Origin of the sequence: Zongyangia hominis (genome assembly GCF_014385095.1) — a bacterium.
GTDB lineage: Bacteria > Bacillota > Clostridia > Oscillospirales > Ruminococcaceae > Zongyangia > Zongyangia hominis.
Map to the genome: position 1 here is coordinate 1 of NZ_JACRTC010000001.1, position 115,343 is coordinate 115,343.

The 115,343-nt window shown below is 59.1% G+C and carries 95 protein-coding genes, 5 tRNA genes and 2 riboswitches (1 of these 102 running past the window's edge); of the genes, 89 read left to right on the forward strand and 11 right to left on the reverse strand.

Annotated elements, in window-relative coordinates:
* A partial coding sequence (locus tag H8709_RS11845; protein WP_392391646.1) for an LPXTG cell wall anchor domain-containing protein occupies positions 1–148 on the forward strand: 148 nt, incomplete at its 5' end.
* A gap of 325 nt (positions 149–473) precedes the next feature.
* Here the strand turns inward: H8709_RS11845 and H8709_RS00005 are convergent.
* Positions 474–549, reverse strand: a tRNA-Val gene (locus H8709_RS00005).
* Positions 550–854: 305 nt separating this feature from the next.
* On the opposite strand from H8709_RS00005, the gene ruvC reads away from it, so the two are divergent.
* The 9 genes from ruvC to truA all read left to right on the forward strand — a co-directional run bounded on the left by ruvC (position 855) and on the right by truA (position 9,014).
* Complete coding sequence (gene ruvC / locus H8709_RS00010; protein WP_262396328.1) at positions 855–1,361, forward strand: crossover junction endodeoxyribonuclease RuvC; 507 nt, start codon at positions 855–857, stop codon at positions 1,359–1,361.
* Between the two features lie 43 nt (positions 1,362–1,404).
* Positions 1,405–2,004, forward strand: coding sequence for a Holliday junction branch migration protein RuvA (ruvA, locus tag H8709_RS00015; RefSeq protein ID WP_262396329.1), 600 nt, complete (start codon positions 1,405–1,407; stop codon positions 2,002–2,004).
* Positions 2,005–2,059: 55 nt separating this feature from the next.
* Positions 2,060–3,112: a Holliday junction branch migration DNA helicase RuvB gene (gene ruvB, locus H8709_RS00020; protein WP_262396969.1), complete on the forward strand. Its 1,053-nt coding sequence runs from the start codon at positions 2,060–2,062 to the stop codon at positions 3,110–3,112.
* A gap of 175 nt (positions 3,113–3,287) precedes the next feature.
* Positions 3,288–4,637: a phosphoglucosamine mutase gene (gene glmM, locus H8709_RS00025; RefSeq protein WP_262396330.1), complete on the forward strand. Its 1,350-nt coding sequence runs from the start codon at positions 3,288–3,290 to the stop codon at positions 4,635–4,637.
* A complete protein-coding gene (locus H8709_RS00030; protein WP_262396331.1) occupies positions 4,638–5,522 on the forward strand; it encodes a class I SAM-dependent methyltransferase in 885 nt (294 codons plus the stop codon).
* Positions 5,523–5,686: 164 nt separating this feature from the next.
* Positions 5,687–6,547, forward strand: a complete 861-nt coding sequence (locus H8709_RS00035; protein ID WP_262396332.1) for an energy-coupling factor transporter ATPase — start codon at positions 5,687–5,689, stop codon at positions 6,545–6,547.
* Positions 6,548–6,551: 4 nt separating this feature from the next.
* Positions 6,552–7,436: an energy-coupling factor transporter ATPase gene (locus H8709_RS00040; protein ID WP_262396333.1), complete on the forward strand. Its 885-nt coding sequence runs from the start codon at positions 6,552–6,554 to the stop codon at positions 7,434–7,436.
* Positions 7,429–8,241, forward strand: a complete 813-nt coding sequence (locus tag H8709_RS00045) for an energy-coupling factor transporter transmembrane component T family protein (protein WP_262396334.1) — start codon at positions 7,429–7,431, stop codon at positions 8,239–8,241. The genes H8709_RS00040 and H8709_RS00045 overlap by 8 nt, the downstream gene beginning before the upstream one ends.
* A gap of 11 nt (positions 8,242–8,252) precedes the next feature.
* Positions 8,253–9,014, forward strand: coding sequence for a tRNA pseudouridine(38-40) synthase TruA (truA, locus tag H8709_RS00050; protein ID WP_262396335.1), 762 nt, complete (start codon positions 8,253–8,255; stop codon positions 9,012–9,014).
* Here truA and H8709_RS00055 read toward each other — a convergent pair.
* Positions 8,981–9,466, reverse strand: a complete 486-nt coding sequence (locus tag H8709_RS00055; protein WP_262396336.1) for a hypothetical protein — start codon at positions 9,464–9,466, stop codon at positions 8,981–8,983. The genes truA and H8709_RS00055 overlap by 34 nt on opposite strands.
* Here H8709_RS00055 and H8709_RS00060 point away from each other — a divergent pair.
* From H8709_RS00060 to H8709_RS00090, 7 genes are all read left to right on the forward strand, one after another.
* Positions 9,459–10,613 carry a DUF5711 family protein gene (locus tag H8709_RS00060; protein ID WP_262396337.1) on the forward strand — a complete coding sequence of 385 codons (1,155 nt, stop codon included), beginning with the start codon at positions 9,459–9,461 and terminating at the stop codon, positions 10,611–10,613. The genes H8709_RS00055 and H8709_RS00060 overlap by 8 nt on opposite strands.
* 151 nt (positions 10,614–10,764) lie before the next feature.
* A complete protein-coding gene (locus H8709_RS00065; protein WP_262396338.1) occupies positions 10,765–11,457 on the forward strand; it encodes a CvpA family protein in 693 nt (230 codons plus the stop codon).
* Positions 11,458–11,559: 102 nt separating this feature from the next.
* Positions 11,560–13,827 (forward strand): ATP-dependent Clp protease ATP-binding subunit, encoded by a 2,268-nt coding sequence (locus tag H8709_RS00070; protein WP_262396339.1) that lies wholly within the window; start codon positions 11,560–11,562, stop codon positions 13,825–13,827.
* A gap of 124 nt (positions 13,828–13,951) precedes the next feature.
* Positions 13,952–14,025, forward strand: a tRNA-Gly gene (locus H8709_RS00075).
* A 60-nt stretch (positions 14,026–14,085) separates the two neighbouring features.
* Positions 14,086–14,162 (forward strand) — tRNA-Arg (locus tag H8709_RS00080).
* Positions 14,163–14,167: 5 nt separating this feature from the next.
* Positions 14,168–14,244: transfer RNA gene (locus tag H8709_RS00085), tRNA-His, on the forward strand.
* A gap of 71 nt (positions 14,245–14,315) precedes the next feature.
* Positions 14,316–14,391, forward strand: a tRNA-Gln gene (locus H8709_RS00090).
* Between the two features lie 151 nt (positions 14,392–14,542).
* Here the strand turns inward: H8709_RS00090 and H8709_RS00095 are convergent.
* The gene (locus tag H8709_RS00095) at positions 14,543–15,427 is read right to left on the reverse strand and encodes a hypothetical protein (RefSeq protein WP_262396340.1); all 885 of its coding nucleotides are present in this window, start codon (positions 15,425–15,427) and stop codon (positions 14,543–14,545) included.
* A 532-nt stretch (positions 15,428–15,959) separates the two neighbouring features.
* Between H8709_RS00095 and H8709_RS00100 the strand changes: the two genes are divergently transcribed.
* The 3 genes from H8709_RS00100 (at position 15,960) to H8709_RS00110 (ending at position 20,302) form a co-directional block, all read left to right on the forward strand.
* Complete coding sequence (locus tag H8709_RS00100) at positions 15,960–16,727, forward strand: transporter substrate-binding domain-containing protein (protein WP_262396341.1); 768 nt, start codon at positions 15,960–15,962, stop codon at positions 16,725–16,727.
* Positions 16,687–18,489, forward strand: a complete 1,803-nt coding sequence (locus H8709_RS00105) for a transporter substrate-binding domain-containing diguanylate cyclase (RefSeq protein ID WP_262396342.1) — start codon at positions 16,687–16,689, stop codon at positions 18,487–18,489. The genes H8709_RS00100 and H8709_RS00105 overlap by 41 nt, the downstream gene beginning before the upstream one ends.
* A gap of 406 nt (positions 18,490–18,895) precedes the next feature.
* On the forward strand, positions 18,896–20,302 hold the full coding sequence (locus H8709_RS00110) for an MATE family efflux transporter (protein ID WP_262396343.1): 1,407 nt from the start codon (positions 18,896–18,898) through the stop codon (positions 20,300–20,302).
* A 122-nt stretch (positions 20,303–20,424) separates the two neighbouring features.
* Here H8709_RS00110 and H8709_RS00115 read toward each other — a convergent pair whose 3' ends face one another.
* A complete protein-coding gene (locus H8709_RS00115) occupies positions 20,425–24,606 on the reverse strand; it encodes a cadherin-like beta sandwich domain-containing protein (RefSeq protein WP_262396344.1) in 4,182 nt (1,393 codons plus the stop codon).
* A 289-nt stretch (positions 24,607–24,895) separates the two neighbouring features.
* Between H8709_RS00115 and H8709_RS00120 the strand changes: the two genes are divergently transcribed.
* The 3 genes from H8709_RS00120 to feoB all read left to right on the forward strand — a co-directional run bounded on the left by H8709_RS00120 (position 24,896) and on the right by feoB (position 27,845).
* Positions 24,896–25,201, forward strand: coding sequence for an MGMT family protein (locus H8709_RS00120; RefSeq protein WP_262396345.1), 306 nt, complete (start codon positions 24,896–24,898; stop codon positions 25,199–25,201).
* 377 nt (positions 25,202–25,578) lie between these two features.
* Positions 25,579–25,809 carry a FeoA family protein gene (locus H8709_RS00125; protein ID WP_262396346.1) on the forward strand — a complete coding sequence of 77 codons (231 nt, stop codon included), beginning with the start codon at positions 25,579–25,581 and terminating at the stop codon, positions 25,807–25,809.
* A gap of 11 nt (positions 25,810–25,820) precedes the next feature.
* Positions 25,821–27,845 carry a ferrous iron transport protein B gene (gene feoB, locus H8709_RS00130; RefSeq protein WP_262396347.1) on the forward strand — a complete coding sequence of 675 codons (2,025 nt, stop codon included), beginning with the start codon at positions 25,821–25,823 and terminating at the stop codon, positions 27,843–27,845.
* A 687-nt stretch (positions 27,846–28,532) separates the two neighbouring features.
* On the opposite strand, the gene H8709_RS00135 is transcribed toward feoB, so the two are convergent.
* Positions 28,533–28,871 (reverse strand): DUF2493 domain-containing protein, encoded by a 339-nt coding sequence (locus tag H8709_RS00135; protein WP_262396348.1) that lies wholly within the window; start codon positions 28,869–28,871, stop codon positions 28,533–28,535.
* Positions 28,872–29,058: 187 nt separating this feature from the next.
* On the opposite strand from H8709_RS00135, the gene spoIVB reads away from it, so the two are divergent.
* The 29 genes from spoIVB to rpsU all read left to right on the forward strand — a co-directional run bounded on the left by spoIVB (position 29,059) and on the right by rpsU (position 63,221).
* Entirely contained in the window at positions 29,059–30,312 is a 1,254-nt protein-coding gene (gene spoIVB, locus H8709_RS00140) for a SpoIVB peptidase (RefSeq protein WP_262396349.1), read from the forward strand.
* Between the two features lie 162 nt (positions 30,313–30,474).
* Positions 30,475–31,248 (forward strand): sporulation transcription factor Spo0A, encoded by a 774-nt coding sequence (spo0A, locus tag H8709_RS00145; protein ID WP_316248729.1) that lies wholly within the window; start codon positions 30,475–30,477, stop codon positions 31,246–31,248.
* A gap of 207 nt (positions 31,249–31,455) precedes the next feature.
* Complete coding sequence (locus H8709_RS00150) at positions 31,456–32,136, forward strand: P-loop NTPase (protein WP_262396351.1); 681 nt, start codon at positions 31,456–31,458, stop codon at positions 32,134–32,136.
* 84 nt (positions 32,137–32,220) lie between these two features.
* Positions 32,221–32,427 carry an indolepyruvate ferredoxin oxidoreductase subunit alpha gene (locus H8709_RS00155; RefSeq protein WP_262396352.1) on the forward strand — a complete coding sequence of 69 codons (207 nt, stop codon included), beginning with the start codon at positions 32,221–32,223 and terminating at the stop codon, positions 32,425–32,427.
* 9 nt (positions 32,428–32,436) lie between these two features.
* Positions 32,437–33,498, forward strand: a complete 1,062-nt coding sequence (locus tag H8709_RS00160) for a 3-methyl-2-oxobutanoate dehydrogenase subunit VorB (RefSeq protein WP_316248730.1) — start codon at positions 32,437–32,439, stop codon at positions 33,496–33,498.
* A complete protein-coding gene (locus H8709_RS00165) occupies positions 33,498–34,250 on the forward strand; it encodes a thiamine pyrophosphate-dependent enzyme (RefSeq protein WP_262396353.1) in 753 nt (250 codons plus the stop codon). Before H8709_RS00160 ends, H8709_RS00165 begins: the two co-directional genes overlap by 1 nt.
* Complete coding sequence (locus tag H8709_RS00170; protein WP_262396354.1) at positions 34,250–34,783, forward strand: 2-oxoacid:acceptor oxidoreductase family protein; 534 nt, start codon at positions 34,250–34,252, stop codon at positions 34,781–34,783. The genes H8709_RS00165 and H8709_RS00170 overlap by 1 nt, the downstream gene beginning before the upstream one ends.
* Positions 34,784–34,919: 136 nt before the next feature.
* Entirely contained in the window at positions 34,920–38,255 is a 3,336-nt protein-coding gene (locus tag H8709_RS00175) for a PD-(D/E)XK nuclease family protein (RefSeq protein WP_262396355.1), read from the forward strand.
* A 3-nt stretch (positions 38,256–38,258) separates the two neighbouring features.
* Positions 38,259–41,789 carry a helicase-exonuclease AddAB subunit AddA gene (addA, locus tag H8709_RS00180; RefSeq protein ID WP_262396356.1) on the forward strand — a complete coding sequence of 1,177 codons (3,531 nt, stop codon included), beginning with the start codon at positions 38,259–38,261 and terminating at the stop codon, positions 41,787–41,789.
* Between the two features lie 131 nt (positions 41,790–41,920).
* A complete protein-coding gene (gene infC / locus H8709_RS00185; RefSeq protein WP_262396357.1) occupies positions 41,921–42,574 on the forward strand; it encodes a translation initiation factor IF-3 in 654 nt (217 codons plus the stop codon).
* A 21-nt stretch (positions 42,575–42,595) separates the two neighbouring features.
* A complete protein-coding gene (rpmI, locus tag H8709_RS00190) occupies positions 42,596–42,793 on the forward strand; it encodes a 50S ribosomal protein L35 (protein ID WP_191481655.1) in 198 nt (65 codons plus the stop codon).
* Positions 42,794–42,883: 90 nt separating this feature from the next.
* Positions 42,884–43,237 carry a 50S ribosomal protein L20 gene (gene rplT, locus H8709_RS00195; protein WP_262396358.1) on the forward strand — a complete coding sequence of 118 codons (354 nt, stop codon included), beginning with the start codon at positions 42,884–42,886 and terminating at the stop codon, positions 43,235–43,237.
* Positions 43,238–43,312: 75 nt separating this feature from the next.
* Positions 43,313–44,101, forward strand: a complete 789-nt coding sequence (locus H8709_RS00200) for a TrmH family RNA methyltransferase (protein WP_262396359.1) — start codon at positions 43,313–43,315, stop codon at positions 44,099–44,101.
* A gap of 36 nt (positions 44,102–44,137) precedes the next feature.
* Positions 44,138–45,433, forward strand: a complete 1,296-nt coding sequence (gene dprA, locus H8709_RS00205) for a DNA-processing protein DprA (RefSeq protein ID WP_262396360.1) — start codon at positions 44,138–44,140, stop codon at positions 45,431–45,433.
* A gap of 69 nt (positions 45,434–45,502) precedes the next feature.
* Positions 45,503–47,590 (forward strand): type I DNA topoisomerase, encoded by a 2,088-nt coding sequence (gene topA, locus H8709_RS00210; RefSeq protein WP_262396361.1) that lies wholly within the window; start codon positions 45,503–45,505, stop codon positions 47,588–47,590.
* A complete protein-coding gene (trmFO, locus tag H8709_RS00215; RefSeq protein WP_262396362.1) occupies positions 47,590–48,912 on the forward strand; it encodes a methylenetetrahydrofolate--tRNA-(uracil(54)-C(5))-methyltransferase (FADH(2)-oxidizing) TrmFO in 1,323 nt (440 codons plus the stop codon). The genes topA and trmFO overlap by 1 nt, the downstream gene beginning before the upstream one ends.
* Before the next feature lie 187 nt (positions 48,913–49,099).
* Complete coding sequence (gene plsX, locus H8709_RS00220; protein WP_262396363.1) at positions 49,100–50,104, forward strand: phosphate acyltransferase PlsX; 1,005 nt, start codon at positions 49,100–49,102, stop codon at positions 50,102–50,104.
* A 72-nt stretch (positions 50,105–50,176) separates the two neighbouring features.
* The gene (rnc, locus tag H8709_RS00225) at positions 50,177–50,857 is read left to right on the forward strand and encodes a ribonuclease III (protein WP_262396364.1); all 681 of its coding nucleotides are present in this window, start codon (positions 50,177–50,179) and stop codon (positions 50,855–50,857) included.
* Positions 50,854–51,885 (forward strand): elongator complex protein 3, encoded by a 1,032-nt coding sequence (locus H8709_RS00230; protein ID WP_262396365.1) that lies wholly within the window; start codon positions 50,854–50,856, stop codon positions 51,883–51,885. The genes rnc and H8709_RS00230 overlap by 4 nt, the downstream gene beginning before the upstream one ends.
* A complete protein-coding gene (gene smc / locus H8709_RS00235; protein WP_262396366.1) occupies positions 51,876–55,451 on the forward strand; it encodes a chromosome segregation protein SMC in 3,576 nt (1,191 codons plus the stop codon). Before H8709_RS00230 ends, smc begins: the two co-directional genes overlap by 10 nt.
* Positions 55,452–55,485: 34 nt before the next feature.
* Positions 55,486–56,406 (forward strand): signal recognition particle-docking protein FtsY, encoded by a 921-nt coding sequence (gene ftsY / locus H8709_RS00240; RefSeq protein ID WP_262396367.1) that lies wholly within the window; start codon positions 55,486–55,488, stop codon positions 56,404–56,406.
* Complete coding sequence (locus H8709_RS00245; protein ID WP_262396368.1) at positions 56,403–56,990, forward strand: XTP/dITP diphosphatase; 588 nt, start codon at positions 56,403–56,405, stop codon at positions 56,988–56,990. Before ftsY ends, H8709_RS00245 begins: the two co-directional genes overlap by 4 nt.
* A 46-nt stretch (positions 56,991–57,036) precedes the next feature.
* Positions 57,037–57,327 carry a YhbY family RNA-binding protein gene (locus tag H8709_RS00250; protein WP_262396369.1) on the forward strand — a complete coding sequence of 97 codons (291 nt, stop codon included), beginning with the start codon at positions 57,037–57,039 and terminating at the stop codon, positions 57,325–57,327.
* Positions 57,328–57,736: 409 nt separating this feature from the next.
* Positions 57,737–58,357, forward strand: coding sequence for a nicotinate-nucleotide adenylyltransferase (gene nadD, locus H8709_RS00255; protein WP_262396370.1), 621 nt, complete (start codon positions 57,737–57,739; stop codon positions 58,355–58,357).
* 25 nt (positions 58,358–58,382) lie between these two features.
* Positions 58,383–58,925 carry a bis(5'-nucleosyl)-tetraphosphatase (symmetrical) YqeK gene (yqeK, locus tag H8709_RS00260; protein WP_262396371.1) on the forward strand — a complete coding sequence of 181 codons (543 nt, stop codon included), beginning with the start codon at positions 58,383–58,385 and terminating at the stop codon, positions 58,923–58,925.
* Positions 58,922–60,043, forward strand: coding sequence for an LCP family protein (locus tag H8709_RS00265; RefSeq protein ID WP_262396372.1), 1,122 nt, complete (start codon positions 58,922–58,924; stop codon positions 60,041–60,043). Before yqeK ends, H8709_RS00265 begins: the two co-directional genes overlap by 4 nt.
* A 26-nt stretch (positions 60,044–60,069) precedes the next feature.
* A complete protein-coding gene (gene rsfS / locus H8709_RS00270; protein WP_262396373.1) occupies positions 60,070–60,426 on the forward strand; it encodes a ribosome silencing factor in 357 nt (118 codons plus the stop codon).
* Positions 60,427–60,507: 81 nt separating this feature from the next.
* A complete protein-coding gene (gene leuS, locus H8709_RS00275) occupies positions 60,508–62,913 on the forward strand; it encodes a leucine--tRNA ligase (protein WP_262396374.1) in 2,406 nt (801 codons plus the stop codon).
* Between the two features lie 131 nt (positions 62,914–63,044).
* A complete protein-coding gene (gene rpsU / locus H8709_RS00280; protein WP_054331035.1) occupies positions 63,045–63,221 on the forward strand; it encodes a 30S ribosomal protein S21 in 177 nt (58 codons plus the stop codon).
* Between the two features lie 123 nt (positions 63,222–63,344).
* Here the strand turns inward: rpsU and H8709_RS00285 are convergent, their stop codons facing one another.
* From H8709_RS00285 to H8709_RS00300, 4 genes are all read right to left on the reverse strand, one after another.
* Positions 63,345–63,560, reverse strand: coding sequence for a hypothetical protein (locus H8709_RS00285; protein ID WP_262396375.1), 216 nt, complete (start codon positions 63,558–63,560; stop codon positions 63,345–63,347).
* 62 nt (positions 63,561–63,622) lie between these two features.
* On the reverse strand, positions 63,623–64,609 hold the full coding sequence (locus tag H8709_RS00290) for a biotin--[acetyl-CoA-carboxylase] ligase (RefSeq protein WP_262396376.1): 987 nt from the start codon (positions 64,607–64,609) through the stop codon (positions 63,623–63,625).
* A gap of 147 nt (positions 64,610–64,756) precedes the next feature.
* Positions 64,757–65,584: a phosphatase PAP2 family protein gene (locus H8709_RS00295; RefSeq protein WP_262396377.1), complete on the reverse strand. Its 828-nt coding sequence runs from the start codon at positions 65,582–65,584 to the stop codon at positions 64,757–64,759.
* A gap of 316 nt (positions 65,585–65,900) precedes the next feature.
* A complete protein-coding gene (locus tag H8709_RS00300; RefSeq protein ID WP_262396378.1) occupies positions 65,901–66,764 on the reverse strand; it encodes an endonuclease/exonuclease/phosphatase family protein in 864 nt (287 codons plus the stop codon).
* Positions 66,765–67,071: 307 nt separating this feature from the next.
* Between H8709_RS00300 and H8709_RS00305 the strand changes: the two genes are divergently transcribed.
* The 7 genes from H8709_RS00305 to H8709_RS00335 all read left to right on the forward strand — a co-directional run bounded on the left by H8709_RS00305 (position 67,072) and on the right by H8709_RS00335 (position 75,607).
* Positions 67,072–68,043: an aldo/keto reductase gene (locus H8709_RS00305; protein WP_262396379.1), complete on the forward strand. Its 972-nt coding sequence runs from the start codon at positions 67,072–67,074 to the stop codon at positions 68,041–68,043.
* Between the two features lie 53 nt (positions 68,044–68,096).
* Entirely contained in the window at positions 68,097–68,669 is a 573-nt protein-coding gene (locus tag H8709_RS00310; protein WP_262396380.1) for a GNAT family N-acetyltransferase, read from the forward strand.
* 703 nt (positions 68,670–69,372) lie between these two features.
* Complete coding sequence (locus tag H8709_RS00315; protein WP_262396381.1) at positions 69,373–70,041, forward strand: response regulator transcription factor; 669 nt, start codon at positions 69,373–69,375, stop codon at positions 70,039–70,041.
* On the forward strand, positions 70,028–71,515 hold the full coding sequence (locus tag H8709_RS00320) for a sensor histidine kinase (RefSeq protein WP_262396382.1): 1,488 nt from the start codon (positions 70,028–70,030) through the stop codon (positions 71,513–71,515). Before H8709_RS00315 ends, H8709_RS00320 begins: the two co-directional genes overlap by 14 nt.
* 184 nt (positions 71,516–71,699) lie before the next feature.
* Positions 71,700–72,386: a polyphosphate polymerase domain-containing protein gene (locus H8709_RS00325; protein WP_262396383.1), complete on the forward strand. Its 687-nt coding sequence runs from the start codon at positions 71,700–71,702 to the stop codon at positions 72,384–72,386.
* 29 nt (positions 72,387–72,415) lie between these two features.
* Entirely contained in the window at positions 72,416–73,090 is a 675-nt protein-coding gene (locus H8709_RS00330; RefSeq protein ID WP_262396384.1) for a DUF4956 domain-containing protein, read from the forward strand.
* A 12-nt stretch (positions 73,091–73,102) separates the two neighbouring features.
* A complete protein-coding gene (locus H8709_RS00335) occupies positions 73,103–75,607 on the forward strand; it encodes a CotH kinase family protein (protein WP_262396385.1) in 2,505 nt (834 codons plus the stop codon).
* Between the two features lie 494 nt (positions 75,608–76,101).
* On the opposite strand, the gene H8709_RS00340 is transcribed toward H8709_RS00335, so the two are convergent.
* Entirely contained in the window at positions 76,102–76,875 is a 774-nt protein-coding gene (locus tag H8709_RS00340) for a YdcF family protein (RefSeq protein ID WP_262396386.1), read from the reverse strand.
* 16 nt (positions 76,876–76,891) lie between these two features.
* A complete protein-coding gene (locus H8709_RS00345; protein WP_262396387.1) occupies positions 76,892–77,230 on the reverse strand; it encodes a hypothetical protein in 339 nt (112 codons plus the stop codon).
* 315 nt (positions 77,231–77,545) lie between these two features.
* On the opposite strand from H8709_RS00345, the gene H8709_RS00350 reads away from it, so the two are divergent.
* The 30 genes from H8709_RS00350 to H8709_RS00495 all read left to right on the forward strand — a co-directional run.
* Entirely contained in the window at positions 77,546–78,022 is a 477-nt protein-coding gene (locus tag H8709_RS00350; protein ID WP_262396388.1) for a TspO/MBR family protein, read from the forward strand.
* A 276-nt stretch (positions 78,023–78,298) separates the two neighbouring features.
* A complete protein-coding gene (locus H8709_RS00355; RefSeq protein WP_262396389.1) occupies positions 78,299–79,945 on the forward strand; it encodes a hypothetical protein in 1,647 nt (548 codons plus the stop codon).
* A 323-nt stretch (positions 79,946–80,268) separates the two neighbouring features.
* Complete coding sequence (locus H8709_RS00360; RefSeq protein WP_262396390.1) at positions 80,269–88,026, forward strand: non-ribosomal peptide synthetase; 7,758 nt, start codon at positions 80,269–80,271, stop codon at positions 88,024–88,026.
* Between the two features lie 27 nt (positions 88,027–88,053).
* A complete protein-coding gene (locus H8709_RS00365) occupies positions 88,054–89,940 on the forward strand; it encodes a histidine kinase N-terminal 7TM domain-containing protein (RefSeq protein ID WP_262396391.1) in 1,887 nt (628 codons plus the stop codon).
* A complete protein-coding gene (locus H8709_RS00370; protein WP_262396392.1) occupies positions 89,937–91,409 on the forward strand; it encodes an HD domain-containing response regulator in 1,473 nt (490 codons plus the stop codon). The genes H8709_RS00365 and H8709_RS00370 overlap by 4 nt, the downstream gene beginning before the upstream one ends.
* A 48-nt stretch (positions 91,410–91,457) precedes the next feature.
* Positions 91,458–93,122, forward strand: a complete 1,665-nt coding sequence (locus H8709_RS00375) for an AMP-dependent synthetase/ligase (RefSeq protein WP_262396393.1) — start codon at positions 91,458–91,460, stop codon at positions 93,120–93,122.
* A gap of 28 nt (positions 93,123–93,150) precedes the next feature.
* A complete protein-coding gene (locus H8709_RS00380; RefSeq protein WP_262396394.1) occupies positions 93,151–93,381 on the forward strand; it encodes an acyl carrier protein in 231 nt (76 codons plus the stop codon).
* Between the two features lies 1 nt (position 93,382).
* Positions 93,383–93,934, forward strand: a complete 552-nt coding sequence (locus tag H8709_RS00385; protein ID WP_262396395.1) for a 4'-phosphopantetheinyl transferase family protein — start codon at positions 93,383–93,385, stop codon at positions 93,932–93,934.
* Between the two features lie 48 nt (positions 93,935–93,982).
* Positions 93,983–94,161, forward strand: a riboswitch (cobalamin riboswitch).
* A gap of 187 nt (positions 94,162–94,348) precedes the next feature.
* The gene (gene cbiD, locus H8709_RS00390) at positions 94,349–95,491 is read left to right on the forward strand and encodes a cobalt-precorrin-5B (C(1))-methyltransferase CbiD (RefSeq protein WP_262396396.1); all 1,143 of its coding nucleotides are present in this window, start codon (positions 94,349–94,351) and stop codon (positions 95,489–95,491) included.
* The gene (gene cobI, locus H8709_RS00395) at positions 95,488–96,183 is read left to right on the forward strand and encodes a precorrin-2 C(20)-methyltransferase (protein WP_262396397.1); all 696 of its coding nucleotides are present in this window, start codon (positions 95,488–95,490) and stop codon (positions 96,181–96,183) included. The genes cbiD and cobI overlap by 4 nt, the downstream gene beginning before the upstream one ends.
* Positions 96,184–96,185: 2 nt before the next feature.
* Positions 96,186–96,941 carry a precorrin-4 C(11)-methyltransferase gene (gene cobM, locus H8709_RS00400; protein WP_262396398.1) on the forward strand — a complete coding sequence of 252 codons (756 nt, stop codon included), beginning with the start codon at positions 96,186–96,188 and terminating at the stop codon, positions 96,939–96,941.
* A complete protein-coding gene (locus H8709_RS00405; RefSeq protein WP_262396399.1) occupies positions 96,938–97,978 on the forward strand; it encodes a cobalt-precorrin 5A hydrolase in 1,041 nt (346 codons plus the stop codon). The genes cobM and H8709_RS00405 overlap by 4 nt, the downstream gene beginning before the upstream one ends.
* 4 nt (positions 97,979–97,982) lie before the next feature.
* Entirely contained in the window at positions 97,983–98,723 is a 741-nt protein-coding gene (gene cobJ, locus H8709_RS00410) for a precorrin-3B C(17)-methyltransferase (protein ID WP_262396400.1), read from the forward strand.
* The gene (gene cobK, locus H8709_RS00415) at positions 98,720–99,481 is read left to right on the forward strand and encodes a precorrin-6A reductase (protein ID WP_262396401.1); all 762 of its coding nucleotides are present in this window, start codon (positions 98,720–98,722) and stop codon (positions 99,479–99,481) included. Before cobJ ends, cobK begins: the two co-directional genes overlap by 4 nt.
* Positions 99,478–100,710: a precorrin-6y C5,15-methyltransferase (decarboxylating) subunit CbiE gene (cbiE, locus tag H8709_RS00420; RefSeq protein WP_262396402.1), complete on the forward strand. Its 1,233-nt coding sequence runs from the start codon at positions 99,478–99,480 to the stop codon at positions 100,708–100,710. The genes cobK and cbiE overlap by 4 nt, the downstream gene beginning before the upstream one ends.
* Complete coding sequence (locus tag H8709_RS00425) at positions 100,703–102,076, forward strand: cobyrinate a,c-diamide synthase (protein WP_262396403.1); 1,374 nt, start codon at positions 100,703–100,705, stop codon at positions 102,074–102,076. Before cbiE ends, H8709_RS00425 begins: the two co-directional genes overlap by 8 nt.
* Positions 102,073–103,134 carry a nicotinate-nucleotide--dimethylbenzimidazole phosphoribosyltransferase gene (cobT, locus tag H8709_RS00430; RefSeq protein WP_262396404.1) on the forward strand — a complete coding sequence of 354 codons (1,062 nt, stop codon included), beginning with the start codon at positions 102,073–102,075 and terminating at the stop codon, positions 103,132–103,134. Before H8709_RS00425 ends, cobT begins: the two co-directional genes overlap by 4 nt.
* A gap of 27 nt (positions 103,135–103,161) precedes the next feature.
* Positions 103,162–103,683: a bifunctional adenosylcobinamide kinase/adenosylcobinamide-phosphate guanylyltransferase gene (locus tag H8709_RS00435; RefSeq protein WP_262396405.1), complete on the forward strand. Its 522-nt coding sequence runs from the start codon at positions 103,162–103,164 to the stop codon at positions 103,681–103,683.
* A complete protein-coding gene (locus tag H8709_RS00440; protein WP_262396406.1) occupies positions 103,683–104,450 on the forward strand; it encodes an adenosylcobinamide-GDP ribazoletransferase in 768 nt (255 codons plus the stop codon). Before H8709_RS00435 ends, H8709_RS00440 begins: the two co-directional genes overlap by 1 nt.
* Positions 104,451–104,463: 13 nt before the next feature.
* Positions 104,464–104,850: a bifunctional adenosylcobinamide kinase/adenosylcobinamide-phosphate guanylyltransferase gene (locus tag H8709_RS00445; RefSeq protein ID WP_262396407.1), complete on the forward strand. Its 387-nt coding sequence runs from the start codon at positions 104,464–104,466 to the stop codon at positions 104,848–104,850.
* Complete coding sequence (locus tag H8709_RS00450) at positions 104,847–105,452, forward strand: histidine phosphatase family protein (protein ID WP_262396408.1); 606 nt, start codon at positions 104,847–104,849, stop codon at positions 105,450–105,452. The genes H8709_RS00445 and H8709_RS00450 overlap by 4 nt, the downstream gene beginning before the upstream one ends.
* Positions 105,449–106,429, forward strand: coding sequence for an adenosylcobinamide-phosphate synthase CbiB (cbiB, locus tag H8709_RS00455; RefSeq protein WP_262396409.1), 981 nt, complete (start codon positions 105,449–105,451; stop codon positions 106,427–106,429). The genes H8709_RS00450 and cbiB overlap by 4 nt, the downstream gene beginning before the upstream one ends.
* 24 nt (positions 106,430–106,453) lie before the next feature.
* Positions 106,454–107,515: a threonine-phosphate decarboxylase CobD gene (cobD, locus tag H8709_RS00460; RefSeq protein WP_262396410.1), complete on the forward strand. Its 1,062-nt coding sequence runs from the start codon at positions 106,454–106,456 to the stop codon at positions 107,513–107,515.
* A 19-nt stretch (positions 107,516–107,534) separates the two neighbouring features.
* Positions 107,535–108,611, forward strand: a complete 1,077-nt coding sequence (locus tag H8709_RS00465) for a hypothetical protein (protein ID WP_262396411.1) — start codon at positions 107,535–107,537, stop codon at positions 108,609–108,611.
* On the forward strand, positions 108,611–110,125 hold the full coding sequence (locus H8709_RS00470) for a cobyric acid synthase (protein ID WP_262396412.1): 1,515 nt from the start codon (positions 108,611–108,613) through the stop codon (positions 110,123–110,125). The genes H8709_RS00465 and H8709_RS00470 overlap by 1 nt, the downstream gene beginning before the upstream one ends.
* Positions 110,122–110,757 (forward strand): precorrin-8X methylmutase, encoded by a 636-nt coding sequence (locus tag H8709_RS00475; protein WP_262396413.1) that lies wholly within the window; start codon positions 110,122–110,124, stop codon positions 110,755–110,757. The genes H8709_RS00470 and H8709_RS00475 overlap by 4 nt, the downstream gene beginning before the upstream one ends.
* 54 nt (positions 110,758–110,811) lie before the next feature.
* Positions 110,812–110,982: riboswitch (cobalamin riboswitch) on the forward strand.
* A 450-nt stretch (positions 110,983–111,432) separates the two neighbouring features.
* Positions 111,433–112,527 (forward strand): FecCD family ABC transporter permease, encoded by a 1,095-nt coding sequence (locus H8709_RS00480; RefSeq protein WP_262396414.1) that lies wholly within the window; start codon positions 111,433–111,435, stop codon positions 112,525–112,527.
* Positions 112,527–113,333, forward strand: a complete 807-nt coding sequence (locus H8709_RS00485) for an ABC transporter ATP-binding protein (RefSeq protein WP_262396415.1) — start codon at positions 112,527–112,529, stop codon at positions 113,331–113,333. The genes H8709_RS00480 and H8709_RS00485 overlap by 1 nt, the downstream gene beginning before the upstream one ends.
* A 23-nt stretch (positions 113,334–113,356) precedes the next feature.
* Entirely contained in the window at positions 113,357–114,307 is a 951-nt protein-coding gene (locus H8709_RS00490) for a sirohydrochlorin cobaltochelatase (RefSeq protein ID WP_262396416.1), read from the forward strand.
* Between the two features lie 31 nt (positions 114,308–114,338).
* Positions 114,339–115,343: the 5' portion of an ABC transporter substrate-binding protein gene (locus H8709_RS00495; RefSeq protein ID WP_262396417.1), read on the forward strand. It continues 462 nt past the right edge of the window; the window shows 1,005 of its 1,467 coding nt (coding positions 1–1,005); the start codon lies at positions 114,339–114,341; its stop codon lies beyond the right edge, outside the window.

The window sequence follows — 115,343 nt, forward strand, 5'->3', positions numbered from 1 at the left end:
CGACTGGAAGTGGCCGGAAGGCAGCGGTTCTGGTTCCGACTCCGGCAAGAAAAACCCGAACTCCGGTGACAGCAGCATGCTGCCCATCGCTCTGGCCGTTCTGGCTGCGAGCGCTGGCGCTGTGGTTCTGACCCGTAAAAAGAAATAAGGCTTTATCATCCTAGAAACTGGATGGAAACAAAAACAGCCGCCGCAAGGCGGCTGTTTTTTTGCGCAACAGTGGTGGAGCGCTGAAAGCGCGGATGCCCGGCGCATCAAATCCAAGCGCACCTGCCAGTGCGGGTTGCCGCGACGGAGTGCGTGTGGAGCTGAAAGCACATGCAGAAAAAGCACAAAAGGAGGGGCCTTCTAGGGAAGGTCCCTCCTTTTGTAAGGCGTCGATAATAATAACTGGTTTACTGTACGTAAACAATGGTGAGATCCTAAATTTGGACAAAAAAATGCCGCCCCCGCTATTGCAGGAACAGCACCCCTGGTGGACGATGAGGAACTCGAATCCCCGACCTTCCGCACGTCAAGCGGAAGCTCTACCAGCTGAGCTAATCGTCCATGTTTTCTGAAGATGTTACATATTATAGCGGATAAAAACAAAAAAATCAAGCTCTCTTTTCAGATTTGACGTTATTCATAAAAATTAATCAGAAATTCATTCGAATCAGACAAAATCTATCAAAAATGCCCCGACCCTTTGGAGGGAAAAGCAAATCCGTGAAAAAGAGGGGTTCCTTTGTAACGAAGAAGTGAACATTTTCCCGTCTGCTTGCGATGATTTTGGTCCTATGGTATAATTATTTGAATATAATGTGAGGGGTATGCCCGAAAATAAGGATGTCCTACGGAAACGGAGAAAAAGAATGATTGTCATGGGAATCGACCCCGGCTATGCTATTGTGGGCTATGGGGTTTTGGATTATCAGCGGGGGAATTTCCGCACCCTGGGTTATGGCGCCATCACGACCCCGGCGGATATGCCGTTTGAATCCCGGCTGGAGGTCATTTATGATGAACTCAGCTTTCTCTTAAACAAATACCGTCCCGAATCCATGGCGGTGGAGCAGCTGTTTTTTACCAGTAACCAAAAGACCGTCATCGCTGTGGGCCAGGCGCGGGGCGTCATTGTGCTGGCGGGGAAGAAGGCCCATGTCCCCATCTATGAATACACCCCTTTGCAAGTCAAACAATCGGTGGTAGGCTATGGCCGGGCGGTCAAAAAGCAGGTCATGGAGATGACCCGGGTCATGCTAGGGCTGGAAAAGGTCCCCAAACCCGACGACACGGCCGACGCGCTGGCCATCGCCATCTGCCACGCCCACAGTGCCGGCTCCTTACTCAATAAGGACCTGCTCCGTCGGCAGGGCTAGAAATGTCCCGGCAGGAAGGAAATAAAGGAAGGAAAATCGCCTCATGATATACAGCATCCGCGGCACCGTGGTGCATACCGAACCCAATCTCATCGTGGTGGAATGCGGCGGCGTGGGCTACCAGTGCCTGACCACCAACCAGACCATCGCAAAGCTGCCCAAGGAGCAAAAAAGCGTTCTGATCTACACCTATTTGCAGGTCAGGGAGGACGCGCTGACCCTATTCGGGTTTTATGACCGCAACGAGCTTCGCTTTTTCAAAATGCTCATCTCCGTGTCGGGGGTGGGTCCCAAAGCGGCGCTCTCCATTTTGTCGGACAACAGCCCCGAGCGCTTCGCTTTATGCGTGGCGTCGGGTGACTATAAGACCCTGACCCGCAGCCCGGGCATCGGCCCCAAAATCGCCCAGCGGATTGTACTGGAACTCAAAGATAAAATATCCAACGAACAGCTCTCCCAGGTCGTCAGCGAGAGCGCGGCCCCGGTGGACTTCGGTTCCTCCAATGTGGCGGAGGCCATCGGCGCGCTGGTGGTCCTCGGGTACAGCCAGTCGGAAGCGGCGTCGGCGGTGGCAAAGCTGGACGGCAGTCTCCCAGTGGAGGAGCTCATCAAGGGCGCGCTCAAAAAACTGGCCATGGGCTGAGTGCGGGAATGAAGAAAGATAGAGGGGTAGTAACGCGGTGATCAACGATTTTGAAATGGATTTTGAAAACCGGATTGTAGCGCCGGAGAGCGTAAAAGAGGACAGCGACATTGAAGCCTCTCTGCGCCCCAAAACGCTGGAAGAATACATTGGACAGGAGAAAGTCAAGGAAAACCTGACCGTCTTCATCGAGGCGGCCAAACGCCGGGGCGAGGCGCTGGACCACTGCCTGCTTTACGGCCCGCCGGGACTGGGCAAGACGACCCTCTCCGGCATCATCGCCAACGAGATGAACGTCAATATCCGCATCACTTCGGGCCCGGCGGTGGAAAAGCCGGGGGATTTAGCGGCGCTACTGACAAACCTGAGCGAAAACGACATCCTCTTCATCGACGAAATTCACCGCCTACCCCGCACGGTGGAAGAGGTTCTGTATCCGGCCATGGAAGACTACGCGCTGGACATCATCATCGGCAAGGGCCCGTCGGCCCGGTCCATCCGCATCGACCTGCCCAAGTTTACCCTCATCGGCGCCACCACTCGGGCGGGCCAGCTCACGTCCCCACTGCGGGACCGGTTCGGCGTTATGATGCGTTTGGAACTCTACACCCCCGAGGAGCTTTCCCAGATCATCCTGCGCTCGGCGGCCATTTTGGAAATCCCCTGCGATAGGGAAGGGGCCGTAGAACTTGCCCGGCGCTCGCGAGGAACGCCCCGCATCGCCAACCGCTTCTTAAAGCGGGTACGGGATTTTGCCCAGGTCATCGGCGACGGCACCATCACCAAGGAGCTGGCGGCGCTGGCGCTGGATAAACTGGAAGTGGATCCGCTGGGTCTCGACAGCATTGACCGGCGGATGTTAAGGACCATCATCCGTAACTATAACGGCGGTCCGGTGGGGCTCGATACCCTGGCGGCGGCCATCGGGGAGGAATCCATCACCTTGGAGGACGTCTATGAGCCGTATCTAATGCAGATCGGCTTTCTCAGCCGGACGCCCCGGGGCCGGTGCGCTACCCAGCGCGCCTACGACCATCTGGGCATTCCCAGAGCCGGGACAGAGAAGAACGCGGAACAGATGCATCTGATGGATTTGGACGTGGAATAGCCCTGGCAACACCGAAAGTCGGTCAAAAGAGGCGCGGCGGCATCAGCCGGGACGGCCGCGAAAAGCCTGCCGGCAGGGAGCTCTTTTATCAAAGACAAAAGCGTGACCATGAAATTTTGGAGGGCCGGGCCCCGTGACGGGCACACCGGTTCCATCACAATAGAGGAGGACCACTATGGGGAGAATATTCGGTACAGACGGCGCCAGAGGCGTCGCCAATCAGGAGCTCAGCTGTGAGCTTGCCATGAACATCGGCCGGTGCGCGGCCACGGTGCTGACCAGCCACACCCATCACAAGCCCAAGGTGCTCATTGGCAAGGACACTCGCATTTCCTCCGATATGCTGGAGGCGGCGCTGGTGGCGGGGCTGTGCTCTGTGGGCGCGGACGTAATGATCATCGGCGTGGTTCCCACCCCGGCGGTGGCGTTCCTTGTGCAGGAGTACGAAGCGGATGCAGGCATCATGATTTCCGCTTCCCACAACCCTGTGGAATTTAACGGCATCAAGATCTTTAACGAAAACGGTTATAAGCTCTCGGACAGCATTGAAAACGAGATCGAAGCCCTCCTGCAAAACGGCGTTCCCCCGGAGGCTCTCAAGCAGGGCGGGGAGATCGGCTCGGTCATCCGGGTCAAGACCGCGACCAAGGACTACATCAGCCACATCCGCTCCACCGTCCAGGGGGACTTAAGCGGTCTGACGGTGGCCATTGACTGCGCCAACGGCAGCGCCAGCACCACGGCCCAGACCTTGTTTGAGTCCTTGGGGGCCAAGTGCCTGCTCATCAACGACGTGCCCGACGGCATCAACATTAACGACAACTGCGGCTCCACCCACATCGAGGTGCTCTCCAAATATGTGGTGGAAAACGGTTGTGATGTGGGCGTCGCTTTCGACGGGGATGCCGACCGGTGTCTGGCGGTGGATGAACACGGCGTCATTTTGGACGGCGACCGGCTCATGGCCATGTTTGCCTATGACATGAAGAAAAACGGCACCCTCAAAAACGACACGGTGGTGGCCACCATCATGTCGAATCTGGGTTTCTATAAATTTTGTGAAAGATACGGTATCCAGGCCGCTTCCACCAAGGTGGGGGACCGGTATGTGCTGGAAAATATGCTGGAAAACGGCCACAATTTGGGCGGCGAGCAGTCGGGCCACATCATCTTCCTCGACTACATGACCACCGGCGACGGCCAGCTTTCGGCGGTGCAGTTACTCAGCCTCCTTCACAAAAGCGGCGGCAAGATGAGCGATCTGGCCGAGATTATGGAGCGCTACCCCCAGACGCTGGTCAACGTCCGGGTGGCCAACGACGCCAAGGATCGCCTCGAGGGCGACGAGGAAATCTGGAACGCCATCCGCCGTCATGAGGACACATTGGCGGGGGACGGCAGGATTTTGGTGCGCTGTTCGGGCACCGAGCCCCTCATCCGTGTGATGGTCGAGGGCAAGGAAAGCGAGCAAATCGGCGCTATGGCGGCGGACATCGCCGGAAAAATCAAAGAAAGACTGGGATAGATGAGAGCAGCGAAGGATTGGAAAGACTATCAGATTCTGGACGCGTCAAACGGGGAAAAGCTGGAGCAGTGGGACGGCATCGTCCTCATCCGCCCCGATCCCCAGATCATCTGGAACACGCCCCGGGACGCGAAACTTTGGAATAAAGCCAACGCCCGCTATTTACGCTCGAGCTCCGGGGGCGGGCGCTGGGAAAACCGGGACATGCCCCGGGACCAGTGGCAGATTTCGTATAAAGGGCTTCGTTTTCACATTCGGCCCACCGGCTTTAAGCACACGGGGCTTTTTCCCGAACAGGCGGTCAACTGGGACTGGATGGCGGAAAAGATTCAGGGCGCCGGGCGTCCCGTCAAGGTGCTCAATCTCTTTGCCTATACCGGCGGGGCGACCCTCGCCTGCGCCAAGGCGGGAGCGAGCGTTTGCCACGTGGATGCGTCCAAGGGCATGGTGAGCTGGGCCAGGGAGAACGCCGGTTTAAGCGGCCTGGCGGACAAGCCTATCCGCTGGATTGTGGACGACTGCAAGAAGTTTGTGGAGCGGGAAATCCGCCGGGGCAACCGGTACGACGCCATCATCATGGACCCGCCCTCCTATGGACGGGGGCCGGGCGGCGAGGTCTGGAAGCTGGAAAGCGAAATTCATAGCCTGGTGGAGCTGTGCGCCGGGGTCTTAAGCGACCGGCCCCTCTTCTTCCTGCTCAATTCCTACACCACCGGACTTTCCCCTTCCGTGATGCAGTACCTGTTGGGGGTGACGGTGGGCGCCCGGTTCGGCGGTAAGGTCTCCTCCGACGAAATTGGACTGCCGGTGAAGGCGTCGGGATTCACGCTCCCCTGCGGTTCTACGGCCATCTGGGAAAGCGGTGAACCGAACCTGTCACGATAAACAAAGCGGCCCTAGGGAACGGCATGAGATAGAAAAAACGCCCACAGTGCGGCGGACGCCATGAAGGGCGGCGGGGACCCTGCCCGGGGCGGCCGGTAGAGCGCTTCGGAAATGACAGCGCCGCAATTGGAAGAGAAACGCGATCTCCCGGCGGCAGCCGGCAAATGGAGGTTTTTGCTAAATTGGAAAACATCATCAAAGTACAGGATGTATCCTATGCCTATACGGCGGAGGGCAACGCGGCCAACGTGCTCGAACACGTGAGCCTGGCAGTGCCCCGAGGCCAGTTTGTGGCGGTTTTGGGCCACAACGGGTCGGGCAAATCGACGCTCGCCAAGCTATGTAACGCCATCCTCACCCCCTCCGAAGGCGTTGTCTATGTGGATGGGGTTGACACCCGGGACGAGGAAATGATTTATGAAATCAGGCAGAATGTGGGCATGGTCTTCCAGAACCCGGACAACCAGATCGTGGCCACCATCGTCGAGGAGGACGTGGCCTTCGCTCTGGAAAACCTGGGCGTGGAGCCCAAAGAGATGAGAAAACGGGTGGACGACGCCCTCAAAGAGGTGGGGATGTACGACTACCGGGAGCATGCGCCCCATCAGCTCTCGGGCGGGCAGAAGCAGCGGGTGGCCATCGCGGGCATCATCGCCATGCGCCCGGCGTGCATCGTCCTTGACGAACCCACCGCCATGCTGGATCCCAAAGGACGGCGGGAGGTCCTCAAAACCATCCGGGGACTCAATCGTGACTACGGCATTACGGTGGTCCTCATCACCCACTACATGGACGAGGCCGCCAAGGCCGACCGGGTGGTGGTGGTGGACAACGGCCGCGTCATCCTGGACGATACCCCCAAAAACGTGTTCTCCCATGTGGAAAAGCTCAAGGGCGTGGGACTGGATGTGCCCCAGTCCACCGAGCTCATCTACGAACTGAGGAAAGCGGGCTATCCCGTGGACAGCCATATCATCGACGAAGAGGCGTGTGTCAACGAGATTCTGCGCCTTTTGGAGGAATGAACATTTGTCAGTGATCAAAACCGAACATCTCACCTATACCTATAACGGCGGCTCCCCGTTTGAAAAGGTGGCCGTCGACGACGTCAATCTGGAAATCGAGCAGGGGGAGCTTGTGGGCATCATCGGCCACACGGGCTCAGGCAAGTCCACCCTGATTCAGCACTTTAACGGTCTGGTTAAACCCACCGCGGGAAAGGTCTACATCGACGGCAGGGACATCTGGGAAAACCCCAAGGACATTCGCCGCATCCGCTTTCAGGTGGGACTGGTGTTCCAGTACCCCGAGTATCAGCTCTTTGAGGAGACCGTCTACAAGGACATCGCCTACGGCCCGACCAACATCGGGCTTTCCAAAGAGGAGATCGACGAGCGGGTGAGAGAGGCCGCCATGTTTGTGGGGCTCAGGGAATCCACCCTGGAAAAGTCCCCCTTCGAGCTTTCGGGCGGACAGAAGCGCCGGGTGGCCATTGCCGGCGTTATCGCCATGCGCCCCGAGGTCCTCATCCTGGACGAGCCCACGGCGGGGCTCGACCCCAAGGGCCGGGACAAGATTCTGGGCCAGATCAAGCAGTATCACGAGGCCCAAAAGAACACCGTCCTCATCGTCTCCCACAGTATGGAAGACGTGGCCAAGTACTGTCAGAAGGCGCTGGTCATGAACCAGTCGAAGGTGTTTCTCTATGACACCATCGAAAACGTCTTCTCCCACACTGAGGAGCTCTCTGCTATGGGGCTGGCGGTGCCCCAGGTCACGCGGATTTTCCATGCGCTGGGAGCGCGGGGCGTGGAAGTAAACCCCGATATTTTTACCGTGGAGGCGGGCAGGGAGGAGCTCTTAAAGCTCCTGGCCGCCCACCACGTGCGGAAGGGGGGCGCGGCCCGTGCTTAAAGACATCACCATCGGCCAGTATTACCCGGGCAAATCCCCCATCCATCACATGGACCCGCGGATGAAGATCGTCATCACCTTTGCCTATATCGTCATGCTCTTTGTGGCCAAGAACGCCTGGGGCTTCGGGGTGGGCATCGCCTTTTTGATCGCGGCCTATCTCATTTCCGGCGTGCCGGGCAAAATGGCCCTCAAAAGCCTTAAGCCCATCATCCCCATCGTCGTCTTCACCACCGTCCTCAATATGTTCTTTATCGACGGCAATCCCCTGTGGCAGTGGGGCTTTCTCAAAATCACCGACAAGGGCATCTCCATGGCTATCATGATGGCCATCCGCATCGTCTGTCTGATCGCGGGGACGTCGCTACTGACCTACACCACCTCCCCCATCGTATTGACCGACGGGTTGGAGCGGCTCATGAGCCCGCTCAAAAGGATCAAGGTGCCGGTGCATGAGCTTGCCATGATGATGACCATCGCCCTGCGCTTTATCCCCACCCTCATCGAGGAAACCGACAAGATCATGAACGCCCAGAAGGCAAGGGGCGCGGACTTGGAATCCGGGAAGCTCCTGCAGCGGGTCAAGGCCCTCATTCCGGTGCTCATCCCCCTCTTTGTCTCAGCCTTTCGTCGGGCGGACGAGCTGGCCCTCGCCATGGAATGCCGCTGCTATCGGGGCGGCGAGGGCAGGACCCGGATGAAGCAGCTCAAGATGCACGGACGGGACGTTGTTTCCGCGCTGGTGACCACCGTCTGTATCGCTGGGGTCATCGTCCTCAACATCTTCATTCGCCCCATCTTCTAGCGGGGGACGCCATGAGAAATTTGCGGATCACCTTGGCCTTCCGAGGCTGCGCCTACCACGGCACCCAGGTGCAGAAAAATGCCCTGACGGTGACGGAGGTCTTCCAGGACGCCTTAGAAAAGGTACTGGGCGTGCGGGAGGACATCAAAAACTGTTCCCGGCTGGATGCCGGCGTCCACGCAAACCAGTTCGATTTGAATATCAAGACCCAGAGCGCCATCCCTTGCGACGGCCTTTTGCGGGGGCTCAACGCCTGCTTGACCGGGGACATGGCGGTCCTTGCAGTGCGGGAAGTGCCGGAGGATTTCCACGCCCGATACAGCTGTCTGGGCAAGGAGTACCTCTACAAGGTCCACAACGCTCCTATACGGGACCCCTTTGGGGCTGGACTCGTCTGCGAGTATCCTTTCCCCTTAGACGAAGGAACGCTTCACAGGGCCGCCCAGGCCTTTGTGGGGCGCCATGACTTTGCCGCCTTTTGCAGTGCGGGCAGCTCCGTGGAGGATACGGTGCGCACCATCCATTCCTTTTCTGTCTGCAGAGAGGGAGAAATGGTCCTCTTCACTGTGGCGGGGGACGGCTTTTTGTACAACATGGTGCGGATTCTGGTGGGCACCCTTCTGGACGTGGCCGCCGGGAAAATACCGGTGGAAGCATTGCCCGAGATCATCGCGTCCCGGGACCGGGTCCGCGCGGGAAAGACTGCGCCCGCCTGTGGGCTCTATCTCAACCGCGTCTTCTACCAGCTCCCGCTGGAGGATGACGCGCCATAGGTTTTATTTGTGACATCGTCGCGGCACACGCGGCAAAGGTTCCAACAGCGCCACAGCGCGGTGTCCTCCGCCGGCAAGCGGCGGTCCCTGCCGGGACGGGACGACGCGCCATAGGTTTCGTTTGCGACATCGTCGCGTTGCACGCGGCTAAGATTCCAATAGTGCCGCAGCGCGGTTTCCTCCGCCGGCAGACGGTCCTTGTCGGGACGGGACGACGCGCCATAAGATTTGTTTGCGACATCGTCGCGTTGCACGCGGCTAAGGTTCCAATAGTGCCACAGCGCGGCATCCTCCGCCGGCAGGCGGTCCTTGTCGGGACGGGACGACGCGCCATAGGTTTTATTTGTGACATCGTCGCGGCACACGCGGCTAAGGTTCCAATAGTGCCACAGCGCGGTATCCTCCGCCGGCAGGCGGAATGTAAAAGAAGGAAGGTGAAAGCCGATGTCCAAGGTACAGGATATTTCCGAGGTGCGGAAAAAATACAAGAAAAAGAGCATTGTCAAGCGCATCATCCTTTTGCTGCTCATCTTTCTCCTGGTGCTGGTGGCGCTGTCTTTCACTAACGAGACGGTGCGCAACCGCGTCAACGACTGGATTTCCACCGTGGCGGCGGAGTTTGGCGGCGGCAGCGGCTTCCCGGTTAGCCTGGCGGGCGCCAATCCGGTGGAGCTCGCTTCCATGAGCAATGACCTGGGTGTGCTCACCGACACCAATTTCTATGTCTATAACCAAAACGGAAAGGAAATCGGCAACATCAAGCACGGCTTTACGAACCCCAAAGTGGTCGTCAACAGCTCCATGAGCGCCATCTACGACCGGGGAGGAAAGAAGCTGGTCCTTTCCTCCAAGACCAAAGAGATCCTCACCCAGACCTATGAGTTTTCTATATTGACGGCGGACCTTGCCAAAAACGGCTACCTGGCGGTGGCCACCGGGTCCCAGCGGTACACCTCCCAGCTGACGGTGTACGACAACAGCCAGAAGGAGTTTATGCACTGGTATTCCGCCCAAAACCACATTGTCTCCCTGTCCATCCTCAGCGACGGCTCCGGCATCGCGGTGGGCACCTTGGGAGCGGAAAACGGCAGCCTTAAATCTACCCTGCACCTGCTCTCCTTTAGCTCGGAGGAACCCATCGCCACCCTGGACTTTCCGGGGGAGGCCATCTACGCGGTGGACTGCAAGGAGGGGGGCAACATCTTCGTCCTCACCGACAAGGCGGCCCGGGTCGTCAGCGCCAAGGGCAAGGTGGAGGGCGAATACATCTACGGCGCCACCAACCTGGTCAGCTTTTCCACCGAGGGAAGCAAGCAGGTGGTGCTTGTCTTCGGCGACTACAACCAGTACCAGCAGGCCACCGTGGTCATGCTCAACCAAAAGGGCGAGAAGACCGGGGAAGTCAGCTTACAGGAGTCGGTTAAGGGCCTGTCCGTTTCCGGGGACAAGGTAGCCCTTCTACTCCAGCGGCAGGCGGTCGTTTACAGCATGTCCGGGGAACAGATCCGCACGGTCCCGGTGGAGCGGGGGAGCATCGGCGTTCAAATGGCGGGCTCCGGGGTCTATGTGTCCATGACCGGAGAGATTCGGAAAGGATAAGGACAAAAACTGTAAAAAACTGAGGTTAAAATACACCTAAATTGTAAACTTTTTTTGGCGTCCCTTGACGGAATCGCTTTGACGAGTAATAATTCTATTGTATATTTCTATCCATCGCCAAGCGAATGAAATGTGAGAAAGGGAGGAATGCATGATCGACTGGATTCCACTGATCTATGACCTATGTGTCGTGGGATTGGTTGTCTATTTTGTTTCAATTTCGGCGCACCGCGGTTTTGTCCGCACCGTGATTGAATTTATCGGATATTTTCTGTCCCTGATGGCGGCAAATTATGGCGCCAAGTTTTTTTCCTCGGCCATTTTTGAAAAGCTACTGCGCCCCACGGTCTTGGACACCGTGGCCAAAAAGCTCACCGAGGCCGGAATCACGGATATCGCTTCCGATGTGCAGACCATTCTGGCCAAAGTGCCGGACATGCTGGAGGATTTTCTCGCAAAATATGGGGTAAAGGAGGATGTGCTGGGCAACTTTAAGGCCCTGGCTAATCCCTCCCAGCCTCTCCCTGAGGCCATCACCGACCATGTGGTGGGACCCATCGTTGTCAGCGTGGTGGAGCTCATCCTGTTCCTCATCTTGATTTCGCTGTGCTTTTTCCTGGTCCGCAAGTTTTCCTGGACCCTGGGAGGATTGCGGAAGATTCCCATCATCGGTCCTGCCAACACCATTTTGGGCGGGGTTGTGGGGGCGCTGGAAGGCCTCCTCACCGTGGCACTCATCGCCAATCTTTTAAACCTGATTATCACGGCCACAGCGGGCGGTTTTCAGTATCTCAACAGTGGCATTATTGATCAGACAGTTTTATTTCGAAGATTTCTGCTATAAATACAGTGTGATAGATAGATTTCCCAACGCCGCGACCGGGTAGGCGGTTGGGAATTTCCCGGTTTTTTCCGGAGCATGCCCGGCAGGAGGAAAGTGATACGTATGTTATGTTCCCGATGCAAAAGAAGACCGGCCGTCGTCTATATGACCCGGCTGGAGAACGGTGAAACGATCAATGAAGGTCTGTGCCTGGTGTGCGCCAAGGAGCTGGGGCTCAAGCCTGTGGACGATATGATGAAGCAGATGGGCATCAGCGACGAGGATTTGGAAGACATGAGCAGCCAGCTGATGGACATCATGGGCGGGGAAGAGGAAAACGGCTTTGAGCCGGGCGGTTCCCAGACCTTCCCCTTTTTGCAGAACCTCTTTGGAGACCAAGCGGCCAAAGGTCAGGAGAGCGCTCCCGGCCGGCCCGGCCCCGCTCAGCGGGAGAAAGCGCCCAAAAAGGAAAAGAAGCGCAAATATTTGGACAACTACTGTGAAAACCTGACCCAGAAGGCCAAGGAAGGACGCCTTGACCGGATTGTGGGCCGGGACAACGAAATTTATAGGGTCGTGCAGATACTCAACCGACGCACCAAGAATAACCCCTGCCTGATCGGTGAGCCCGGCGTGGGCAAGACTGCCATCGCCGAGGGTATCGCTCTGCGCATCGCCCAGGGCAACGTCCCCGCCAAGCTCATGGACAAGGAAATCCATCTGCTGGACCTGACCGCCCTGGTGGCCGGGACCCAGTTCCGGGGCCAGTTTGAAAGCCGGGTCAAGGGGCTGGTGGAGGAAGTAAAGTCCTGCGGTAACATCATCCTCTTTATTGACGAGGTCCACAACCTGGTGGGCGCGGGCGATTCCGAGGGCTCTATGAACGCGGCCAACATTCTCAAACCTGCCCTCTCCCGGGGAGAAATTCAGGTCATCGGCGCCACCACTTTCAACGAATACCGCAAGTACATTGAAAAGGACAGCGCTTTGGAGCGCCGGTTCCAGCCGGTAACGGTGAATGAACCCTCCATCGCCGACACCATCGAGGTCCTACAGGGCGTCAAGGAATACTACGAAAGTTATCACCACGTCAAGGTGCCCGACGCTATTGTTCGCTCGGCTGCCATGCTTTCCGAGCGTTACATCAACGACCGCTTCCTCCCCGACAAGGCCATCGACCTGCTCGACGAGGCCTGTTCCTGCGCGTCTTTGGCGAGCAAGGAGCTGGCGGAGTACGAGAGCTTATCCAAGAGCCTCACCGATCTGCTCATCAAACAGGAGGAGATTAACGCAGCCACCGACAGCGTGGATTACGAGGCGCTGGCCGAGACCAAGGCGGACATTCTGCGGGTGGAAGCGAAGCGGGGCGAGCTGCAGGACAAGGTGGATGGACTCACCGTGACCCAGGACGACCTGGCCAAGGTCATTGAGCTTTGGACCGGGATTCCCGCAAGCAAAATCAGAGAAAACGAGCTGCGCCGGGTGGCGGGCTTGGAGGAAGCGCTGAAAAAGAAGATTATCGGCCAGGACGAAGCGGTGGAGCTGGTAGCGGCCGCCGTGCGCCGCTCCCGGGTGCAGCTAAGCCCCCGCCGCCGGCCGGCCTCCTTTATCTTTGTCGGTCCCACCGGCGTGGGAAAGACGGAGCTTGTCAAGGTGCTGGCCCGGGAGCTCTTCGACACCGCCGACCCCCTCATCCGGCTGGATATGAGCGAATTTATGGAGAAGCACTCGGTCTCTCGGATTGTGGGCTCCCCTCCGGGCTATGTGGGTTACGACGAGGCGGGACAGCTCACCGAGAAGGTGCGCCGCCGCCCCTATTCGGTGGTGCTCTTTGACGAAATTGAGAAGGCCCATCCCGATGTGCTCAATGTCCTGTTGCAGATTTTGGACGAGGGCCGGATCACCGACGCCCACGGCCGGACGGTATCCTTTGAAAACACGGTGCTGGTGATGACCTCCAACGCGGGTAGCAACCTCAAGGAGAACGCGCTGGGCTTTAACCGCGACGAAGGGGAAGTGGCCAAGGATCGGGTGATGAAGGCACTGGGCGACTTTTTGCGGCCCGAGTTTTTGGGGCGTGTGGACGAAGTGGTCGTCTTCCGGCAGCTGAGCCAGGAGGACTTCGAGAAGATCGCCGCCCTGCTCCTCGATGAGTTTAAGGACCCGATGAAAGAAAAGGGCATCGAGTTTGGCTATGACGACGCGGCACTGCGTCTAATTGCGCAGAAGGCCTACGGCCACAAGAGCGGGGCCCGAGACATCCGGCGGATCATCCGCAAGGAAGTGGAGGACAAAATCGCCCTGCTGCTCATACAAAAGGGGGAGGAAAACGTCTCCCAGATCATGAAGCTCACGGCCAAGGACGGCGAATTTGTATTGTTAGAGGCGTAAATAAGGGGGCCGGGAGGAGATTACCGGCCCTTTTATACGAGGAAAAGAGAGCGACGGACTTTTTATTCTCCATCTATTGACAAAAGTTCATGCAGATGGTAAAATATAATCCGTCGCTAGATAAGCGGGTGTAGTTCAATGGTAGAATCCCAGCCTTCCAAGCTGGTCGCGTGGGTTCGATTCCCATCACCCGCTCCAATTTATTCCGTCACACAGCATATTGCGCTAGGAAGAGTTGGGCGGCGGGCATGTTACAATGCGCCAGTAGCTCAGCTGGATAGAGCAACTGCCTTCTAAGCAGTAGGTCAGGGGTTCGAGTCCCTTCTGGCGCGCCATTGTGGTGGGTATAGCTCAGTTGGTTAGAGCGCCAGATTGTGGCTCTGGAGGTCGTGAGTTCGACTCTCATTACCCACCCCACTTTACTAATAAAAGGCGAAAGCCTTTTTTTTATACCATCAGCTGGACAGAAGAGGTTTTTCTGTACCTGATGGGCTGTAGCCAAGCGGTAAGGCACCAGACTTTGACTCTGGCATCCCGTGGGTTCGAATCCCGCCAGCCCAGCCAGCGGCAAGTTGCCGCTCCCAAATGACACACCCCACTTTGTGGGGTGTGTTTTCTTTTGTACTTGCGTCTAGATGGGCGCCATTATGTAGCGCTTTCCACAGATAGGGCCTGGAGCATTTGCGCTCCAGGCCCTATCGAATGCGGCATATCTTTATTCTGCCATAGCATCATAGGTGATGCTTCCGTTATAAATTTTGAGCAGTATGTCTTCAAAATTGATATCGTCAAGGATGGTGATGTCCAAGTTGAGGTCATTGCCTCCCTTGCGGTTCATCGCGTCTCTGGTGGTGGAAGATAGATACAAAAACTTGTCGCATGTTGTGTGCCACGCCTGCAACAGCTCCGGTTGACGGATGGCCTTGGTCACTTTGATAGCATCCGAAATACCTTCATATGCCACTTCGATCACAATGGTGTCGTTAGATGCGTCAAAGTATAGATTGCTGTAATACTGAAAGCTTTGCTCCACGATGGGCCGCATTTGGCTGAGGATGCTCTCGGCTATGGCGTTTTTCTCGGACATACGGCCGGCGGTGGTGGTAGTGACAGGAGGCTTGGTTGTGGTGGGAGGAGTCGTCGTGACGGGAGTTGTTGTTGCCGGTTTGTCTTTTTGGGGCGGCTGATTTCCACCGCCCGTTCCGTTGGAGACGGCGCCGGTGGTGACGATGACGTCCAGAGGTACGGATTTGACCAGGCCGTCTGAAGAAGAGGCGATCACGCGGGTTGATCCCTGGCCGGCAGCCACAATTTTGACTTCCAATTCATCCGAGGTATGGGAAGCGATTTCCACCGTTGCCACGGTGGTATCCCCACTTTCCAGAAGGATGTTACCCGGCTCAAAGAATTCGGGTCCCACCTGGAGAACCGTTGTCACGCTCTGTCCAGGAGTGGTTATTTGAACGGGGGAGGCATCCTCCCAGCGCAGAAGGGAAATGCCGCTGGGGGAGAGGATGGGGGTGGCTTTGGGCGTAGAGAACGCCAAAACGGCAAGCCCCACAATGCCGATGATAAGGAGGGGCAGCAGGCACAGCAGCACTTTCTTGGGAAACTTACGCTTGGTCGAAGACGTTTCTTTTTCGGAGGAAGGGGGAGCCGCTGTTTCCTCTTGGGGGGAGGGCTCCTCTGTGGTAGGGGGTGCTGGAATGGGTTTCGGCGAAACTGGGGGCTGCCAGTTCGCGGGTTTTCCACAACGGGGACAGAAATTCCCCTCAAATTCTGTCGAACAGTTTGCACATTTCATACAAAAGACCTCTTCTTCCCGGCACCGCAATCTTGCTGTACCGCCATATTCCGTCGCCTTTTGTCGGATGACGTCTTATCTATTTTATACCATAATTTGGCGTCCCTTGGAACAGGATCCTATGGAATTTGTAGAGATGATGGAATGAGCAGCTGCAAATTTGTATATTATTTTGGAGAAATGAGGAAATCAGAGAAAATTCCCAAAGTGATGATTAAATTTCCTTTACAAAATCCCAGAAGTCTTGTGAATTTGTGACTGATTTGCTATGATAAACAAAGAACATCTATTGCGTGAAGGACAAAAAGACGAAAGGGGAGATTAGCGTATGAAACAGAATAAATGGATCTCCTTTTTTTCATTGCTTTTGGCCATGGTGATGCTCGCCAGCCTTTGTGTCACGGCGGATGCAAAACAGGAAAAGGGCCGCGTAGTCCGAGTGGGCTACCCTATCCAGTGGGGCCTCACGGAGATAGATGAAGACGGCAACTATAGGGGATACACCTACGAATATTTACAGGAAATCGCCCAATACACCGGATGGACCTATGAATTTGTCCAGGTGCCCGGCGATACCGATCAGAGCCTGGGGACGCTGATGGATATGCTGGATAAAGGCGAAATTGACCTGATGGGGGGCACCCTATACAGTCAGGCACTGGCGGAGACCTATAACTATTCCGCATTTAGCTACGGTACGGTGGATACAGTGCTCCAGGTGCTCCATGACGATCCGCGGGATATTGTCATTGATTCCCAGTCCAACCAGAAGATCCGCATCGCGATCATCGAGACGAGCAAAATGCGGCGCCAGGAGCTGGAGGAATACTGCAAATTAAATTTGATTGAGCCGGAATATATCCTATGTAAAAGTGGTGAAGAACAGCTCCACGCGCTCAAAAGTGGGCGGGCCGACGCCCTACTCAACACCAGTCTCAACCTGTTTCCGGGGGTGCGGACCATCGCCAAATTTTCGCCCAAGCCCTTCTATTTTATCATGTCCAAAAATAACGGCCAGGGACTGATGCAAGAGCTCAACTCCGCCATCTCCAGCATTGAGCAGGCGGACCCCTATTTTTTCCACCACCTTGTATGAGAAATACTTTGTCCCCGAGTATAACGAGATCCTGCTCTCGGATGCGGAGAGCGCCTATGTCGGGGAAGGCCGCACCTTACGAGTGGGAGTGGTGACGAATCGGCCGCCCTATCAGTTTATGGACAAAAAAGGATTTGCGGGTATTTCGGTGGATTTTCTCCAGTATATCGCCGAGAACACAGGGCTCCAGTTTGAGCTGGTACCCGTTACGGGGACGCAACAGCAGGAGCAGTTAATTGAGAGCGGCGCATTGGATATGATGGCGGGGATTACCTACGACTATCAGCTCGCTCAGACCTTGGGAGTCGCCATGACCCGGCCCTATCTTTCCACCCAATACGTGCTGATCCTCAACGATGCTGTCAACGAGCAGGAAATGTCGGGCAGACGTCTGGCAGTGGTCAAAAATCTCGGTGTGCAACCGGGGGATGCAGAAAATTTGGTCTACTTTGACACCATCGACGAATGTATCCGCGCAGTCAACCGGGGGGAAGCGGATGCGACTTATGTGGACGCTTCCACCGCTCAATACTATATCAATCACCCGGAATACAATCAGCTCAAGGTGATCTCCCAGATTCATGACCAATGGCAGCTCTGCTTTGGCGTAGCAAAGTCGCAGACCCGCCATCTGTTGAGTATCCTCAACAAAGCCATTGCCTCCGTTCCGGCGGATCAAATGCAGGCCTTCGTTTACGATAACACCATGTATCAGCAGCAAATCACCCTGTGGTCGTTTATTCAGTCCCACCCGGCGGAAGTCGTCGCGGTGGTATTGGCGTTTTTACTGTGCATTGTGGCGCTGTTGCTCATTTGGATGCGTCAGAGGGTGAAGGCCAATCGGAAGATGGCGCTGGATCTGAAAAAGCATTTGCAGATTTACAGCCTGGTCAATGACTATTTTATCGAATATGATTTTCAGGCCGATACCCTGATGGTAACCAGTCCCGCCACAGATCAGGAGGACAGTGTCAAGATCCATACCTACAGTTGTGGCGACGCGGGCGAGGACATCGTGGGGGGCGGCATTTTGGATTATATCCGCGCCCACGATCAAGGCGTGGTGGAGATGGAGCAGCGATGGCTGGATGGACAGAACCACTGGCTGCGGCTGGCGGTGAAGACGGTCCACGACGACGAGGGCAACCCGGCCTATACCATCGGCAAGGTTACCATGATCGACGAGGAAAAGCGGGAGCAGGAACTGCTCATAGAGCAGGCCCAACAGGATGGCCTGACCGGTGTTCTCAATGCTAGAGCGGTCCGGCTGCAGGTGGAACAGAATTTGGCGGAGCTTTCGGGGCAGGAGTCCGGCGCGCTGCTCCTGATCGATATAGACAATTTTAAATCCATCAACGATACTTTCGGCCATATGCGGGGAGACGAGATTCTTAAGAAAGTGGCCGGCCTGCTTGCCCGGAGTTTCCGTTCCAACGATGTGGTGGGGCGTCCCGGCGGCGATGAATTTATCGTCTATATGCGCAATGTCAGGGATCTGCGGGACCTTCAGGATAAGTGCGGGGACCTGTGCGGCAAGGTCCGCAAAATTAAAATCGCCTCCGGGCGGTATGCCACCATTAGCCTGGGCGCGGCGCTGGCCTGCTCCGGCTCCGATTATGTGGAAGTATATGAACGGGCGGACAAAGCGCTGTACCAGGCCAAGGAGAAGGGCAGGGACCGGTATGAGATCGCGCTGCCGGAAAGCGTCTCCGAAGCGGCGGGACCAAAGGAAGATGCCGGCGGTCGGGGGTTAGAGAGCTGACCTTGACAGCCAAGCCCAATGTTGATATCATAAAACCATCGAAAGGATGAGATTCATGGGATATTCTGATACGCAGCAAATGCAGAGGAAACTTTGCTCCGCACAAGGGAATGCGATGAGACATTGTACGGAGCTTTAAACACCTTCTCATCGGCAAGAGTGACAAGGAAGCGTGGAACCCACGCTTGGTTTGTTGCACCCATTTGCCGGTGAAACAAGGATAAAGAAAGCCGCGGACATGTCTTGTCCGCGGCTTTTTGTTTTCCCCGGCCTCCTTTGGTAAGGCGTGGGGCTGGCGCACGTTTGTGCCCGGAAGATAGCAGAAGGCCGCCTGGCGGCCTTCTGTTTTTTTGTCCATCGCGTTTTGTAAAGCTCCGTCAAACTGCCTTTAAAGGAGATCGTTATCATGATAGAAAAAGAAAATCGGTTGGGCACTGGAAGCATCGGGGGACTCATCGCCCGGTATGCCATCCCCAGCGTGATCGCCATGCTGGTGGGCGCCCTTTACAATATTGTCGACCAAGTCTTCATCGGCCACAGCGTAGGTTACCTGGGTAACGGAGCTGCCAATGTGGTGGGACTCCTCACCCTGTCGGGGCTGGCGGTGGCCGTCCTGCTGGGGGACGGCACGGCGGCCGATTACAGCCTGAACCTCGGCAAAGGGGATAAGGGGGCCGCCGCCGAGGCGGTGGGCAGCATGGCGGTAGCGCTATTTGTCCTTAGCGCCGCGGTGCTGGTGGTGGGAAGCGTGTTTCTTACCCCCATCTTGCGGCTCTTTGGCGGTACCGACGCCATCCTGCCCCTCGCTCTACGCTACGGCCGCATCATTGTACTGGGCCTGCCCCTCGCCATCATCAGCACGGCCCTCAATGCCGTCATACGGGCCGACGGCAGTCCCCGGTATGCCATGACCTCCATGATTGCCGGCGCGGTGGCCAACACCTGCATGGACCCCCTCTTTATTTTTGGTTTTGGGTGGGGTATCGAGGGCGCGGCTCTCTCCACAGTGCTGGCCCAGCTTTTGTCCTTCTTCATCTCACTGTCCTATTTCCGCCACTTCCAAGAGATTAAGGTGACCCGGGATATTTTTCACGTGAGCCGACGGACGCTGGGGAGAATCGCGGCCTTAGGCATCCCTACATTCCTCGATCAGGTCACCTTTACCCTCGTCATGGCGGTCAGCAACAACTTAATCGTCCACTACGGCGCCCTATCCCCCTACGGCAGGGAGATCCCGCTGACCGCCTTTGGGCTGGCGATGAAGGTCCAGGAAATCCTCTTCACCGTCATTCTGGGCATCGCTATCGGCATGCAGCCGGTGGTAGGCTATAACTACGGCGCCAAAAAATTCCCTCGTGTCCGGCAGGCTTACCGCGTGGCGGTAACCGCCGCCATTGTGTTGTCCATTGCCGCTACGGTGGTGTTCGTCTTCTTTCCAGAGCCGTTGGTGCGCATCTTCGGCTCCCAGGAAGAGACCCTCTATCTGGAATTTTCCAAGAAATTCTTCCAGACCTATTTTTGCATGTACATCTTTTTTGGCTTTGAAATGGTGACGGGCATCCTGTTCCAGGCCATGGGAAAACCCCGGCAGGCTGCCGCCATCTCCTTACTCTACCAGGTGGTGTTTAAAATCGGCTCCGCGCTCCTTTTAACCGCCGCGGTGGGGCTCGACGGCGTCCTGCTTTCCGGCCCGGTGTCGGACATCCTCATCTTTTTGGTTTGCCTTGTGATGCTCGATATCCAGCTCAAAGCGCTGCGGAAAGAAGAGGGGCGGATAGAAATGGTATCCGTCCAAGAAGAAAAAAGGACCTAGCCGCTGTGCTGTGGCAAGAGGCTTTTACAGGGATAAGGGAAACGGGTCCATGCAAAAGCGGGGTCCGAACAAAAGAAAGAGGACCGAGCCGTCGCTCGGTCCTCTTTTATTGACATCAGGGGTTATTTTTTCTTGCGGGAGAGGAAGGTCACGGTGCCCATGGCCCCTGCCAGAAGCAGCATGGCAATGGGAAGGGAAGAGGCGTCGCCCGATTTCGGATTCTCTTTGCCGGAGGTGCCGGAAGAGCTGCCGTCGCCGGAAGGCCACTTCCAGTCAGAGCCGCCGCCCGGGATGACGGGTTTCGCCGTCGAGCCGGATTTCTGACGGGTGACCACAATCTGGTAGGCGTTCTCTTCGCCGTCCAGGGTGAGGGTGACGTCGATGACGTTCTCGCCCACTTTGAGCGGAATATCGCCGGAATAGATGCCGCTTTGGACCACTTCGCCGTTGACCTTAACTTCGATACCGTCGGCAAAGAAGGTCTTGACCTGGACTTTGTCCACGCTGCCTGCGACCGTGGCGGTGTATTTGTTGACGGTGGAGGAGAAGTCGGGCTTGAGTGTGCCCTTGGAGAGTTCCAGACCGTCCAGCACCGGCTTATCGCCAGGCTGCGGTTTTTCCTCGTCTTCGCGGGTGACCACGATCTGATAGGTCTTATCGCCCGCCACCACGGTGATGGTGTTTTCGCCCACTTTGAGCGCGATGTCGCCGGAGGCTTCGCCGGAAGCGACTGCCGTGCCATTGACGGTGACGGCGGTGTCACCGGTGTAAGTGGGTGTAACTTTGACAGAAGTGACGGTGTTTGCAACCTTCGCGGCATACTGGAGGGTGTCGGCTGCAAACGCCGGGTCCAGCGTGCCGGTGGAGAGACTCAGACCGGACAGCACAGTGGGCGTGGGCTGCGGGGTCTGCCCTTTCCAGGCGGAGTTCATGGCATAGATGTTCATTTCATCGATGGTGACATCGCCGCCGACAGTATAGAATGTGAGGCCTGTGCTGTCGAGATCCGGGAAGAAGGCGGTGGTGATGGGCGCCACGCCGTCGTTGCCGAAGGCCTCGATGATGGAGGAGTCGGCCAGGATTCTAAACTTGACCTGATTGCCGGCAAGGGGCTGCATCTCCATGGAGGGAGTGCCGGTGTAAGCTTTTCCGGATTTGCTCTTATCGAGGATGAATTTGCCGTTCACCTCGTCATATTTGACCACGGTTTCTTGGCCCGCACCGTTCTGCCGGAGCTTGAGGCCAAACTCAGTGACGCCGTTGCCCAGGGTGAAGGTGCCCTCGATGTCCATCAGGACGCCCTGTTTGCCGGCGAGAATGTTTTCACTGTCGGGGGTGACTTTCACATCGGTGCCCGAATAGATCAGGTCGCCCCGGAGAGATTTGACTTCCTCGATGGGATAGTTGACCAGCTTGAGCTTCCCATCCACCGTCCGGAGGGATGCCTCGTGGGGGAGGGACTGGGAGCCGTTCCAGGTCTTGGTGGGATCGATGGAGGCATTGGTGCTCTCGCGAATCCAGCTGACGTTCAGCCGGCGACCGGAGGCGTCGTTAAAATAGGACTGGGTCGCGTAGGAAAGACTGTCTCCCTGCTGGGGGAAGTAATCAGTGCGGTACTGGTTGGCGTCGCCGTCGTAGACCTGGGGGTCCGTTTCCGCTTTAAAGGTCAGTTTTCCATCGGCGTCCTTGGTGATGTCGCCGATGAGATAGAAGGACCCGGCCGCACTGTAAACCCATTTGAGATTGTTTTTGTCGCCGTCCACCGGCAGCTGATAGAGGTCCGGGCACTCCCAACCGTAGAGGGCGGTGCCGTCCTTAAACTGGACGTTGCTGTGATAGGTCCAGTCTTTGAGATTCGGAGAAGTGTAAAGGCCTACGCCGGTGGTGATCATGAGCCAGCAACCGCCGTGGGGCTGCATCTCCTCGTCCTCATACCAGATGACTTTCGGGTCACCCACATTGTTGATGACCGCCTTGCCGCCCTGATATTTGGTCCAGGTGTAGCCGTTATCGGTGGAGTAGGCCAGCATGACGCCGGAGCCCACCTTCTCATTGTTCATGGGAACCGCCACCATCCGGGCCTCGGGGGGGACGCTCTCGTCAAAGAAGCCGGTGGTGTTGTGATAGTCAATGACGCCGGAGCCCGACCACTTGGTACCGAACTCGTCGGGGAAGAGAGCCACCGGCAGCTCGGTCCAGTGAATGAGGTCTTTGGAGACCGCATGGCCCCAGCTCATGTTGCCCCAGCCGATGCCGTAGGGGTTGTGCTGATAGAACATGTGGTACTCGCCGGTGACGGCGTTATACATCAGACCATTGGGGTCGTTCATCCAGTTGAGCTGGGGAGAGAAGTGGAACTGAGGACGATAGCCGCCGTCATAGATGGTCTCCATGTCAGGAGAACGTTTGACGTTGACGGTGATGGTCTTGGAAATGCCGCTTGCGGTGTCCTTGACCACGATGGCGATGGGGTTGGAGCCCACGTTCAAAGCTATGTTGACTTCGCTACCGCTCTGTACCACCTTGGAATTGATGAACAGCTGGAAGTCGTCGGCCGCGGATGCCTTAACTTTGACAGATTCGACATCGGTGGCCACTTCTGCGGTGTAGGCGTCCCGAGTCTCTTCAAAGGGCTCGACAAGGGTAGCGCCGATGAGCTCTAAGCCGGTGAGCTTGGGACTCTTGACCTCGTAGTAATTGACGTTATTGAAGGTCACGTCGCCCAGGCAGGTCATGACGCCGAAATAGCCGCCGGAGAAGTCGGGTTCCCGGTGGGTTCCGGCCAAGACGTTGTCCATGTAGAAATTCATGGTACCGTCATCGAGTAGCTCCACCCGCACATGGTAGTTTTTCTTGGCTTTTTCCGCTTCGGTGAGGACGCGCTGTTCGCCCCACTTCTGCTCACTGTTCATATTTTTAAAGAGCTTGGTGATATTGCCCCACTTTTTGTCCACATTGATGCAATACCATTTTTCGTTGGGATTGTCGGGGTTTTCCACGCCGAAGACCAAGCCGCCGATGCCGTCGGCGTTTTCGATGTGCATGTCCCCTTCGAAGACAAAGGAGGAGCCGGCGGGGAGGGAGACGTCGGACATGGAGAAAAGGTCGCCGCCCGACGCGTTGTCGCCGTGGTAGCCGCTATCGGTCATGCTCCAATTGTCAAATTCCTTCCAGCCGGTCAGGTTGGTGATAAAGCCTTTAGGATCGTTGCTGGTGAACTTAATGTTGGAGAATTTGGCCTCGGTACGATAAGAGCACAGCCCCACATAGCCGCCCTCGTAGGTGTCCTGTTTGACGGAAATCTTGAGAACGTCGTTGATATAGGCTTTAAAGTTACCCTCAGCGTCCACTTCCAGTTTGAGCTTGATGGTACCGCTCACACCGGATAGTGGAACGATTTCGTTGAGGCCGTCGGTTTGATTCCAGGTGGACTCGCAGAACAGACGCGCGTCGCTACCGCCGCCACGGATATGCAGGGCGTTCCATTTGAGGCCCAGGTCGGTGGGGGAGGAGGTGGCCGCCGCGAACAGCAGTCCCGCGGTCCCGCCGGCGGGCAGGGTCATGTCCGCTTCGTAGACAAACGCCTTGGAGCGGATGTCGGCAACCACGTAGTTGTTGCCCTGATTGTTGTTGACGATGATGGAGCCGTCGGTATCTGCCTTATAATCACCGGTCCAGCCGCTGAGCTGGCTCTCTTCGGGCGGCTCATAGGGAGCAACCTCGGTGGAGAAGGTGATGTTTTCAAAGGTAGTGTTGGTGTACCAGTCAATAAAGCCGATGTTCATCTCTTCCATGGCGTCGAATTTGTAGTCGATGAGCGCCTTTTTGCCGCCATTGACAAAGACACGGACATTTTTATCCGCGTCCACGGTCAGCTTGAGATGAATGCTTTTGTCCCGGACGCCGTCGGGGAGAGCGGCCGTCTGCTCGGCCAGGCCCATATCATGGTCGCTGAAAAGCCGCAGTCCGCCGCCATTGACATGCAGCGCGGCCCATTTTCCATCGGCCCGCTTGAGGGCGATGCCGCCGGTTTTCTCTCCGTCTTTGAGTGTCATGTCTGTTTCCAGCGTAAAGACGCTGGCCTTGGTGTCCGAATAGACGGTGTTGTTGGCGCCAGAGTTAAGCGTTAATACACCGGTATCCTCATTGTAACTGTACTGCCCTTCCGTGCCGGTCCAGCCGCCCAGATCACTGGCAGCGGCGAAGACGGTCAGTCCTGCCGGCAGCGCCATGGTCATTACAATGGCCAGGGCAAGGATCAGGGAAAGCAGTTTGGTCTTTCCTTTGCGTCGATTGGTTTGCATAGCTTCTTACACTCCTTTTCTTCTTCATTCTCGCGGTGGTATAACCTCGATTTCACCCAAAATCATACCAATTTTCATTTTCTATCATATCAGCTTTCAATAATGGTTGCAAGTGCGCAATGGGTTGTTTATAAATTCTGTGAAGGTAGACAAAATCATGTGAGACAGATTGGACAAGGTGTGAAGAAAAGCTCCATCCGCAAAAGGAATTTCAAATTCATACGTACAACTAACTAAAGTGGCCAAAAGAGGGGAAATATGGTATCCTGAAAAAAAGGGGGCGGTATTGGTGAAGGAAACCATCGCGTTCATCGAGCGGGTTTATAATTTGGTGGAGGAGATTCCCCAGGGAACGGTGGCCACCTATGGACAGTTGGCCTTTTTGCTGGGCGCGCCCAACCGCTCCAGGCTGGTGGGCCGGGCCCTCTCCCATGCGCCGGAAGAACGAAACCTCCCCTGCCATCGGGTGGTCAACTGCCAGGGCAGGACCGCGCCCCACTGGATAGAGCAGCGGCGGCTGCTTGAAGAGGAAGGCGTGGGCTTTCGTGATAACGGCTGTGTCAATCTGAAAAAATATTGTTGGAAGCCCCTTTGAGATGTACGATGGCGCGATACCCGGTCTCCCGCTTTTAAAAGCGGGAGACCGGGTATTTGTTTTGCTGGGGACTGGCTGGGTGAAGACGTGAAAAGAGCCATTCGCCGTTGCCTTGGCCCTCCACTGCGAGGATAGCCTTTTCAGTAGCGAGGGGGCGGTACAGGATTCGAGTAACGCCGCTGGCCTCCACCGCTGGGAAAGCCCTCTCGGTGAGTGCCGGCGGACAGTTGGTGGCCCGACAAGTTTTGTAACGCCGCGGCATGGCCGTTTGATCACGCCGCCGCGGCTGTCCGTTGCGCGGGTTTTTCTCCCTCAATGGACTAAGCGGCTTCTTTTTCTCATATTTATTGATGAATGAAGGAAAGGAGGGACGTGCCATGTGGAGGACCAAGACGCTGGGAGATCTCAGACCGGGCCAGAGCGGCGTGGTGCTGCGGGTGTCCGGCCAGGGCGCGCTCAAAAGGCGGCTGGTGGATATGGGCATCACGCCGGGGGTTGCCATCTTCGTACGAAAAAAGGCGCCGCTGGGGGATCCGATTGAAGTCAATCTCCGGGGCTTTGCGCTGTCGCTGCGCCGGGACGACGCGGTCAAAATTGAGATGGAATAGGAGGGAACGTAATGGGAGCGCCGGACGGCAAGGTCATCGCCCTGGTGGGCAACCCCAACTGTGGTAAGACCACCCTGTTTAACGCCCTGACCGGGAGCCAGCAGTATGTGGGAAACTGGCCCGGGGTGACGGTAGAAAAAAAGGAGGGGCGGATGAAGGAGGGCGGCCTTCGGGTGATGGATCTGCCGGGCATTTACTCCCTGTCCCCCTACACCATGGAGGAGATCATCGCCCGGGACTATATCCTGGACGGCGGCCCCGATCTCCTGCTCAACATCGTCGACGGCACCAATTTGGAGCGCAACCTGTACCTGAGCCTCCAGCTGTTGGAGCTGGGCCTCCCCACCGTCATCGCGGTCAACATGATGGACGATGTCCGCGCCAAAGGGGACCAGATCGACTGCGGGATGCTCTCCCAGGGGCTGGGGGTGCCGGTGATACCAATCACGGCCAGGCGGGGGGAGAATCTCCCCGCGCTACTCTCGGCGGTGGAGGACTGCCTCCAAAGGGGACGAGGCCCCGCCCGGCGTATCAGGTACGACGACGCCACCGAAAGGGCCATGGGGCGCATGGAACGGATGCTAAACCAACAGGGGGTGGACTTTGGCGGAAGGAATCGCTTTTATCTGCCGAAGCTTCTGGAAGACGACGGGGAAATCAAGGACAGGCTCGCCCTTTCGGAGGAAGCGCGCCGGCAGATGGAACAGATTGTCCAGGACTACGAGGCCACCAGCCGGTACGGGGACCGGGAAACCATGGTGGCCGACGCCCGGTACCGGGCCATCACGGAGCTATGCGGAGAGGCGGTGATCAAAAACCAGCGCCCCGGGGCCATGACCCTCTCCGACAAGATCGACCGGATTGCCACCAGCCGGATTTTTGCCCTGCCGGTTTTTTTGTTTCTCATGTTCCTCATGTTCTCCCTCACCTTCGGGCCGGTGGGCCGGGTGCTGGGGGAGGGGGTGGAAGCGCTGATGGCGGCCGTGGGGAACGGCGTGCGGACCTTGCTCGACGCGGCCTGCGCCTCCCCCTGGACTTACAGCCTGCTGCTGGACGCGGTGGTCGCCGGAGTGGGGGCGGTGCTCTCCTTCCTGCCTCAGATCATGCTGCTGTTTTTCTTCCTTTCTCTATTGGAGGACAGCGGCTATATGGCCCGGGCCGCCTTTATCATGGACCGGCTGCTGCGCAAGCTGGGCCTCTCGGGCAAGAGCTTTATCCCCATGCTCATGGGTTTTGGCTGTACCACCCCCGCCGTCATGGCGGCGCGGACCATGGAAAACGAGAAGGAGCGCAGGATGACCATCATGCTCACCCCGTTTATGTCCTGTAGCGCCCGCCTTCCCATCTATGCCCTCTTCGCTTCCATCTTTTTTCCCCGCTACACGGGGCTTGTCATCTTCGCCATGTACCTGACCGGCATGCTGGTGGCCATCCTCTGCGGCCTCCTGCTCAAAAAAACGGTGCTCAAGGAAGACAACTCCACCTTTGTCATGGAACTGCCTCCCTACCGGCTACCCACCCTCAAGAGCATGGGGCTGCACATGTGGGACAAATGCAAGGGCTTCCTCATCCGAGCGGGCACCCTGATCTTTCTCATGACGGTGCTCATCTGGCTCTTGCAGCACTTCGACTTTCATCTGCGGATGGTGGACGACATGTCCCAGAGCATCTTCGCCGTGGCCGGCAGCACTCTGGCGCCCGTCTTCGCGCCGCTGGGTTTCGGATTCTGGCAGGCGTCGGTGGCCCTCCTTACCGGCCTGGTGGCAAAGGAGACGGTGGTTTCCTCCTTCATGCTCCTCTACGGCTGCGCGGACAAAGCGGCTCTGGGTGGCATCCTCGCCACCGCCTTTACGCCCCTGTCCGCCCTCTCCTTCTTAGTGTTTGTCCTCCTTTATATGCCTTGCGTCTCCGCCTTCGCCTCCATCTGCCGGGAGATGAACTCTTTCAAATGGGCCGGGGCCACAGTGGCCCTGCAAATGGGCGCCGCCTACCTGGGGAGTCTCCTGGTATTTCAGGTGGGATCGCTGCTTCTGTAAACAAGAAAAGAGACGGGATTTTCCCGTCTCTTTTCTTGTTTGCCGCTCGTGCTTTACGGCGGCGTCATCGCGGCTTCTGCCAAGGCTTGACAATGGTGCCAACGGTGCTTGGGCTTTGCGCTCATGCCGCGCAGGCACATCCTTTCCCTTGCCGGAAAGGATGCAAAGGGCACCGAAAGAGGGGGTACCCCCCTTTCGATAATCCCCCCAAGGATCGCGCACTAGGCCCTAGTTAAGTGACGGCCTCTCTCCACGCGAAATGTTTGCGGAGTATCGGTACCAGTGGCTCGCTCGCCGCTCGAAAGGGGCTCACGCCCCGCGGCGTACGAGACTACCAGCACAATTGCCCGCCGGGGATCGTGGGCGGCTGCCGCCCATGCTGATGGGTTGCCATGCGGCCGCACAAGCGGGGTTTTCGAAGGGGTGTCCCCTTCGATCACTTTTGCATCCTTTTCTTGAGAGAAAAGGATGTGCCCGCGCGGCATGAGCGCAGGGCCGCCGTCCCCGACGGCGCTTGTGCCCGCGCGGCATGAGCGCACGCCTACCGGCGAGGATGCAGGACAGTCGCGGCGGTCACGCCGCCTCAAAGCACGCACGAGGGGTAGGGCCGCCGGTCTCACCGGTGTAAGGTCACAATTGTAAAAAAATAAAAAAGCGGAAGGATTTTCCTCCTTCCGCTTTTTCCTATTATATAGGTACAACCCGGAACAGCCGGTGCTTTTTGATGCAACATAAAATGGTGCTGCGTGTCCCTGGGGACTTGGCGTCCCAAAAGGCCAGCACATAGTCGGCATAGTCCACAATCTGCTCATTGCGCACAATGGGCGCCCGTTTGCCGTAGCGCTCGTAGTCAGGGGCAAAGCAGGTGAACTTGAGACCCAACTCCTGCGCCAGCTTTTGACCGAGGGTGTCCACGCCCTTGGCGCCGCCGCTGATAATCTCCGACGCGCCTTGGGGCACATAGGGCAAAATCTCCTCAATGCCGAGCGTATTGAGGCTGCGGGACCCGACTATGGCTACCTTCATCTGTCCTTCCCTCCCGGTTCCATGCTGTCATGCTGGGCGATATTTTAGCAAATTTACGACGATTTGCTATGATTTTAATCATATCACCTTTTAAAACTAAAACAAGGGGAATTTGCCTGCTATATAAAAATGACATCTGGACAAAGTAATATCGTCGGTCTTCCATCGACGAATACTTTTACGGGAGGTGTCAAAGTTGATAAAAAAACTATCAAAATTTATTTTTGTTTTATCAGCGGTCATGGCCACGGCCCTTGTGGCGATGACGTTTTATAGTAAGTATGCATTGCCAGATCAATTTTATGTATCCAAAGGACAATCCTTACACATAGATTCCAAATACTGCGTGGAGCCGGTCTCCACCGGCGCCGCCAGAGGGAATACATCCCAGGCCAGTGCCAGTGAAAACGCCAGCTACCGCATGGAGCTGCGCCTTTTTGGTCTGATCCCTGTCAAACAGGTGCAGGTCAATGTGGTGGATCAGTCCGAAGTGGTGGTATGCGGAACGCCCTTCGGTATTAAGATGTTTACCGACGGGGTGCTGGTCATCGGTGCCAGCGACGTCATGTGCGACGGAAGTGCAGTGAACCCCGCCAAAAACGCGGGTATCAAGGTCGGGGACGTCATCGTCAAGATGAACGGCGCCCGGGTCTATACCAACGAGGATGTGGGCAAGATCGTCTCCGGCAGCGCCGGGGAGAGCGTCTCGGTCACTTACAAGCGCAACGGCCAGACCCTCTATACCGACTTGAGCCCCGCCCTCTCCGACGAGGACAAGGGATACAAGGCGGGCATCTGGGTCCGTGATTCCACCGCGGGCATCGGCACCATGACCTTCTACGACCCGGCGGCCGGCGTCTTCGGCGGCCTTGGCCACGCCATCTGCGACGTAGACACCGGCAAGCTCATGCCCCTTTCCTCCGGCGATATTGTGGGCGTGACCATCACCGGGGTCAAAAAGGGAGAAGCAGGAACGCCGGGCGAACTGAAGGGCGGTTTTGTGGAAAGCCAGCACATGGGCACCCTTTGCGCCAACGGGGAGACGGGCGTCTATGGCACCATTGAAAACGCGGGGCCCATCCAAGGCAAGGCGATGCCGGTGGCGTTTAAGCAGGAGATCAAGGAGGGCAAGGCCAAGGTGATCACCACCCTGGACGGCCAGACGGCCCAGGAATACGAAGTCATGATTGAAAAGGTCAACTATAACGATGGGACTCCCACCAAAAATATGATCGTTAAAATTACCGATCCTCAGCTTTTGTCAAAAGCCGGCGGTATCGTCCAGGGTATGAGCGGCAGCCCACTGGTCCAGGACGGCAAGCTCATCGGCGCTGTCACCCACGTCTTTGTCAACGATCCGACAAAAGGATATGCAATATTTGCTGAAAACATGCTGTCCAGCGCTAAAAATGTTGAAAATTCTGTATCAAATGCTGCGTAAGAATTGACTTTATCCCACTTTAAATTTATAATAAAGATAAAATTAGAAATATTTGGTAGTCATTTTGTGAAAAACCCTTGCAAAATCTGGAATTATATGGTAATCTAGGCTCATGGAAAAAACTGGTAAATAAAAAGGGGAGATATGACAATGCAGAGTAAATTGAAAATTTTAATCGCGGACGACAGCAAGGAATTCATCGACCTTTGTAGTGAAGAATTTGCCAAGTATGGATTTGAGCTGCATACCTCAGCCAAGGATGGACAAAAGCTGTTGGATAAGATTACCTTAGTGGAGCCCGACGTAGTCTTGATGGATCTTTTCATGCCAAGGCTCGACGCTCTTGGCGTCATGGGAGCGGCGGCGGAGCTTCCCTTGGGAAAACGCCCCGTTTTCATGATCATGAGCAGCTTTGATAACGCCGACTTTGAGCGCCGGATCATGCAGGCGGGCGCGGCCTACTATTTCCTCAAGCCCTTCGATGTGGCGATGATGGCCGAGCGGATCAACCAAATCATCGGGTTTGCCGGTGGATTGGAGGCCCCGGCGATTGCTACCCGCGCGCCGCTGCGCAAGGAGCCGGACCTGGAAGTTATGGTCACCGAAATCATCCATCAGATCGGCGTGCCCGCTCACATCAAAGGCTACCATTATTTGCGTGAGTCCATCATGCTGGCGGTTCAGAATCCGGATATCATCAACTCCGTGACCAAACAGCTGTATCCCACGGTAGCTAAGAAATTCGACACCACCTCTTCCCGGGTGGAGCGCGCCATCCGTCACGCCATTGAAGTGGCTTGGGACCGGGGCGATGTGGATACCCTCAACGCTTATTTCGGCTATACCATCCACAACGGCAGAGGCAAGCCCACCAACTCCGAATTTATCGCTATGATTTCGGATAAACTGCGCCTGAAGCTCAAAAATGCCAACTAAATTCCTTGATTTTGCGGGCGGCTCCTTGTTGGGGAGCCGCCCTTTTATAGTTTATTTTATTAAAGTGCCACAAAAAAATGTGAAAAATTACTCGATTTTTCTGTTGTATACTGGTAAAGCGTCCGTTGTGAGAGCGGGCCAAAAGTGATATAATATGCATTATACCCGGCACAGAACGCCGGGTCAATGAAGAACTGAGGTGAGAGTTTGTCAAATAACGAAAAACAACTCCACATCATTGTCGGACATTACGGCAGCGGCAAGACCAATTTTGCCGTGAACCTGGCCCTCGAACTGCAAAAGCAGGGCAATCAGGTGGCGCTGGCGGATATGGACATTGTCAATCCCTACTTCCGGTCGGCGGATTTTACCGATATGCTGACGCAAAAAGGCATCCGAGTGGTGACGCCTCCCTTTGCCAATACCAATTTGGATATTCCCTCGGTAACGGCGGAGATCGACGCGCTGCTGGAACTAAAGGACACCCATATTATCCTGGATATCGGCGGGGACGACGCGGGCGCCGCGGTGCTCGGACGATACTCCCAGAAGATCAAGGACCGCGGGGACTACGAAATCCTCTATGTCATCAACCGCAGTCGGTATCTGACCCAGGAAGCGGACGACACGGTGCAGGTGCTTCGTGAAATCGAAATGGCTTCCCGGCTAAAGGGTACGGGTCTTGTCAACAACACCCATCTTTCCGAGGAGACGACGCCGGAGATTGTGGAAAATTCCTTCGCTTACGCCGACGCCATCGCCCAAAAGACAGGGCTTCCCATTTTGTACACTGCGGTGCGGCGGGATTTACTTCCAAAAATTGACGCCAAAGGGCGGGAGCTTTTCCCGGTGGACATCTATGTCAAAACGCCATGGCAAAATTTTTAGCGCAATTTTAACGAGAATATAAGGGCGGTCTGGGGCCGCTTACATATATTATCAGATCTTTCATAGAGAGGAATGTGAGCGAATATGGCGAAGATTACCGTCAATGAAAACAAGTGTAAGGGCTGTGGTCTATGCACCACCGCCTGCCCCAAAAAAATTATTATCCTATCCAAGGATAAGCTCAACGCCAAGGGTTACCACCCGGCGGTTTGCATTGATTTGGAAAAATGTATTGGATGCGCGATGTGTGCGACCATGTGTCCGGACGTTGCCATCGTAGTGGAAAGGTAGGGAACGACATTGGCAGAGAGAGTACTCATGAAGGGAAACGAAGCGCTGGGCGAAGCCGCGTTGCGTGCGGGCTGCCGTCATTTCTTCGGTTACCCGATCACCCCGCAGACCGAGTTGTCTGCATATCTTTCGAAGGTCATGCCCAAGGTGGGCGGCACCTTCCTCCAGGCGGAGAGCGAAATCGCCGCCATCAACATGGTGCTGGGAGCGGCCAGCGCCGGCGTGCGCGCCATGACCAGCTCCTCCTCCCCGGGCATTTCCCTCAAATGTGAAGGCATTTCCTACATAGCGGGCTCCGACCTGCCCTGCGTCATCGTCAACGTACAGCGCGGCGGCCCGGGCCTCGGCGGCATCCAGCCCTCCCAGGCCGACTATTGGCAGGCCACCAGAGCGCCGGGCCACGGCGACCTTCACGCCATCGTCTTCGCCCCCTCCACCGTCCAGGAGATGGTGGACATCGTCTTCCGCGCCTTCGACAAGGCCGACGAATACCGGATGCCGTCCATGATTCTGGCCGACGGCATGCTGGGCCAGATGATGGAGCCGGTGGAATTTCCCGAGCGGGAAGTCCACAAGGTGGAAAAGCCCTGGGCCACCAACGGCCACAAGGGCGAGCGTAAACACAATATCGTCAACTCCCTCTTCCTGCAGCCGCAGCAGCTGGAGGATAAGGTCAAAGAGCGCTTTGCCAGATATGATCTTGTCAAACAAAACGAGGTCCTGGCAGAGGAATACCTGACGGAAGATGCGGATATCGTGTTGGTGGCCTATGGCGCTTCCTCCCGTATCTCCAGAAGTGCGGTCAACTCCGCCCGCGAAAAGGGCATCAAGGCCGGCCTCATCCGTCCCATCACCCTGTGGCCCTTCCCGGAGAAGAACATCCAGGCCGCCTGCAAGACCGCTAAGGCGTTCCTCACCGTGGAGATGAGCATGGGCCAGATGGTGGACGACGTCCGCTTGGCAGTGAATGGCGCCCGTCCGGTCTACTTCTATGGCCGTACCGGCGGCATCATCCCGTCCCCGGCCGAGGTTCTGGGACAAATCGAAGAAATTTCAGGGGGTGTAAAATAATGGCAGTCGTTTTTGAAAAGCCCCATGCACTTGCAGATATCACCTTCCATTATTGCCCGGGTTGTACCCACGGCATCATCCACCGGCTGGTGGCTGAGGTCATGGATGAACTGGGAATCGAAGGCAAGACCGTCGGCGTCTGCCCGGTGGGCTGCTCGGTCATGGCATACGATTATTTTAACTGTGATATGATTGAGGCGGCCCACGGCCGTGCGCCCGCGGTGGCCACCGGCGTCAAGCGTGCGCTGCCCGACAACGTGGTCTTCACCTACCAGGGCGACGGCGACCTGGCCGCCATCGGCACCGCCGAGACGGTCCACTCCGCCACCAGAGGCGAGAACATCACCGTCATCTTCGTCAATAACGCCATTTACGGCATGACCGGCGGCCAGATGGCGCCCACCACCCTGCCCGGCCAGGTCACCCAGACGACCCCCTATGGCCGCGACACCAACACCGCCGGTTATCCGGTGAGAGTGTGCGAGATGCTCTCCACCCTCTCCGGCGTGGCGCTGGCGCAGCGGGTGGCGGTGGACACCGTCCCCCACATCAACGAGGCGAAGAAAGCCATCAAAAAAGCGTTCCAGAATCAGCTGGACGGCAAGGGCTTTTCCATTGTCGAGGTGCTTTCCACCTGCCCGACCAACTGGGGTCTGACCCCGGTGGAGGCCCTGCAGTGGCTGCGTGATAACATGATGCCCTACTATCCGCTGGGCGTCTACAAAGACGTGGAAGAGGGGGTAAAAAAATAATGGCAGGAATCAACATGGTTTTTGCAGGCTTCGGCGGACAGGGCATTCTGTTCACGGGCAAGGTCTGCGCTTACAGCGGTCTGATGGAAGAAAAGGAAGTTTCCTGGCTGCCCTCTTACGGCCCGGAAATGCGCGGCGGTACGGCCAACTGCAGCGTGTGCATCTCGGATGAGCCCATCGGCTCCCCGCTGGTGCTCACCCCCGACGCGCTCATCGCCATGAACATCCAGTCCTACGACAAGTTCATCGGCGCGGTGGTCCCCGGCGGCGTTGCTGTCGTCGACAGCACCCTGGTGGACAAAAAGACTGACCGGGACGACATCAAAGCCTTTTATGTCCCGGCCACCCAGATGGCAAACGACCTGCAGCTGCAGGGCCTTGCCAACATCATCCTTTTAGGCAAGCTCCTCAAAGAGACCGGCTTTGCCTCGATGGAAGCGGTGGAAAAGGCTCTGGCCAAATGCGTGCCCCCGAGAAAACAGCACCTGCTCGAGCCCAACATGCGGGCCATCAAAGCGGGTATGGAAGCATAAGGAGCGCATCATCTCTCTGATAAAATCCCCTCTGCTCGAAAGGGCAGAGGGAATTTTTGGTTGGGGCGTCCGCTTTCCTTTGGGGGACGGATATGATAAAATGAAAAAAGATTACGATAGAAAGGAGGCGCCACTTGTGCTGTATCTCATTATGGGCCCGTCGGGTACGGGCAAGACCAGCTTCCTGCTCCACAAGGCCGAAGAATTTTCCCGCGGGGGAAAACGGGTCTTTCTGATCGTCCCCGAGCAGTATTCCTTCGAGACGGAAAAGGCGGTGAGCGCCTTTTTGTCCGGCGGCGGGGAAAAGGTGGAGGCCGTCAGCTTCTCCCGGCTATCTAACCTCATCTTCCGGGAGTTTGGCGGGCTTTCGGGGGATACCCTCAGCGACAGCGGACGGACCATGCTCATGAGCATGGTCCTCGACGAGGTGGGGGAGACTCTTTCGGTCTATGACCGGCACGCCAAAAGCGTCCCGTTTGCCTCCAAGGCCCTCGCCATGCTCGACGAATTTAAAAACTCCGCCCTTTCCCCCGAGACGGTGGCATCCCTTTCGGAGGAACTTTCCGACGGTCCCATCGGGGAAAAGCTGGGGGACCTTTCCCTCATTTACAGCACTTATGAGGCCATGCTTCAAAAGGGGCGCCACGACGCCCGGGACGATCTGATGCGGGCCCTGGCGCTGGTGCGGGACACCGGCTTTTTTGCCGGTGCCGTCGTCATGCTCGACGGCTTTTTCTCCTTCCCCAAGGCGGAGCTCCTCCTCATTGCCTGCGCGCTGCAAGAGGCGGAGGAGGTCTACGTCTCCCTGTGCTGCGACGGGCTGGGGGCGTCCCAGGCCCGGGCCTTTGACGTGGGCCGGGATACCGCGCGGAAGCTTCTGCGCATCGCCCGGGAAAACGGAGCGGCCGCCGCCCCGCCCGTCCTTCTCACCGAGCCATACCGCTTCCAGGCGGCGACCCTCTCCCATGTGGCCGGACAGATTCCCTACGCCGCATGTGGGAAGACAAAAATCAACGACGGCTCGGTTTTGGTGGCCCAGGCCGGGAGCCGGTACGAGGAGGTGCGCTTTGTGGCAGCCTCCATCCGCCGGATGGTCCGGGAGGAGGGGCTGCGCTACCGGGACATGGTGGTCATCGCCCGGAGCGTGGAGGACTACCAAACCGCCTTGGAGGACGTCTTCGCGCGGTACGGCATCCCCTGCTTTATGGACGAGAGGATTGAGGTCCAGCACATGCCCCTCATGACCCTGGTCACCTCCTTAGTGGACGTCGCACGGAGCAATTTTTCTACCGAGGACATCCTGCGCCACTTAAAGACGGGCCTTTTGGACCTCGATCCCGACGCCATCTATCTGCTAGAGGGCTACTGCGGGCTGTGGGGCGTCGACCGGGCGGGTTGGACCCGGCCCTTCCAGCAAAACCCCGCCGGGATGAAAACCCGGATGGAGGAGGAAGACAAGGCGCGCCTGGAAGAGCTGGAAGCATGGCGGCAGGCGGTGATGGAACCCCTCGCCGCCTTCAAAGACCAGGTGCGGGGAAGCCTCGACGGCGAGCGCTTTGCCCGGGCCATCTTCGATTATCTGGAGCAGACGGGCGTGCCCGGCAGAATCGAGAATCTTTCCGCCCAATATGAGCGGGCGGGGGAAAAGGCCCGGGCCGACGAGCTCTACGCCTGTTGGGACCTGCTCATGGGGCTGCTCGAGCAGTTTTCAGCGGTGCTGGGCCGGCGGACGCTGGGGCTCAAACGCCTCGGGGAGTTGCTCAGCCTGGCGGTAGCCGACAGCGACCTGGGGCATATCCCCCAGACCCTCGACCAGGTGACGGTGGGGGCCGCCGACCGCATACGGCCAAGCGGGCCCAAGGTGACGGTGATTCTCGGCGCCAACGAGGGGAGCTTTCCGCTGTCCGTCCCGCCCCAGAGCCTTATTTCCCAGTCCGAGCGCCTTAAAATCAACCGTCTGGGCGAGCAGGTCTTCGAGACCTTGGAGGACCGGTTTTATAAAGAGTTTACTTATATTTATACGGCGGTGACGTCTCCCTCCCACAAGCTGATGGTCACCTATCCCACCCAGGACACCGACGGCAAGCCCCTTTTCCCGGCGCCCTTTGTCAGCCAGCTCTGCGCCATGGTGGAGGGGCTGCGCCCGGTGGAGGTGGGCACCCTTTCCCCCGAGATGCTGGTGGAAAACGAGGCGTCGGCCATGGACACCCTGGCCGAACACCTGAGAGAGGACACGGCCCTGACCGCCTCTTTGGCCCAGGTGGTGGAGCGAAGGGAGCCGCTCCAGGTCCAGAACCTCTTTGCCATCGCCGAAAACCGGCCCTATCTGTTGGAGGATGAGGAGACCGCCCGAAAGCTGCTGGGACATCGCCTGCGGCTGAGCCCGTCGCGGCTCGAGCGGTTTTACCGCTGTCCCTTCCAGTACTTTTGTAGGGACATGCTCCGCCTGGAGCCCAAAAAGCGGGCGGAATTTTCCCCGGTCCAGTCGGGGACGCTCATCCACTACGTCCTCGAACAGATGGTGTCGGCCCACGGGGCCAGGGGACTCAAAAACTTAAGCCGCGCGCAGCTCAGGGAGGAGTCGGAGGGGCTTTTGCGAGAATATCTGCACACCGTGTTCGGGGAGGAAATCCCCAAGCGGATGCAGTACCTCTTCCTGCGCCTCTCCGACACCCTGGTGCGCCTGCTCAGGCAGCTTTCCCGGGAGTTTGCCCAGAGCGCGTTTGAACCGGCGGATTTTGAGCTGCCCATCAGCGAGCACAGCGAGAACAAGCCCGTCGAGCTCGTCTCCAAGACCGGCGAGCGGGTGCTGGTGGAAGGGGTGGTGGACCGGGTGGACATCGCGGACATCCGGGGGAGAAAGTATGTGCGGGTGGTGGACTATAAGTCGGGGGTCAAGCAGTTTTCCCTGTCCGACGTGGCCCATGGCCTCAACATGCAGATGCTCATCTACCTCTTCTCCCTCTGGGAAAACGGGGCGGGGAAATATAAAGACTGCTATCCCGCCGGGGTCCTCTACCTGCCCGCCAAAAGCGAGATCATCGCCGCCGACCGCCACGTCTCGGACGAGGAGATGGAGGCCGAGCACCAGAAGACCATGAAGATGAACGGGCTCATTTTAGAGGATGAAGCGGTGGTCGAGGCCATGGAGGAGGACGTCCGCGGGGTGTTCATCCCGGCCAAGAAAAAGAAGGACGGCTCCTTTGACAAGGCGTCCTCTCTGGCGAGCTTGGCTCGCTTTGGCAAGCTCAGCCGGTATGTGGACGACCAGATCACCGCCATGGCCGACGCCCTGCGGGGCGGCAAGATTCAGGCGAGCCCCACCGAGGACAACGGGCTAAACGCCTGCGCATTCTGCGACTATCAGGCGGTTTGCAAGCACGAGCGAGAGGACGGCAGACGCAGCCTCGCCGCCGTGGACAAAGATCAGTTTTACAGCGCTCTCGACGAGCGCTATGGGGAGGGGGAGTAACTCGTGGCAGTCAATTGGACGCCCATGCAGCACCTGGCCATCACAGCCGGGGGCGGACCCCTCCTCGTTTCCGCCGCCGCAGGCAGCGGGAAGACGGCGGTCTTAGTCCAGCGCATTATCGAAAAAATCACCGATTCGGAACACCCGGTAGATGTGGACCGGCTACTGGTGGTCACTTTTTCGAACGCCGCGGCGGCCGAGATGCGCGCCCGCATCGGCGCGAGAATCAGCGAGCTGCTGGCTCTCGACGGGACCAATCCCCTCCTTTTGCGCCAGCAGACGCTCCTGTCTGGGGCCCACATCAGCACGGTCCACGCCTTCTGTCTGGAGCTCATCCGCCAGAACTTCATGCGCCTCGACCTGCCCGCCGATTTTCGCATCGCCGACGAGTACGAGCTGACGGCCCTGCGGGCCGACGCCCTCTCCGATGTGATGGAACGGTACTACGAGGAAGAGGGCCAGCCGTTTTACGACTTGGTGGAACTCTTTTCCTCCACCAAAAACGACAGCCGCCTCCAGGAGATTGTGGGCCGGCTTTACAACTTCGTCATTTCCCATCCCTTTTATGAGGACTGGCTGGATGAAAAGCTCCGCTACTACGAGGACGCCCCGGCGGCGTCGGACAGCGTGTGGGGTAAAATTATCCTCTCCCACGCCAAGGAGACGGTGGAGCGGTGCGGACGGCTCACCCGCCGGGCCATCGAGAGGATGGCGGGGATCGAAGCCATGGAAAAGGCCTATCTCCCGGCCTTTTTAAGCGACGCGGCACAGCTGGAAGAACTGGAAAAGACGATGGAAACGGCCGCCTGGGACGAGATCATCGCCGCCCTTTCCAATGTGAAGTTCCAGAAGCTGGGACAACTCCGCGGCTTTGAGGACGCCGCCTGCAAGGACTGGGTCCAAGGGGTGCGCAAGTCGGTCAAGGAGGACATTTCCACCCTGCTGCAAAAGCAGTTTTGCGCCAGCGAAAAGGAGTTTCAGGAGGACTTAAGGGAGCTTGCGCCCCATGTGCGGCTTTTGTTTGCCCTCGTCAAAGACTTTGGCAGGCGTTTTTCTGAGCGCAAGCTCCAAAGAAACCTCATCGACTTTTCCGACATCGAGCAGATGACCCTGCGCCTGCTGACGGAGCGGACTCCCGACGGCTTTCAAAGGACCGATACGGCCAAAGAGCTTTCGGAAGCCTTCGACGAAATCCTGGTGGACGAATACCAGGACACCAGCGGCATCCAGGACATGATCTTCCGCTACCTCTCCCGGGAGGAGACAAACCTCTTTATGGTGGGGGACGTCAAGCAGAGCATCTACCGCTTCCGCCAGGCCATGCCGGAGCTCTTTTTGCGGCGCAAGAACCAATACGCCGACATCTCCCAGGGGGAGCGCCCGGCCAAAATCATCTTGCAGCACAACTTCCGCAGCCGCAAGGGCGTCACCGACGGGGTCAACTTCCTCTTTACCCAGCTCATGAGCGAGCGGGTGGGGGAGCTTGACTACGGCGGGGAGGACGCCCTGACCCCCGGGGCCTCCTTCGTCCTGCCCGACGAAGCCCAGGTGGAACTGCATGTCTTCGACCTCTCCGCCTGTATAAATGGGGAGGAGCGGCTGCTCACCGAGGCCGAGCAAGTGGCCGGGCGCATCGCCGCCATGATTCGGGACGGGGTGCTCGTCGAAGAAAAGGGCGTCCCCCGGCCCTGCAAGCCCTCCGATTTCTGCATCCTGCTGCGCTCCCCCAAGGAGCGGGCGGAAATCTACCGGGACGCCCTCCTCCGGGCCGGGGTGGGGGCCGGGTGCGACACGGGCGGCGGCTTTTTTGCCTCCAAGGAGATCGCCTGCATCCTGTCGGTGCTGCGGGTCATCGACAACCCCCACAACGACGTGGCGCTGGCGGGGGCGCTATTGTCCCCGGCCTTCATGATGACCGCCGGGGACCTGGCCCGTATCCGCTGCTATGAGAAAAACGCCTCCTATTATATGGCCCTGCGGGCCGGGGTGGAGGCGGGGGACAATAGCTGCCGGGAGGCGGTGGCGCTCATTGAGGAGCTGCGCTCCTTCGGCGTGTCGACTCCCCTTTACCGCCTGGTCCAAAAGATCTATGACCGGACGGGGCTCATCTCCAAGGTAATGGCCTATCCCAGCCCACGCAAGCGCCGGGACAACCTCCATCTTTTTATCAGTTACTGTCGCCAGTACGAGGCAGGGGGTTACCAGGGACTGGGTGCCTTTTTGCGGCTGATGGACCGGCTCATCGAAGAGGGGAGCGATCTGCCCGGGGCCCAGAGCTCGGGGGACGGCGGGGAGACGGTGCGGATAATGAGCATCCACAAGTCCAAGGGGCTGGAATTTCCGGTGGTCTTTTTGTGCGACACCGCCCGGCAGTTCAATAAATCCGACCTGCGAAGCTCCGCCCTCACCCATTCCCAACTGGGCTTTTCCTGTGTGCGGCGGGACCTTTCCACCCTCAAGCAGTTTACCACCGTCCCCCACGAGGCGCTTAAGCTGGAGACTTCCCGCGCCCAGCTCTCGGAGGAGATGCGGGTGCTCTATGTGGCGCTGACCAGAGCCAAAGAGCGCCTCGTCCTGACGGCGGGGCTTTCCGAACCCGAGCGGACCCTGCGCCGTCTGGGGGCGGCTATCGAGGAGGGCGCGGCCCTGCCCGCCCACGCCGTCATGGGGGCGGCCTCCTATGCCGAGTGGGTCTTGCTGGCGGCCCTGCGTCACCCCGACGCCGGAAAGCTGCGGCTGCTGGCGGGGCTGCCCTCGGGAATGAGCGCCGTCATCGACGGCAGCGAGAGCCGGTGGCGGGTGGAGATCGAGGCCGCCGCACCGGGGGAGGAAAAGCCTCCCGCGCCGGTGGAGCGAAAGGCGTGCGCCGACCCGGCCCTCACCGCGGCCCTCATCAGCCGGGTGGACTTTGTCTACCCCTACGAGCGGGCTTCCGTCATCCCCTCCAAGCTCTCGGTGTCCCAGGTGGTGCGGGAGGGCCCGGGCCACCGGTTTTTGCGCCGGCCCTCCTTCCTGCGCCACGACGAGCTCTCCCCGGCCCAGCGGGGCAACGCCATCCACAAGTTCATGCAGTTTGCCGACTTTTTGAGGGCTTCCCAGGCTCCGGAAGAGGAGATCGAGCGGCTGACTCGGCTGCAGTTTATTTCCGAGCAGGAGGCAAAATGGGTGGACCCGGAGAAGGTCCGGCGCTTTTTTGCAAGCGGCATCGGGAAGCGAATGCTCGCGTCTCCGCGGCTCATGCGGGAATACCGCTTTCTCGGGGAGGTGTCCGCCCAGGTGGCTGGGGGTGAAGAGGACGAGGAGCCCATCGCCATCCAGGGCGTCATGGACTGCCTGTTTTACGAGGGGGACGAGGTCGTCATCGTCGACTACAAGACCGACCGGGTGCAGGCCCCGGAGGAGCTCTGCGAGCGCTATGAAGGCCAGCTCTCCCTCTACGAGCAGATCGCCCGGCAGCGGCTGGGATGTAAGGTGAAGGAAAAGGTGATCTATTCCTTCCACCTGAACCGGGAAATACCGTTATCGAGCCGGTAAACCCGGCAAAAAAGCGTGATTTCACGCAAAAAACAGGGGGAAACGTGTTGACATGGGCCCTGTGATTTGATAAGATAGATAAGACAACAAAGAAGAACTAGTAAACCGTTCTCACCTTTTCGCCTTCTTCCATGCGGGAGGAAGTGTGCATCAGGTCAATACGACAGCAGGCGGGCAATTTAGGCCGTCTGGAAAGATGTGTATTGAGCGTGGATGGTTTGCCGTCCACGCTTTGTATTTATTTTGGGCTTTGGAGGTGCTTTACAATTAGCAACAAGGAACTGCAGATCAATGAGGAGATCAGAGACAAAGAGGTAAGAGTGGTCGACGCTGACGGCAGCCAGCTGGGAATCCTTCCCGGCAGAGAGGCGCAGCGCATCGCTATGGAAAAAAACCTGGACCTTGTCAAAATTGCTCCCCAGGCGAAACCGCCTGTTTGCCGCATCATGGACTATGGGAAATTCCGTTTTGAACAGTCCAAGCGTGATAAGGAAGCGAAGAAAAATCAAAAGGTCATCGACATCAAAGAGGTGCGCCTTTCCTTGAACATCGATACCAACGATTTTAACACAAAAGTGAATCATGCGATTAAATTCCTGCAAGCCGGCAACAAGGTCAAAGTTTCGATCCGGTTCCGCGGACGCGAGATGGCCCACGCCCATCTGGGCACAGGGATCATGCAGCGCTTTGCAGATGCTTGTAGCGAGTACGGAAACGTTGAAAAAATGCCGAAAATAGAGGGACGCAGCATGACAATGTTTGTTTCGTCCAAGCCCACAAAGTGATTTTTTAGGAGGAACTATAAAATGCCTAAGATTAAAACACATACCGGTGCGAAAAAACGCTTCAAACTGACCAAAAACGGTAAAGTGAAACGCGCCCATGCTTTTAAATCCCACATTCTCAACAAGAAATCCACCAAACGCAAAAGAGGTCTGCGGAAAGCTACCTATGCCGACAAGACCAATATGAAGCAGATCAAGCTGCTGGTTCCTTATAAATAAGGACCGAACACCAAAAATACTGGGAATTAAAAACAAAAGCGGATTGTCGAAACCGGCATCCTGCGCTTTACTATTGGAGGTAACGAAACTATGGCACGTATTAAAGGTGCAATGATGACCCGCAAGAGAAGAAAAAAAGTACTCAAACTTGCCAAGGGCTACTATGGAGCCAAGAGCAAACTCTTTAAAACCGCCAAACAAGCGGTCATGAAATCCGGCAACTATGCCTACATCGGCCGCAAACAGAAAAAACGCAACTTCAGAAGCCTGTGGATCACCCGCATTTCCGCGGCCTGCCGCCTCAACGGCGTCAACTACTCCACCTTCATGAACGGACTGAAAAAGGCGGAGATTAACCTCAACCGCAAAATGCTCTCCGAAATCGCCATCAGCGATCCGGCCGCGTTTACCGCGCTGGTTGAAAAAGCAAAAGCGGCTCTCTAAGAGTTTAGAAATATGCCCGCGTCGGATGACCCGGGCATATTTTTTCATATCCGGCCGCAAAGGGAGGTTGGGCTCATGCAAGTGCTCGAAAGCAGGGACAACCCTGTAATCAAGCGCCTGTGCCGGCTGATGCAGAAGAAAAGCGCTCGCCGGGAACAGGGGCTTTTTGTGGCGGAGGGCGTCCGGCTGTGCCGGGAAGCGGCCCTTTCGGGCGTCGTGATCGAACAGGCCTTTTTTACACGGGAGGCCGCGGAAAAGTACCCGGAAGACATCAATTTCCTCATAAGCCAAAGCAAGGGTGCGGCGGAAATTTCCCCGGCGGCGGCCAGAAAAATCTCCGACACCCCCTCGCCCCAGGGCGTATTTTGTTTGTGCGCCCTGCTTGACAATGAAAAAACCCTTGCTACAATAAACAGTGACGGGAAGTACCTGGCGCTGTGCTCCCTCCAGGACCCGGGCAATATCGGCACCATTGTGCGCACCGCCGAGGCCTTCGGCGTCGACGGGCTCATCCTCACAGGAGACTGCCCCGATATTTACAGCCCCAAGGTGCTGCGCTCCACCATGGGCAGCGCCTTTCGCCTGCCCATCGCGGTGACCGGCGATCTTTTTAGCGTGATTGCGCGGATGAGGGAAGCGGGGGTGGCGGTTTACGGCGCGGCGCTTACCGACCGAAGCGTCCCCATCACCGGCCTTGATTTTTCCCGCGGGGCCATGACCCTCATCGGCAACGAGGGCAGCGGCCTGCCGCCCGATCTGCTGGCGGCGTGCGACCAAACCGTGCGCATCCCCATGAAGGGGCGCGCCGAGTCCCTCAACGCCGCGGTGGCCGCCGCGGTGGCGCTGTGGGAGATGACCCGATAAAATTGCGCTTGTGTGACGGCGCGGGGAGGGAAGAACATGGTTCCTGTTTCCTATTGGATATGGCTGCAAAGCTGCCTTTCCCAGGGCAGCGGTCTTATTTCCGATATTTTGGAGGCCTACGGCGACCCGAAAGCCTTTTACGAGGCGGTGCACGCGTGTGACCCGGAGGTGGGACTCGCTGGTCTGCCTACGCTCACCCATGCCCAGCTCTCAAAATGCGCCAAAACGCCTCTTTCCGTTTCCGACCCCATCCTTGAGCGCTGTCAAAAGGCGGGGTGCACGGCTATTGGCTGTGACCATCCCGATTATCCGGATCGGCTGCGGTATATTTACGCGCCTCCCGCCGTACTCTATTACCGTGGAGCCCTGGCGGGGCTGGACGAAATTCCCATCATCACGGTGGTGGGTACGAGAAAGATGACAGAGTACGGCAGAAAAGCCGCCGTCGAGTTCGGCACGGCCCTGGCCCAAGCGGGCATCGGCGTGGTCAGCGGTATGGCGGTGGGCGTGGATATCACGGCCATGAAGGCGGCGCTCAAACAGGGCGGCTATGTCATCGGCGTCACTGGTTGCGGCATCGATGTCAACTACCCGGTAGAAAACGAGAAGATGCGCCATCTGGTGGCCAAATACGGCTGTCTCATCAGTGAATACCCGCCGGGCACCGGGGTGAGGAAGGGACATTTCCCCGTCCGCAACCGGATTTTGGCGGGCCTCGGCCTGGGTGCGCTGGTGATTCAGGCCCCGGGCCACAGCGGTTCGCTCATCACGGCCGACTATGCCCTCGAGCAGGGCAAGGATTTATTCGTGGTGCCGGGGAATCTCTACGACCCCACCGTGGCGGGTAATCTCAGGATGCTCCGGGATGGCTGTACCCCAGCCACCGAGCCGTCCGACGTGGTGGACACCTACCGCTTCCCCTATGAGGATGTGCTGCGCCGGGAGCGGCTCAAAAACAAAGAGCGAAGGGCCGGACGGCCTCTCCCACCCGCGGAGGAAGCGGAGACACCGGCAAATCTGCCCAACGGGGAATCCGGGACGGCGCCGCCCCGGCCTACGGAGGACTTGACGGGGAAAGCCGGGCTACCCCAGGACAAGCAGGCGCCGCCTGCGCCGGTAGCTTTGACGGCGCCACCGGAACCCAAGGTGTCGCAGCCGGCGCTGGAGGTCTTTCGTCTGCTGGGGGAAGCGCCCATGCACATGGATGAGATCGCCGGGGCGCTGGAAATGAGAATATCCGAAGTGCTCTGCGCGCTGACCGAGCTCGAAATTGTCGGCGCTATCCGCACCTATTCGGGAAGACGCTATGGAAAGAAAGGGGAAACCCCATAAGGGGGCCCATTGACCATAGAGGCGCGATCTAGCGCCCCTCTTTTAAAGTTTAGCAATCTGGAGGTATTCATGTCGAATTTAGTGATTGTGGAGTCGCCGGCCAAGGCGAAGACCATACAAAAGTATTTGGGCAAGGATTTCGATGTCATCGCGTCCATGGGACATATTCGGGACTTGCCCAAAAGCCGCCTCGGCGTGGATGTGGACAACAATTTTGAACCCCATTACATCGCCATCAAGGGCAAAGAGGAAATCATCCGCAACTTAAAAGCCAAAGCCAAAAAGAGCGACCAGATCTATCTGGCCACCGACCCCGACCGCGAGGGAGAGGCCATCTCCTGGCATCTGGCTCATCTGTTAAAAATCCCCACCGACGACCAGAACCGGGTGACCTTCAACGAGATCACCAAATCCGGCGTCCAGTCGGGGATGGACCATCCGCGCAAGATCGACCAGGACTTGGTGGACGCCCAGCAGGCCCGCCGGATTCTCGACCGGATTGTGGGCTACAAGATCTCCCCCTTCCTCTGGAAGAAGATCAAGAGCGGCCTGTCCGGCGGGCGCGTCCAGTCGGTGGCGGTGCGGATGATCGTGGACCGGGAGGAGGAAATCCGCGCGTTTAAGGCGGAGGAGTATTGGAGCATCGACGCCAAGCTCACCGCCAAGGGCTCCCGGAAGGTCTTCGCGTCCAAGCTTCACTCCAAAGACGGGGAAAAGGTGGAGATCAAAAACGAGGAGCAGGCAAACGCCATCCTGGCTGATCTCAAAGACGCCCCGTTTATCGTGGCCAACGTCAAAAAGGGCGTGCGGAAAAAGACCCCGGCGCCTCCCTTTATCACCTCCACCCTCCAGCAGGAGGCTTCCCGGAGGCTGGGCTTCCAGGCCAGACGGACCATGAAGGCGGCCCAGGAGCTCTACGAAGGCGTGGATGTGGAGGGGATGGGCCCGACGGGTCTCATCACCTACATGAGAACCGACTCCCTGCGCATCTCCGACGAGGCCAGAGCCGAGTCCGAGGCCTTTATCGTGGAAAAATACGGCAAGCAGTACCTGCCCCAGACCCGCCGGGTCTTCAAGACCAAAAGTAGCGCCCAGGACGCCCATGAGGCCATTCGGCCCTCTATGCCCGCCCTGACGCCGGACCGGGTCAAGGGGAGCCTGACTTCCGACCAATTTAAACTCTATAAGCTCATCTGGGAGCGCTTCATCGCCAGCCAGATGGCAAACGCCCTCTTGGACACCGTTTCGGCGGACATCAGCGCCAATAACTACACCTTTAAGTCATCCGGTTATTCGGTGAAGTTCGACGGCTTCACGGTGCTCTATGAGGAGAGCAAGGACGGTAGCGAGGACAGCGAGGAGAGCGGTGTCCTGCCGCCGCTGACCGTGGGCGACCCGCTCAAGGTCAAATCCCTCGACGGCTCCCAGCACTTCACCCAGCCGCCGCCACGCTACACCGAGGCGTCCATCATCAAGGCGCTGGAGGAAAACGAGATCGGGCGGCCGAGCACCTACGCGCCCACCATCTCTACCATCCTCACCCGCGGGTATATCGAGCGGGAAGCAAAGCAGCTGAAACCCACCGCCCTGGGGGAGATCACCACCAAGGTCCTCAGCGAAAACTTTGCCAACATTGTGGACGTGGCCTTCACCGCCAAGATGGAGAAGGACTTGGACCGGGTGGAATTGGGCAAGGCCAACTGGGTCAAGACCCTGGACCACTTCTATAAGGACTTCGCCAAGACCTTAGAGGCTGCGGAAAAGACCCTGGACGGCACCAAGATTAAGGTCCCCGACGAGGAGACCGACGTGGTCTGCGAGCTGTGCGGACGCAAGATGGTGATCAAAAACGGCCGGTACGGCAAGTTCCTGGCCTGCCCCGGCTTCCCCGAATGCCGCAACACCAAGAAAATCGTCCAGGAAACCCCGGGCGTCTGCCCGATTTGTAAGGGCAAGGTGCTGGCCAAGAAATCGAAAAACGGCAAGTCTTACTTCGGCTGTGAAAATAACCCCAAGTGTTCCTTTATGACTTGGGACGAACCGCTGGCGGAGAAGTGCCCCAAATGCGACGCATCCTTGTTTAAAAAGCGGGGCAAAAACGGAAAAATCTACTGCGGCAACGAAAACTGCGACTATGAGCGGGGGCTCAAGGACTGATGCGGGTGACAGTCATCGGCGCGGGGCTCGCCGGGTGTGAAGCCGCCTGGCAGCTCGCCCGCTTTGGAATCGAAGTCACCCTCTATGAGATGAAGCCCAAAAAGTACACCCCCGCCCACCACTATCCCGGCATGGCGGAGCTCATCTGCTCCAATTCACTCAAAGCCATGCGGCTGGAATCGGCCGCGGGGCTCCTCAAAGAGGAAATGAGCCGTCTCGGTTCCCTGCTCGTGCCCTGCGCCAAGGCGTGCGCGGTGGCGGCGGGCGGGGCGCTGGCGGTGGACCGGGAGGCATTTTCGGACCTGGTGACGGATAAAATCCGGCGGGAGGGCCATATTGAAGTTGTGGAGGAAGAACTGACCGCTATCCCCGAAGGACCGGTCATCGTGGCCACCGGGCCCTTGACCTCCGACGCCCTCTCCGACGCCATCCGGAAAAAACTGGGGGAGGAGTACCTGAGCTTTTTCGACGCGGCGGCCCCCATCGTCACAGCCGAAAGCCTCGACAAAGAGCGCTGTTTCTTTGCCGCCCGGTATGGACGGGGGGACGACGATTATATCAACTGTCCCTTTTCCAAGGAGGAATACGTGGCCTTTTACGAGGCTCTCGTCCACGCCCAGTCGGTGCAGCTCAAAGCCTTCGAAAAGGAAGGGCTCAAGGTCTACGAGGGGTGCATGCCGGTGGAGGTGTTAGCAAAGCGGGGGCCCGACACCCTGCGCTTCGGCCCTCTCAAACCGGTGGGGCTGCGGGACCCGAGGACGGGACACCGCCCCTGGGCGGTGGTGCAGCTCAGACGGGAGAACGCGGCGGGGAGCCTCTATAACCTGGTGGGCTTTCAGACCAACCTCTTGTTCGGGGAGCAAAAGCGAGTCTTTTCCATGATCCCAGGGCTCGAAAACGCCGAGTTTGTCCGCTATGGGGTCATGCACCGCAACACCTTCCTCGATTCTCCCCGGCTCCTCGACCAGTATTTCCGTCTGAAAAAAGAGCCGCGCATCTTCTTTGCCGGACAGATGACCGGCGTGGAGGGGTATATGGAGTCGGCCGCGTCGGGCCTGCTCGCCGGGGTCAACATGGCTCTGACGCTTACGGGGAAGGAGCCGCTTACCCTGCCCTTTGACACCATGACCGGCGCGCTCTCCCGCTACATCAGCGACGGGAGCGTCAAGGACTTCCAGCCCATGGGCGCCAATATGGGGCTTTTGCCTCCGCCGCTCAAACGGGAGCGGGACAAGGTCAAGCGCTACGCCCAGGTGTCCGAGCGGGCGCTGGGGAGCCTCGACGCCGCCCTAAAAGAGCGCCGGGGCGACCTGCCGGGGTAAGGCGGCGCGCCCGCGGATTTGGACCGTCCGCTCCGCCGGACTTGTGCTTTTTCGCGGGGCGCGGCCATCGGTTTCGGGTGTCCTGCGGCGGCCTCTATGCCTTTTAGAAAACCCACAGCCTGTTTTCGTCCCCGTGTGCGGCGAAAACAGGCGTCAAGATCCAACCGCACGGAGAAATGGAGCGAACATGAAAATTATTGTGGACGCTTTCGGCGGGGACAACGCGCCGCTGGAAGTGCTCAAAGGCTGCGCCATGGCGGTGCAGGAGTATCATCTGACGGTTGTGCTGACCGGCGATGAGGAGATCATCAAAAAAACAGCGGAGGAAAACGGCGTAACGCTCACGGGGATGGAGATCGTCCACGCCCCGGATGTGGTGATGGTGGAGGACGACCCCGCCGCCGTCATCAAAAACCACGGGGATTCCTCCCTTGTCAAGGGCCTCAGCCTGCTCGCCCAGGGCGAGGGCGACGCCTTTGTCAGCGCCGGGTCCACCGGCGCGCTGGTGGTGGGTTCCTCCTTGCTTGTCAAGCGCATCAAAGGCATCAAACGGGCGGCGCTGGCCCCCATCATCCCCTCCAACACCGGCTGCTATATGCTCATGGACGCCGGCGCCAACTTAGAATGCCGCCCCGAGATGCTCTTGCAGTTCGGCATCATGGGCAGCGCCTATATGAATAAGATCGTCAAGGTCAATTCCCCCCGGGTGGGGCTGCTCAACGTGGGCGCCGAGGAAACCAAGGGCACCGTCCTGCAAAAGGAAGCTTTTGCCCTGTTAAAAAGCGCGCCGGTCAACTTTACCGGCAACATCGAGCCCCGGGACGTGCCCATGGGGGACTGCGAGGTGGTGGTTTGCGACGGATTTTCCGGCAACATCGTCTTAAAGCTCACCGAGGGGCTGGCCTCGGCCATGATGGGCAATATCAAGAACATCCTCTATAAGAACACCCTGACCAAGCTGGCCGCGGCCAGCATCAAGGGGGGACTGATGGAGTTAAAAAAGAAGATGGACTACACCGAACACGGCGGCGCGCCGCTCATGGGCATCGCCAAACCCGTCATCAAGGCCCACGGCAGCTCCAACGCCAACGCCTTCAAAAACGCCATTCGCCAGGCCCGGGATTTCGTGGAACACGACGTCATCGGGGAGATCGAGCGGTCCTTGGAGGAGCTCAAGCGGACGGCGCAGTAGCGCTTCCTTCCTTTGGGGCCGGAAAGACGGCCAGATTCGGCAGCGATGCCAAGCGAAAGGTTATCAGACGATATGAAAGAAAAAGAACTGGAAAAAGTCATTGGATATTCTTTTGAAAATGCCAAATACCTACAAATTGCCCTCTCCCACACCTCCTATGTCAACGAGGTGAAGAAGGGGGCGGTCAGCAACGAGCGGCAGGAGTTTTTGGGGGACGCGGTGCTCTCCATCGTGGTCTCCGACTACCTGTTTAAGCACTACTCCCACCTGCCCGAGGGGGAGCTGACCAAGCTGCGGGCGTCCCTGGTGTGTGAAAAAAGCCTGTGTGAATTCGCCCATATGATCGGTCTTGGCCAGTATCTCTATCTGGGCCGGGGGGAGGAGCTCATGGGCGGCCGGGAACGGCCCTCCATCCTGGCCGACGCCTTCGAGGCCCTCATCGCCGCCATCTATCTGGACGGCGGGATGGAGCACGCCAAGCGCTTCATCCTCGGCTTTGTGAAAAAGCAGGTGGAAAAGGAAAAGAAAGTCTTCTTTAAGGACTATAAGACCACCTTGCAGGAGATCATCCAGCAGAACAAGGAGGAACAGCTCTCCTATGTGTTGGTGCAGGAGAGCGGGCCCGACCACGACAAGCACTTCGTGGTGGAGGTACATCTCAACTCCAACGTCATCGGCAAGGGCGAGGGGCGCAGCAAAAAGGACGCCGAGCAGATGGCGGCCAAAGAAGCATTGGAGCTGATGGGGGAATGAGGCACGCCAATGTGTCCATCTTCGTCCCCCACGCGGGCTGCCCCCACCGGTGCAGCTTTTGCGACCAGCGGGCCATCTCGGGGGAGGAACACGCGCCCACCCCACAGGAGGTCCGCCGCATCTGCCAGGGGGCGCTTTCCGATTTGGGGGAAAACGCGAAAACGAGCGAGATCGCCTTTTTTGGCGGCAGCTTTACCGCCATCGAGCGGGACTATATGGTTTCTCTTTTGGAAGCGGCCCAACCCTTTGTGGGGAAGGGCGGATTTGGCGGCATCCGCATTTCCACCCGCCCCGACGCGGTGGGGGAGGAAATGCTCTCCCTGCTTTCGTCCTACGGGGTCACCGCCATCGAGCTGGGGGCCCAGTCCATGGAAGACCGGGTGCTCCTGTTAAACGAGCGGGGCCACACGGCCGCCGACGTGGCCGACGCGTCCCGGCGCATCAAGGCCCGGGGCTTCTCCCTGGGGTTGCAAATGATGGTGGGGCTCTATGGCGACACGCCCCAGGGCGCCTTCGAGACGGCCAAGAAGCTGGCGGCGCTCTCCCCGGACGCGGTGCGGATTTATCCGGTGGTGGTCCTCGAGGGGACAAAACTGGGAGAACTCTACGCTCGGGGCATCTACCGTCTGCCTGGATTTGAGCGGGTGGTGGAATACTGCGCCCAGATGCTCTTACTCTTTGAGGGACGGGGCATTCCGGTCATCCGGCTGGGGCTCCACGCCTCCCCGGAGCTGGAAGAAAAGATATTGGCCGGGTTTTACCATCCGGCGTTCCGGGAACTGTGCGAGGGACGGATATACTACAACAATGCGGCCGAGGCGCTGGGACGCCAGAAGATCTTCGGCGGCGATGTTGTGTTCTATGTGTCCCCGGGAAGCGCCTCGAAGATGGCGGGGCAAAAGCGGGAGAATCTGCGCAAGCTGGAGGAACAGGGCTACCGCGTCAAGATCTGCGAGCGGGCGGGCCTTCCCCTTTACGGGGTGGAAGTGGAACAGATGGTGAGAGGGGAAGTGATCGGTTGCATTTAAAATCATTGGAGCTGCATGGATTTAAATCCTTTCCCGACAAAATTAAACTCACCTTCAACAAGGGCCTGACCGCAGTGGTGGGCCCCAACGGCAGCGGCAAGAGCAACATCAGCGACGCCATCCGCTGGGTCATGGGCGAGCAGTCCACCAAGAATTTGCGGGGGGCCAAGATGGAGGACGTCATCTTCGGCGGCACCCAGATGCGCAAGCCCCAGGGCTTCGCCCAGGTCTCCATCACCATCGACAACAGCGAGCGGCGCATCGACATGGACTGCGACGAGGTCACCGTGACCCGCAAGCTCTACCGCAGCGGCGAGAGCGAGTACCGCATCAACGGCAACCATGTCCGGCTCAAGGACATCCACGAGATGTTCATGGACACGGGGCTCGGCCGGGACGGCTACTCCATCATCGGGCAGGGTAAGATCGCCGAGATCATCTCTTCCAAGAGCACCCAGCGCCGGGAGATCTTCGAGGAAGCGGCCGGTATCTCCAAATACCGCTACCGCAAGGCGGAGGCCCAGAAACAGCTGGATTTGGCCTATGAAAACCTGCTGCGGCTCAGAGACATCCTCTCGGAACTGGAGGGGAGAATCGGGCCGCTGGAAATCCAGTCCCAAAAGGCCCAGGAGTTTCTGCGTCTCTCGGAGGAAAAGCGGGAAATTGAAATCAGCCTGTGGGACTTACAGCTCAGAAGCCTCTCGTCCAACATGAGGGCCCAGGACGAAAAAATCCTCATCGCCCAGGGCCACTACGACGACGTCCAGCGCCAGATCGACGCGCTGGAAGCCCAGGTGGAATCCCTCTTCACCGCGGCCCAGCAGCTCCTCGTCCAGATCGACGGGGAGAAGGCCCAGATGCAGCGGCTGCAAACGCAGATTGGGGAGGAGCGCTCCCAGATCGCGGTCAAGGAAAACGACATCGCCCACCACGTTTCCGACATCGCCTCCCTCAAGGAGAGCATCGCCCTTTCCGAGCGGGACAGCGAAAGCGCCCTTTCCGAGCGGGCGGCCATGGCCGGGCGCATCGAGGAAAAGAAGGCCGCGCTGGAGGAAAGCGAGCGGGAATTTGCCGCGAAGACCCAGGAGCTCACCGCCCTCGACGGGGAGCAGGAGAACTTGGAACAGACCATGGCGGCCCTTTCCGGCGACGTGGGACAGGCCTATCGGGACCTCTCCCGCCTGGAATTGGAGGAGGCGTCGGGCAAGTCCACCCTGGAGGAGCACAAGGCCCGGCTGCAAAACGCGGCGCTGGTCCGGCAAGCCAAGGAGCGGGAGCTTTCCGCTACAAAGGCCCAGCGGGAGGACTGCGAAGGCGTCCTCGCCGGCATCACCGAGGAGATTGCTTCGCTTAAAAACGCGGTGGCGGGCTATGAATATAAGCTCCAATCCAGGACCGGCAAGCTCGAAAGCGAAACGGCCAAATTGGAGCAGAAAAAGAACCGGCACCGGGATTTGACCGCCAGGATTCGGCTGCTGGAAGATTTGGAAAAGAACATGGAGGGCTTCGCTTACAGCGTCAAGTTCGTCATGAACCGGGCGCGCGGCGGCCAGCTCTCCGGCGTGGTGGGACCGGTGTCCAGCGTCATCAGCGTGGACAGCGATTACGCCGTGGCGGTGGAGACGGTGCTGGGCGGAAGCCTACAAAATATCATCGTGGAAAATGAGAATGTGGCCAAGCGGGCCATCGCCCTGCTCAAGGAGCAGAAGGCGGGCCGGACCACCTTCTATCCGTTGAGCGCCATCAAGGGCAGCCGTCTCAAAGAGCAGGGGCTCGAAAGCTGCGGCGGCTTTGTGGCGCTGGCGGCCGACCTTGTGGAGTGCGACAGCCGCTATCAGGGGATTGTGGACAACCTGCTCGGGCGCATTGTGGTGGTGGAGGACCTGGACGACGCGGTGCGCATGGCCCGCAGCTACGGACACCGCTTCCGCATCGTCACCCTGGACGGCCAGATGGTCAACACCGGCGGCTCCATGACCGGCGGTTCGGTGGGGAAAAATATCGGCATCCTCAGCCGCAAAAACGAGATACATACCCTCACACGGCAGGCCGAAGCCCTGGAAAAGGAATTTGGACCGGTGGAGGAGCAGCTCGACCGCTACCGGCAGGCGGTGGAGGAGCTGCGGGCCATGCTGACGGGGGTCAACAGCGAAATCATCACCCGGGGCGAAGACAAAATCCGGATGGAATCCCAGCTCATTGCCTTAGAAAGCCGCCGGGATCAGCTCACAGCAGAGCTCGCCGCCCTCGACGGGGACGGCAGCGACTTAGGCGCGTCCATCGAGGCGCTGGAACAAAGGCTCGGGGAGCTCGCTGTCAAACGAACTGAGCAAAAAGAGCAGATCGACGGCCTGGAAAAGCGACAGGAGGCCACCTCCTCCCAAATGAAAGCACTGGAAGAGCGCCGGGCGGCTCTGTCGGGAAAGCTCGGGGAAATGCGCCTGCACATCTTAGGGGAGGAAAAGGACATCCAGATGCTCGAGCAGACCCTTTCCCAAATGCAGCAGCGCTTCGACGACCAGGAGGAGCGCCGGAACGCAAGCCGGGAGCAGATCGCCGCAAAACAAGCGGCCATCGAAGCGATCCGCGGGGAAATCGCCGCCATCGAAACCGGATGCGCCGGGATGCAGGAGCAGATCGCCGCGCTGGAAGCCCAGGTTTTGGAGCACACCAAGCAGCGCCAGGCGTCCGAGATGGAATCGACCCGGATGCGCACCCAGGTCAGAGAGCTTTCGGTGGAACGGGAAAACCACGCCGGAGAGCTCATCCGGCTCAAAGAGCGGGGGACGTCGCTGCAAAGCGAATACGACGCCATCATTGCGAAACTCTGGGACGAATACGAGCTCACCCGCTCGGAGGCCCAGGCACAAGCGAAGGAAATTGACAAGGCCGCCGGGCAAAAGCGGCTGCATGAAATCAAATCGAGAATCAAGGCCCTGGGCTCGGTCAACGTGGGGGCTATTGAAGAATACAAGGAAGTCAGCGAGCGCTATCAGTTCATGAAGGCGCAGATCACCGACGTGGAGCGCTCGAGAGAGGAGCTCATCCGGCTCATCGACGGGCTCACCGAGGACATGAAGCGCCAGTTTCTCCAGAGCTTCCAGGAAATTAACCGCAACTTTTCCCGAATTTTTGTGGAGCTTTTCGGCGGGGGCAAGGCAAGCCTCTCCCTCACCGACGAAAGCGACGTACTCGAGTGCGGCATCGACATATTTGTCCAGCCGCCGGGCAAAATCATTAAGAATCTAGCCGCCCTCTCCGGCGGCGAACAGGCCTTTGTGGCCATCGCCATCTATTTTGCCATCCTAAAGGTCCGGCCGTCGCCCTTTTGCGTCCTCGATGAGATCGAGGCGGCGCTCGACGACGTCAACGTGGCCAAATACGCGGGATATCTGCGGGGCATCTGCGACAAGACCCAGTTTATCCTCATCACCCATCGCCGGGGCACCATGGAGGAAGCCGACGTGCTCTACGGGGTGACCATGCAGGAGGAGGGCGTCTCGAAGCTGCTCTCCATCGACGTCAGCGAGATCGAGAACAAGCTGGGGATGAAGGCGAACACCTAAATTTTTATCCTGTTGAGGAAAGGAAAGAACTGCCATGGGCTTTTTTGAAAAGATCAGCAAGGGGCTGAAAAAAACAAAGGATTCGGTCATCCGCCAGATGGACCAGATGTTCAGCTCCTTTACCAAGGTGGACGAGGAGCTCTTTGAGGAACTCGAGGAGCTGCTGGTCATGGGCGACGTAGGGGTCCACACCTCTGAGAAGATCTGTTCCCGGCTGCGGGAGAAGGTCAAACGCGAGAAAATCACCGATGCGGCAAAGGTCAAGGAGGCTCTCAAGGAGATCATCACCGAGCTTATGGAGGGCGGGGAGGAACTCAACCTCTCCTCCAAGCCGTCGGTGATCTTGGTCATCGGGGTCAACGGCGTGGGCAAGACCACCACCATCGGCAAGATGGCGGCGGATCTGAAGGCGTCGGGCAAGCGGGTGCTGATGGTGGCGGCGGACACCTTCCGCGCGGCGGCCATCGACCAGCTGCAGATCTGGGCCGACCGGGCCGGTGTGGACATTATCAAGCACGGCGAGGGGGCTGACCCCGCCGCTGTGGTCTTCGACGGGATGCAGGCGGCCAAGGCACGGGGCGTGGACGTGGTCATCTGCGACACCGCCGGACGGCTGCACAACAAAAAGAACCTGATGGACGAGCTGTCCAAAATCTCCCGGGTCATCCAGCGGGAAATCGGGGACAACGACATGGAAGTGCTCCTTGTCCTCGACGCCACCACCGGGCAAAACGCCGTCAACCAGGCCCGCCAGTTCAAAGAGGCCGCGGGGCTCACCGGCATCGTGCTCACCAAGCTCGACGGCACGGCCCGGGGCGGCGTGGTCATCTCCATCAAGGACGATCTGGGCATCCCCATCAAATATATCGGCGTGGGCGAGCAGATCGACGATCTCCAGCCCTTTGACGCCAAAGGCTTTGTGGACGCGCTGTTCGATGGGGAGGAAGTACGATGAAAGTGGTCATCGCCACCGGCAATCCGGGAAAGCTCAAGGAATTCAAACGGATTCTTTCCCCCTACGGGGTGGAGGTCCTCTCCCAGTCCCAGGCGGGCGTTCAACTGGACGTGGAAGAAACCGGAACCACCTTTGAGGAAAACGCACTTCTCAAGGCCCAGGCGGTGTTTGCCGCCACCGGGCTTCCCGCCATCGCCGACGATTCGGGCCTCGTGGTGGACGCCCTGGACGGCGCGCCGGGGGTCTATACCGCCCGCTACGCCGGGGAGCACGCCACCGACGATGAAAACATCCAAAAGCTCCTGGCGAACATGCAGGGAGTAGGGGAACGCTCGGCCCGGTTTGTTTCGGCCATCTGCTACGTGTGGGGGGAGGAAAAGAGCCTCACCACCCGGGGCGAGTGCGAGGGGAGCATCGGCTTTACAAAGCGGGGGGACGGCGGCTTTGGCTACGACCCCATCTTTATGGTGGGAGAAAAGAGCTTCGCCCAGCTTTCCGCAGAAGAAAAGGATGCCATTAGCCACCGGGGAAAGGCGCTGCGGCTGTTTCTCGAGGCATTTGGCCGGCTGATGGAAGAAAAATAGCCCGCCTATTTTTGGCGGGACAACAAATACGAAAAGGAGCCATCCATTGATTACAAGCAAACAAAGAGCAAAGCTCAAAGGAATCGCCAACTCCATCGACACTATTTTGCAGGTGGGCAAGGGCGGCATCGAGGAAAATCTGGTGACCCAGGTGTCCGACGCCCTCAAAGCCCGGGAGATCATCAAAATGCGGGTGCTGGAAACCGCCCCTATGGACGCCAGAGAGGCGGCCCAGACTCTGGCGGAGCTCACCAAATCGGAAGTGGTGCAGGTCATCGGCACCCGGTTCATCCTTTATAAGCGCAACGAGAAAAAACCGGTCATCGAGCTCAAATAGCCGAGATCCATTTGTCCCGCTGATGGCCCGGCTTTCCGTCAAAGGGCAAGGCCCTATGGGAGGCCTTTGAGGCCAATAGCGGCGGTTATTTCCTGAGACGGCCGCCGCAAATATCACAGACCGGAGCTGGAGCGGCCTTGGGCGGGCCTTCGACATTTGGGCAAGGGGTGCGAAGAGGGAAAGCAGCGGCTCCAGCGGCCAAAAGGGCGGCTGCTTCCTGAGATCACCGCCCTGAGACCGGAACCAGGACGCCTTTGCGCCTATCGGGCAAGGGGCCGCGGCGGAGCACCGGGACACCAAAGAGCGCGGGAGCGCGAAGCGTTCCGGCGCATGGGACGTTTCACGCGCGCAGCAAAACGGCATATCGCAAAAATTCAGTTGGGCCACAGGCAATGAGGAGGAAAAACGTTTGCGAAAGATCGGCATTTTTGGCGGGACGTTTAATCCCATCCATCGGGGGCATATTCATATTGCTAGGGCCTTTTTTGAGCACCTGCACCTGGACAGCGTCCTCATCATCCCCACCCAGGTCCCGGTCCACAAGGCGCCGCAAGGCCTCATTTCCGGGGAGGAGCGGCTGGAAATGTGCCGGATCGCGGCCCGGAACGACCCACATTTTTTCGTCAGCGCCATTGAGGTGGAGCGAAAGGAAAAAAGCTACACTTATCTCACCATCCAAAGGCTGCGGGAGCGCTATCCCGACGCCGCGCTTTATCTCATCATGGGCAGCGACATGTTCCTCTCCTTTACCACTTGGTACCGTTATCGCGATATTTTGCAGGAGGCAACGCTGTGCGCTGCGGCCCGCAAAAACCGCCAGCAGGAAGAGCTTGCGGCGTGCGCCCGCCGTCTGCGGGAAGAGGGGGGCCGCTGCGTGGTGCTGGATCTTAATGTGGTGGACATTTCTTCCACCGAGCTCAGAGCCCGCATCCAGGCGGGAGACGATGTCAGCGGTTATCTTGACGGCGCCGTGGAAGACTATATCCGGGAGAGGGGGCTGTATGGGCATGGGGCTCAAAGCGGAAAATGAACAATATGTAAAACTTGCGAAAACAATGCTTGACGACTACCGTTACCACCACAGCCTATGTGTGGCAAAAGAGGCGGTTCGTTTGGTGAAAAAGTACGGAGGAGACGAGCAAAAGGCCTATATTGCGGGCATATTGCACGATATTTTAAAAAACACCCCCCTTTCCGACCAGTTGCATTGGATAAAAAAGTCTGGTATAATTTTTGACAGCATTCAACTGGCTTCACCTCCCATCTGGCATGGGTTCGCGGCCAGCGCCTTCATCAAAGAAGAGCTTCAGATCGCGGATGAGGACATCCTTCTGGCGGTGCGCTATCACACCACCGGCCGGGCGGGGATGACCCATCTGGAAAAAATCATCTATATGGCGGATATGACGTCCGCCGACCGGAGCTACAAAGATGTCGATGCAATGAGAAAAAAGGTCAACAAGAACCTGGATGAAGCGCTTTTGGACTCGCTGAAATTTTCCGTATCCAGTCTTGCAAAGAAGGGACTGCCCATTCCCTATGACACCATCATGGCATACAACGAGCTTTGTGTCGCAAAACGGGAGGAATCAAATTGAACGATCTCAGGAAAAAGAAATCATCCGGCAAGAAAAAGACCATTGTGGTCATCTCCATTCTTGCCGTGCTTTGTATTTTGGCCGTCGGCGCGGTAGCCCTGCTCAAAAACTACCGCCCTTTAGAGCAGAAACCGGCCACCACGGCGGACCCGTCGGAGAGCACCTCTAAGCCGCTGGAAAACAGCGCCGAAATTAAGGAAAAGAGCGTCAACATCCTGGTGTGCGGCCTGGATGAGAGCGAGATTCTCACCGACGTCATCATGCTGGTGAGCTTTGACATCGAGAACAAGCAGGCCCAGGTGCTTCAAATTCCCCGGGACTCCTACATCGGTGACGAATATATCTCGGGCAAGATTAACACCCGGTACGGCCACCCCAAGGACGGCCAGACCAAGATCGGCGCCCTCATTGAAATTATTAATCAGCAGTATAAGCTTCCCATCGACCACTATGTCACCGTCACCATCCCGGGTTTTCGGGATATCGTGGACTCCATGGGCGGAGTCAAGGTGGACATCCCCCAGCAGATCAACTACCTGCCGGGCAAGGTCCTCTATCCGGGCGAACAGGTCCTGGACGGGGAGAAGGCGGAGTGGTTTGTCCGCTACCGGGCCGGTTACGCCAACGCCGATATCGGCCGTGTGGGAGCGCAGAAGCTCTTCTTAAAGGGGCTGATGGACGCGGTCAAGGAAAAGGGTAGGATGGCCATGACTGGCATCCTGACCCAGAACATGAACAATATCACCACTGATATGTCCGTATCCGAAATTCTCGCCTACGCCGGCGTGGGCTTTGACCTCAACTCCGATGACATCGACTTTTATGTGGTGCCCGGCGAGGGACTCATGCACAACGGCTATGCGGTTTACGCGGTGGACGTGGAGGGAGTCGCCGACATCCTCAACGAGCATTTTCGCGACTACACCGACAAGGTCCCGGCAAGCGAATTAGAGATTCCGAAAGTGGAAAAGCAGCAAAGCTACAATAACGGTGGAGGCGGCAATGGGACGGACAATCAGTCCGACGACCCATCGGAGAGCACCGGAGGTTATACGGAGGAAGAGGAGCCCAGCGGCCAGGATGATAACAGCGGCGGCACGCCCTGGTGGAAGGCCTAGCGATGGGCAGCACAAGGAGGTAGCGCATGGAGCCTTTAGCACTGACTAAAAAAGTAGCAAAGATTCTCGACGATAAAAAGGCGGTGGACATCAAGGCCATCAAAATTAAAGACCTGTCCATCATCGCCGACTATTTCATCATCGCCACCGGCACCAGCACCACCCAGGTCAAGGCGCTGGCCGACGAGGTGGAGTATCAGCTTTCTCAAATGGGTCTCGAGCCCAATAAAACCGACGGCTATCAAAGTTCCACCTGGGTGGTGCTCGATTACTACGACGTGATGGTCCATGTCTTCTGCGGCGACCAGCGGGAGTTTTACTCCTTGGAGCGGCTGTGGGCCGACGGCGAGCCGGTGGATCTGTCCGACGTGGTGACGGGATAGCTTTGTTTTATGGAAAAGACAGGTGTTCCGGCGTGAGCTGGAACACCTGACCTGCGTAAATTTATAAAGGGGTTGACAAGGTTGAAATATGATTTTGCCGGTATAGAGAAAAAATGGCAGGACATCTGGGACAAAAATAATACGTTTGCGGCGAAAAACGACTACACGAAGCCGAAGTTTTATGCGCTGGTGGAGTTTCCCTATCCTTCGGGCCAGGGACTGCACGTGGGGCATCCCCGCTCCTATACGGCGCTGGACATCGTGGCCAGAAAGCGCCGCTTACAGGGCTATAACGTGCTCTATCCCATGGGATGGGACGCCTTTGGCCTGCCCACCGAGAATTTTGCCATCAAAAACCACATCCATCCGGAGATTGTAACCAAAAACAATGTGGCCCGTTTTAAGCAGCAGCTCAAGAGCCTGGGCCTCTCCTTTGACTGGAACCGGGAAATCAACACCACCGACCCTGACTATTACAAATGGACCCAGTGGATTTTCATCCAGCTGTTTAAAAAGGGACTGGCCTACAAAAAAGAGATGGCCGTCAACTGGTGCACCTCCTGTAAGGTGGTGCTGGCCAACGAAGAGGTGGTCGGCGGCGTCTGCGAGCGGTGCGGCGGGGAAGTCATCCGCAAGGTCAAGAGCCAGTGGATGCTCAAAATCACCGAGTACGCCCAGCGCCTCATCGACGACCTGGATTTGGTCGACTACATGGACAAGATCAAGATCAGCCAGAAAAACTGGATTGGACGCTCCACCGGCGCGGAGGTGGACTTCGGTACCACCGCCGGCGACGTTTTAAAAGTTTACACCACCCGCCCGGATACCCTGTTCGGCGCCACCTACATGGTCATTTCCCCGGAGCATCCGTACTTAGCGCAGTGGGCCGACCGGATTCATAACATGGACGACATCCGCGCCTATCAGGCGGAGGCGGCCAAAAAGTCCGACTTTGAGCGCACCGAGGTGGTCAAGGAGAAGACCGGCGTCAAAATCGACGGGGTCTGCGGCGTCAATCCCGTCAATGGGAAGGAAATCCCCATCTTCGTTTCCGACTATGTCCTGATGACCTACGGCACCGGCGCCATCATGGCGGTTCCGGCCCACGACACCCGGGACTGGGAGTTCGCCAAGAAGTTTAACCTGCCCATCATCGAGGTGGTGAGGGGCGGCGACGTGGAGAAGGAAGCCTTCACCGACTGCGAGACCGGCGTCATGGTCAACTCCGACTTTTTAGACGGTCTGAGCGTGGAGGAAGCCAAAGAAAAGATTAAAGACTGGCTCTCGGAGACCGGCAAGGGCCATCCGAAGGTCAATTACAAGCTGCGCGACTGGGTCTTCTCCCGTCAGCGCTACTGGGGCGAGCCGATTCCGCTGGTCTACTGCGAGAAGTGCGGCTGGGTGCCCCTGCCCGAGTCCGAACTGCCTTTGCGCCTGCCCGAGGTGGAGTCCTACGAACCCACCGGCGACGGCGAATCGCCGCTGGCGGCCATGGACGAGTGGGTGAACACCACCTGCCCCCATTGCGGCGGACCGGCCAAGCGGGAGACGGACACCATGCCCCAGTGGGCGGGTTCCTCCTGGTACTTCCTGCGCTACTGCGACCCCCACAACGACGAGGCGCTGGCCTCCAAGGAGGCGCTGGATTACTGGATGCCGGTGGACTGGTATAACGGCGGCATGGAGCACACCACCCTCCACCTGCTCTACTCCCGGTTCTGGAGCAAGTTCCTCTACGACCTGGGCATCCTCAGTAAACCCGAGCCCTATCAGAAGCGGACCAGCCACGGCATGATTCTGGGCGAAAACGGCGAGAAGATGAGTAAATCCAGAGGCAACGTGGTCAATCCCGACGAAATTGTCGGGGAGTACGGCGCGGACACCATGCGCCTCTACGAAATGTTCATCGGCGACTTCGAGAAGGCCGCGCCCTGGAGCTCCAGCTCCATCAAGGGCTGCAAGCGCTTCTTAGACCGCATCTGGGCGCTGCAGGAGAACGTCATCCCCGGCGAAGGCTACCGCAAGGAGCTGGAGACCGCGTTCCATCAGACCATCAAGAAGGTGAGCGAGGACATCGAGGCCCTCAAGTTTAACACCGCCATCGCGGCCATGATGAGCCTGCTCAACGATATTTCCGCCACCGGCTCCATCACCCGCGGCGAATATAAGACTCTGCTTATCCTCTTAAACCCCTTCGCGCCCCACATCAGCGAGGAAATTTGGGAGGCCCAGCAGATGGGCGGCATGGTGAATGAGGCCCAGTGGGTTTCCTACGACGAGGACAAGTGCAAGGAGAGCACCATTGAAATCGCGGTGCAGATCTGCGGAAAAATCCGCGCGAGAATCACCGTACCCGCCGACATCGACAAGGACAGCGTCCTGGTCCAGGCCAAAGCGGACCCGGCCGTCGCCCCGCTCCTTTCCGGCAAGCAGATCGTCAAGGAAATTTATGTGCCCGGAAAACTTGTCAACATCGTGGCCAAATAAAATTGTGGAATCTGACCAAATCAGAACCGAGAGATATTACTTGACATAGGCAACTATGTTATTGTATAATAAATGTTGTTACACTTTGTGTAAAAAACTCCTGTCGCGTGGCGGAGGGAGGGAATGAGTAAATGGCTGAAATTCGCATTAAAGATAATGAATCTCTTGACAGCGCTCTGAGACGTTTTAAAAGACAGTGCGCCAGAGCTGGCGTATTAGCGGAGGTCCGCAAAAGAGAGCATTACGAGAAGCCTTCTGTCAAACGGAAAAAGAAGTCAGAGGCAGCACGCAAACGCAAATTCAAATAAGTCTTTGCGGTGTGCTACTCCAAAAGACGATGAAAGCGGACAGTTTTGTCCGCTTTTTTCATTTGGCATGAAAAATAGGCCCGCTGGGGAATTTCCCCAGCGGGCCTATTTTTGTGCGCGTTCTTATCTTCTGCGCCCTTTTGGACCGAGCACAGGATCCTCCGCCTTTTTCTTATTGGACTTATAAAAGAAGTGGAACAAAACCGCCCACAAAAAGGCCACGATGCCCCAGACGGCGGTGCTGGTCTGCCGGTCGTAAACAAAAGCGAGCATCAGCGCCACACAGGCGGCGCAGAAGATGAGGGAGAGCCATTTGAAGATATTGGTTTTATTTTGCATGGAGTTTTTCCTCCTTTCAGGGAAAATCAAAATGTGAGAAAGCGAGCCGGGCATGTGGCACGCTAGGTCCCGGCGGGGGTGCGGATGGAGATTTCCCCCGAGCGCAGGGCGGCGACGGACCCGTCGTCCCGTTTGACCAAAAGAGCCCCGTTAGCATCCACATCCAACGCCACCCCTTCATAGGTCTCACGGGCAGAGAGGACCTCCACCCGCTCCCCCAGCATGCACAGCCGCTGACGGTAGTCGGAGAGAAGTGCGGCGGTGTCCATCTGGGCGAGGAAAGCGTCGTAGCGGGGCCAGAAGGCGTCTAAGAGGGCCGCGCAGAGGGCGCAGCGGGAAATGGGCTTGTCCGTCACTTCGCGCAGGGAAGCGGCCCTGGAAGCGATTTCGGGAGGGAAGACGGATTCCCCGCAGTTGAGGCCGATGCCCACCACGGCAAATTCCAGCGAACCGCTCTCCCCGTCCAGGGACGCTTCGGTCAGGATGCCGCTGAGCTTGCGCCGGTCATAGAGGATGTCGTTGACCCACTTGATGGAAAGCTCCACCCCATAAAGCCCGCGGATGGCGTCGGTGACGCTCAGCGCGGCGATCATGGTGAGAAAGAGTAGATGCTCCGCGTCCATGGGCGGGCGCAAAAGGATACTCAGATAGACCCCACCCCGGGGGGAAAGGAAGGCGCGGCCCATCCGTCCGCGGCCCTCGCTCTGCTCCTGAGCCACCAGGACCGTGCCCTCGGGCGCGCCTTCCATGGCCAGCTGGCGCAGGAGGGTGTTGGTGGAAGTGACGCACTCCTCCACGACGATGCGCTGGGCGGGGGCGCCGTGCGCACATTGGGCGGCGATCTTTTGCGGAGTGATGAGGTCCAGGTCCCGGCCTAAGGCGTAGCCGCTGTTTGTCTTGCTGCGGATGTCGTAGCCCTCCTCCCGCAGCTGCTTGATGCCCTTCCAGACGGCGGCCCGGGTGACCCCCATGCGGGAAGCAAGCTCCTCGCCGGAGACATAGCCGCCGCCCGCTTCGTCCAAGATTTCCAGCAGTCTCTGTCTGCGCATGGCGTCCCTCCTCTCCGTAAAGTCTCTGCTCCTATTATAAACGCCGGGGCGGACGATTGGCAATAGGGAGTTATAAAAGGCGCAAAGAGGCGGATATGTAAAAAGCGCCGCCCGACGGGGCGGCGCTTCGATGACGATAAAAGAGTGTCATATCTTTAGTTTTGTGAAGAGAAGGGGCCAAACGCCCAGAGCGAAGAAGGAGACGCATCCATACTCGACGATGTGGACGACGGCGCTGTCCCCGAGCATTCCCAGGCCCAGCTTGATGACGCCCAACAGGACAAGGCCCACCAGGAACCGGACGGCTTTTGTGAGAAGGCTGCCCTGGACCTCGAAGTTGACGAAGCGCTCCTCAAAGAGCACTCCCAGTACAAAACCGACGTAGAGCCCCAACACTTTGCAGTAATGTGCGGAGTCGGGGAGAAAGAGACCGGAGAGCAAAGGCAGGAGGGTGATGCAATAGAGAAGCCAACGGTTTTGTACCTGCCGGTAGAGGAAGAGGGCCAGCATGGGAAGCAGGATACCCAACACAAGTCCCGCCCCCACATCCCGGGGCCAGTGGACGCCCAGATAGAGCCGGGAGACCGCCACCAGGAGGGAAACGATCCCGGCAGTCACGTAGAGCCACCGCGTTTTGGCCCAGGAGGCCAGAGAGAACCAGAAGGTGGCGGCGGATTGGGTGTGGCCGCTGGGGAAGGAGTAGCCGCCCGCCGTCTCCACCCGCAGGCTGCGGATGCCCTCCACCCCGATGGGACGGGGGGACTGGACGGCGGATTTGATGACGCCGTTGACACACAGGCTCAAGCAGAGGGAATAACACAGATATTTCCCCATCTCCTTGTTGAGCGTCCAGTAAATGAGCGCCACCACGGCCACGATGAAGAGCTCTTCGCCCAGCATGGTGATGAGCTCGAACAGTTGGTCGAAAAAGGGATTGGCAAATGATTGTATCCACTGGATGATAGCTGTTTCCATATTCCTCCGATCTGCGCCGGACGCGCGGTGATGATTTTGTCAACGATGCAAGAAAGCGTACTGAATTGCCCCGTTTTCATTGTCCCTCAGCGTCCCCCAGCGGAATCCCAGGAGAGCAGGGACAACCCATCGACCGCTCCAGGGAAACGGTAGGGAGGGGAAGCTTGCAGACTTGTAATTTTTATGCGTCCATGCCCCCCGTTTATGCCGGGAAAGGGAACGGCTGCCGCCGGGGTCCGTGGGACCCGGCGCATAAAAAAAGGGATATCCGGCCCCAAAAACCGAATATCCCGCGCTGCACATTCATTATGCCAGCTTACGCTGTTTTGACATGCTGCTTGCCGCTGTTTTTTAAGGACAGGGTGGCGATGACCGGGTAATGGTCGGAAGGATACCGGCCGTCAATCATACTGGTGTCGATCTTGACATCCTCAATCTCGATGTCGTCGGTGACAAAGATGTAGTCGATGGGGTTTTTCCCCAGTTTACCCTTGAACCCGTGGTAGGTGTTCATGGGGGACTGATCCTGTTTATCAAAGTGGGAATAGACGTCGACGAATTTAAGATCCGGGTAGCCGTGGGTATTTTCTCTGAGCATCCGCACACATTTGCTGTGGGGCCTGGCGTTAAAGTCGCCCATGATGATGGCGGGCAGGGGGTCGGTCTGGTTATATTCGTGGATATAGCGCAGAATAATTTCTACGCCCAGGGTGCGGGCCAGTCCGCAGACATGGTCGAAGTGGGTGTTAAATACCCGGACCCGCTGGTTTTCCGCGCCCTTCAAATAGATTTCCGCCACCGTACAGATGCGGGGAAACACCGCGAAATAGGCGCGGCTTCCGGGAATTTCCGGATGCTTGGAGAGCCAGATAGTTTTATGAAAGACAACGTCCGCATCCTTGTTGCGGATGATAATGTCGGAGTGCTCGCTCTGCCGTGTTTTGCTGCGGCCCCAGCCGAACATGCTGTAACCCTGCAGCATCTCCTGTAAGTCTTGGCGCATCTGAGGCAAGGCTTCCTGGACACCGATGACGCAAGCGCCGGACCGACGAATGACCTCCATGGCCAGCTGTTTGCGGTATTCCCAACGGTTGTAGTGATCGGCACGGCTGTCAATGCGCAGATTAAAGGAAGCCACCGTAAAGCTGTCGTTGGGATGGATGGATTTTGCTTGTATCAAGGATTTTCACCTCTGTACTAATTTTTACAAATAAAAAATGACGAATATCATTGGTACTTGTACCGTGTTCTTATAGTACCACACTTTGCCCCAAGATAAAAGTACGGATTGCTTAAACTTTTCTTAAAAAAGAAGCTGTTTTATGAACATTGATGACAGAAATAGCAAATTGTTCTGTGAAACCCATCCAAATTCCAGAAATTATTATGAAAAAACGGATGGAATTTCTTGTGTGGGATGCTGTCATCGTGTAGAATAGGGGATGACAGCGGACTTACAATAACTACGATGGACGGAGGGCCTTGTTATGCAATACGCATCACTCACCAGTGGAAAAGATAGCCTCAATATGAGCAAAATCGTTCTGGGCACCATGATTTTCGGTACCAGGCTCACCGAAAAGGCGTCCTTTGAGATGCTGGACTACTTCTTGGCACAGGGTGGCAACTGTATCGATACCGCCAGAGCCTATGTCAACGACTATCCCGGCGGCGAAGGGCTCAGCGAGACCATCATCGGCCGCTGGTTGCGGGACCGGGGCAACCGGGACAAGGTCATCCTCTCCACCAAGGGCGGCCACCCATCCGCCAAGGACAAAAAGACCATCCGCCTGGGCCGGGAGGAAGTGGCCTCCGATTTGGAGGAGAGCCTGCGGAATTTGGGCGTGGAGTGTGTGGATATCTATTGGCTCCACCGGGATGACCCCAATCGCAGCGTATCTTATATCGTAGATTATTTGGATGAATTTGTGAAAGCGGGCAAGATTAGATTCCCGGCGGTTTCCAACTGGAGCGCACGCCGCATCGCTGAGGCCAACGCCTACGCGGCCCAGGCGGGGAAGACCCCCATCGCCATGAGCCAGATCCAGTGGAGCCTGGCCGCCACCACCAAAGAGCAGTACGGCGATCCCACCATGGAGACCATGACCCCGGAAGAATACGCCTGGTATCGGGAAAGCGGCATGCCGGTGATGGCTTACTGCCCCCAGGCCAAGGGCTTTTTCTCCAAGTATTTAACCGGCGGGGAAGAAGCGCTGAACGAAAAGGCACGCAAGCGCTTTTTAAGCCCCCAGAATATTGCACGGGCTGGTCGTGTCCAGGCCCTTTCTGAAAAAACCGGCCTCTCCCCGGCGGCGGTGGCCCTCTCCTACATCACCTCCAACCCCGTGCCGGGCTTTGCCATCGTGGGCTGCTCCAATATGGAGCAACTGGCCGACTCCCTGTCGGGCGCTGACCTGGTGCTCGATGAGGCCCAGGTGGCCGCCCTTTGCGGCGAATAAATGGAATAAACAAATCCGCCCTGAGAAAGGGCGGATTTTCTGTGGAGGAACCAGTGGAACAGATTACCTACCGGCTGGCCCGGGAGGCGGACGCCGGGCGTTTAGCGGAAATTTACGCGCCCTATGTCCGCCAGACGGCCATCACATTTGAATACGAAGCGCCCGATGTCGATGAATTTGCCAGGCGCATCAAAACGATTGGGGTGAAGTATCCTTATCTAGTCTGCGAGACTGAGGGGGAGATAGCCGGCTATGCCTATGCGTCGGCGTACCGGGACCGGACGGCCTTTCAGTGGAGCGCGGAACTTTCGGTCTATCTCGACCCCCGCTTTCACCGGAAGGGCATTGCCACCGGGCTCTATAGACGCTTGCTCGCTCTGATGGAGATGCTGGGTTATTACACGGTCTATGGGGTCATCACCCTGCCCAATGAAGGAAGCCTCAAACTTCATGAGAACTTTGGATTTTCCAATGCGGGCGTCTGGCATAACTGCGGCTATAAGCTGGGCCATTGGCGGGACGTCATCTGCTTGGAACGGCATTTGCGCCCCTTTGGAACCGATCCGAGAACGCCGCTTCGCATGGAGGAGCTCTCCCCCGATAAGGTGAGTGCCCTGCTGCAATAGAGAAGAAGGGGCGGAAAGAAAAAACGCCGTGCCGTGCGGGCACAGGGGAGAAATTTGGGCAGCGAAAATTTGGACAGAAAAAGGCACCGTCCCAAGAAGCGGCGGGATTAAAAAAGAGGTTTTCCTAGAATTCTTATAGGGTTCAGCCTTTCTTCATACGGCTGTCACAATTGTTCCCTATACTAAAACTAGCATCAAGAAACGATGCGGTTGTTCTTCTTTTTCATTTATTTCTTCCTTACTCTTCTCTTCTTCTCACTGGATGCCATCCTCCTCCTTACGGTGGTATTCAGGCACCTACCAAGCCCTGTGGCTGCAAAGCCACAGGGCTTTTCCGCGCTTGTTTTGCCCTATGTGAAGAACAGGCGATCATCTTTTCAGCCTTTCTTCATACGGCCATCACACAAGCGGGATAAAATCATGTATAATAAGTTTAATTGTGAAGGACGCCTGCACCGGGTGGACACGGCCCATCGGGAATGACGGCGAGGGCCCCAATGGCCATAGGTCATTTGAATGCAAGGGGGCGGCGCGCGGATGCCCCCGCATGGTGGGTTTCGTGGCAGGTCCCTAAACCGCGGGTATTTTAGGACGCAAAGGGGCGGCGGTGTCCCGGGTGGGAATCCCCGTGTACGGATTTTGCAGCAAAAGCATGAAAAAAGGTGAGAAAACCAATCATCTATACAGGCTAATGGAGGGGACTATGTACAGAATACTGGTAGTGGACGACGAGGAACGGATTCGGCAGATGATCAAAAAATACGCCAACTTCGAGGGCCATGAGGTGGTGGAGGCCGCCGACGGTATGGAGGCGGTGCAGATCTGCCGGGAGCAGGACTTTGACATCATCGTCATGGACGTGATGATGCCTGAGCTCGACGGGTTTTCCGCCTGCCGGGAAATTCGGAGACTGAAAAATATCCCCGTGCTCATGCTCTCCGCCCGGGGGGAGGAATATGACAAAATCCACGGATTTGAACTGGGCATCGACGACTATGTGGTCAAGCCCTTTTCCCCCAAGGAGCTGATGATGCGTGTGGCCGCCATCGTCAAGCGCAGCGCCGGGGAGGCGCACAAGGAGACGGTGCGCTTTGAGGGGTTGACGGTGGACTTTACGGGCAGGCTTGTCTATGTGGACGGGGAAAAGGTGGATATGTCCCCCAAGGAATATGATTTATTTTTCTACATGGTCAAAAATAGGGGCATCGCCCTGACGAGGGAAAAGCTCATCAGCGACGTGTGGGGCTACGACTTTTTCGGCGACGACCGGACGCTGGACACCCATATCAAGCTCCTGCGCAAGAGCCTGGGGCCGTACAGCAAATTTATCGCGACGCTGCGAGGGGTGGGGTACCGCTTTGAAACTGAATAAACGGGGGGATAAAATCAGCATCAAATGGAAGCTCTTTTTTTATCTGGTGGTCTTTGTGGGCGTGATGCTGGTGCTGTTATGGCTGTTCCAGACCGTATTTTTGGAAAGTTTCTACAAGGCCATCAAGACCCAGAATATCAAATCCACCGCCGAAAACATCACCACCAACATCAATAACGAGAATTTGGACACCCTGCTCTCCACCTTGGCCCAGCGCAACGATACCTGCATTCGGATTGTGGACGAGAACTTCGCCAATCTTTACAGCTACGAGACCACCTTTGAGTGTACCATCCACAAGATGGGCGTCGGGGAGATGGAGGCCTTCCGGCAGAAGGCCCGGCAGGAGGGCGGCACCGCCTTTGAACTCATTTCTCGGGACGTGATGCAGGAGTTTCGTGGCAAGGTGGAGAAAAAAGGTTGGAATATGCCGCCGCCCGGAGGCAACATGCGGGTGGAAAACATGGTGTACGTCCGGCTGGTGGAGCGGGCCGACGGGTCCCAGGTGATGGTGATGCTCAACTCCACCATTACGCCGGTGGGCGCTACGGTGGAGACGCTGCGGATTCAGCTCATCTACGTCACCGTGATTCTGCTGGTGCTGTGCGTGGGGCTGGCGCTATTATTGTCCCGGCAGATTTCCAAGCCCATCATCCGCATCAACCGCTCGGCCAAAGAGCTGGCCAAGGGCCAGTATGACACCACCTTCTCCGGCGGCGGCTACCGGGAGATATCGGAATTGACCGATACCCTCAACTACGCCGCCAAGGAGCTCTCCAAGGTGGAGGGGCTGCGCCGGGAGCTCATCGCCAACATCTCCCACGACCTGCGCACGCCGTTGACCATGATCACCGGCTATGCCGAGGTCATGCGGGACATCCCCGGCGAGAACACGCCGGAGAATGTACAGATCATCATCGACGAGGCCAAGCGCCTGACGGACCTGGTCAACGACCTGATGGACATCTCCAAGCTCCAATCGGGGGCCATGACCCTGAGCCTGTCCGAATGCAATCTGACCGAGACGGTGCGGGACATCATGGCGCGGTATATGAAGCTGACCGAGCAGGACGGATATCACATCAAGTTTATCTGCGACGGGGAGGCCATGGTCAGCGCCGACGAGATCAAGATTTCCCAGGTGATCTATAACCTGATCAACAACGCGATTAACTACACCGGCCCCGACAAGAACGTCACCGTCTGCCAGAGCGTGCGGGACGGCTTTGTCAAGCTGGAGATCATCGACACCGGTGACGGCATTGCGCCGGAGGAGATTCCCTACATCTGGGACCGGTACTACAAGGTGGACAAAGCGCACAAGCGGGCCATGATCGGCACGGGGCTGGGGCTCTCCATTGTGAAGAATATCTTGGACCTCCACGGCGGCGCCTACGGCGTCATCAGCACGGTGGGGCAGGGGAGCATCTTCTGGTTTGAGCTCAACACCTTGGAACCCAAAAAACTCAAATAGCGAAGGACAAGGGGCGGCCGTTTCTGACGGCCGCCCCTTTTTACCGGACAAAAACCGAATGGTTCGGCGTGCAAACCGTTCGTTTTCGTTCTTATTTTCGGTTACTATTCATGCGGCCTTCAAACAGCCATCACATTGCCCCTTTAAACTTGGGGATAGAACGAAAAGGGAAAGGATGGTTGACATGGAAGAGCCAAAATTTCGCCACGAGCTCAAGCACATGGTGAGCCAGAGCGACGCCATCGCATTGCGACAGCGTCTGCGCGCGGTGGCAAGTCCCGACACATACGCGGGAGGCGACGGCAGATATCTGGTGCGCAGCCTCTACTTTGACAATATCCAGGACAAGGCGCTGCGGGAAAAGATCGACGGGGTCAACCGCCGAGAAAAATTCCGCATCCGCTGCTACAATTATCAGCCCGGCCCTATCAAGGTGGAAAAAAAGAGCAAGGTGGCGGGGCTGTGCGCCAAGGAATCCGCCCTCATCACCAGAGGCCAGTGCGAGGCGCTGCTTTCGGGGGATACCGAATGGATGCTCGAGTGCGGCAGCCCGCTGCTGGTGGAGCTTTACGCCAAAATGAAATACCAGCAACTGCGGCCCAAAACGGTGGTGGATTACACCCGGGAGGCCTTTGTTTATGCCCCGGGCAATGTGCGCGTCACGTTGGACAGCGGGATTATGACGGGAATACACAGCACGGATTTCTTTAACCCGCGACTTCCCACCCTGCCCGCCGGCACCCAGGGCGCGCCCATCCTGGAAGTGAAATTCGACGAGTTTTTGCCCAGCGTCATCGCCGGCATGGTGCAGATGAAGCACCGGGAACCCTGCGCCTTTTCCAAATACGCCGTGTGCAGAATCTACGGTTGATAAAACCGATATAAGGAGTCAATGAATTTATGCTTACTTTTCAAGATATCTTCAAGTCCAGCTTTTTAGAGAACACCGCCTCTTTTTCCGCCCTGGACATGGTCATCGCTATGGGGCTCGCCTTTGTGCTGGGACTCTTCATCTTCTTTGTCTATAAAAAGACCTTCAAGGGCGTCATGTATTCCGCCAGCTTCGGCGTCTCCCTGATGGCCATGACCCTCATTACCACCCTCATCATCCTGGCCGTGACCTCCAATGTGGTGCTCTCGCTGGGCATGGTGGGCGCGCTCTCCATCGTGCGCTTTCGCACCGCCATCAAGGAGCCCATGGACATCGCCTTCCTCTTTTGGGCCATTTCGGCGGGCATCGTCACCGGCGCTGGGCTCATCCCCCTGTCGGTGCTCGGCTCTTTGTTCATCGGCATCATCTTGCTCCTCTTCGTCAACAAAAAGAGCGGGGACAGTCCCTATATCCTGGTCATCAACTGCGACGGGGACGACGCGGAAAAGGGCACCTTGGACACCATCGGGCACAGCGTCAAACGCCACTGCATCAAGTCCAAAAGCATCTCCCCCAGCGGCATCGAGCTGACGGTGGAGGTGCGGCTCAAAGGGGCCACCACCGAGTTTGTCAACAGCGTCGCCGCCCTGCCCGGGGTGAGCAACGCGGTGCTGGTCAGCTATAACGGCGACTATATGGGATAGGGTGGTGATCAATTGATAACCAGCAGATTGATCGGTAAAATCACCGCCGCGTTCATGGCGGCCGCCGTGGTGTTCACCCTATTTTTCACCTACGCGCCCCAGATGATGCCCATCACCGCGGCGGCAGCGGCCCCCGCCTATGCCACCAAGCTCTTTGATAAAGACGCCTTAATGACCATCGACATTCAGGTAGAGGAGGACCAGTGGCAGGAGATGCTCGATAACGCCACGGCCGAGGAATATGTCCCCTGCGACCTTGTCATCAACGGCACCACTTTTTCCACCGTCGGGGTGCGGCCCAAGGGCAACACCAGCCTTTCCCAGGTGGCCAGCTCCGACTCGGACCGGTACAGCTTCAAATTTGAATTCGACCACTATATCGACGGGCAGACCTGCTACGGTCTGGATAAGCTCGTCGTCAACAATCTGATTTCCGACGCCACTTATATGAAGGAGTACCTCTCCTATGACCTGATGAGTTTTATCGGCGTGGACACGCCGCTGTATGCCTTTGCGAAGATCAGCGTCAACGGCGAATACTGGGGAATTTATCTGGCCCTGGAAGCCGTCGAGGAATCCTTTGTGGAGCGGGTCTACGGCAGTCTCAATGGCAACCTCTATAAGCCCGACAGTATGGATATGGGTGGCGGAGGCATGCCGGGCGGAGACCGCGACGAGGATAAGGATGCCTTCGGCGCTTTCCAGAAAGAGGACGGCGGCCGGGAGGAAAAGGGAGACACGGAAGGGACGGGGGATACGCTCCAGACCCAGTCCCAGGCATCGGGAAGCCCGCCGGAAACCGGCGGCAACCAGGGGGAATCCACCCAACCGTCCCCCGGAACGCCTCCGGGAAACCGGGGGGACGGAGTAGTCCCGGCGGGGGAATCGGACGATCAAAACGCGCCGCCGGGGAACTTCCCCGGCGGGGGGATGCCGAACGGCACGCCTCCCAGTGAGAGCGGCGGGCAGGAAGATAAAGCGCCGCCCGCCGCCGCTTCGCCCCAAAACGGCGGCACGTCGGAAAGTGACAGCACACTGGAAAGTGACGCCACATCCGAACATAACGATACGGACGCAAGCGGCAATACGTCCAGTCCTGCGGCAGGAGAGAGCCCGACACCTCCCAGCGGCGGACAGGGTTTCCCCGGTATGGCCGACACGGAGAAGGACGGAAACTTCGGCGGTAGAGGGGGCGCCGGCGCGGACCTTGTCTACACCGACGACGAGATCGATAGCTATTCCACCATCTTTGACAGCGCCGTTTTCGACTCCGATGAGGCCGACTACGAGCGGGTGATCGAGGCGCTTAAACAGCTCAATGAGGGCGCGGATTTGGAAAGCGCGGTGGACGTGGACAGCACCCTGCGCTACATCGCGGCCAACGCGGTGCTCGTCAACCTGGATAGCTACTTCGGCACCATGCTGCACAACTACTACCTCTATGAGGAGGACGGCCGGCTCTCCGTCCTGCCCTGGGACTATAACTTATCCTTCGGTGGGTTCCAATCGGGGGACGCCTCCGCCGCCGTCAACTTCCCCATCGACACCCCGGTGTCCGGCGCCACCCTCGCTGAACGGCCCCTCATCGGCAAGCTGCTGGAGGTGGAGGAGTATCAGGAGACTTACCACAGCTATCTCAGGCAGATAGTGGACGGCTACTTTTTGAACGGCACCTTTGCGAACACCATCAAAATGATCGACAGCCTCATCGGCGACTATGTCAGAACTGACCCCACCGCCTTTTATACCTACGACGAATACGTGGAGGCCACCGGGATGCTCGAGGACTTCGGACAGCTGCGGGCCCTGAGCGTGGACGGCCAGTTAAACGGCACCATCCCCTCCACCACCGACGGGCAGAAAGAAGATAGCGCATCCCTCATCGACGCCTCCTCCATCAACCTGGCCGTCATGGGGACCCAGGGCGGCATGGGAGGCGGCCGCGCAGAAATGGGCATGGGCCGCCCCGACGGGATGGGAAATGATACCGCCAGTCAGGCGGGAGAATCGTCCGGGCAGTCCGGGGAAGCAGCTGGCCAGCCCGGAGAGTCGACCGGACAGCCGGGAGAAGCAGCCGTTAAGACCGACGGCGCAACTGATCAGACCGGAGATGTCCCCGGTCAACCGCCCGGCGGCACGGACACACCGGATGGGGAGGGCCCCTCTGGCTTCCCCGGCGGCGGACAGGATGTCCAGATGCCCGATGCGGACACCATCGCCAAGGCGCTGGAAATCGTCGGGGAAGATGCAGACAAACTCAGCGGGGAACAAAAGGCCCGGCTTTTGGAGCTGGGGCTGAGCGAGGAACAGATCGCCATGGTCCAGCAGATGCTTTTAGGCGGCGGCAATTTCCCCGGCGGGGGAAAGATATTGCGCACAGGCAGCATGCCAGGCGCAGGGCAGGACAGCGATAGCGCCCTCATCGAGCTTGCGATTGCGGGGGGTGGCGCGGCGCTCCTTCTTCTTGCCACCGCCTTCGCCGCACTCAAAAAAAGGCGGCGCGATGTGCGCAGATAGATGACTTTATTCATCACGGACTCCAGAGCCCGGAGTCCGTTTGATCATTTTCCATGGAAAGGGGTGATTTTTATAAGACAACTTGGGATGCCTTGTAAGCTTTACCCTTACCGCGGCATCCTGTGCACTGCTTTGCGAAAATGACCGTGTTCTTGAGGCGGCCATGGAAAGCCATTGGCCCGTCCAAGCAGGCGGATATCGGGACAATGGCTTTCGCCCATTGTCCGCGAGCGCCGGTATGACCGGCGCTAAGAAAAAAGTGAAACCATCCGGCAAAATATTGAAAACTAACTAACCATCCCTACAAGGGGAAAACCCCAAAAAAGCGCCGCGCTCTCAAAGAACGCGGCGCTTTTTTCGATTGAATGGCGCTATACGGGGCGGCCTTCCCAAGGCCGCCCCGTATAGCTGGCGTTGGGATCGATAGAAAAGGGAGAGGAGCCTATTTCAAAACGCCATGCCCGTTATCCGATTGCGTGCATTGCGCTATCTACTCAGAGAGCCTCCAATACCAGCTCCCCGATGGCGAAGACCTCCCGCAGCCAGTAGCAGGGAAGGAGCCCCCAAGGGGGAAGGGAGGAGAGCCCGCTGGGGGAAAGCCCCGCCTCCCGGGCCCGGTAGAGGGAGCGGAACATGTGGAAATCGTCGGTGACAACGGCCACCTGGGTGGAAAGCCCCTCCCGCCGGATGAGCCTGGCGCTGTATGCCAAGTTTTCCTGGGTATCGGAAGAATCCGCTTCTTGATAAATTCGCGCCGGGTCGACGCCCCGCCCGATTAGGTATTGGGCCATCACGTGGGCCTCGGTATAGTCCTCGTTGGGGCCCTGCCCGCCGGACACCACGCAGACGGCGTCGGGGTGGTCCTGAAGATAGGAAAGGGCCCGGTCCAGCCGTCCCTGGAGCATCCTGGAGGGGGAGTCGCCCCGCACAAGGCAGCCGAGGACGACAACGGTCTGGGCTTCGTTGGGGGGAGTTAAGTAGGCGGCGTGGATCATCATGGCGATGACGCCGAGGACGCAGATGCATCCTGCCCCGCACAGGATGGCCGCCGCGTCAAAGAGCCGCCGGGTCCACCGCCCTCGGGACGAGCGATGCCAAGCGGCAATTTTCTCCCAGAAAAACATAAGTCCCAGCAGGAGTGCCCCCGCCGGGAACAGTAAAATCGCGCCGATATTGAAAATGCCGTAAATGAGCATGGGAATCAGGGAAAAAACGAGGCAGAAAGCGCCCAATACGCCTATAACGCCCCGAAGGATTTTGGAAAACATAGGGGACTCCTTTCCCTCACTTGAGCAGCAGCATCTGCAGAAATACCCAGCATAGCCCCGCGTCGGCCAGAATCAGGACCAACAGATAGAGGGCTTTTCGCCAGAAGCCCAGCAGCCGCTCCTTGAGGATGACCTGGGCAATGAGACAGATGACAAAAACCACGGCGAAATAAATATAAGAAAAATCGTTGGCGCTCACCCCCGGCACCACTGAGGTGGTGAGGGAGTCGCCGAAGTTGGGGGCTAAGACATAGGTAAATAGCGGATAATAGAGGGCGAAGAGGATGGGCGGAATCCACAGGGGCATGGAGAGGGATAAAAAGCCGCGCAGACGCGATTCCTTTTCGATGCGCATAGTTCCACCGCCTTCTTTGCAGTTATGGAATCTCTCTTATTATATATGCCCACTTGCGCGCCGTTTTTTCAAAGCGTTGAGCGGCGAACAGCGCGAAAGAGCCGATGTCCTAACGATTCTATTATAACAACTGACAAAAGAAAACGCAATTTGACATTCTGCTTAAAACTCAACCAGCAATTCTGTCAAAAAGATGTTCATAGAATTGTTACAAATGTCATAGAATGTGGAAGAATCAAGCATATCTTTGCCCTTACCGGCAAGGATAACCATAGGAATATCAGGCGCTCAGAAGCGCTTAGAGGAGGATCTATGATGAAAAAACAATTTCGTTGGGGCCCATTTTTGGTGTTCGTGCTCCTTACCCTGGGCATCGGCACCGCCGTCGGTATGATCACCAACCCCGCCCAGGCCTATGGAGAATTCGTCCAGCCGCCGCTTTCGCCGCCCAACTGGGTCTTTCCTGTGGCGTGGACCATCCTGTACTTGCTCTTGGCGCTGGCCGCTACCCTGGTCTATTGCTCCGACGCGCCGCGGGAACAAAAGCGTAACGCCCTGATCTGGTACGGCATCAATTTACTGCTCAACTTCTCCTGGACACCGGTTTTCTTCGGCCTCAGACAGCCGCTGACCGCCTTTGTCATCCTGGTGCTGCTTCTCATTGTCACCGTGGTGCTCCTCGTCTCCTTCTACCGTATCCGCCCAGCGGCCGGTTATCTGCTGATTCCCTATCTCGCTTGGCTGCTCTTTGCGGGATATCTCAACTTTGGCATTTATCTGCTCAACCGATAAAAGGAAAGACCCCGGAAAGAAAGCTCCGGGGTCTTTTGCATAAATATTTTGTTAAGAAACCAAAAAGAGAGGACTTCCTTCCTGTTTTTGTGCTATAATTACCGCAAGCAGGCGGTCACGGCACTGCGGCGGGGGAGATCCTCCGGCCTAGCCGGCCCATGGCCTGTATCCTTTGCGCAGGCGCGCTTCCGGATGGGGGTGGAAGACGGCGCGAGGGAGCATCCTTGACTCAGATTGTCGTGCCCCACCACGGGCACAGGGAAAGGAAGGAAACCTTTGAAGAAAAAAGTAATCGTTTACGGCGTGATCACCCTACTCATCGGGCTGTATGTTTTTATCCAGGCGCCGGTGCTCAACCCTCTCTATTTTGATGGGGCCTTTTTCTACTGCGCGGTGATCACCATTTACATTCTGGCGGCCGCCGTGCTCAAATTCAGCAAGATCACGGTGGAAAAACCCTCGCAGGAGCGGCCTCTCAACGTGGTCCCCAAACTCAACTTCCCCAAGAAGGTCATCTTCATCGCGGCGGCCCCCTGGGTGCTGCTCATCCTCTGTTCCATTGCCTCCTCCGTCCTCTTTAACGTCTCGGCCTTCCGGGACCAGCTGGGCGAGCCGGAGACCCGTGTCTTTGAATCGGACATGCAAGCGGTGGACACCAGACAGATCCCCATTGTGGACGTGGAGCTGGCCGCAAAGCTGGCCGACAAGAAGCTGGGCGAGCGTCCCGCCTTGGGCAGCCAGGTGGTCTTGGGCGAACCCACCATCCAGATGGTGGACGGGAAGCTGGTATGGGTCGTGCCTTTGCAGCACTCCGGCTTCTTTAAATGGATTACAAACTTGGACGGCACGCCGGGCTATATCGTGGTTTCGGCTACCAACATGACCGACGTCCAATATGTGGAGGGCCACAAGATCAAATATCAGCCCAGCGCGTTCCTGCTTCAAAATTTGCACCGGTATCTGCGCTTTCACTCCGCACTCTTTACCGGTATCACCGACTATTCCTTTGAGCTCAATGACGACGGCGTTCCCTACTGGGTGGCGACCACCTACCGCAACCGGCGGTTCTTCAGCCTCCCCGAAGCCACCGGCGTCATCCTCCTCAACGCCACCACCGGCGAAGCTACACAGTATGCCATCGACGACGTCCCCGAATGGGTGGACCGCGTCCAGCCCGAGGACTTCGTCACCACCCAGATCAACAACAAGGGCGAGTATGTCCACGGCATTTTTAACTTCGCCAACAAGGACAAATACCGCACCTCCGAGGGACATATCATCGTCTACAACGAGGGCAAATGCTACCTCTTCACAGGACTGACCAGCGTCGGCGGCGACGACAGCGCCATCGGCTTTATTATGGTGGACATGGTCACCAAGGAATCCCACCTTTACCAGATGGCCGGCGCCACAGAGAAGGCGGCCCAGCAGTCGGCAGAGGGCAAGGTGCAGCATTTGGCCTATAAGGCCTCCTTCCCGCTAATTATCAACGTGGAGGGACAGCCCACCTACTTTATGACCCTCAAAGATAACGCCGGCCTTGTCAAGCAGTACGCCATGGTCAACGTCAGCGACTACTCGGTGGTGGGCGTGGGCGAGACCATCAGTGCCACGGTGAAAAACTATGAGCAGACCCTGCGCAATTCCAGCGGCTCGGCCAGCTTCGACAATACCGCAGAAAAGGAGGAGCTCACCGGTAAGGTGCTGCGCATCGCCTCCGAATTCGACGGCAGCTCCACCGTCTACAAGATCATCCTGGAGGAGCATGCCAACATGATTTTCTTGGTACCCGCAGACCTGAGCAATGAGCTGGCCCTCACGAGAGAAGGGGACGGCGTCAGCATCGAGTACGCTAAAGGGGAAGAGGAAGGCGGCATTTATACCGCGCTCTCCTTTGATAACACTGAATTCCGCCAGTCATAAGAGCATAGAAAGAGGGACACGCAAACGGCGTGTCCCTCTTTTTTTACGTCCGGCCCGAAAGTCACAACAGCATGAATAAAAATACATATCGTGACTATTTTGTGACCAGAGATCAATGGGAAAGAAAAAAGAGGAAACACGAGAAAACACGAGTTTTTACACAATTTGACAAATATGACGAAAATGTAGAAAAACCCATGTTTTTTTCCTACTTTCCTTGATTTTTTTGCATAAAACCGGTATAAATATAATGAGAACTGTAAGACAACTTTTGGTAATTGACGTAATAGTTTCCGTATCTTTGAAAAAAGGATGGCACTTTTGTGACTAAACTGTATAAGCAAGGCGATGGTTTTGCACTATCCATGAGCCAGAGAAACATCTGGGATTTGGAATGCGCTTACCCGGAAACCTCAATGAACAATATCAGTACCACGATTCGCATTGAAGGACGAGTCGACTTTGTTGTCCTACAAAAAAGTATCCAATTGGCCCTTCAAAGGGACCCCTCCCTGCGCACCCGGCTCTTTGTCCGGGATGGGGAGCCCATGCAGTATCACGCCCCGTTTGAGGCCGAGTCCTTCCCCGTCTACGATTTTTCCCGGACCAGCGCCGAGGGCATTGAGAACTGGGAAAACGCTGTCACCCGGGAGCTCATCCCTCTGACGGGGGGACCGCTCTACCGCTTTGTCCTCTTTCGCAGGGGAGAGCATGAGGGCGGGCTGCTTATCAAAATCCACCACATCATCTCGGACGGCTGGTCCCAGGTGCTTCTCTGCAACCGCATCGCTCAGACTTATTTGGAGCTTCTTTCAGGGAATGAGCCGACCATAGAGGAGAGCCCCAGCTACCGTCTGCACGTGGAAGAGGAGCAAAGTTATCTCGCTTCGGGGGCGTACCGGCGGGATTTGGCCTATTGGGAGGGGATGACCAAGGAGGCGGGGGAGCCGTCGGTCATCAAGAGCGTGCCCAGCGCGGCGGTGAGCCCGGTGGGCTACCGGGCGAGCTTTCAGCTGCCGGAAGTCCTCAACCACGCCATCTATTCCTTTTGCTTACAAAACCGGGTGGCCCCCTTCGCCGTCTTTTATATGGCCCTGGCCATCTATTTTAAACGCATCGGCGGGGCCGACCGCTTCACCATCGGCGTCCCCATCTTCAATCGGACCAGCTTCCTCATGAAGCAGATGACCGGCATGTTTGTCAGCACCCTGCCGTTTTTTAACGACATCAGCGAGGAGTGGAGTCTCGCCCAGTTTAATGAGCGTCTGGCCGAGTCCTGGTATGAGCTATTGCGCCACCAGCGCTTCCCCTTCTCCCACATCAGCCGTCTGATGGAAGAACAGGGGCGGCTTTTCGACATTGTGCTCTCCTATCAAGACAGCAAAATCTATGAGAGCAAGGACGCGTCGGTCCTCTTTTCCGGCCGGTGGCATTACAGCGGCTATCAGGCCGAACAGCTCTGCATCCATCTGAGCAACATGGAAAACCACCGCCGCTATGCGGTGGATTACGACTATCTGACCCAGTTTTTTTCCCGGCAGGAAATCGAAGGGCTGCACCACCGGCTGATGAACATCCTCTCCGAGGCCCTGGCATTGCCGGACAAGCCCCTGCGCTCCCTGTCGGTCCTCAGTGCCCAGGAGCTCGAGCAGGTGGTCTATGGTTTTAACCAGACCGCCCGGCCCGTCCATGAAAAGAGTCTGGCCGGGCGCTTTGCCCAGGTGGTGCGGGAGCATCCGGCCCGGGCGGCGGTCATCTGTGGCGGGGTGCGGACCACCTATGGGGAACTCGATGGGACGGCCCGGCGGGTCTGCGCCGCCATCCGGCAGTCCGCTGCCGCGAAAAACGGCTTGGCCGCCGTCCTCCTGCCCCGGGAATGCGCGCTCTTCGCAGCCTTGGCGGGCATCATGGAGGCGGGATGGGCCCATCTCCTCCTTTCCCCCGACTTGCCGAGTAAGCGCATCGAGGAACTCATCATTCAGAGCGGGGCGGAAGTGCTCATCACCGAAGAGCGGGTGCTCCGGCAGTGCGGGGCGCTCAGTACCGGGATGCCCGTCGTGGAGATGGACCATCTGCCCGAGGCGGGGGAAGAGCCGGTGGAGGAGGGGGACCCAAACGCGCTTGCCTATGTGGTCTACACCTCCGGTTCCACCGGCACGCCCAAAGGGGTGGAAATTAGCCAAGGGAGTCTCCTCAACCTGGTCACGGCCATGGAGGGCGTTTACGGCAAGGGGGCGGTGCTGTCGGTATGCAGCATCGGCTTCGACGCCTTTTTGCTTGAAAGCGCGGTGGCGCTTCTCAATGCCCGGACCATTGTCCTGCCCTCCGACGAGGATTTGGAGTCCCCGGCGGCCCTGGCGGGGCTCATCACCGGCTACGCGGTGGGCTTTCTCTCCCTCACACCGTCCCGGCTTTCGGCCTTTCTCAAAAATTCCGCTTTCCTTTCCGCCATGCGGGGGATGGAGAGCGTTGTCTGCGGCGGGGAGCCCTTCCCCGGGGAATTGCTCGGGCGATTACAAGCGAGCAGCAACGCCCGCATCTATAATCAATACGGCCCCTCCGAAACCACGGTGGGAGTCAGCCTCAAGCTCCTCAATCGGGCCCCCGCCATCACCGCCGGAGCGCCCATGCAAAACTGTCGCCTCTATGTCCTCGACCGCTGGATGAATCCGCTGCCGGTGGGGGTGGCGGGTGATCTCTACATCGGCGGCGTCTGCGTGGGAAAGGGTTACCGCGCCGCGCCGGAACTGACAGAAGCGTCCTTTCTCCCCAGTCCCTTTGAGGCAGGGGAAAGGATCTACCGCACCGGCGACACGGCCTTGTGGAACGAGGCGGGTGAAATTGTGCTGGCGGGGAGAAGCGACCGGCAGGTGAAGCTGCGGGGGGTGCGCATCGAGCCCCAGGAGATCGCCGCGGCGCTCCAAAGCCATCCCCTCGTCCGGGCGGCGGCCGTCCGGGTCTGGAAAGAAGAAACGGGCAGCTTCTTGGCCGCCTACTACACGGCGGAAAGGGAGCTGCCGGAGGGGGAAGTGCTCTCCTTCCTGGCGGACTTTTTGCCCCGGACCATGCTGCCCAGTTTTGCTGTCTATCTGGAGCGCCTGCCCATGACGCCAAACGGAAAGGTGGACGAAAGTGGTCTGCCCTTCCCCAACGCCATGGACGGCGGCCCGGAAGCACCCCAAAACACCTGGGAAGAATTGGTGCTGGACGTCTTCCGCCGGGTGTTAGAGCGCCCCGACATGGCGGTGGAGGGGGACTACTTCCTCCACGGGGGCAATTCCCTCAACGCCATGGAGGTTATCGGCGAGATCGAGGAACGCTGTGGCCGGCGGCTCAGGGTGGCGGAACTCTACGCCTGCCGCACGGCCCGCCGTCTGGCGGAGCATCTGGCCCCCCAGGCCGCCGCGCCTTCCCTCCCGCGGCTCCTGCCCGCGCCGGAGATGGAGGATTACCCCTTAAGCCCCATGCAGGAAAGCTTATATGTCCAGTCCCATCTGGACCCCACGGGCCTTGCCTACCACATGGCGGGGGCCTTCCGTCTGTGGAGTAGTCCGGACCTGCCCCGTTTGGAGGAGGCCTTCCGGAAGCTCATCGAAGAAAATAAGCTGTTGCGCACCCAATTTGTGCAGGGTCCGGGCGGCGTGTCCGCCAGGGTCCGCGAGAGCGCTCCCTTTTCCCTCCCCGTTTTGACGGGAGCGGATTTTGAAGAAGTGTGCGGCCAGTTTTTGCGCCCCTTCGATTTGTCGAAGGCCCCGCTTTTGCGGGCGGCGGTCTGGGAGGAAGCGGAGGACCGTTGGGTTTTGCTCCTCGACACCCACCACATGATCGGCGACGGCCTGGGCACCCCGGTGGTCATGGAGCGCCTCGACGCCCTTTACCGGGGCCTTTCTCCCGAGGCGCCAAGTCTTACCTATCTCGACTATGCTTACGATATATCTAAGCGCGGCGGCGGGGAGGGGGAGGATCTCTCCTACTGGAAATCGCTCCTCACCCCGCTGCCCGAGCCGCTGGAGCTGCCCACCGATTTCCCCCGGCCCCATATCTTCGACTTTCGCGGGGACATCTGTCGCTTCGCCCTTTCCGCCGAGTTAAGCCGAGCCTGCGACGGGCTGTGCGAGAAGGCGGGCGTCTCGTCCTTCGTGCTCTTTGCCGCCGCCATCGGCATCCTTTTGATGCATATCTCCGGCAAAGAGGACTTCGTCCTCGGCGTCCCGGTGTCCCGCAGACAGCGCCCGGAGCTTAAAAAAATGCTGGGCCCCCTCATCGGGACCCTGCCGCTGCGCCTTTCGCCCCGGCGGAAGGAAGGGGTGCGGGCGTATCTCGACCGGTTGCGGGAGACGGTGGCGGAAATGCTCGACCACCAAGAGACTACCCTCGAAGAGATCCTCTCCCAGCTCGCCCTGCCGCGAAGCCTGTCCCAGACGCCGCTTTATCAGGTGATGTTCTCCCAGCGTCCGGTGGAGCAAAACGCCTTCACGTTGGACGGGGAGAGGATGGACTACCTTCCCATTCCCACCAAGACCGCCAAGATGGACCTCAATTTCGAGGCGGGCAGGGAAGGGGACCACTATGAATTTTCCCTGGAGTATGCCTCCAGTTTGTTTACCGGGGACACCGCCCGGTTTTATACCCGCTGTCTGGAAGCGGTTCTGCGCTCCCTGACGGAGAATCCTGAGCAAAAGGTGGGGGAGGTCTGCGCCCTTTCGGTGCGCGACCGCATCGCCCTCATCGACACCCCCAATCATCTCTTTACCCCCTATCTCAACCAGCCCATCCAGGGGCTCTGCGGCAACGAAATCGCCCTGCACCCCGATGCGCCTGCGGTCATCTTCCACGGCCGGGTCACCACCTACCGGCAGTTGGGGGAGCGGGCCAACCAGATGGCCCACGCCCTCACCCGAGCCGGGGCCAAGCCCGGGGACTGTGTCGGATTGGCCCTGCGCCGTACCCCCGACCTCATCGCGGGGATGCTGGGCATCCTTAAAGCGGGCTGCGCCTATGTGCCGCTGCTGTCCTCCTTCCCGGAGGAGCGGCTGCGCAGCATGATGGAGACAGGCCGGGTCCATTTGTGCCTATGCGACAAGGAGACCGCCTCCATCCTGCCCGAAGCCCTGCCCTGTCAAAAGGTGGTGGCACAGGACAACCTTCCCACCCGGTTTCTGGATGTGCCGGTCAAGGGCGGCGACATCATCCACGTCCTCTTCACCTCCGGTTCCACCGGCAGCCCCAAGGGGGTTATGCTCAAACACAGCTCCATCTCCAACCTTTTTGAAGTCATGCGCCGGATGATGGACCCGGTGGAGGGGCCCCTCCTTTGCACCACCAACCTGATCTTCGACACCTTTATCAGCGAGACCCTCTACCCCCTGGCCATGGGTAAGACTATCGTCTTGGCCGACGAGGAGGAAATGCTCCTGCCCTTCCAGATGGCCCGCCTCATGGAGGAAACGGGGGTGGAAATGATGCAGTTTACCCCCTCCCGGCTTCAGATGTGTATGGCGAGCGACGATTTCCGCCGGGCGGCCGGGCGGCTCAAATTCACCATCGTCTGCGGCGAGGTGCTTCCTCCTGCCCTGGTGGAGCAGTTTAAAGCCGTCTGCCCCGGCCGGCTGGTGACCATGTACGGGCCCACCGAGGTCACCGTCTATATGACCACCACCGAGGTTTTCCCCGGGGAGCCCATCACCTTGGGCAGACCCATGCAGAACTGCCGGGTTTATGTCCTGGACGAGGAGCGCAGACCGGTACTGCCCACTGCCGCCGGAGAAATTTATGTGGCGGGGGAATGCGTGTCTGCGGGCTATATCTCCCGGCCCGATCTGACGGAAAAGACCTTCCTCCCCGACCCGTTTTTCCCCGGGGAGATCATGTATCAGACCGGCGACCGCGGCAGGCTCCGCCTGGACGGCTCCTACGACTTTTTGGGCCGCAAGGACGCCCAAGTCAAGCTCAACGGCCAGCGGGTGGAGCTCGACGAGATCACCGGCGCCATCCTGGCTACCGGCCTTGCGGAACAGGCGGCTACCCTGCCTCTGTCGGGGCCGGGGGGCTCCATGGAGCTTTGCGCCTTTTACCTGCCCCGGCAGGGGCGGGAGGCGGGGCCCAAAGAACTGCGCGCTTGTCTGGCAAAGACCCTGCCCGCCTATATGATTCCCTCCAGCCTCCGTCCGCTGGCCCAAATGCCCTACACTCCCACCGGCAAAATTGACCGCCAGACGCTTCTTGCCATGGCGCGAGAGGGCGGGACAGCGCCGGGAAGCGGGGAAAGCCCTCTCCCGGCGGCGGAGGAAGTGTCCGATGCGGCATCGCCCCGCCTGACTTGGCGGGAGGTGCCAGAAAAGGAGGCCACATCGGGCCCCATCCCCTCCTGGCAGCCGGAGGAAATGGCGGCGGAGACGTCAGATTTGGCTGATTTATCTTCCATCCGCCTTGGCGTCGGGACCGGCGCGAAAGAGATAAAAGCGCCCGCCCCGCCCACAGTGAGCGGGCCGCCCGCTTCCGCGCCCAAGGATGCCGCGGAGTCGGAAAGGCCGCCCGCTTCCAGGACCGTGGAAACCGCACAAGCGCTTACAAGGGGAAGCGCCTCCGCGCCCGACTTTTTTGGCTGCGAGACGTCTGCACCCAGCCGCGCGGCGGCCTCCCAAACGTGCGCTAAGGTACCAGCGGAGCATTTGCTCCCGCCGGATGAAAAACTCGCGGCCGCACCGCCCACAGCGGTGACGGGATATGATATTCTAACGATTTGGAAGGGGATTTTGGGGCGGGATAATCTCTCCCCGGAGCGCTCCTTCTTCGAGCAGGGGGGTACCTCCCTGGCGGCGCTGAACGCTTTGAGCCAGTATTATAACCACCGCTGGGAGATGAGCTTGGCCCAGTTTTATGAGCATCCCACCGCCTGTGCGCAGGCGCAGCTTCTCTCCCCCCAAGGGGAGGGAGAAAATACGGCGGCTTACAGGGAGGAAATCCCGCTACCTCGAAAGGTACCCCTATTGCCCTATCACCCGCTTCGGCCTAGCCGCACCGTGCTTCTCACCGGCGGCACCGGATTTTTCGGGGTGCACCTGCTGCGCTCCCTGCTGGACGCCGGCGTTTCCCTCATCGTATGCCTGACCAGAGACGGGGAGAAACGGCGGCTTGTAGACGTGCTGGCCTGGTATTTCGGCAGCGGCTGGGCCGCCAGCGCGGCGGGCCGGATCGAGACAATGGCGGGGGATGTGCGCGAGGAGCGCCTGGGGCTGAGCGAAGAAGCCTACCGGGACTTAGCGGAGAAGATCGACGCCATCTACCACTGCGCCGCCGATGTCCGCCACTACATGGCGGCGGAGGAAGAGGCGCTGGAAACGAATATCACCGGCACCCAAGTGGCGCTGGATTTGGCCCGCAGGACGGGCGTGCCGCTGCACTACATGTCCACCACTAGTATCAGCGGCGAGTATCTCACCGAAGCGCCGGAAAAAGCGGTGGAGTTTACCGAAAACGATTTTGCCATCGGGCAAAACTGGCGGGAAAACGTCTATCTGCGGACCAAGTTTCTGGCGGAAGCCAAGGTCATCCAGGCCATCGGGGAAGGGGTTCAGGCGAGAATTTACCGCCTGGGGCGTCTGGTAGGGCGGATGAGCGACGGCGTCTTCCAGAGAAATCCGGAACAAAACGCCTTTTATCTCCTCCTGCGGGGCTTGGGAGCCCTGGGGGTTCTGCCCCAGAGCTTGGCCGGCGCGCCGGTGGATTTGACCCCCGTCGACTACGCCGCCGACGCGGTGGCGGCGCTGGGGAAAGCGCCCCTGAGCGTCTATCACATCACCCACCCCGCGCCGCCCAACATGGGGGAAGTGGCCGCGGCCGTCTTCCCCGGCATCCAAACCGTTTCGGACGAGGCGTTTGAGAGCTTCCTTTCCCGGATCCCACCGGGGAAAGAGGAGGCCGTGGGCCCGCTCCTCGACTTTTGGAACCACGTTAAAAAGCATCCGCCCCAAATACGGCTTTCCAGCGCCCAGACCTTGGAGCAGCTGCAAAAACTGGGGTTTGACCGGCGGATGCCGCCTCCCAGCCGGCTGCTTTGCGGTTTACACTTTGATTCATGACCCCATGTCAAGGAAAGGATGATCTCTATGGTTTCCGATTTATCCGCCGCCATCTTTGCCGTTTGTTTAATTGCCATCGGCCTCTTTTGCGTTTGGAGCGTCAAAACAGGCCGGATGCAGCTTATACACAAGCTCTATCTCATGATCTCCCTCTCCTTTGCCATTTGGGCGCTGGCTATGCTGGGTATCAAGTTCACTGACCTTGGCAACACGCCGGTCCTCTTTCTCTTCGATGCCCTGACTTATGTGGGCGGAGCTTTTGCCCCGGTGTTCACCTTGTGCATCGCCTTGGTTTTCGCCAAGGGCTATGAGAGGATGCCCAAGTGGAGTTGGGTTCTCTTCATCATGCCGGCGATCACCACCCTGATCGTCTGGACCAATCCCTGGCACCATCTGATGTACAAGGTCTTTTCCGTCATCAAAAGTGAAATCGTCTTTGGGCCTTACATGTATGTAGCGGGACTTTGCAGCTATGTCTATCTGACGGTGAGCCTTGTCATGATGATCACTTTCGCTGTCAAAAACAGCAGCCGGCTTTACCGGATGCAGTGTCTGCTCTTTTCCCTGGGCGGGCTCTGCCCGCTGGCGGTGAGTATGATCGCCACCTTTTCCCCGGTGGATATGCCCATCAGCGCCACCCCCCTCAGCTTTATTCCCACCATCATCTTTAACGGCATCGCCATCTACCAGCTCCACCTCTTCGACATCAAGCCCATCGCCCTCCAGCACATCCTGGACTGGATTCCCGACTGCTATCTCATCCTCAGCGAAAAGGGGCTGGTCATCAGCTTCAATAAGCCCTTTGAGAAATACTTCGCCTCGGTCTACGGCATCCGGGAGAACAAATATCTCTCCGACTGCGCCCGCGAGGAGGACGTCTCGGGCAAGACGGCCATCTATAACATGATCACTGCCGTGGACGCCTGCCGGGAATCGGGCTCGGGCATCTCCTACGAACAGGCGGTGACGGTGAAAAAGGACGACGGCCCGGTGCGGAAAAACTACTACGTCACCGACGTCTCCCCGCTGGACATCAAGGAGAAGCGCTCGGGGTATGTGGTCATCTTTAAGGACATCACGCCCCTCAAAAAGAGCATGCAGCAGCTCCAGGACAGCCAGACCCGCATGATGGAGCAGGAGCGCTTCGCGTTCTTGGGCCAGATGATGGGGGGATTGGCCCACAATCTGAAGACGCCCATCATGAGCATTTCCGGATGTATTTCCGCGGCGGACACTTTGGTGCAGGAGTGTTACGATAGCCTCGACGACCCCCAGGTGGAGCCGGATGACTACCGGGAAATCTACGGGGAAATCCGGGGCTGGTTTGACAAGGTGCGGGAGTCCTCGGCCTACATGTCGGACATCATCACCGCCATCAAGGGCCAGGCCAACAGTGTCAGCGCCTTTGACGACGCGGATTTCACCTTGGAGGAACTCATCAAGCGCACCAACCTCCTCATGCGCCACGAGCTGATGAGCTCGGGCTGCCGGCTGATTTATGAATATGACCCCGACAAGATGATCACCCTCCACGGGGATATCAATAACTTAATTCAGGTGATGAATAACCTGCTCTCCAACGCCATCTACGCTCAAAAGCAGGCGGGCGGCGGCATCATCACCATTGGCATCGGCCAAAAGGACGACCAGCTTCGCATTTTTGTCAAGGACACCGGTCCCGGAGTGGATGAAAAGGTGAGAAACCGGCTCTTCAAAGAAATGATCACCAGCAAGGGAACCATGGGAAGCGGGCTGGGACTGTATATCTCCAACGCCGTAGTGCGCGCCAAGTTCGGCGGCAGCATGTGGGTGGAAGAAAATCCCGGCGGCGGGTCCATCTTTGGATTGTCGCTGCCCATGGATTCCATACGAATTACCGACAAAGATACCCCGAAAGGAGGTGACCGCCAGTGAGACAGCATAAACGCGCTGCCACGACCAATTCCTACTCCATCCTGACCTTGGACGACGATCCCATCATGACCAGTACCCTCCAAGCCTATTTCCAGCGGTCCGGCTACCAGGTGGATGTGGAAAACGACCCCTACCAGGCCATTGAACGGGTGCGGGAGGGCCACTACGACATCCTGCTTCTCGATTTTTTGATGACGCCCATCTGCGGCGATCAGGTGGTGGAGGAAATCCGCAAGTTTAACGGGGAGCTCTTCATCATCCTGCTCACCGGCCACAAGAGTATGGCCCCGCCCCTCAAAACCATCCGGGAACTGGACATCCAGGGCTACTACGAAAAAAGCGACCGGTTCGACCAGCTGGAGCTGCTGGTGGAGTCCTGCGTCAAGGCCATCAAGCAAAACCGAACCATCCGTAGTTATAAAAACGGGCTTTCTTCCATCGTGGAGTCCCTGCCCCAGATCTATCAGCTGCGCTCGGTGGAGGACATCGCCGACAGCATCATCAATAAGGCGGTGGAATTGTTGGGATGTTCCCGGGCCTTTTTGGGGCTCGACGCCCCGCTGACCGGGCTTCTTAACGGGACTGCCGGCCACGAGTTGTTCCGCTGTTTTGGGGTGGCTCCCAGCGGTGAAGAGCTTATGAAGGCGGTGGAGGCGGCCAAAGGCTGCCAGGGCGCCTCGAGACATGAAAAGAAAATCGCCATGCTCGTCCCTGATGAAAAGGAGCGCGCCATGGGCATCATGGGGGTGGAGCTGGAGGAGGAACCCCGCTTTGACCAGGTACAGCTCTTTGAGATCTTTGTCCGGCAGGCGTCGGCCGCCCTCCACAACGCCAGGCTCCACGCCCTGGTTTCCCAGAAAAACAAGGAGCTCACCGAAGCCTACGCCCGTCTGCGGGACGGCTATATGGAGACGGTCAGCGCCATCCGTTCCCTGGTGGACGCCAAGGATATCTATACCCGCGGCCATTCCGACCGGGTATCCCAATATGCCTGCCAGATCGCCAAAGCCATGGGCAAACCCGATGAATACTGCGAGCGGCTGCGGATTGCGGGACTTTTCCACGATATCGGCAAGATCGGCATCCCCGACGAAATCCTGCACCGGGAGGGGAAGCTGGAGCCGGAAGAATATGAGGAAGTGAAAAACCACACTGTCCGGGGCGCTCAAATATTGGCCAATGTTTCCTTTTTCAGCGACGTTGTCCCCATAGTCCGCGCCCACCACGAATGGGTGGACGGCAAAGGTTATCCGGATGGACTTAAGGGGGAAGAGATTCCCGAGGAAGCGCGGATGATCGGGGTGGTGGACGCCTTTGACGCCATGACCTCCCACCGGCAATACCGCAAGAACTTAGATATGCAAATGGCAAGGCAAGAGCTAATCAACGGAAAAGGAACCCAATTCGATGCCGCTATGGTCGACATCTTCTTGGACATCCTGAGCAAAGAGAACCCGGAGGGAAAATAGCACGGGGACGCTGACGTATCACATCAAAAAGCAGGGGGGCTCCTTTTTATGAAAAAATTCCACCTCAACCAGGTCGATTATTATGAAACTTTTCCCGCCTTTTTAGAGGGCATCCGCAACCGCTTTGGAGAAAAGCCGGCGCTATCCTATTTCACCCGCAAAAAGGAAGAGGTCCGGCACAGCTACACTGAACTTGTCCGTGACGTCCATGCCCTGTGCGAGGCCCTGTGCGCCATGGACCTTGACGGCCAGCATGTGGCGCTGGTGGGGGAAAACAGCTACGAGTGGATTGTGGCCTATCTCGCCATCACAGCCACCGGCGGCGTGGCGGTGTGCATCGATATTGAACAGCCCGACGAAAGTATCCGCCAGATGCTCATAACAGCGGGAGTCAAAGCCGCCTTTGTCAGCGAGACCTACCTGCCCATCTGTAAGCCCCTGATAAAAGAGGACGCCTGCCTGCGCCAGCTCATGTTGATGGCGGTGCCGGAGGGGGACGGCCAGTTCCCGAGCCTCACCGAGCTTTGCGCCATCGGCCGGGAGAAAGAGGCGGGGGAAAATTCATTGCGCGGCCGGGTGCAGGTGGACCCGGACCAAACGGCGGCCATCGTTTTTACCTCCGGCACCACCAGCCGCCCGAAGCTCGTCATGCTCACCCAGAAAAACATCCTGCAAAACACCAGCGACGCCATCCTGTATATCTCCGCGGAGGAGAAGGTGTTTACCTCCCTTCCCTTTTATCATACCTACGGTATGACCTGCGCCGTGCTGGGAACCTTGGTGCGTGGGGCGCATCTCTACTTAAACGGGGACTTAAAGACCATGATGCGGGATTTGCATTTGGCCCAACCCGATTCCATCGTCACGGTGCCGCTTATTGTGGAGGCCATCTATAACCAAATCTGGCTGGGGGCCGAAAAGCAGGGCAAGGCCCGGCAGCTGAGACGGCTTCTCAAAATAAACGGCTTGGTCCGGCGGCTGGGGATCCCCTGGCAGAGCAAGACCCTCCTTGGTATCCGGGAAAAGATTGTGGGAAATCTCCACATCGCCGTCAGCGGCGGCGCCCATCTGAGTAAGGAGATTACCAAGGACATGGCCCTCTTTGGCATCTTCATCCTGCAGGGCTACGGCATCACCGAATGTTCGCCGCTGGTGAGCGTCAACTGCAACTACTCCTACCGGATGGGCTCGGTGGGTCATGTGCTGCCCAGCTGCCAGTTAAAGATGGTGGACGGAGAAATCTGGGTCAAGGGTCCCTCGGTGATGAAGGGCTACTACCGGGACGACGAGGCGACAAAGCAGGTGCTGGAAGACGGCTGGTTTAAAACCGGGGACCTGGGGTACCAGGACAAGGACGGCTTCCTCTTTTTGACCGGACGAAAAAAGAACCTCATCGTTTTTAAAAATGGAAAGAAGCTCTCCCCGGAGAAGATTGAGGAGATGATCGGGCGGATACCGCTTGTCAAGGATGTGCTCATCCACGGCATCAAGAGCGGCAACTCGGCCGACGACGTCAAGGTGGCCGCCAGCATCTACCCCGACCCGGAGCGGGCCCGGCAGATGAGCTCCTATGAGATTTTGGAGGAGCTGCAAAAGGAAATTGACCGCATCAACGCCACGCTGCCCCTCTATCAGCAGGTGCAGATGATCAACATCCGGGAGAAGGAGTTTGCAAAGACCGCCTCGCAGAAGATCAAACGGCACATGGTCTAGTCCGGCAAGAGGAAGAAGGAGAATCGCAATGCTTGAACTGATACAGAATATCATCTACCAGGTGACCGGCAAGAGCGGCATCACCTACGACACCGACTTTATCCAGGATTTGGAGCTCAACTCCTTTGACATCATGAACATCATCTGCGCCTTTGAGGACCACTTTGACACCACCATCCCCACCCGGGAGGTCTGGCAGCTCCATCAGGTGCGGGACGTCATCGAGTACATGCGCCAAAAAGGCATTACGGAGCCTTAAGATGGCAGACTTCACCATCATCTATTACCCGCCTGAGAGCGTCTGTCCGCCTGCAATGCGGCTTTCCCGGGCGGCGGCCCTGCTTTTAGACCGGGAGCCGGAGGAGGACGAGGCGCTTTATGAGACAAAGCGGGGCGTGGGGGGAAAGCCTTATTTTGTCAACATGCCGGGGCTTCATTTTTCCCTCTCCCACAGCGGCGGCCACTGGATGTGCGCCTTTGGGAGCGAGCCGGTGGGCCTCGATCTGCAGCGAAAACAGACCTGCGACCGCGCCCGGATTTCCCGCCGCTTTTTCCACCCGGAGGAGGACGATTACCTGCGCCGCACCGGCTACCGGGACTTCTTTTGTGTCTGGGCGGCCAAGGAGAGCTTCGTCAAGCTGACGGGCCAGGGCGTGGGGGATGAAATGCGCCTGTTTTCGGTGGCGGGGGAGGCGGGCATCCGACCGTCGGTGGAGGGGATGCGGCTTTTCTTTCCCCCCTTTGACGAAGACTTTGCCCTGTGTCTTTGCGCCCGAGAGATCGGGCAGGTGAAGATCCTCTACGGCCGGTAGGAAACGGGAGAGGGTCTCGCTTGACAGCGCAAATAAATTCGATTACACTAAATGTACAACGTCCAGGTGCGCCGATGTGGCGCGGACAGGGGAAGCTGGGTGAAATTCCCACGCAAGGCCGTTACTGTGATGGGCGGAAAGACGGCGGGCGATGGTCCGCCCCGTCTGGGAAACCGGACGGGCTTTCCGCCCCAAGCCAGAAGACCTGCCTGAGACGATGCATGCGGCTCTGCGGACGCTGGGGCCGGCGTGACATAGGGCGCGTGGCTGGCAACGCCCTCCTTTTCAAAGGGGTGGAAAGCATCGGCCGCGCATTGATGAGGAAAGATCACGCCGCTCCGGGCATTTGTTACATTTGCCTGGAGCGGTTTTTGTTTTGCCGCCCCTTGCGGACATGGAAGGCGGGAGGAAAGTATGGGAAAGCTCGACTACTACATCTATCAGAACGGCGAGCGCCTGCGCTGCGGTTACACCACCGGATCCTGTGCCGCGGGGGCGGCGGCCGCCGCCGTACAGATGTTATTGGGATTGGGCCGACCGGCGCAGGTGGGGATCAAGACGCCCAAGGGCATCCCGCTCACGCTGGATATCGAGGACATCCACCTCGCCGAAGGGGCTGCGTCCTGCGCCGTGCGCAAGGACGGGGGCGACGACATTGACGCCACCGACGGCCTATGCATCTACGCCACGGCCCGAAAACGGGAGACGGGCTTTCTCCTCACCGGCGGGGCGGGCATCGGCACCGTCACCCGGCCGGGGCTCGAATGTGCGGTGGGAGAGGCGGCCATCAACCGGGTTCCCCGGCGGATGATCCGGGAGGCGGTGGAGCGCGTCTGCGTCGAGGCCGGTTATGAAGGGGGCATCTGGGTGGAAATTTCGGTGCCGGGCGGGGAAGAGATCGCCAGGCGGACCTTCAACCCCCGCCTGGGCATCGAAGGGGGCATCTCCATCCTGGGCACCAGCGGCATTGTGGAGCCCATGAGCGAAAAGGCCCTCATCGCCACCATAGAAGCCGAGATGGACGTCATCCGGGCCGCCGGGCGCCGTGAAATCGTCCTGACTCCCGGCAACTACGGCGCTGATTTTATCGCGGGGCACACCCGCATCGACCCCGGCCGGACGGTCAAATGCAGCAATTTTCTTGGGGAGGCGCTGGACTACGCCGCCCGGTGCGGCTTTCGTCAGGTCCTGCTCATCGGGCACGCCGGGAAGCTCATCAAGGTGGCGGCGGGCGTCATGAACACCCACTCCCGGACGGCGGACTGCCGGATGGAGGTGCTCACGGCCCATGCGGCGCTGTGCGGCGCCGGGAAAGAAACCGCCGCCCGGCTGATGGGGTGCGTGACGGTGGACGACGCGGTGAGTGTTTTGCGGGAAGAAGGCCTGCTTGCTCACGTGATGGCGAGCGTCATGGAGCGGGTGGCGTTTTATCTGGAAGCCCGGGCCAAGGGCGCGTTTGAAACGGGGGCCATCCTCTTCTCCAACCGCTTCGGCGTCCTGGGACAGACGGAAAACGCGGAAAAACTGCGAAAGGAAATGGAGGGAAAAGCAAAGTGAAAGGGACACTGTACGGCGTGGGCGTGGGGCCCGGGGCCCCGGAACTTGTCACCAAAAAGGCGGTGCGCGTCATGGAGGAATCGGACGTGATCGCCCTGCCCGCGTCGGGGGCCGGGGACTGCGCGGCCCTTCGTATCGCCCGGCGGGCGGCGGACATTGAGGGCAAGGAGCTCCTCTTCCTCCCCCTGCCCATGGTCCGCGATGGCCGCGCCCTCCGGCAAAGCCGGGAAGAGGCGGCAAAGCGGCTGTGCCGGGAGCTCGAGAAGGGCAGGCAGGCGGCCTTCCTCACCCTGGGGGACCCCACGGTGTATTCCACCTACCTCTATCTTCACCGGCTGGTGGAAGAGGCGGGATATCCGGCCTATATCATCCCCGGCGTGCCCTCCTTCTGCGCGGCGGCGGCCCGGCTGGGGGAGAGTCTCTGCGAAAACGGGGAAATGCTCCACATCGTCCCCGCCTCCTACGACGGGGCCCTGGACGCCCTCTCCCTGCCCGGCACCAAGGTGCTGATGAAGGCGGGAAGGACGGCGGCGGGACTGAGAGACACCCTGGAAAAGCGGGACCTGCTCTCCCGGACCCGGCTGGTCGTCGACTGCGGGATGGAGGGGGAGAAGGTCTACCCCACCCTGGAGGGGCAGGAAATACCGGAGAGCTATTTTTCCCTTTATATTATTAAAGACGAGGAGGACTGACGATGGTACATTTTGTAGGGGCCGGGCCCGGCGCCGTGGACCTCATCACCGTGCGGGGGATGCGGCTTCTCTCCCAGGCGGACGTGATTATCTATGCGGGTTCCCTCGTCAACCCCCAGCTTCTCTCCTATGCGAAGAAGGGCTGCGAAATCCACAACAGCGCCGCCATGACGCTGGAAGAGACCTTCGCCGTGATGCAAGAAGCTGAGCGGGAGGGGAAGACGACCGTGCGCCTGCACACCGGGGACCCCAGCCTCTACGGGGCCATTCGGGAGCAGATCGAGCTCTTAGAGGAAGCGGGTATTTCCAGCGACGTGACGCCGGGGGTCAGCTCCTTTTGCGCCGCGGCGTCCGCGTTGCAGGCGGAATACACCCTGCCCGGGATCTCCCAGTCGGTGATCATCACCCGATTGGCCGGGCGCACGCCGGTGCCCGAGCGGGAGAAAATCGAGAGCCTCAGCGCCCATGGGGCCACCATGGTGATCTTTTTGAGCGCCGGGATGCTCCCCGAACTGCGCCGGCGTCTCTTGGAGGGGGGCTGCCGGGAGGACACCCCGGCGGCCATCGTCTATAAGGCCTCCTGGCCCGAGGAGCAGGTCGTGCGGGGCCGGGTGGGGGACCTGCCCGAGATGGCCCGCCGTCACGGCATCGAGCGGACGGCCCTCATTTTGGTGGGGGAGTTCTTAGACGGCAAGCGGGAGCGCTCCAAGCTCTACGACCCGGCCTTCGGCCACGGCTACCGGGAGGCAAAACAGTGAGGATTGCGGTCATTGCCTTTACGGCCCGGGGCGGCAAGCTGGCCTTGCGGCTCTGCAAGGCCCTCGAAGAACAGGGTCACGGCTGCGCGGGATACATCAAGATGAAAGACCTGCCGCCTCTCCCCCTGCGTCCGGTGAACGCCCCCTGCGCCCAGTGGGCGGGGGAGAGGTTCGGGGAATGTGACGCCCTTATCTTTGTCGGTGCCTGCGGCATCGCGGTACGGGCCGTCGCCCCCTGGGTCAAAGATAAGGCCCGGGACCCGGCCGTGTTGGTCTTAGACGAAGGGGGAAAGTATGTCATTTCCCTTCTCTCCGGGCACCTGGGCGGGGCCAACGAACTCGCCCGTTTGATCGCCCGGATCACCGGCGGGGAACCGGTGATCACCACCGCCACCGACGGCCGGGGCGTGCTGGCCGTGGACCGCTGGGCCCAAGAGCACGGCTTTGCGCTGGGGGACCTGAAAGCGGCCAAGGCGGTCTCGGCGGCGCTGTTGGCCGGAAAGCCGGTGGGAGTGTATAGCGATTTACCTCTGCCGCTCCTCTTGCCCCGGGGCATGGAGAAAGCGGAGGGGGGAGAAGTGGGCGTCGCCTTTTCCCTCGACGAGGGGGTGCGGCCTTTTGACGTGACCCTCCCGTTAATTCCCCGGGCGGTGATCTTAGGGATTGGGTGCCGCAGAGGAACCCAGGCGTCCGCCGTCGAAGAGGCTGTCAACGCGGCGCTCGCGGAGGCGGGCGTCTCGAAAAAGAGCGTGTGCGGGGTAGCCACCATTGACCTGAAGGCGGGCGAGCCGGGGCTCCTCTGCTTCTGCGAAAGCTGGGGCGTGCCGCTCACGGCTTTTTCCGCCGGGGAACTGGCGGGAGTGCCGGGGGAGTATACGGCCTCGGCATTTGTGAAGGAAATGGTGGGGGTCGACAATGTCTGCGAGCGGGCCGCGGTCCTCGCAAGCGGTGGGAAGCTTCTCTTCCCCAAGCGCGGGATGGACGGGGTTACGGTGGCGGCGGCGCTACAAAAGATAGAAATTACGTTTGAGGAGTAAAGGCATGAAGATTGCGGTAGTGGGCATGGGTCCCGGCGGCTGGGACAAGATGACGGTGGAAGCCCAAAGGGCTTTGGAGGACTGCGACGTCATCGCGGGGTACAGCGTCTATATCGCCCTTTTGCAGGGGCGTTTCCCCGAAAAAGAGATCATCACCACCCCCATGCGCCGGGAGGAGGAGCGCTGCCGCCGGGCGGTGGAAACGGCGCTCACCGGGAAACGGGTGGCCATGATTTCCAGCGGGGACGCGGGGGTGTACGGCATGGCGGCCCTCCTCTATGAGGTGGCGGGAGACTATCCGCCCATCGAAATCGAGGTCATCCCCGGCGTGACGGCGGCGTGCAGCGGCGGGGCGCTCTTGGGGGCCCCCCTCACCCACGACTTTGCCGTGGTGAGCCTCAGCGACCTGCTCACCCCCTGGGAGCGCATTGAAAAGCGGCTCTCCCTGGCGGCTGAGGCCGACTTTGTGCTGTGCCTCTATAACCCCGCCAGCCATCGGCGGCCCGATTATCTGGCCAGGGCCTGCGAGATCGTTCTGCGCCACCGCTCCCCCGAAACTGTGTGCGGTATGGTCCGCAACATCGGCCGGGAAGGGGAAAATGCCCAAATCCTCACCCTATCAGAGCTCAAAGACGCCCAGGCGGATATGTTCACCACCGTCTTTATCGGAAGCACCGCCACCCGGGTCATCGGCGGAAAGATGGTGACGCCCCGGGGCTATCTGCAAAGGGAGGCCAGGCCGTGAATTTTCTAGTCTTTGGCGGCACCAGCGAGGGCCGCGCCGTCTGCCGGTGGCTCATCCGCCGGGGCGTTTCGGTGACGGTGAGCGTGGCCACCGATTACGGCGGCACTCTCATGGAAGCTAGCGGCTGCCGGGTTTTCACCGGACGGCTGGACGAAGAAGAGATGGTCTCACGCATGGAGAGAGAGTCCTTCGACTGCGTCATCGACGCCACTCACCCCTATGCGGAGGAGGTCTCCCGCAATATCCGGGCGGCCTGTGAGCGGGTGCGTCTTCCCCGCTATCGTCTTGGCCGGAAGGGGGAGGAAATGGCGGACTGTCAACTGGCGCCCGGCCCGACCGAATCGGCCGAGCTCTTAACAGACACCTCGGGCAATATCCTGCTCACCACCGGGGTCAAGGAACTGCATTTCTTTGGGAAGATTCCCCGGGAGCGGCTCTATGTCCGAATCCTGCCCAGCGTAGAGTCCCTGCAAATGGCGGAAGAAGCGGGCGTTATGTCAAGCCATCTCATCTGTATGCAGGGGCCCTTTTCCAAAGCGCTCAACGCCGCCCTTTTGCGTCAGTGGGACATCCGCTTTTTGGTGACCAAGTGTTCGGGGAAAGCCGGGGGCTTCTCCGAAAAGCTGGAGGCCGCCAAGGAGACGGGGGTCCAAGTCATCGCCATCGGGCGGCCCGCGGGAGACGAGGGCATGGACTGGGAGACGCTTGTGCGTCTGTTGGAAGAAGACTATGGACTATGCGAGGAGGAACAGCGATGAAACGCCGCGTTATTCTTGTGGGAACCGGGATGGGACACCCGAGCCAGCTCACCGTGGAAGCCAAAGAGGCCCTTGGGGGCTGCCGGCTTCTCATCGGCGCGCCCCGGCTCCTGGAAGAATGGCGCGGATGGGAGGGGGAGAAGTGCGCCGCCTCCCTCTCCGAGGACGTGCTGCGCGCCATCGAGGCCCACCCTGAATGCGACCCGGTGGGGGTGCTCCTCTCGGGGGACGTGGGCTTTTATAGCGGCGCCAAAAAGCTGCGGAAGCTGTTGGGAGACCGCTTTGTCGTGTCCTCCCTGGCGGGGGTCAGCGCCCCTATCTACTTCTGCGCGAAGCTTGGCATCCCCTGGGAGGACGTCCGCCTTTGCAGCGCCCACGGCCGGGACTTTCACCCGGTGGGGGAACTGCTGACCCACCGGCGGGTCTTCTGTCTCACCGGCGGGAAGACGAAGGTGGGGGACCTCTGCGAGACCCTCTGCCGGTGGCACATGGGGGAATGCCGGGTGTGGGTGGGGGAACGCCTTTCTTACCCGGACGAGCGGATTACTTCGGGCACCGCAAAGGAATTTGCAAAGCGGGACTTCGACCCGCTGGCGGTGCTGCTCATGGAAAACACCCTGCCCCGGCCGGAGCTTTCGGCGCCGGGGCTCCCCGACGGCTTTTTTCACCGGGGCAAGACACCCATGACCAAGTCGGAGGTGCGCTGCGTCGTCCTCTCCCGGCTGCGGCTAAAGGAGCGGGACATCATTTGGGACGTCGGCGCGGGGACCGGCTCGGTGAGCGTGGAAGCCGCGCTGACGGCCCGCCGGGGCTTCGTCTACGCGGTGGAAAGAAACCCCGAGGCGGCGGGCCTCATTAGGAAAAACCGGGAGAAGGCGGGTGCGTGGAATCTGCGGGTGGTGGAAGGGGAGGCCCCCGGGGCCCTCTCCTCCCTCCCGGCCCCGGACAAGGTCTTCATCGGCGGCAGCGGCGGCAATCTGCCGGAGATTCTCGCGCTGATCAAACAGCGCAATCCCCGGGCGCGGGTGGTTTTCACCGCCATTACCTTGGAGACCCTTTCCGCCGGGCTGGAAGCCCTCGAACGTCTGGACTTTGGGGATGTGGAAGTATCCCAGCTCTCGGTAGCTAGGACCGAGCGGGTGGGACGCACCCATATGCTCAAAGGCCAAAACCCCGTCTTTATTCTCAGCGGCGAGGGACGGACAGAAGAGGAGGCGCGCCATGACTGAGCGGCAGCTTCCCCGGGTGATGATCGCGGGGACGGGCAGCGGCACGGGCAAGACCACGATAACCTGCGCCCTCCTGCGGGCGCTTCTCTCCCGGGGAAAAAAGGTCGTATCAATGAAGTGCGGGCCCGACTACATCGACCCCATGTTTCACCGGGAGGTGTTGGGGACCAAATCCGGGAATTTGGATTTGTTCCTGTTGGGGGAGGCGGGGGCGCGCTCGCTGTTGGGACACAGTGCCACCGGGGCCGATCTGGCGGTGCTGGAAGGGGTCATGGGCTATTACGACGGCATCGGCACCACCACGGACGCCAGCAGCTACCAGGCGGCCCGGGTCACCGGTACGCCGGTCATCCTGGCGGTGAACGCCGCGGGCATGTCCCTGTCGGTGGCGGCATTGGTCCGGGGCTTTGGGGCGTTTCGCCCCGACAGCGGGATTGCCGGGGTGATTTTTAACCGCCTGCCGCCCGCTCTCTACCCGGAGATCAAAGCCCGGGTGGAGGCGGAAACGGGCATCCCGGTGCTGGGATATCTCCCCAAGCTGCCCGACTGTGCGCTGGAAAGCCGCCATTTGGGGCTCATCACCGCCGGGGAGGTCGCCCATCTGCGGGAAAAACTGGACGCCCTGGGCCGGGCTTTCCTCGAGACGGTGGATATAGGGCGCATCGAGCGCATCGCCCAGAGCGCGCCGCCCCTCTCCTTCGACGAACCGGCGCGTCCCGTCCGGATACCGGCCACTATCGCGGTGGCAAGGGACAAGGCCTTTTGCTTTTATTACGAGGACGCCCTCGAAGCGCTCGAGCGGATGGGGGCCAAACTTTCCCCCTTTTCGCCGCTGGAAGACAAGACGCTGCCGCTACAGGCGGGGGGACTCCTGTTGGGCGGCGGCTACCCGGAGCTCTACGCCAAGGCGCTTTCGGAAAACGCCGCCATGCTCGATAGCATCAGGGCGGCCCTTCAAAACGGGATGCCCTGTGTGGCCGAGTGCGGCGGATTTCTCTACCTTGGAAAAGGGATCACGACGGAGGAGGGGGAAAGATACCCCATGGCGGGCGTCCTCCCCATGGAGGCCCATCCCACCCGGCGGCTTCGGCGATTTGGCTACCTGACCCTTACGGCCCGGCGGGACAACCTTCTGTGCCGGGCCGGGGAGCGGATTCCCGCCCATGAGTTTCATTATTACGACACCGACCAAAACGGCGCGGATTTCTTGGCCGAAAAGGCGTCGCGTCCGGAGCGGTGGGAATGCGGGTACGCGAGCGACACCCTCTACGCGGGCTTTCCCCACTTCCACTTCGGCGGCAGCGGGGAGATGGCGGCCCGGTTTCTCCAAAAATGCGCGGCATATGAAAGGACGATGGGACGATGACAATGGAAGAGACAATTAAATGCATCCGTCCGCTGGATGAGGGGGCCATGGAGGCCGCCAAGGACCGGTGGGACGCCATCGCCAAGCCCCTGCACAGCCTGGGGCTTTTGGAGGACGCCATTGTCAAGATCGCGGGGATGACGGGCAGCGTCCGGGTGACCCTCGACAAACGGGCCGTCATCGTCATGTGCGCGGACAACGGCGTGGTGGCCGAGGGGGTCACCCAAACGGGCAACGAGGTGACGGGCATCGTGGCGGAAAACATGACCCGGGGGGAAACGAGCGTCTGCCAGATGGCCCGTGTGGCCAGGGCCCAGGTCATCCCCGTGGACATCGGTGTTGCCGGGACGGTGGAGGGCCCGGGGCTCATCCGCGCTAAGGTGTCCCCGGGCACGGCCAACATGGCGAGGGGGCCGGCCATGACCCGGGCCCAGGCGGTACAAGCCGTCGAAACGGGCATCCGGGTGGCCTGCGACTGTGTCCGCTCCGGGTGCCGGATCTTAGCCACCGGGGAAATGGGCATCGGCAACACCACCACCAGCAGCGCACTGGCCTCCGTTTTCTTGGGCAGACCGCCGGAGGAGGTGACCGGCCGGGGGGCCGGGCTCTCCGACGCGGGGCTTTCAAAGAAGGTGGCGGCCATCCGACGGGCCATCGCTGTCAACCGCCCCGACCCGGCCGACCCGTTGGATACGCTCTCCAAGGTGGGGGGACTGGACATCGCGGGGCTTGCCGGTGTGTTTTTGGGCGGGGCGGCCTGCCGGGTCCCGGTGCTCTTGGATGGATTCATCTCAGGGGCCGCGGCCCTGACCGCCGCCCGCCTCTGTCCTCCGGCGGCCGGGTATATGCTGGCCTCCCATGTCTCCAAGGAGGCGGCGGCCCATTGGATTTTGGAGGAGCTGGGCCTCTCCCCCTTCCTCACCGCCCAGATGTGTCTGGGGGAGGGGACGGGCGCGGTGGCGGCCCTGCCAATCCTGGACATGGCGCTGGCGGTCTACGGGGGCATGAGCACCTTTGCGGACATCGAGATGGAGGCCTATGAGCCGCTGTCCGACTAACGAGATACAAAAAGGAGGGCGGCGCGGATGCTGACGCTCATCATCGGCGGCGCGGGCAGCGGCAAGTCCGCCTTTGCCGAGGCGCTGCTGGCAAAGTCCGGCTGTCTTGACAAAATCTACATCGCCACCATGGATCCATGGGGGGAGGAAGCGAAGGCGCGCATCCGCCGCCACCGGGCCATGCGCCGGGACAAGGGCTTTGCCACTGTCGAGCGCTTTGTGTCCCTTTCCGGTCTGCGGGTGCCTAAGGGGGCGGCGGTCCTTCTGGAATGTGTGGGGAACCTGGCGGCCAACGAGCTTTTTTCCCCCGGCGGCGCGGGCAAGGACGCCGTCGCCGCCATCGTGGGCGGTGTTGACGCCCTGTGCGCCCGGGCGGGGGACGTGATCGTGGTGGCAAACGACGTCTTTTCCGACGGCGTCGAGTACGACGGGGAAACCGAAACCTACCGGCGGGTGATGGCGGAGGCCACCGCCCAGATTTCCCACCGGGCCGACCGGGTAGCGGAAGTGGTCTGCGGGATTCCCATTGTCCACAAGGGGGAATTTTGATGAAGCGGTGGTTCCAGTCTTTCGTTGTGGCCTTTTCCATGTACAGCGCCCTGCCCATGCCCCGGGTGGAGTGGAACAAGGAAAACATGCGCTACGCCCTGTGCTTTTTCCCCCTCATCGGCGTGGTGACCGGCCTTCTCATGGAGGGCTGGGGACTGCTGTGCGGCTGGGCGGGGCTGGGGCGTGTCCTCTTTGCGGCGGTGGCGTGCGTCCTGCCCGTGGCAGTTTCCGGCGGCATCCACCTTGACGGCTTCTGCGACACCTGCGACGCGCTGGGCTCCCACCAAAGCCGGGAGAAAAAGCTCGAAATCCTCAAGGACCCCCACACCGGGGCTTTTGCCCTCATCGGATGCGTCCTCTATTTTCTTTTGTCCTTCGGCCTTTGGAGCGAACTAAAGCCGGATGTCCGGGCCCTGGGAGTCGTCGGACTGGGCTTTGTGTTATCCCGGGTACTCAGCGGTCTGTCGGTGGTCACCTTCCCCTGTGTGAGCACGGGACTGCTGGCGGCCTTTTCCACCGCCGCGCAGAAAAAGCGGGTGGCGGCGGTGGAAATCCTGCTGGGTCTTCTCTGCGCCGCGGGGATGGTGTGCCTCCGCCCCGCAGTGGGAAGCCTGGCGGTGCTGGCGGCGGGAGTGACGTTTGCCTATTACTTTCGGATGAGCCGCCGCCAGTTTGGGGGCATCACCGGGGACCTGGCGGGCTATTTTTTACAGCTGTGCGAAATAGCAATGCTCCTTGCCGTGGCGGCGGGACAGAAGATCTTTTGAGGAGGGATGACCCATGCGTCTGATCGTGGGAGGAAAGGGACAGGGAAAGCGAGCCTATGCGCTCACAGCCTGCCCGTCCGGCGGGGTGGCCGACGGGGAAAACTGCGACGCGGAAGACCTTACAAGCTGTCGGATTTTTGACAACCTCCACCTGTGGGTCCGGCGGGAAATGGAGGAGGGCCGGGACCCGTGGCCTACCCTGGAACAGGTGCTGGAAGAAAACCCGGACATGATCATCTTGTGCGATGAAATCGGGTGCGGCATCGTGCCGATGGACCCCAGTGAGCGGGAATGGCGGGAGAAGACCGGCCGCATCTGCTGCGCGCTAGCCGGGCGTGCCCAGCGTGTGGAACGGGTGATCTGCGGCTGCGTCCAGGTCATCAAGGGGGACAAAGAATGAGAATCTATCTACTGCGCCACGGCGCGACCCAGGGCAACCTGGAACAAAGGTATGTGGGGAGGACCGACGAGCCTTTGTGCGAGCAGGGCAGACTGCCGGCACAAAGGCTTGGGAAGCGGCTGGAAGGCGAACAGATCGAGGCCGTTTTGACAAGCCCCCTCCTGCGCTGCCGTCAGACGGCGGCGCTCCTATTCCCCGGGAAAACGATAGCGCTCATCGACGGGCTCGAGGAGTGCGACTTCGGGGAATTTGAGTACAAAAATTACGAGGAACTCGCCGCAAACGAAGCATATCAGCGCTGGCTGGATGCGGGCGGGACCACCGGCTTCCCCGGCGGGGAAAGCCGGGACGCGTTTATTTTCCGCTGTGCCGACGCCTTTCAAAAGTCGGTGGAGGCGCTGGAAGAAAGAGGCGTCAAAACGGCGGCCTATGTGGTCCATGGCGGCACCATCATGGCCGTCCTCTCCCGCTTCGCCCGCCCGGAGGAGGACTACTTTCATTGGCAGGTGGGGGCCTGCGGCGGGTTTTTGGTGGAGACCGTGGGAACGGGTCTCCGGGACGGCTGTCGGGTGCTGCAAAAATTGGAGGGGGAAAGGGCATGACGACCGAATGGCTCTGCGCGCTGGGAGTGGGCGTCCTCTTGGACCTGTGTCTGGGGGATCCCCACTGGATGCCCCACCCGGTGCGGCTAATGGGTACGCTCATCGGGGCGCTGGAAAAGGGGCTGCGCTCCCTGTTTCCCGCCACACCGGCGGGGGAAAAAAGAGCGGGAGTTGTGCTGGTGACGGCGGTCTTGGTTCTCAGTACCGGCGCGCCCGCCCTCCTCTTGTGGATATGCGGCCTTTTTTCCACCGTTCTGCGCTTTGTGGTGGAAAGCTGGATGTGCTACCAGCTCATGGCGGCCAAGAGCTTATATGTGGAGAGCGCCCGGGTGCAAAGGGCGCTGGAAGCGGGGGACCTGCCCCTCGCCAGACGCCGGGTTTCCATGATTGTGGGCCGGGACACCGAAAAGCTCGATGAAGCCGGGGTGGCCAAAGCCGCGGTGGAGACGGTGGCGGAAAACACCTCCGACGGGGTGATCGCCCCCCTCTTTTATATGGCGCTGGGCGGGCCGGTGCTTGGCTTTTTCTATAAGGCGGTCAACACCATGGATTCCATGGTGGGCTATCAAAACGAGAAATACCTCCATTTTGGCAGGTGCGCGGCCAAACTCGACGACGTGATGAACTTTATCCCCGCCCGGCTTTCGGCTCTCCTCATGATCCTGGCGGCGGGGCTCACCGGGCATTCCCCCCGGCGGGCCGCCCGCATTTGGCGGCGGGACCGGAGAAAGCACAAAAGCCCCAACAGCGCCCAGACCGAGGCGGTGTGCGCCGGGGCCTTGGGGCTGGAGCTGGCCGGGGACGCCTATTATTTCGGCAAGCGGGTCAAAAAGCCCGCCATCGGGGACCCGGTGCGGCCCATTGAGCCCAAAGACATCGGCCGGGCGGGCAGGCTCATGTTTGTGACGGAACTGCTGTCCCTCCTTGTCTGCGGGGGCGGCATGGCGCTTCTCATCCTGTCAATGGGCCAGCGGTAACTTCTCAGGAAAGGGGGAAATAAGATGGAAAAGCTCGTCCACGGCGGCGACATCTATGCGGCGCGGCAGGAATATGCCGGGGAGATTTTGGATTTTTCGGCCAACATCAATCCCCTGGGTGTGCCGAAGGGGGTCCTGCTGGCGGCCCGGGAGGCGGTGGGAGAATGCGCCCACTACCCCGACCCGCTCTGCCGGGAACTGCGGGAAGCCCTTTCCCAAGCGCTGGGTGTGCCCGAGGACTGGATCCTCTGCGGCAACGGGGCGGCGGACCTCATCTTCCGATTGGCGCTGGCCGTAAGGCCAAAGCGGGCCCTCACCCTGGCCCCCACCTTCGCCGAATACGCCCAGGCCCTTTCCCTGGTGGACTGTCAGGTGCGCTTTCACCCGCTCAGGCGGGAGGAGGGCTTCGTCCTCACGTCCTCCTTTTTGGAGAAATTGACCTCGGATCTCGACCTTGTCGTTTTGTGCAACCCCAACAATCCCACGGGGGAAGTGATCGCCCCAAAGCTGCTCGAAGAGATTGTGGGCACCTGTGCCAAACGGGGGATCACGCTTCTGCTCGACGAGTGCTTTGTGGACTTTCTCGATGAGCCCGAGCGCCACACCCTCTTAGAAAAGCTGCGGGAATATCCGGGGCTGCTTCTTCTGAGGGCGTTTACCAAGCTCTACGCCATGGCGGGGCTGCGGCTGGGGTACACCCTGTGTTCGGACACAGCGCTGCTTGAGAAAATGAGCCGGTGCGCCCAGCCGTGGAGTGTGAGCATCCCGGCCCAGGCGGCGGGTATGGCGGCGCTCAGGGAAAGGGAGTACGTCGCCCGCAGCCGGGCGCTCATCCGGGAGGAGCGAGCCTTTTTAAAAGAGGGTCTGCAAGCGCTGGGATGTGAAGTCTTCGGTTCCAAAGCGAACTTCGTGTTTTTCCAGACGCCCTGTCCCGATCTGTGCGGGCGGCTGAGGAAAAGGGGCATCCTTTTGCGGGGGTGCGGGAATTATCCGGGCCTGGACGACAGCTACTATCGCGCCGCCGTACGGACGAGAGAAGAGAATGAGCGGCTTCTCGCCGCTTTGCGGGAAGAGATGCGGCTTTAGAGGAAAGGGGGGAGTGATATTGGGGAAGATCATGGTCATCATCGACGGCATGGGGGACAGCCCCGACTTTTTCCCCCGGGAGCTCATGCAGATGGGCCGGGCGGGGGCCTATGGGACCCTGCTCACCCGCCCGGCCTCCCACCCGGCGGACAGCCTCCCCTGCATCGCCACCCTCCTGGGCGTCCCGGCCTGTCAGATTCCAAGAGGCCGGGCGGGGGTGGAGGCCCTCTCCCGGGGCCTCGACCTCACCGGGAAGCTTGCCTTCCGCTGCAATCTCGTCACCTGCGACGGGGACGGACGGATTCTTTCCTCCTGCGGCGCGGGCCTCTCCCCCCGGGAGAAGGCGGAGGCGTTCAGGAGGGCCGCCCCTCTGTTCGCGGCGCGGGGGATGTCGCTTTTTTATCTGGGTGACTACCGGGGCCTGATCCTGACGGAGGGGACAAGACGAGAGCTTTGCTCCCTGCGGACAAGCGCGCCTCACGCCCATCTGGGGGAAGACTGGAAAAGCCTTCTGCCCCGGGGTACCGCGCTGGGGAAGACCCTTTCCCTCATCGCCCGGGAAAGCGCCCGGGTACTGGGAAAGGCGGCGCTCCTTCCCTGGGACGGGGCGGGGGCGCCGGCGCTCCCCGCTTTTGCGTCTCTCCACGGGCTGACAGGCGCCGCCGTCTGCGCCGCCGACGTGGTGCGGGGCCTTGTCCGGGGCATGGGGATGGATTTGCCCGATGTGCCGGGCGCCACCGGGGACATTGACACCGATCTGCGCGCCAAGGCCCGGGCGGCGCTGGATGCGGCCAAAGATCACGACTTTGTCCTTTTGCACCTGGGCGGCGCAGACGAGGCGGCCCATCGGAAGGATGGACAAGCGAAGAGGTCCTTCCTCTGCCGGGTGGGGAAGGAAGTGATTGCTCCCTTAGTAAGAAGGGAGGACTTGGAGCTTCTCGTGTGCGGGGACCACAGCACCCTGTGGAGAACCGGGTCCCACGTCTCGTTTCCTCAGCCCTTTTTCCTGAGGAAAAGGGACGTGGGGGGCAATTTGGGAATCAGAGGCGGCCGGGACGCGGTGCGGCTGTTATGCGGAGAAGGAGGGAACGGATGATGGCAAAGGCAATCATGGTGCAGGGGACCATGTCAAACGCGGGGAAAAGCCTGGTGGCGGCGGGGCTCTGCCGGATTTTTCACCAGGACGGCTACCGGGTGGCGCCTTTTAAGTCCCAGAACATGGCGCTTAACTCCTATATCACCGCCGAGGGCCTGGAGATGGGCCGGGCCCAAGTGATGCAGGCCCAGGCGGCGGGCATCGCCCCCACCGCCGCCATGAACCCCATCCTGCTCAAACCCACCGGGGAGATGGGCTCCCAGGTCATTGTGGGGGGCCGGGTGCTGGGCAACATGACGGCGGCCGAATACTACCGCCGCAAACAGGAGATGATCCCCCCCATCATGGCGGCCTATGATCAGCTTTCGAGAGATTATGACATCATCGTTTTGGAGGGGGCGGGCAGCCCGGCGGAAATTAACCTGAAAGACAACGACATCGTCAACATGGGGATGGCGCGGATGGCCGGGGCCCCCGTCCTGCTGGTGGGGGACATCGACCGGGGCGGCGTCTTCGCGTCCCTCGTGGGGACCATGGCGCTGTTAGAACCCTGGGAGCAAGAGATGGTCAAGGCGGTCGTCATCAACAAGTTCCGAGGGGACAAGGACATCTTGGCTCCCGGACTCGCCATGCTGGAAGAGCGCATCCACCGGCCGGTGGCCGGGGTGCTGCCCTATCTGCGGCTGGACCTCGACGACGAGGACAGCCTCTCCGACCGGCTGGACGCGCGGGAAAAGGCGCTCATCGATGTGGCGGTGCTCCGCCTGCCCAGGATATCAAACTTCACCGACTTTAACGGCCTTTCCCGTCTACCCGGCGTGGGGGTGCGGTATGTGGCCTCTCCCGCCGGCCTGGGATGCCCCGATCTCATCATCCTGCCCGGGACCAAGAACACCATGGAGGACCTCCTCTGGCTGCGCCAAAACGGCCTGGAAGCGGCAATCAAGAAGTTTGCGGCTTTGGGCGGCCCGGTCTTTGGCATCTGCGGCGGCTATCAGATGCTGGGGGCCGTCCTCCGGGACCCGGAGAGCATCGAGCACGGCGGGGAGATTTTCGGCATGGGCCTTCTCCCCGTGGAAACGGTCTTTACAAGGGAAAAGACCCGCACCCAGGTTTCGGGCCGGTTCATGCAGATGGAGGGGCCGCTGTCGGCCCTCGGCGGCCGTCCGGTGGAGGGGTATGAAATTCACATGGGGCAAACACGGCTAAAAAATGGCGCGAAGGCGCTCTGCATGCTCCACCAGTGCAACGGCCGGGCGGTGTATCAGCCCGACGGGTGCCAGCGGGGGACGGTGTACGGCACCTACCTCCACGGCGTCTTCGATAACGCCGAAGCGGCCCAGGGGCTGTTGGAGGCGCTGTGTCTCTCCAAAGGCCTTCAGGTGGACGAAACGCCGGTGATGGAGATGGAGCGCTACCGGGAGGAACAGTACGACCGGCTGGCCGACGCCATGCGGGAGCACCTGGACATGAAGCTCATCTATCGGATTTTGGAGGAGGGGGTAAGCCTATGAAAATCGAACTGGAAAAGGTGCTGCCCCAGGACATCGAGCGCCGGAGTATGGAGATCATCGCCCGGGAGCTGGGGGACCGGCGGCTGGAAGAGGAAAACGCCGATGTAATCAAACGGGTCATCCACACCACCGCCGACTTTGATTACGCGGAGAATCTCATCTTTTCCCCCGGCGCGGTGGAGCGGGGCCGGGCCGCCCTCCGGGCGGGGTGCCATATCGTCACCGACACCCAGATGGCCAAGGCGGGCATCAACAAGGGGCGGCTGGCCCGGTTGGGCGGGGAGGTTCACTGCTTTATGTCCGACGAGGACGTGGCAAAGAGCGCCAAAGAGCATGGCACCACCCGGGCCGCCGCCAGCATGGACAAGGCCCTCTCCCTGCCCGGGCCGATCATCTATGCCATCGGCAACGCGCCCACCGCTCTCGTTAGTCTCTATGAGCAGATGGAGGAGGGGCTCGTCCGGCCCGCTCTCGTCATCGGCGTGCCGGTGGGCTTTGTCAATGTTATCCCCGCCAAGGAGCTCATGCTCGGCGCATCCGTCCCCTATATCGTAGCCCGGGGGCGCAAGGGCGGTTCCAACGTGGCGGCGGCCATCTGCAACGCCCTGCTCTACGGCATCGGGGAGCGATAAAAGGGTTGTCACCATGGAGAAAACATGCTATGATAACCCTAGAGTACCCACAATTGGATAAAAAACGACGAAAGCGATTTGGGAAGCCGGGTGAAAGTCCCGCACAGTCGCCGCTGCTGTAACTGCCGCGAGGAGAGCCACGCATTCATGCCACTGGACCATGGGTCTGGGAAGGCGCGGGCTTTGGGCAGAAGTCAGAAGACCGGCTTTGGTTGTTTTGGAAGCGTCTTTCGGTGAAAAAGAGCTCGCCAGCGTATAAGGGCTGTGGTCCGTGAACCGGCAGCTTTGTTTTCTGGCGCCCCGCTTTGATCGAAGCGGGGCCTTTTTATTTGGGGAAATCCCTGTCCGTCCGCCCATTTCAGTGGCAAAACGGCGTCCCTCCCCCCACCGTCTCCCTGCGGATGCGGTGGAGGCCGAGTGGAGGAGCGCCCCGGACGATAAGGCCGGTGCGGAAGCGCCTTCGGGCGATAGGCCGATGAAAGAGCCCTTGAGACGATGAAGGCCGGGTGCGGGAGCTCCTCAGGGCGGTATTCATTTCGAGAGCTCCGCTATGGAGAGTGAAGCCGATGCGGGAAGACGTAGACGGCAGTTCCGGCGGGTGCCGGTTCGTTGGCCCGCTCGACCAGCGGGGAGGGGAAAAGCGCCCAAAATGCGGGAAGGAAAGGAACTCACATCATGGAAAGAGTGCGGACCAAACAGAATCGACCGGCGGCGGATCTGAGTATCCGCCACTACCGCTATCGGAAGCGGCGCTGCTTTATCATCGGCGGAGTGCTCTTGGCGGCCATTGTCCTCACCCTGGTGGCCTTTGTGGGGATGGGGGCCATGCGCCTGGGCTTTTTAAAGACCTGGGGCATCCTCTGGGCGAAGCTGACCGGGAATGCGGTGCGGCTTTCGGCCTTTGCCGCCAACGAGGCGGCCATCGTCTGGGACATCCGTCTGCCCCGCATCCTCTGCGGCATTTTGGTGGGCATGGGCCTTTCGGTGGCGGGGGTCATCTTCCAGTCCCTGCTGCGCAATCCCCTGGCCGACCCCTATACCTTGGGCGTCTCCACGGGAGCGGCCTTCGGCGCGTCCTTGGCCATCCTCATGGGACTGGCGGCCGGTATTGTGCTCTCCACCACGGCCATGGCCTTCCTCTTCGCTTTTTTGACGCTGGTGCTGGTTATCTTCATCGCACGGCGGGGGGGCGGCATCGCGTCGTCCAACCTGGTGATCTCCGGCATCATCGTCAGCGCCATTCTCTCCTCCGGCCTCAGCTTTCTCAAGATGGTGGCCGGGGAGGATGTGGGCGCCATCGTCTTCTGGCTGATGGGGAGCCTCTCCTCCAAGCAGTGGGGGGATGTGGCGATTGTGGCGCCGGTGGTCCTCATCGGGAGCGCCGTGGCCATCATTTTTGCCAACGACCTCAATGTGATGGTGCTCGGGGAGAAAAGCGCCCGGAATTTGGGCGTCAACACGGGCAGAATTCGGATGCTCTATTTGATTCTCGGCTCGTGCATCACCGCCGCCTGCGTGGCGGTCAGCGGCGTCATCGGCTTTGTGGGGCTGGTCATCCCCCACATCCTCCGCTTCTGGCTGACGCCGGATAACCGGATGCTGCTGCCCCTGTCCGGGCTCTTGGGGGGACTGCTCCTGAGCGCCGCGGACAACGCCACAAGGCTCCTCTTCACCAGTGAAATCCCGGTGGGCGTGCTCACCACCCTCATCGGCGGCCCCTTCTTTATCTATGTCTTCGTCAAGCGGCGGGGCGGACAGGGGGTATTCTGATGGAAGAGAAACGCGCGGACCTCCTCCGGGCAGAGGGCCTCTCCTTTTCCTATGGGGACAGGCGGGTGCTCCACGACGTGAGCTTCACCCTCCCCCAGGGGGAATACCTTTCCATCATCGGTCCCAACGGCAGCGGAAAGAGCACCCTGTTCGAGATTTTGTGTGGCAACGCAAGACCCGAAAGGGGACAGGTCATCTATAAGGGCCGGGACGTCCACACCATGGACATCCGGGGGAGGGCCCGCCACTTCGCGGTCATCCACCAAAACGAGCAGGTGGATTTTCCCTACACCTGCATGGAGATGGTTATTTTGGGGCTCCATCCCCACCGGGCGCGGTTTGAGCGGCTGGGGGAGGAGGCGCTTTACGAGGTGCGCCGGATCATGGAGAAGACCGACACCCTGGCCTTTGCCGACAAGCTCATCACCCAGCTTTCGGGCGGGGAGCGCCAGCGGGTGGCCTTGGCCCGGGCTCTCAGCCAGCGCCCCCGCATCCTCTGGATGGACGAGGCCATGTCCGATTTGGACGTCAGCGCAAAAATCCAGATGATTGAACTGCTGCGCAATCTCACCAAAGAGGGGCTCACGGTAGTGGGCGTCAACCACGACCTCAACACCGCCTACCGCTTCAGCGACCGGATTTTGGCGCTCTCCCACGGCAGTCTCTACGCCATGGGGGCCCCGGATGAAGTGATGAATGAGCGCCTTTTTGAAGAGGTGTTCGGAGTGCGAGCGGAGATTTATCCGGGCAAGGGCTTTTTTATCACCGGAGAATCGGTATCCCGGACCGCACCGGCGGTTTTTTGAGAGATACAACAAAGGAGATATGTATGAAAAAGATAACAGCACTCATACTCAGCGTTCTTTTATGCGCCGGCGTTTTTACCGGCTGCGGGGAGAAGGGACTTTCCGAGACGCCCGATTCCTTCTCCAGTATTTCCAGCGGAGAAAGCCAAAAGGAGAGCGAAACCCCGGTCAAGAAGGGGGACCCCGGCAAGAAGGCCATCCTGGTGGTCAGCTTCGGCACCAGCTACAACGACACCCGGGAGGCCACCATCGGCGCCATTGAAAAAGAGATCGCCGACGCCTTCCCCGACTATGAGGTGCGCCGGGCTTTTACCAGCCAGACCATCATCGACAAATTAAAAGACCGGGACGGCTTGGAGATCGACAACGTGACCCAGGCGGTAGAGCGGCTCATCGCCGACGGCTTCGGCACCGTGATCTGCCAGCCCACCCACGTCATGCACGGCTTGGAGTACGACGACATGATGGCGGAGGTAGGGGCCTACGCCGACAGCTTTGAGATGCTGCGCTTCGGCGAGCCGCTGTTGAGTTCCGCGGAGGACTACAAGGAGATGGCCGAAGCGCTCGTGGCAAACATCCCTTCTTCCGGTGGGGACGAAGCGGTGGTGGTCATGGGCCACGGTACCGAGCACTTTGCCAACGCCACCTATGCGGCGCTTGACTATACGCTTAAGGACCTGGGCCATTCCCGCTACTTTGTGGGGACGGTGGAGGCCTATCCGAGGCTGGACAGCGTCGTCAAGGGGGTGGAGGCCATGGGAGCCAAAAAGGTCATCCTGGCGCCGCTGATGATCGTGGCGGGAGATCACGCCACCAAGGATATGGCCAGCGACGAGGAAGGCTCCTGGAAGATGGAGTTTAAAAAGCGGGGCTATGAGGTGGATATCGTCATGAAGGGCCTGGGCGAGTATCCGCAGGTGCGCGCGCTCTATGTCAGCCATGTCCGGGCGGCCATCGACGGGGAAGAAAAGTAGCAGACTCGAAAGAAAGTCAGGAGAAAACATGATGCAGATAGGAAAACAACTGACGGCCTTCCTTTTGTCCACCTGTCTCTGTCTGGGGCTATTGGCCGGGTGCGGCAAGCCCCCCGCGCCGGGGGAGGGCGGCTCCCTCTCCGCAAGCGGGAACACGGCCATCCGGTTTACCGACGACGAGGGGCGGGAGATTCGTCTGGATGGGCCCTGCCGGCGGATCATCTCCCTTTACAGCGCCCACACCGAAAACCTCTTCACTCTGGGTGCGGGGGAGCAGATCATCGGCGTGTCCGATACCTCCATCTATCCGCCGGAGGCGGCCGCCTTGGACATCTATGACTACCAGTCCGATCCGGAGAAGGTCATCGCCGCCCAGCCGGACCTGGTCCTCATCCGCCCCTTTATCACCGACAAGGCTCCTGATTTTGTCAAAGCCATCGAAAACGCGGGGATTCCCGTCGTCTCCCTCTACCCGGAGAAGTTCGAGCTCTTTGACGAATATATCGCCCATCTGGGGTCCCTTGTGGGGAAGGAAGAGGAAGCCAAGGAAAAGCTCGCCGAATTTCACAGGAACCTGGATGCCATCGGGGAACTGACGGCCCAGGTGAAGACGAAGCAGCGGGTCTTCTTTGAGTCGACGGAAGTCAATCTTCGCACCATCACCGCCGATTCCATGCCGGCCCACGCCATCGCCCTGGCGGGCGGGGAAAACGTGGCGGGGGACGTAAGCCCCGTCAAAGCGGGCAGCTCCATCGCCCCGTTTGGAGAAGAGAAGGTGCTTTCTCTGGCCGACTCCATTGACGTCTACGTCTCCCAGAGCGGGGCCATGAACGCGGGGGGGAGCGTCCACGGCATCTCCATCCGGCCGGGCTTTGACACCATCCAGGCCGTCAAGGACGGACGGGTTTATCTCATCAACGAAAAGATTATCTCCTCCCCCACCTTCCGCTTTTATAAGGGGGTGCGGGAGCTGGCGCGGTATCTCTACCCCGAGATCATGGACGACCTCGCGGCCTATGAAAACGACGAGGCCGCC

What these genes read in the sequence shown, in the direction of transcription:
- H8709_RS00385 (WP_262396395.1), top strand. Translation starts at nt 93,383, where the DNA reads ATGGCAGACTTCACCATCATCTATTACCCGCCTGAGAGCGTCTGTCCG.
- H8709_RS00375 (WP_262396393.1), top strand. Translation starts at nt 91,458, where the DNA reads ATGAAAAAATTCCACCTCAACCAGGTCGATTATTATGAAACTTTTCCC.
- rnc (WP_262396364.1), top strand. Translation starts at nt 50,177, where the DNA reads ATGAAAGAAAAAGAACTGGAAAAAGTCATTGGATATTCTTTTGAAAAT.
- H8709_RS00245 (WP_262396368.1), top strand. Translation starts at nt 56,403, where the DNA reads ATGAAAGTGGTCATCGCCACCGGCAATCCGGGAAAGCTCAAGGAATTC.
- H8709_RS00425 (WP_262396403.1), top strand. Translation starts at nt 100,703, where the DNA reads ATGACTGAGCGGCAGCTTCCCCGGGTGATGATCGCGGGGACGGGCAGC.
- plsX (WP_262396363.1), top strand. Translation starts at nt 49,100, where the DNA reads ATGAAAATTATTGTGGACGCTTTCGGCGGGGACAACGCGCCGCTGGAA.
- cobD (WP_262396410.1), top strand. Translation starts at nt 106,454, where the DNA reads ATGGAAAAGCTCGTCCACGGCGGCGACATCTATGCGGCGCGGCAGGAA.
- truA (WP_262396335.1), top strand. Translation starts at nt 8,253, where the DNA reads ATGAGAAATTTGCGGATCACCTTGGCCTTCCGAGGCTGCGCCTACCAC.
- ruvB (WP_262396969.1), top strand. Translation starts at nt 2,060, where the DNA reads ATGGATTTTGAAAACCGGATTGTAGCGCCGGAGAGCGTAAAAGAGGAC.
- H8709_RS00030 (WP_262396331.1), top strand. Translation starts at nt 4,638, where the DNA reads ATGAGAGCAGCGAAGGATTGGAAAGACTATCAGATTCTGGACGCGTCA.
- H8709_RS00125 (WP_262396346.1), top strand. Translation starts at nt 25,579, where the DNA reads ATGTGGAGGACCAAGACGCTGGGAGATCTCAGACCGGGCCAGAGCGGC.
- H8709_RS00350 (WP_262396388.1), top strand. Translation starts at nt 77,546, where the DNA reads ATGAAAAAACAATTTCGTTGGGGCCCATTTTTGGTGTTCGTGCTCCTT.
- H8709_RS00440 (WP_262396406.1), top strand. Translation starts at nt 103,683, where the DNA reads ATGAAGCGGTGGTTCCAGTCTTTCGTTGTGGCCTTTTCCATGTACAGC.
- glmM (WP_262396330.1), top strand. Translation starts at nt 3,288, where the DNA reads ATGGGGAGAATATTCGGTACAGACGGCGCCAGAGGCGTCGCCAATCAG.
- H8709_RS00285 (WP_262396375.1), bottom strand. Translation starts at nt 63,560, where the DNA reads ATGCAAAATAAAACCAATATCTTCAAATGGCTCTCCCTCATCTTCTGC.
- H8709_RS00065 (WP_262396338.1), top strand. Translation starts at nt 10,765, where the DNA reads ATGATCGACTGGATTCCACTGATCTATGACCTATGTGTCGTGGGATTG.
- H8709_RS00295 (WP_262396377.1), bottom strand. Translation starts at nt 65,584, where the DNA reads ATGGAAACAGCTATCATCCAGTGGATACAATCATTTGCCAATCCCTTT.
- H8709_RS00470 (WP_262396412.1), top strand. Translation starts at nt 108,611, where the DNA reads ATGGCAAAGGCAATCATGGTGCAGGGGACCATGTCAAACGCGGGGAAA.
- rplT (WP_262396358.1), top strand. Translation starts at nt 42,884, where the DNA reads ATGGCACGTATTAAAGGTGCAATGATGACCCGCAAGAGAAGAAAAAAA.
- H8709_RS00475 (WP_262396413.1), top strand. Translation starts at nt 110,122, where the DNA reads ATGAAAATCGAACTGGAAAAGGTGCTGCCCCAGGACATCGAGCGCCGG.
- feoB (WP_262396347.1), top strand. Translation starts at nt 25,821, where the DNA reads ATGGGAGCGCCGGACGGCAAGGTCATCGCCCTGGTGGGCAACCCCAAC.
- H8709_RS00305 (WP_262396379.1), top strand. Translation starts at nt 67,072, where the DNA reads ATGCAATACGCATCACTCACCAGTGGAAAAGATAGCCTCAATATGAGC.
- H8709_RS00070 (WP_262396339.1), top strand. Translation starts at nt 11,560, where the DNA reads ATGTTATGTTCCCGATGCAAAAGAAGACCGGCCGTCGTCTATATGACC.
- infC (WP_262396357.1), top strand. Translation starts at nt 41,921, where the DNA reads ATGCGGGAGGAAGTGTGCATCAGGTCAATACGACAGCAGGCGGGCAAT.
- H8709_RS00345 (WP_262396387.1), bottom strand. Translation starts at nt 77,230, where the DNA reads ATGCGCATCGAAAAGGAATCGCGTCTGCGCGGCTTTTTATCCCTCTCC.
- H8709_RS00485 (WP_262396415.1), top strand. Translation starts at nt 112,527, where the DNA reads ATGGAAGAGAAACGCGCGGACCTCCTCCGGGCAGAGGGCCTCTCCTTT.
- cbiE (WP_262396402.1), top strand. Translation starts at nt 99,478, where the DNA reads ATGAAACGCCGCGTTATTCTTGTGGGAACCGGGATGGGACACCCGAGC.
- H8709_RS00480 (WP_262396414.1), top strand. Translation starts at nt 111,433, where the DNA reads ATGGAAAGAGTGCGGACCAAACAGAATCGACCGGCGGCGGATCTGAGT.
- H8709_RS00330 (WP_262396384.1), top strand. Translation starts at nt 72,416, where the DNA reads ATGCTTACTTTTCAAGATATCTTCAAGTCCAGCTTTTTAGAGAACACC.
- H8709_RS00115 (WP_262396344.1), bottom strand. Translation starts at nt 24,606, where the DNA reads ATGCAAACCAATCGACGCAAAGGAAAGACCAAACTGCTTTCCCTGATC.
- H8709_RS00135 (WP_262396348.1), bottom strand. Translation starts at nt 28,871, where the DNA reads ATGAAGGTAGCCATAGTCGGGTCCCGCAGCCTCAATACGCTCGGCATT.
- yqeK (WP_262396371.1), top strand. Translation starts at nt 58,383, where the DNA reads ATGCTTGACGACTACCGTTACCACCACAGCCTATGTGTGGCAAAAGAG.
- cbiB (WP_262396409.1), top strand. Translation starts at nt 105,449, where the DNA reads ATGACGACCGAATGGCTCTGCGCGCTGGGAGTGGGCGTCCTCTTGGAC.
- H8709_RS00290 (WP_262396376.1), bottom strand. Translation starts at nt 64,609, where the DNA reads ATGCGCAGACAGAGACTGCTGGAAATCTTGGACGAAGCGGGCGGCGGC.
- H8709_RS00365 (WP_262396391.1), top strand. Translation starts at nt 88,054, where the DNA reads ATGGTTTCCGATTTATCCGCCGCCATCTTTGCCGTTTGTTTAATTGCC.
- H8709_RS00490 (WP_262396416.1), top strand. Translation starts at nt 113,357, where the DNA reads ATGAAAAAGATAACAGCACTCATACTCAGCGTTCTTTTATGCGCCGGC.
- H8709_RS00200 (WP_262396359.1), top strand. Translation starts at nt 43,313, where the DNA reads ATGCAAGTGCTCGAAAGCAGGGACAACCCTGTAATCAAGCGCCTGTGC.
- cobM (WP_262396398.1), top strand. Translation starts at nt 96,186, where the DNA reads ATGGTACATTTTGTAGGGGCCGGGCCCGGCGCCGTGGACCTCATCACC.
- H8709_RS00100 (WP_262396341.1), top strand. Translation starts at nt 15,960, where the DNA reads ATGAAACAGAATAAATGGATCTCCTTTTTTTCATTGCTTTTGGCCATG.
- H8709_RS00445 (WP_262396407.1), top strand. Translation starts at nt 104,464, where the DNA reads ATGCGTCTGATCGTGGGAGGAAAGGGACAGGGAAAGCGAGCCTATGCG.
- H8709_RS00450 (WP_262396408.1), top strand. Translation starts at nt 104,847, where the DNA reads ATGAGAATCTATCTACTGCGCCACGGCGCGACCCAGGGCAACCTGGAA.
- topA (WP_262396361.1), top strand. Translation starts at nt 45,503, where the DNA reads ATGTCGAATTTAGTGATTGTGGAGTCGCCGGCCAAGGCGAAGACCATA.
- H8709_RS00155 (WP_262396352.1), top strand. Translation starts at nt 32,221, where the DNA reads ATGGCGAAGATTACCGTCAATGAAAACAAGTGTAAGGGCTGTGGTCTA.
- H8709_RS00110 (WP_262396343.1), top strand. Translation starts at nt 18,896, where the DNA reads ATGATAGAAAAAGAAAATCGGTTGGGCACTGGAAGCATCGGGGGACTC.
- H8709_RS00325 (WP_262396383.1), top strand. Translation starts at nt 71,700, where the DNA reads ATGGAAGAGCCAAAATTTCGCCACGAGCTCAAGCACATGGTGAGCCAG.
- cbiD (WP_262396396.1), top strand. Translation starts at nt 94,349, where the DNA reads ATGGGAAAGCTCGACTACTACATCTATCAGAACGGCGAGCGCCTGCGC.
- ruvC (WP_262396328.1), top strand. Translation starts at nt 855, where the DNA reads ATGATTGTCATGGGAATCGACCCCGGCTATGCTATTGTGGGCTATGGG.
- trmFO (WP_262396362.1), top strand. Translation starts at nt 47,590, where the DNA reads ATGCGGGTGACAGTCATCGGCGCGGGGCTCGCCGGGTGTGAAGCCGCC.
- H8709_RS00315 (WP_262396381.1), top strand. Translation starts at nt 69,373, where the DNA reads ATGTACAGAATACTGGTAGTGGACGACGAGGAACGGATTCGGCAGATG.
- ruvA (WP_262396329.1), top strand. Translation starts at nt 1,405, where the DNA reads ATGATATACAGCATCCGCGGCACCGTGGTGCATACCGAACCCAATCTC.
- cobT (WP_262396404.1), top strand. Translation starts at nt 102,073, where the DNA reads ATGACAATGGAAGAGACAATTAAATGCATCCGTCCGCTGGATGAGGGG.
- ftsY (WP_262396367.1), top strand. Translation starts at nt 55,486, where the DNA reads ATGGGCTTTTTTGAAAAGATCAGCAAGGGGCTGAAAAAAACAAAGGAT.
- dprA (WP_262396360.1), top strand. Translation starts at nt 44,138, where the DNA reads ATGGTTCCTGTTTCCTATTGGATATGGCTGCAAAGCTGCCTTTCCCAG.
- rpmI (WP_191481655.1), top strand. Translation starts at nt 42,596, where the DNA reads ATGCCTAAGATTAAAACACATACCGGTGCGAAAAAACGCTTCAAACTG.
- H8709_RS00380 (WP_262396394.1), top strand. Translation starts at nt 93,151, where the DNA reads ATGCTTGAACTGATACAGAATATCATCTACCAGGTGACCGGCAAGAGC.
- rpsU (WP_054331035.1), top strand. Translation starts at nt 63,045, where the DNA reads ATGGCTGAAATTCGCATTAAAGATAATGAATCTCTTGACAGCGCTCTG.
- H8709_RS00170 (WP_262396354.1), top strand. Translation starts at nt 34,250, where the DNA reads ATGGCAGGAATCAACATGGTTTTTGCAGGCTTCGGCGGACAGGGCATT.
- H8709_RS00060 (WP_262396337.1), top strand. Translation starts at nt 9,459, where the DNA reads ATGTCCAAGGTACAGGATATTTCCGAGGTGCGGAAAAAATACAAGAAA.
- H8709_RS00165 (WP_262396353.1), top strand. Translation starts at nt 33,498, where the DNA reads ATGGCAGTCGTTTTTGAAAAGCCCCATGCACTTGCAGATATCACCTTC.
- cobJ (WP_262396400.1), top strand. Translation starts at nt 97,983, where the DNA reads ATGAAGATTGCGGTAGTGGGCATGGGTCCCGGCGGCTGGGACAAGATG.
- H8709_RS00035 (WP_262396332.1), top strand. Translation starts at nt 5,687, where the DNA reads ATGGAGGTTTTTGCTAAATTGGAAAACATCATCAAAGTACAGGATGTA.
- rsfS (WP_262396373.1), top strand. Translation starts at nt 60,070, where the DNA reads ATGGAGCCTTTAGCACTGACTAAAAAAGTAGCAAAGATTCTCGACGAT.
- H8709_RS00230 (WP_262396365.1), top strand. Translation starts at nt 50,854, where the DNA reads ATGAGGCACGCCAATGTGTCCATCTTCGTCCCCCACGCGGGCTGCCCC.
- H8709_RS00435 (WP_262396405.1), top strand. Translation starts at nt 103,162, where the DNA reads ATGCTGACGCTCATCATCGGCGGCGCGGGCAGCGGCAAGTCCGCCTTT.
- H8709_RS00340 (WP_262396386.1), bottom strand. Translation starts at nt 76,875, where the DNA reads ATGTTTTCCAAAATCCTTCGGGGCGTTATAGGCGTATTGGGCGCTTTC.